General features: G+C 63.1%; 101 protein-coding genes, 2 tRNA genes, 1 rRNA gene and 1 pseudogene (1 of these 105 running past the window's edge). 63 read left to right on the top strand and 42 right to left on the bottom strand.

Features of this window, described 5'->3' with window-relative positions:
- The 3 genes from GBB14_RS00510 to meaB form a co-directional block, all read left to right on the top strand.
- A protein-coding gene (locus tag GBB14_RS00510; RefSeq protein WP_370451570.1) for a methylmalonyl-CoA mutase family protein crosses the window boundary here: on the top strand, positions 1 to 576 show its end. 1260 nt of this gene lie to the left of the window's left edge; only the last 576 of its 1836 coding nucleotides appear in the window; its start codon lies beyond the left edge, outside the window; it ends in the stop codon at positions 574 to 576.
- Between the two features lie 7 nt (positions 577 to 583).
- A complete protein-coding gene (gene scpA, locus GBB14_RS00505) occupies positions 584 to 2827 on the top strand; it encodes a methylmalonyl-CoA mutase (RefSeq protein WP_151528758.1) in 2244 nt (747 codons plus the stop codon).
- Positions 2828 to 3111: 284 nt separating this feature from the next.
- The gene (gene meaB, locus GBB14_RS00500) at positions 3112 to 4248 is read left to right on the top strand and encodes a methylmalonyl Co-A mutase-associated GTPase MeaB (RefSeq protein WP_151528759.1); all 1137 of its coding nucleotides are present in this window, start codon (positions 3112 to 3114) and stop codon (positions 4246 to 4248) included.
- Positions 4249 to 4359: 111 nt separating this feature from the next.
- Here the strand turns inward: meaB and GBB14_RS00495 are convergent, their stop codons facing one another.
- The 3 genes from GBB14_RS00495 to GBB14_RS00485 form a co-directional block, all read right to left on the bottom strand.
- Positions 4360 to 4818 (bottom strand): hypothetical protein, encoded by a 459-nt coding sequence (locus GBB14_RS00495; RefSeq protein WP_151528760.1) that lies wholly within the window; start codon positions 4816 to 4818, stop codon positions 4360 to 4362.
- Positions 4815 to 5588, bottom strand: coding sequence for a MurR/RpiR family transcriptional regulator (locus GBB14_RS00490; RefSeq protein ID WP_151528761.1), 774 nt, complete (start codon positions 5586 to 5588; stop codon positions 4815 to 4817). The genes GBB14_RS00495 and GBB14_RS00490 overlap by 4 nt, the downstream gene beginning before the upstream one ends.
- An 87-nt stretch (positions 5589 to 5675) precedes the next feature.
- The gene (locus GBB14_RS00485) at positions 5676 to 7304 is read right to left on the bottom strand and encodes an alpha-glucoside-specific PTS transporter subunit IIBC (RefSeq protein ID WP_151528762.1); all 1629 of its coding nucleotides are present in this window, start codon (positions 7302 to 7304) and stop codon (positions 5676 to 5678) included.
- Positions 7305 to 7537: 233 nt separating this feature from the next.
- On the opposite strand from GBB14_RS00485, the gene GBB14_RS00480 reads away from it, so the two are divergent.
- Both GBB14_RS00480 and GBB14_RS00475 read left to right on the top strand, forming a co-directional pair.
- The gene (locus GBB14_RS00480; protein ID WP_151528763.1) at positions 7538 to 8401 is read left to right on the top strand and encodes an endonuclease/exonuclease/phosphatase family protein; all 864 of its coding nucleotides are present in this window, start codon (positions 7538 to 7540) and stop codon (positions 8399 to 8401) included.
- A 10-nt stretch (positions 8402 to 8411) separates the two neighbouring features.
- A complete protein-coding gene (locus GBB14_RS00475) occupies positions 8412 to 10172 on the top strand; it encodes an alpha-glucosidase (protein ID WP_151528764.1) in 1761 nt (586 codons plus the stop codon).
- 198 nt (positions 10173 to 10370) lie between these two features.
- Here GBB14_RS00475 and GBB14_RS00470 read toward each other — a convergent pair.
- A tRNA-Leu gene (locus GBB14_RS00470) sits at positions 10371 to 10456 on the bottom strand.
- A 176-nt stretch (positions 10457 to 10632) separates the two neighbouring features.
- Here GBB14_RS00470 and GBB14_RS00465 point away from each other — a divergent pair.
- Both GBB14_RS00465 and GBB14_RS00460 read left to right on the top strand, forming a co-directional pair.
- On the top strand, positions 10633 to 11172 hold the full coding sequence (locus GBB14_RS00465; RefSeq protein ID WP_151528765.1) for a YbhB/YbcL family Raf kinase inhibitor-like protein: 540 nt from the start codon (positions 10633 to 10635) through the stop codon (positions 11170 to 11172).
- A gap of 89 nt (positions 11173 to 11261) precedes the next feature.
- Positions 11262 to 11711 carry a hypothetical protein gene (locus tag GBB14_RS00460; RefSeq protein ID WP_151528766.1) on the top strand — a complete coding sequence of 150 codons (450 nt, stop codon included), beginning with the start codon at positions 11262 to 11264 and terminating at the stop codon, positions 11709 to 11711.
- Positions 11712 to 11811: 100 nt separating this feature from the next.
- On the opposite strand, the gene GBB14_RS00455 is transcribed toward GBB14_RS00460, so the two are convergent.
- The 3 genes from GBB14_RS00455 to GBB14_RS00445 form a co-directional block, all read right to left on the bottom strand.
- Complete coding sequence (locus tag GBB14_RS00455) at positions 11812 to 12915, bottom strand: quinone-dependent dihydroorotate dehydrogenase (protein ID WP_151528767.1); 1104 nt, start codon at positions 12913 to 12915, stop codon at positions 11812 to 11814.
- An 82-nt stretch (positions 12916 to 12997) separates the two neighbouring features.
- Entirely contained in the window at positions 12998 to 14014 is a 1017-nt protein-coding gene (locus GBB14_RS00450) for a YncE family protein (RefSeq protein ID WP_151528768.1), read from the bottom strand.
- A gap of 58 nt (positions 14015 to 14072) precedes the next feature.
- On the bottom strand, positions 14073 to 15005 hold the full coding sequence (locus GBB14_RS00445) for an aldo/keto reductase (protein WP_151528769.1): 933 nt from the start codon (positions 15003 to 15005) through the stop codon (positions 14073 to 14075).
- Between the two features lie 62 nt (positions 15006 to 15067).
- Here GBB14_RS00445 and GBB14_RS00440 point away from each other — a divergent pair, with 62 nt between their 5' ends.
- The 10 genes and pseudogenes from GBB14_RS00440 (at position 15068) to GBB14_RS00395 (ending at position 27543) form a co-directional block, all read left to right on the top strand.
- The gene (locus GBB14_RS00440; protein ID WP_151528874.1) at positions 15068 to 15892 is read left to right on the top strand and encodes an undecaprenyl-diphosphate phosphatase; all 825 of its coding nucleotides are present in this window, start codon (positions 15068 to 15070) and stop codon (positions 15890 to 15892) included.
- Between the two features lie 75 nt (positions 15893 to 15967).
- Positions 15968 to 17221 (top strand): cysteine--1-D-myo-inosityl 2-amino-2-deoxy-alpha-D-glucopyranoside ligase, encoded by a 1254-nt coding sequence (gene mshC / locus GBB14_RS00435; protein WP_151528770.1) that lies wholly within the window; start codon positions 15968 to 15970, stop codon positions 17219 to 17221.
- Positions 17222 to 17314: 93 nt separating this feature from the next.
- Positions 17315 to 17731: a hypothetical protein gene (locus GBB14_RS00430; protein ID WP_151528771.1), complete on the top strand. Its 417-nt coding sequence runs from the start codon at positions 17315 to 17317 to the stop codon at positions 17729 to 17731.
- A 162-nt stretch (positions 17732 to 17893) separates the two neighbouring features.
- Positions 17894 to 21514 carry a methionine synthase gene (gene metH / locus GBB14_RS00425; protein WP_151528772.1) on the top strand — a complete coding sequence of 1207 codons (3621 nt, stop codon included), beginning with the start codon at positions 17894 to 17896 and terminating at the stop codon, positions 21512 to 21514.
- A 38-nt stretch (positions 21515 to 21552) separates the two neighbouring features.
- Positions 21553 to 22008, top strand: coding sequence for a DUF2867 domain-containing protein (locus GBB14_RS00420; protein ID WP_151528773.1), 456 nt, complete (start codon positions 21553 to 21555; stop codon positions 22006 to 22008).
- Positions 22001 to 22680 (top strand): annotated as a pseudogene (locus tag GBB14_RS00415) (HAD family hydrolase). Before GBB14_RS00420 ends, GBB14_RS00415 begins: the two are co-directional and overlap by 8 nt.
- An 81-nt stretch (positions 22681 to 22761) precedes the next feature.
- On the top strand, positions 22762 to 23025 hold the full coding sequence (locus GBB14_RS00410; protein WP_151528774.1) for a phosphoribosyl-ATP diphosphatase: 264 nt from the start codon (positions 22762 to 22764) through the stop codon (positions 23023 to 23025).
- A gap of 124 nt (positions 23026 to 23149) precedes the next feature.
- The gene (gene hisG, locus GBB14_RS00405; protein ID WP_151528775.1) at positions 23150 to 23995 is read left to right on the top strand and encodes an ATP phosphoribosyltransferase; all 846 of its coding nucleotides are present in this window, start codon (positions 23150 to 23152) and stop codon (positions 23993 to 23995) included.
- A 391-nt stretch (positions 23996 to 24386) separates the two neighbouring features.
- On the top strand, positions 24387 to 25826 hold the full coding sequence (gene aspA / locus GBB14_RS00400) for an aspartate ammonia-lyase (RefSeq protein ID WP_151528776.1): 1440 nt from the start codon (positions 24387 to 24389) through the stop codon (positions 25824 to 25826).
- Positions 25827 to 26232: 406 nt separating this feature from the next.
- Complete coding sequence (locus GBB14_RS00395) at positions 26233 to 27543, top strand: anaerobic C4-dicarboxylate transporter (protein ID WP_151528777.1); 1311 nt, start codon at positions 26233 to 26235, stop codon at positions 27541 to 27543.
- On the opposite strand, the gene GBB14_RS00390 is transcribed toward GBB14_RS00395, so the two are convergent.
- Complete coding sequence (locus tag GBB14_RS00390) at positions 27540 to 28667, bottom strand: TDT family transporter (RefSeq protein ID WP_151528778.1); 1128 nt, start codon at positions 28665 to 28667, stop codon at positions 27540 to 27542. The two genes, GBB14_RS00395 and GBB14_RS00390, sit on opposite strands and share 4 nt — an antisense overlap.
- A gap of 91 nt (positions 28668 to 28758) precedes the next feature.
- On the opposite strand from GBB14_RS00390, the gene GBB14_RS00385 reads away from it, so the two are divergent.
- Complete coding sequence (locus GBB14_RS00385) at positions 28759 to 29709, top strand: LysR family transcriptional regulator (RefSeq protein WP_151528779.1); 951 nt, start codon at positions 28759 to 28761, stop codon at positions 29707 to 29709.
- A 15-nt stretch (positions 29710 to 29724) separates the two neighbouring features.
- Here GBB14_RS00385 and GBB14_RS00380 read toward each other — a convergent pair whose 3' ends face one another.
- Positions 29725 to 30591, bottom strand: coding sequence for a RecB family exonuclease (locus GBB14_RS00380; RefSeq protein ID WP_151528780.1), 867 nt, complete (start codon positions 30589 to 30591; stop codon positions 29725 to 29727).
- 66 nt (positions 30592 to 30657) lie between these two features.
- Here GBB14_RS00380 and GBB14_RS00375 point away from each other — a divergent pair, with 66 nt between their 5' ends.
- From GBB14_RS00375 to GBB14_RS00290, 18 genes are all read left to right on the top strand, one after another.
- Positions 30658 to 31902, top strand: a complete 1245-nt coding sequence (locus tag GBB14_RS00375) for a M18 family aminopeptidase (protein ID WP_151528781.1) — start codon at positions 30658 to 30660, stop codon at positions 31900 to 31902.
- Positions 31903 to 31948: 46 nt separating this feature from the next.
- Positions 31949 to 32788: a tRNA (adenine-N1)-methyltransferase gene (locus tag GBB14_RS00370; RefSeq protein WP_151528782.1), complete on the top strand. Its 840-nt coding sequence runs from the start codon at positions 31949 to 31951 to the stop codon at positions 32786 to 32788.
- 44 nt (positions 32789 to 32832) lie between these two features.
- Positions 32833 to 34368, top strand: a complete 1536-nt coding sequence (arc, locus tag GBB14_RS00365; RefSeq protein WP_192796097.1) for a proteasome ATPase — start codon at positions 32833 to 32835, stop codon at positions 34366 to 34368.
- Positions 34365 to 35864: a depupylase/deamidase Dop gene (dop, locus tag GBB14_RS00360; RefSeq protein WP_151528784.1), complete on the top strand. Its 1500-nt coding sequence runs from the start codon at positions 34365 to 34367 to the stop codon at positions 35862 to 35864. Before arc ends, dop begins: the two co-directional genes overlap by 4 nt.
- 12 nt (positions 35865 to 35876) lie before the next feature.
- Positions 35877 to 36065, top strand: a complete 189-nt coding sequence (locus GBB14_RS00355; RefSeq protein ID WP_370451569.1) for a ubiquitin-like protein Pup — start codon at positions 35877 to 35879, stop codon at positions 36063 to 36065.
- A 9-nt stretch (positions 36066 to 36074) separates the two neighbouring features.
- Positions 36075 to 37589 carry a Pup--protein ligase gene (gene pafA, locus GBB14_RS00350; RefSeq protein ID WP_151528786.1) on the top strand — a complete coding sequence of 505 codons (1515 nt, stop codon included), beginning with the start codon at positions 36075 to 36077 and terminating at the stop codon, positions 37587 to 37589.
- Entirely contained in the window at positions 37586 to 38602 is a 1017-nt protein-coding gene (locus GBB14_RS00345; protein ID WP_151528787.1) for a YafY family protein, read from the top strand. The genes pafA and GBB14_RS00345 overlap by 4 nt, the downstream gene beginning before the upstream one ends.
- 4 nt (positions 38603 to 38606) lie before the next feature.
- Positions 38607 to 39608, top strand: a complete 1002-nt coding sequence (locus GBB14_RS00340) for a YafY family protein (RefSeq protein WP_151528788.1) — start codon at positions 38607 to 38609, stop codon at positions 39606 to 39608.
- 2 nt (positions 39609 to 39610) lie between these two features.
- Positions 39611 to 39925, top strand: a complete 315-nt coding sequence (gene tatA / locus GBB14_RS00335; RefSeq protein ID WP_151528789.1) for a Sec-independent protein translocase subunit TatA — start codon at positions 39611 to 39613, stop codon at positions 39923 to 39925.
- 91 nt (positions 39926 to 40016) lie between these two features.
- The gene (gene tatC / locus GBB14_RS00330) at positions 40017 to 41165 is read left to right on the top strand and encodes a twin-arginine translocase subunit TatC (RefSeq protein ID WP_151528790.1); all 1149 of its coding nucleotides are present in this window, start codon (positions 40017 to 40019) and stop codon (positions 41163 to 41165) included.
- A 59-nt stretch (positions 41166 to 41224) separates the two neighbouring features.
- Positions 41225 to 44026, top strand: coding sequence for an RNA helicase (locus GBB14_RS00325; protein ID WP_151528791.1), 2802 nt, complete (start codon positions 41225 to 41227; stop codon positions 44024 to 44026).
- Between the two features lie 90 nt (positions 44027 to 44116).
- The gene (locus GBB14_RS00320; RefSeq protein ID WP_225976567.1) at positions 44117 to 45223 is read left to right on the top strand and encodes a Xaa-Pro peptidase family protein; all 1107 of its coding nucleotides are present in this window, start codon (positions 44117 to 44119) and stop codon (positions 45221 to 45223) included.
- Positions 45223 to 45942 carry an SDR family oxidoreductase gene (locus GBB14_RS00315; protein ID WP_151528793.1) on the top strand — a complete coding sequence of 240 codons (720 nt, stop codon included), beginning with the start codon at positions 45223 to 45225 and terminating at the stop codon, positions 45940 to 45942. Before GBB14_RS00320 ends, GBB14_RS00315 begins: the two co-directional genes overlap by 1 nt.
- A 15-nt stretch (positions 45943 to 45957) precedes the next feature.
- Entirely contained in the window at positions 45958 to 47136 is a 1179-nt protein-coding gene (cbiE, locus tag GBB14_RS00310) for a precorrin-6y C5,15-methyltransferase (decarboxylating) subunit CbiE (RefSeq protein WP_151528794.1), read from the top strand.
- Between the two features lie 13 nt (positions 47137 to 47149).
- Positions 47150 to 47920 (top strand): precorrin-4 C(11)-methyltransferase, encoded by a 771-nt coding sequence (gene cobM / locus GBB14_RS00305; protein ID WP_151528795.1) that lies wholly within the window; start codon positions 47150 to 47152, stop codon positions 47918 to 47920.
- Entirely contained in the window at positions 47908 to 48645 is a 738-nt protein-coding gene (locus tag GBB14_RS00300; RefSeq protein WP_151528796.1) for a cobalt-precorrin-6A reductase, read from the top strand. Before cobM ends, GBB14_RS00300 begins: the two co-directional genes overlap by 13 nt.
- An 806-nt stretch (positions 48646 to 49451) precedes the next feature.
- Positions 49452 to 50120: a DUF3558 family protein gene (locus GBB14_RS00295; RefSeq protein WP_151528797.1), complete on the top strand. Its 669-nt coding sequence runs from the start codon at positions 49452 to 49454 to the stop codon at positions 50118 to 50120.
- Between the two features lie 379 nt (positions 50121 to 50499).
- Positions 50500 to 51831, top strand: coding sequence for a hypothetical protein (locus tag GBB14_RS00290; protein WP_151528798.1), 1332 nt, complete (start codon positions 50500 to 50502; stop codon positions 51829 to 51831).
- Positions 51832 to 51915: 84 nt separating this feature from the next.
- On the opposite strand, the gene cobJ is transcribed toward GBB14_RS00290, so the two are convergent.
- Genes cobJ through GBB14_RS10550 form a run of 4 tightly spaced genes read right to left on the bottom strand, consistent with a single transcriptional unit; the run spans position 51916 to position 55807 of the window.
- Positions 51916 to 53436, bottom strand: coding sequence for a precorrin-3B C(17)-methyltransferase (cobJ, locus tag GBB14_RS00285; RefSeq protein ID WP_151528799.1), 1521 nt, complete (start codon positions 53434 to 53436; stop codon positions 51916 to 51918).
- Between the two features lie 2 nt (positions 53437 to 53438).
- Positions 53439 to 54083, bottom strand: a complete 645-nt coding sequence (locus GBB14_RS00280) for a precorrin-8X methylmutase (protein ID WP_151528800.1) — start codon at positions 54081 to 54083, stop codon at positions 53439 to 53441.
- 22 nt (positions 54084 to 54105) lie between these two features.
- Positions 54106 to 55326 (bottom strand): precorrin-3B synthase, encoded by a 1221-nt coding sequence (locus tag GBB14_RS00275; protein WP_151528801.1) that lies wholly within the window; start codon positions 55324 to 55326, stop codon positions 54106 to 54108.
- 4 nt (positions 55327 to 55330) lie between these two features.
- On the bottom strand, positions 55331 to 55807 hold the full coding sequence (locus GBB14_RS10550) for a hypothetical protein (RefSeq protein WP_192796226.1): 477 nt from the start codon (positions 55805 to 55807) through the stop codon (positions 55331 to 55333).
- Between the two features lie 18 nt (positions 55808 to 55825).
- Here GBB14_RS10550 and GBB14_RS00270 point away from each other — a divergent pair, with 18 nt between their 5' ends.
- From GBB14_RS00270 to GBB14_RS00250, 5 genes are all read left to right on the top strand, one after another.
- On the top strand, positions 55826 to 57130 hold the full coding sequence (locus tag GBB14_RS00270) for a lipase family protein (protein WP_192796227.1): 1305 nt from the start codon (positions 55826 to 55828) through the stop codon (positions 57128 to 57130).
- A 197-nt stretch (positions 57131 to 57327) separates the two neighbouring features.
- Positions 57328 to 60948, top strand: coding sequence for a cobaltochelatase subunit CobN (gene cobN, locus GBB14_RS00265; RefSeq protein WP_151528803.1), 3621 nt, complete (start codon positions 57328 to 57330; stop codon positions 60946 to 60948).
- 160 nt (positions 60949 to 61108) lie between these two features.
- A complete protein-coding gene (locus GBB14_RS00260) occupies positions 61109 to 61660 on the top strand; it encodes an FxsA family protein (protein WP_151528804.1) in 552 nt (183 codons plus the stop codon).
- Positions 61660 to 63123: an apolipoprotein N-acyltransferase gene (lnt, locus tag GBB14_RS00255; protein ID WP_151528805.1), complete on the top strand. Its 1464-nt coding sequence runs from the start codon at positions 61660 to 61662 to the stop codon at positions 63121 to 63123. The genes GBB14_RS00260 and lnt overlap by 1 nt, the downstream gene beginning before the upstream one ends.
- A 74-nt stretch (positions 63124 to 63197) precedes the next feature.
- On the top strand, positions 63198 to 64007 hold the full coding sequence (locus tag GBB14_RS00250) for a polyprenol monophosphomannose synthase (RefSeq protein ID WP_151528806.1): 810 nt from the start codon (positions 63198 to 63200) through the stop codon (positions 64005 to 64007).
- A gap of 144 nt (positions 64008 to 64151) precedes the next feature.
- Here GBB14_RS00250 and GBB14_RS00245 read toward each other — a convergent pair whose 3' ends face one another.
- A complete protein-coding gene (locus GBB14_RS00245) occupies positions 64152 to 64550 on the bottom strand; it encodes an RNA polymerase-binding protein RbpA (RefSeq protein ID WP_151528807.1) in 399 nt (132 codons plus the stop codon).
- 166 nt (positions 64551 to 64716) lie between these two features.
- Here GBB14_RS00245 and GBB14_RS00240 point away from each other — a divergent pair, with 166 nt between their 5' ends.
- The 6 genes from GBB14_RS00240 to GBB14_RS00225 all read left to right on the top strand — a co-directional run bounded on the left by GBB14_RS00240 (position 64717) and on the right by GBB14_RS00225 (position 68609).
- Positions 64717 to 65052, top strand: coding sequence for a hypothetical protein (locus GBB14_RS00240; protein ID WP_192796228.1), 336 nt, complete (start codon positions 64717 to 64719; stop codon positions 65050 to 65052).
- A gap of 21 nt (positions 65053 to 65073) precedes the next feature.
- Positions 65074 to 65787, top strand: a complete 714-nt coding sequence (locus GBB14_RS00235) for a YceI family protein (protein WP_370451599.1) — start codon at positions 65074 to 65076, stop codon at positions 65785 to 65787.
- Positions 65788 to 65796: 9 nt separating this feature from the next.
- Entirely contained in the window at positions 65797 to 65958 is a 162-nt protein-coding gene (locus tag GBB14_RS10545) for a hypothetical protein (RefSeq protein ID WP_192796229.1), read from the top strand.
- Positions 65959 to 67405: 1447 nt separating this feature from the next.
- Positions 67406 to 67735, top strand: a complete 330-nt coding sequence (locus GBB14_RS10540) for a hypothetical protein (RefSeq protein ID WP_192796000.1) — start codon at positions 67406 to 67408, stop codon at positions 67733 to 67735.
- Between the two features lie 63 nt (positions 67736 to 67798).
- Positions 67799 to 67945, top strand: a complete 147-nt coding sequence (locus GBB14_RS10535) for a hypothetical protein (protein ID WP_192796001.1) — start codon at positions 67799 to 67801, stop codon at positions 67943 to 67945.
- A 103-nt stretch (positions 67946 to 68048) separates the two neighbouring features.
- Entirely contained in the window at positions 68049 to 68609 is a 561-nt protein-coding gene (locus tag GBB14_RS00225) for a hypothetical protein (RefSeq protein ID WP_151528810.1), read from the top strand.
- 257 nt (positions 68610 to 68866) lie between these two features.
- On the opposite strand, the gene GBB14_RS00220 is transcribed toward GBB14_RS00225, so the two are convergent.
- A complete protein-coding gene (locus GBB14_RS00220; RefSeq protein WP_151528811.1) occupies positions 68867 to 70183 on the bottom strand; it encodes a cyclopropane-fatty-acyl-phospholipid synthase family protein in 1317 nt (438 codons plus the stop codon).
- A 422-nt stretch (positions 70184 to 70605) separates the two neighbouring features.
- On the opposite strand from GBB14_RS00220, the gene GBB14_RS00215 reads away from it, so the two are divergent.
- The 6 genes from GBB14_RS00215 (at position 70606) to GBB14_RS00190 (ending at position 78208) form a co-directional block, all read left to right on the top strand.
- Positions 70606 to 72033 (top strand): NAD(P)/FAD-dependent oxidoreductase, encoded by a 1428-nt coding sequence (locus GBB14_RS00215; RefSeq protein WP_151528812.1) that lies wholly within the window; start codon positions 70606 to 70608, stop codon positions 72031 to 72033.
- 375 nt (positions 72034 to 72408) lie between these two features.
- Positions 72409 to 74517 (top strand): pyruvate formate lyase family protein, encoded by a 2109-nt coding sequence (locus GBB14_RS00210; RefSeq protein WP_151528813.1) that lies wholly within the window; start codon positions 72409 to 72411, stop codon positions 74515 to 74517.
- 82 nt (positions 74518 to 74599) lie between these two features.
- On the top strand, positions 74600 to 74851 hold the full coding sequence (grcA2, locus tag GBB14_RS00205) for an autonomous glycyl radical cofactor GrcA2 (protein WP_018019663.1): 252 nt from the start codon (positions 74600 to 74602) through the stop codon (positions 74849 to 74851).
- Between the two features lie 44 nt (positions 74852 to 74895).
- Positions 74896 to 75765 carry a pyruvate formate-lyase-activating protein gene (gene pflA, locus GBB14_RS00200; RefSeq protein ID WP_151528814.1) on the top strand — a complete coding sequence of 290 codons (870 nt, stop codon included), beginning with the start codon at positions 74896 to 74898 and terminating at the stop codon, positions 75763 to 75765.
- A gap of 309 nt (positions 75766 to 76074) precedes the next feature.
- Positions 76075 to 77346, top strand: coding sequence for an amino acid permease (locus tag GBB14_RS00195; RefSeq protein ID WP_151528815.1), 1272 nt, complete (start codon positions 76075 to 76077; stop codon positions 77344 to 77346).
- Positions 77347 to 77446: 100 nt separating this feature from the next.
- Entirely contained in the window at positions 77447 to 78208 is a 762-nt protein-coding gene (locus tag GBB14_RS00190) for a cyclase family protein (protein WP_151528816.1), read from the top strand.
- Here the strand turns inward: GBB14_RS00190 and GBB14_RS00185 are convergent.
- On the bottom strand, positions 78205 to 78813 hold the full coding sequence (locus GBB14_RS00185) for a bifunctional 2-polyprenyl-6-hydroxyphenol methylase/3-demethylubiquinol 3-O-methyltransferase UbiG (RefSeq protein ID WP_151528817.1): 609 nt from the start codon (positions 78811 to 78813) through the stop codon (positions 78205 to 78207). The two genes, GBB14_RS00190 and GBB14_RS00185, sit on opposite strands and share 4 nt — an antisense overlap.
- A gap of 38 nt (positions 78814 to 78851) precedes the next feature.
- Positions 78852 to 79292: a PaaI family thioesterase gene (locus tag GBB14_RS00180; protein WP_151528818.1), complete on the bottom strand. Its 441-nt coding sequence runs from the start codon at positions 79290 to 79292 to the stop codon at positions 78852 to 78854.
- A gap of 141 nt (positions 79293 to 79433) precedes the next feature.
- Between GBB14_RS00180 and gndA the strand changes: the two genes are divergently transcribed.
- Genes gndA through GBB14_RS00150 form a run of 6 tightly spaced genes read left to right on the top strand, consistent with a single transcriptional unit; the run spans position 79434 to position 87143 of the window.
- Complete coding sequence (gene gndA, locus GBB14_RS00175) at positions 79434 to 80888, top strand: NADP-dependent phosphogluconate dehydrogenase (protein ID WP_151528819.1); 1455 nt, start codon at positions 79434 to 79436, stop codon at positions 80886 to 80888.
- A 7-nt stretch (positions 80889 to 80895) separates the two neighbouring features.
- Positions 80896 to 82260 carry a DEAD/DEAH box helicase gene (locus GBB14_RS00170; protein WP_192796230.1) on the top strand — a complete coding sequence of 455 codons (1365 nt, stop codon included), beginning with the start codon at positions 80896 to 80898 and terminating at the stop codon, positions 82258 to 82260.
- A gap of 38 nt (positions 82261 to 82298) precedes the next feature.
- Complete coding sequence (locus GBB14_RS00165) at positions 82299 to 83684, top strand: hemolysin family protein (protein WP_151528821.1); 1386 nt, start codon at positions 82299 to 82301, stop codon at positions 83682 to 83684.
- Positions 83681 to 84748: a hemolysin family protein gene (locus GBB14_RS00160; protein ID WP_151528822.1), complete on the top strand. Its 1068-nt coding sequence runs from the start codon at positions 83681 to 83683 to the stop codon at positions 84746 to 84748. The genes GBB14_RS00165 and GBB14_RS00160 overlap by 4 nt, the downstream gene beginning before the upstream one ends.
- Complete coding sequence (locus tag GBB14_RS00155) at positions 84741 to 85622, top strand: 3-methyladenine DNA glycosylase (protein WP_151528823.1); 882 nt, start codon at positions 84741 to 84743, stop codon at positions 85620 to 85622. The genes GBB14_RS00160 and GBB14_RS00155 overlap by 8 nt, the downstream gene beginning before the upstream one ends.
- A gap of 57 nt (positions 85623 to 85679) precedes the next feature.
- Positions 85680 to 87143, top strand: a complete 1464-nt coding sequence (locus GBB14_RS00150; RefSeq protein WP_151528824.1) for a hypothetical protein — start codon at positions 85680 to 85682, stop codon at positions 87141 to 87143.
- Between the two features lie 134 nt (positions 87144 to 87277).
- Here the strand turns inward: GBB14_RS00150 and GBB14_RS00145 are convergent, their stop codons facing one another.
- The 5 genes from GBB14_RS00145 to secA2 all read right to left on the bottom strand — a co-directional run bounded on the left by GBB14_RS00145 (position 87278) and on the right by secA2 (position 92623).
- Positions 87278 to 87820, bottom strand: a complete 543-nt coding sequence (locus GBB14_RS00145; protein ID WP_151528825.1) for a MerR family transcriptional regulator — start codon at positions 87818 to 87820, stop codon at positions 87278 to 87280.
- A gap of 224 nt (positions 87821 to 88044) precedes the next feature.
- Positions 88045 to 88635 (bottom strand): bifunctional nuclease family protein, encoded by a 591-nt coding sequence (locus tag GBB14_RS00140; protein ID WP_151528826.1) that lies wholly within the window; start codon positions 88633 to 88635, stop codon positions 88045 to 88047.
- Between the two features lie 90 nt (positions 88636 to 88725).
- Positions 88726 to 89391 (bottom strand): MerR family transcriptional regulator, encoded by a 666-nt coding sequence (locus tag GBB14_RS00135; RefSeq protein ID WP_151528876.1) that lies wholly within the window; start codon positions 89389 to 89391, stop codon positions 88726 to 88728.
- Between the two features lie 189 nt (positions 89392 to 89580).
- Positions 89581 to 90015, bottom strand: a complete 435-nt coding sequence (gene odhI / locus GBB14_RS00130; protein ID WP_151528827.1) for an oxoglutarate dehydrogenase inhibitor Odhl — start codon at positions 90013 to 90015, stop codon at positions 89581 to 89583.
- A 292-nt stretch (positions 90016 to 90307) separates the two neighbouring features.
- Positions 90308 to 92623 carry an accessory Sec system translocase SecA2 gene (gene secA2 / locus GBB14_RS00125; protein ID WP_192796231.1) on the bottom strand — a complete coding sequence of 772 codons (2316 nt, stop codon included), beginning with the start codon at positions 92621 to 92623 and terminating at the stop codon, positions 90308 to 90310.
- Positions 92624 to 92885: 262 nt separating this feature from the next.
- On the opposite strand from secA2, the gene GBB14_RS00120 reads away from it, so the two are divergent.
- The 4 genes from GBB14_RS00120 to GBB14_RS00105 all read left to right on the top strand — a co-directional run bounded on the left by GBB14_RS00120 (position 92886) and on the right by GBB14_RS00105 (position 95724).
- A complete protein-coding gene (locus tag GBB14_RS00120) occupies positions 92886 to 94088 on the top strand; it encodes an alpha/beta fold hydrolase (protein WP_151528829.1) in 1203 nt (400 codons plus the stop codon).
- Positions 94081 to 94524 carry a YchJ family protein gene (locus tag GBB14_RS00115; RefSeq protein WP_151528830.1) on the top strand — a complete coding sequence of 148 codons (444 nt, stop codon included), beginning with the start codon at positions 94081 to 94083 and terminating at the stop codon, positions 94522 to 94524. The genes GBB14_RS00120 and GBB14_RS00115 overlap by 8 nt, the downstream gene beginning before the upstream one ends.
- 77 nt (positions 94525 to 94601) lie before the next feature.
- Positions 94602 to 94675, top strand: a tRNA-Pro gene (locus GBB14_RS00110).
- 197 nt (positions 94676 to 94872) lie between these two features.
- On the top strand, positions 94873 to 95724 hold the full coding sequence (locus GBB14_RS00105) for a PASTA domain-containing protein (RefSeq protein WP_151547685.1): 852 nt from the start codon (positions 94873 to 94875) through the stop codon (positions 95722 to 95724).
- Positions 95725 to 95815: 91 nt separating this feature from the next.
- On the opposite strand, the gene der is transcribed toward GBB14_RS00105, so the two are convergent.
- The 20 genes from der to rrf form a co-directional block, all read right to left on the bottom strand.
- Positions 95816 to 97495, bottom strand: coding sequence for a ribosome biogenesis GTPase Der (der, locus tag GBB14_RS00100; protein WP_151528832.1), 1680 nt, complete (start codon positions 97493 to 97495; stop codon positions 95816 to 95818).
- On the bottom strand, positions 97492 to 98277 hold the full coding sequence (cmk, locus tag GBB14_RS00095; protein ID WP_151528833.1) for a (d)CMP kinase: 786 nt from the start codon (positions 98275 to 98277) through the stop codon (positions 97492 to 97494). Before cmk ends, der begins: the two co-directional genes overlap by 4 nt.
- Positions 98278 to 98299: 22 nt before the next feature.
- The gene (locus GBB14_RS00090) at positions 98300 to 99247 is read right to left on the bottom strand and encodes a pseudouridine synthase (protein WP_151528834.1); all 948 of its coding nucleotides are present in this window, start codon (positions 99245 to 99247) and stop codon (positions 98300 to 98302) included.
- A gap of 26 nt (positions 99248 to 99273) precedes the next feature.
- Positions 99274 to 99960: a dethiobiotin synthase gene (bioD, locus tag GBB14_RS00085; protein ID WP_151528835.1), complete on the bottom strand. Its 687-nt coding sequence runs from the start codon at positions 99958 to 99960 to the stop codon at positions 99274 to 99276.
- Positions 99961 to 100070: 110 nt separating this feature from the next.
- Positions 100071 to 101360, bottom strand: coding sequence for an adenosylmethionine--8-amino-7-oxononanoate transaminase (locus tag GBB14_RS00080; protein ID WP_255443835.1), 1290 nt, complete (start codon positions 101358 to 101360; stop codon positions 100071 to 100073).
- 206 nt (positions 101361 to 101566) lie between these two features.
- Positions 101567 to 102097, bottom strand: a complete 531-nt coding sequence (scpB, locus tag GBB14_RS00075) for an SMC-Scp complex subunit ScpB (RefSeq protein ID WP_151528877.1) — start codon at positions 102095 to 102097, stop codon at positions 101567 to 101569.
- 41 nt (positions 102098 to 102138) lie between these two features.
- On the bottom strand, positions 102139 to 102963 hold the full coding sequence (locus GBB14_RS00070) for a sulfurtransferase (protein WP_151528837.1): 825 nt from the start codon (positions 102961 to 102963) through the stop codon (positions 102139 to 102141).
- Between the two features lie 82 nt (positions 102964 to 103045).
- Positions 103046 to 103876: a ScpA family protein gene (locus GBB14_RS00065; RefSeq protein ID WP_151528878.1), complete on the bottom strand. Its 831-nt coding sequence runs from the start codon at positions 103874 to 103876 to the stop codon at positions 103046 to 103048.
- Positions 103877 to 103916: 40 nt separating this feature from the next.
- On the bottom strand, positions 103917 to 104789 hold the full coding sequence (locus GBB14_RS00060) for a ParA family protein (RefSeq protein ID WP_151528838.1): 873 nt from the start codon (positions 104787 to 104789) through the stop codon (positions 103917 to 103919).
- 175 nt (positions 104790 to 104964) lie between these two features.
- Positions 104965 to 105876: a site-specific tyrosine recombinase XerD gene (gene xerD, locus GBB14_RS00055; RefSeq protein ID WP_151528839.1), complete on the bottom strand. Its 912-nt coding sequence runs from the start codon at positions 105874 to 105876 to the stop codon at positions 104965 to 104967.
- Positions 105877 to 105882: 6 nt separating this feature from the next.
- Entirely contained in the window at positions 105883 to 106530 is a 648-nt protein-coding gene (locus tag GBB14_RS00050) for an NUDIX hydrolase (RefSeq protein ID WP_151528840.1), read from the bottom strand.
- Positions 106531 to 106626: 96 nt separating this feature from the next.
- Positions 106627 to 107655: a copper transporter gene (locus tag GBB14_RS00045; RefSeq protein ID WP_151528841.1), complete on the bottom strand. Its 1029-nt coding sequence runs from the start codon at positions 107653 to 107655 to the stop codon at positions 106627 to 106629.
- Entirely contained in the window at positions 107656 to 108861 is a 1206-nt protein-coding gene (steA, locus tag GBB14_RS00040; protein WP_151528842.1) for a putative cytokinetic ring protein SteA, read from the bottom strand. It abuts the gene before it with no gap.
- Positions 108862 to 108936: 75 nt separating this feature from the next.
- Positions 108937 to 110670, bottom strand: a complete 1734-nt coding sequence (gene recN / locus GBB14_RS00035; RefSeq protein ID WP_151528843.1) for a DNA repair protein RecN — start codon at positions 110668 to 110670, stop codon at positions 108937 to 108939.
- Positions 110671 to 110752: 82 nt separating this feature from the next.
- Positions 110753 to 111736, bottom strand: coding sequence for an NAD kinase (locus tag GBB14_RS00030; protein WP_151528844.1), 984 nt, complete (start codon positions 111734 to 111736; stop codon positions 110753 to 110755).
- Positions 111733 to 112554, bottom strand: a complete 822-nt coding sequence (locus tag GBB14_RS00025) for a TlyA family RNA methyltransferase (RefSeq protein WP_151528845.1) — start codon at positions 112552 to 112554, stop codon at positions 111733 to 111735. The genes GBB14_RS00030 and GBB14_RS00025 overlap by 4 nt, the downstream gene beginning before the upstream one ends.
- Positions 112554 to 112742: a hypothetical protein gene (locus tag GBB14_RS00020; protein WP_151528846.1), complete on the bottom strand. Its 189-nt coding sequence runs from the start codon at positions 112740 to 112742 to the stop codon at positions 112554 to 112556. Before GBB14_RS00020 ends, GBB14_RS00025 begins: the two co-directional genes overlap by 1 nt.
- A gap of 18 nt (positions 112743 to 112760) precedes the next feature.
- A complete protein-coding gene (locus tag GBB14_RS00015; RefSeq protein ID WP_151528847.1) occupies positions 112761 to 113780 on the bottom strand; it encodes an HAD-IIA family hydrolase in 1020 nt (339 codons plus the stop codon).
- A gap of 116 nt (positions 113781 to 113896) precedes the next feature.
- Entirely contained in the window at positions 113897 to 115066 is a 1170-nt protein-coding gene (locus GBB14_RS00010; RefSeq protein WP_151528848.1) for a M48 family metallopeptidase, read from the bottom strand.
- 162 nt (positions 115067 to 115228) lie between these two features.
- Positions 115229 to 115343 (bottom strand): 5S ribosomal RNA (gene rrf, locus GBB14_RS00005); the annotation flags it as partial.

The raw sequence follows: 115343 nt of genomic DNA, 5'->3' as shown, positions 1-115343 counted from the left end.
GCACTGGATAAGCAGGCCGAGATTACCCGCGTGGACGTGGCTCACCGCCGCAAGAAGGTCACCGGCATCAACGAGTTCCCGAACCTCGCGGAAACCCCCTTGCCCCCAGAGAAGCGCGATGCCACCCCGGGTATTCGCCGCTGGGCTGCCGAGTTCGAGCGACTGCGTGACCGTTCCGACGAGTTCCTCGCCGAGAAGGGTGAGCGCCCGCAGATCGGCCTGATTCCTTTGGGCCCGCTGGCCAAGCACAATGTGCGCACCGGCTTCACCACCAACCTGCTCGCCACCGGCGGTATCCAGGCCCTTAACCCGGGCCAGGTAGAGCCCGGCACCGAGGAATTCACCGCCGCCGCACAGGCATCGCCGATCGTGGTGATCTGCGGCACCGACCAGGAATACGCCGCCTCCGGCGAAGCGGCCGTTAAGGCCCTGCGCGAGGCCGGGGTGAAGGAAATCCTCCTGGCCGGCGCGGAGAAGTCCTTCGCCGATGCCGAGGATATGCCAGACGGCTACGTAAATATGACCATCGACGCGGCCGGCACCTTGTCCGAGCTGCTCGAGAAGCTGGGAGCGTGAGGAGACAATGACCACCATCCCGAATTTCGCTGATGTCGCTCGTACCCCCGAGGCAGCCACTGCGGCTAGCAACGTAGACGGGATCAAGGGCGAGGAGCAGGTCTGGGCTACCCCGGAGCGCATTGATGTCGCCCGCGTGTTCACCCGTGACAACCGCGATGAGGCCGTCAATGACACCCCCTCGCACCCGCTGGATTCCTTCCCCGGTATGCCCCCGTTCATGCGCGGGCCGTACCCGACGATGTACACCAACCAGCCGTGGACGATTCGCCAGTACGCCGGCTTCTCCACCGCGGCCGAGTCCAATGCCTTCTACCGCCGCAACCTTGCCGCCGGTCAGAAGGGCCTGTCTGTGGCCTTCGACCTCGCCACCCACCGCGGCTACGACTCTGATAATGAGCGCGTGCTCGGTGACGTCGGTATGGCCGGTGTGGCCATCGACTCCATCTTGGACATGCGCCAGCTGTTCGAGGGCATTGACCTCTCGAGCGTGTCGGTGTCGATGACCATGAACGGCGCCGTGCTGCCGATTCTGGCTCTCTACATCGTCGCTGCTGAGGAGCAGGGCGTGAAGCCGGAGCAGCTGGCCGGAACTATTCAGAACGACATTCTGAAGGAGTTCATGGTCCGTAACACCTACATCTATCCGCCGCAGCCCTCCATGCGCATCATTTCCAATATCTTCGAGTACACCTCGATGAAGATGCCGCGCTGGAACTCGATTTCCATCTCGGGCTATCACATCCAGGAAGCCGGTGCGACCGCCGATCTGGAGCTGGCCTACACCCTCGCCGATGGTGTGGAGTACATCCGCGCCGGTAAGGCAGTGGGCCTGGACGTGGATAAGTTCGCCCCGCGTCTGTCCTTCTTCTGGGGCATCTCCATGAACACCTTCATGGAGATCGCGAAGCTGCGTGCCGGCCGCCTCCTCTGGAGCGAGCTCGTGGCCACCTTCGATCCGAAGAACCCGAAGTCGCAGTCGCTGCGTACGCACTCGCAGACCTCCGGGTGGTCGCTGACCGCCCAGGACGTGTACAACAACGTGCCGCGTACCTGCATCGAGGCAATGGCCGCGACCCAGGGCCACACCCAGTCGCTGCACACCAACGCCCTCGACGAGGCGCTGGCGCTGCCCACCGACTTCTCCGCTCGTATTGCCCGTAACACCCAGCTGCTGCTGCAGCAGGAGTCCGGCACCGTGCGTCCGGTGGATCCGTGGGCTGGCTCCTACTACATCGAGTGGCTCACCAATGAGCTGGCTAACCGCGCCCGCAAGCACATCCAAGAGGTGGAGGACGCCGGCGGTATGGCTCAGGCCACCGCCGAGGGCATCCCGAAGCTGCGCATCGAGGAATCGGCTGCACGTACCCAGGCCCGCATCGACTCCGGCCGCCAGGCCCTCATCGGTGTGAACAAGTACGTGGTGGCCGAGGATGAGCAGATCGAGGTGCTCAAGGTTGAGAACTCGCGCGTGCGCCAGGAACAGCTGGACAAGTTGGAGCGCCTGCGCGCTGACCGCGATGAAGAGGCAGTAACCAAGGCCCTCGACGCCCTGACCTACGCCGCCGCCCACGAGGACGAGAAGGAAGCCGGGGATCTCTCCCTCAACCTGCTCAAGCTCTCGGTGGATGCGGCTCGCGCCAAGGCCACCGTGGGCGAGATCTCGATGGCTCTGGAGAAGGTCTTTGGCCGTCACGAGGCCGAGATCCGCACGCTGTCGGGCGTGTACAAGGACGAGGTCGGAAAGGAAGGCCAGGTGTCTAACGTGCAACGCGCCATCACGATGGCCGATGCCTTCGAGGCAGAGGAAGGTCGCCGCCCGCGTATCTTCATCGCCAAGATGGGCCAGGACGGCCATGACCGCGGCCAGAAGGTGGTGGCTTCCGCCTACGCCGATCTGGGCATGGACGTGGATGTGGGACCGCTATTCCAGACCCCGGCCGAGGCCGCCCGCGCCGCCGTGGACGCTGACGTGCATGTGGTGGGCGTGTCCTCCCTTGCCGCCGGTCACCTCACCTTGGTGCCCGCGCTAAAGGAGGAGCTGAAGAAGCTAGGCCGCGAGGACATCATGATCGTCGTCGGCGGCGTGATTCCTCCCGGAGATTTCCAGGAGCTCTACGACGACGGCGCCGCCGCGATCTACCCGCCGGGCACCGTGATCGCGGACTCTGCCATTGACATGATGCAGAAGCTCGCCGCCGATCTCGGCTTCGATCTTCCTGATCCGAAGGAGGAGGCCGCAGCGGAGTAGCGCGCCATCGCCGCTACGTTCGCTGCCGGCTCAGCCGCTCACGCACCGCCCCTTGCACAACGCCCGATCATGGCCTGTGCAAGGGGCGGTTGTGTGTGCAGGGGAAGAAGGCATGGAATCAAGACCTGCCACGCTGCGGCCTGCCCTGGGCGAGGTACACACGGGCCTGGGAGCGGTGAGGGTGATTCTTATTAACCCCCATCTGGACTCACGCGCTGGGACGCTCAGGCACAATGGGGAACGAAGGACTATTTTCTGCAGAGAAAGGCTGGGAGCACCTAATCATGGAGGGCACACGCGAATACCTTGAGGAAAACCTCGGATCGCTGACTACCACGGCCGGAACCGATCTTGGCACTGCCACCGCCGTGGCCCCGGAGAAGGTGAAAAGGGCACGCCGCCGCATTAATGTTGAGGAGCTTTTCGACGGCGTCCGCAATGGTGAGCGCACCGCGATTGCCCGCGCGATCACGCTGCTGGAGTCTAGCGCCGCAGCGCATCGCGTTTTAGCGCAGGAACTGCTGGTGAAGCTGCTGCCCTTTAGCGGCAATGCCTTACGCGTGGGCATCACCGGTGTGCCTGGGGTGGGTAAGTCCACCACGATCGAAAGCCTCGGCATGAAGCTGGTCGATGAGGGCCACAAGGTGGCGGTGGTGGCGGTGGATCCCTCATCCACCAAGACCCGCGGTTCGATCTTGGGCGATAAGACCCGCATGGCTAAGCTCTCGGCGCAGGATGATGCATTTATTCGCCCCTCGCCCTCGGCGGGCACCCTCGGAGGCGTGGCGAAGGCCACGCGCGAATCCATGGTGGTCTTCGAGGCCGCGGGCTTCGACATCATCATCGTCGAAACCGTCGGCGTCGGCCAAAGCGAGGTGGCCGTGTCCAATATGGTGGACTGCTTCACCTTCCTCGCCCTGTCTGGGGCTGGCGATCAGCTCCAAGGCATTAAGAAGGGAGTGCTGGAGATGGCTGATCTGGTGGCCATCAATAAGGCCGATGGCTCGAATAAAAAGAACGCCAAGCGCGCCGCCCGAGAACTGGCCGCGGCGATGCGCATGGTGCGTTCCGAGGACGATGATTGGCACCCACCAACAATCACCATGTCCGCCGTGGAGGACACCGGGATTTCCGAATTCTGGGAGATCGTGGAAAAGCACCACCAGTGCCAATTGGAGACCGGTGCCTTCGAGCGGCTGCGCCGCGAACAGCAGGTGGGCTGGATGTGGCAGATGGTGCACGAGACGATTCTGCAGCGGCTCAACACCAATGCCTCGGTGCAAGAGACCAAGCAATTGGTGGAATCGCAGCTCAAGCAGGGGCAGATTACCCCGACGCTCGCCGCCGAGCGCATCCTCGCCGCCTTCGATAATGTTGCGCAGCCGGCACCGACGCCGGGGGAGGGTGATGACGCCAACTAGGGCCGATACCCGCTCAGGGCCGCTCTCAGGCCAGCCTTGATGAGAGCAGAAAGCTGCACCGCCAGCCCCACGTCCACGGGGATGGCGGTGCAGCTATGTCTGCGCTTGTCTCTAGCCGCCCAGCATGCGGTTGAGCTGCGCGACCAGCCACAGCACAAGCACGAGTCCGATGAGCACCATGCCACCAATGAGGAGCAGCTTCTGGGTGGGAGCGAAGCTCTCGCCCTTCGCTGGGGGCTGGTAATAAACGATGAGCGTGGCGAGGATAAACCCAATGATATTGCCGGTGAGCAGCTGGTGGACCACGCTGAACATGGCGTAGATGCGCAGCGTGCGCAGGTTTTCGGCCTCGGCCACACGGAGGAGTGCGGCCATAATAATCACCGAGCAGCTAGCGACGAACGCCAGCGCCACGCCGGGATCGGTGATGACCTCCTCGAAGCTCATCCCCGTCTGGGTACTCACCGCGGTTTGGTAGAGCAGATAGGCCACGGCGCTGAGCAGCCAATACCAAAAGAGAATCGTAGTGGCACGGCGATAGTCCTTGAACATCGCGAAGAATGTGCTCACGAGCGCCTGCTTTCTAGTTGCTGTTCGTTGTAGACAATAAGGCTGCGGGCCACGTAGTCCAGCAGCACGTTCAATCCCACGAAGGAATGGTGCAGCCCGGTGTTGATGCTGGTTATTGTCGGCGTTGAGGTGTAGGTGAGGGTGCGATCGGCATGCTGGGCGATATATCCATCGCTGCGTGCCGCGATCAGCAGTACCCTGATCCCGCGCAGCTCCATCTCGTGCAAAATCTCCTCGAGGCCATCGGTCGCTCCCGATAGAGAGACGATGACCACCATGTCTTCTGGCCCCATGACCGCGGTGGAGGCACTGAACTCGTTGATGGTCGGCAACACCACGGTAAAGCGACGGCTCGAAATCAATGACTTGGCGAATTCCTCGGTGGCAAGCCGCTGCGCATAGCCGGTGGCGAAGCAGTACAGCGTGCGCGCGTCGGCGATCCAGCGCAGAATCTCGGAGAGATCGGTGCCCTCCATGGTCGTGAGAGTGGCCTCCACATCCGAGCGCAGCACCCCAACCAGATCCTCTGAGGGAGTCGGGCTGTGGGCGAGGGAGTTTTTGATAAAGAACTTGAGTTCGCCGAACCCTGTGAAGCCGAGCTTCTGAGTCAAGCGGATCACGCTCGAGGTTGAGGTGAACGCCCGGTGTGCCACAGCGCTCAGCGTGGCATCGGCCACGAATTCCTGCTCGGCCAAAATGAAGGCCAAGACATCACGTTCAGTGGCACTGAGCCGGAGCTCAATCTTTTTTACATGATCCGCCAGATTCATGGCTCACAGTCTATCCCTAGAGTTAGCGCATCTGCTGCACCTCGTGGGACCTGCCCGCAGACACGGCACGAGGTGCCGCGCGAAGCACTACGCAGGAGAGTCGCTTGTGACCATCGCTTCGAAGGCGTCGCGGACTTGGGGAACATCCATGCCGACGATCACCTGGAAGGCGCGGCCCTTACGGACGATGCCCATCGCACCCGCGTCCTTGAAATCGGCGTCATTATCGGAGACCAGCGCGGCATCATCCACCGAAACCCGCAGCCGAGTGGCGCAGTTATTCACATCCGTGATGTTTGCTGGCCCGCCGAGCAGGGCGAGGAAATCCCGGGCGCGTTGGCTATAGGGATCATCGGCCACCGCCTCAGCGTCGGCATCCGTGCTGCCTTTCTTCTCCGCCTTCTTCGCCGCCTGCATCTCGCGATACTCCTTCTTGGAGTAAAGCTTCACATCGGCCCCATCGGCCTCACGGCCGGGAGTCTTCAGGTCGAGCTTGAGGATGAGGAAGCGGAAGAGCAGGAAGTAGATGGCGGTGAAGCTGAGGCCGATAAGGATCTGAGCAATATAGGTGGCGTGGTGGTTGGCCCACAGCGGCACCCAGTTCTGGAACACGAAATCGATCAGGCCACCGCCCATGTTGCCCACGACGCCGAAAGAGTACATGACCGCGGCCATCGTCGCAGCCAGGAGGGCGTGGACGACGAAGAGAATCGGGGCGGCGAAGAGGAAGGTAAACTCCAGTGGCTCGGTGATGCCAATGAGAATGGCGGTCAAGCACACCGGCACCAGCAGCGTGAGGGTTTCCTTGCGCCGCTCGGGGCGAGCTGTCGTATAAAACGCGGCCGCGATGCCAATCGGGGCGAATACCTTGGAGTTGCCGTGCAGCGAGAAACCGCCCGAGGGGAAGAGATCCTTCAAGGATTCGGTGGAGGAGGCATACTCATTCAGGTGCGCCACCCAGTACTTGGTAATGCCATCGGGCACCACTGCGGGGCCAAAGACGAAGGGGGTGTAGATGAAGTGGTGGAGTCCCGTGGGGATGAGGATGCGCTCCATGAACGTGTACAGCCACACGCCAAAGACACCGGAGGAGATAAAGAATCCCTGCATGCTGGCGATGCCGCTCTGGATACTCGGCCAGATAAACGCAGTGAGTAGTGCCACCGGAATCATGAGGAAAAATCCGAGGGCATAGACGTATTGGGTGCCCTGGAAGATACCGAGGAAGTCCGGCAGTTTCGTGTTGAAGTAGCGGTTGTGCAACCACACCACGATCGCGGAGATAATGATCGCGCCGAAAATACCGGTGTCGAGGGTTTTGATGCCGGCGATCTCTTTCAAGCCGGAGGTGCCGCCGACCTCAGCGCTGAAGTCCACGCCGAGCTTATCGCCGAAGTGCTCCAAGATAGAGCTGAGGAAGTACTGGAAGGTCAGATACACCATTGCGGCTTCCAGCACGGCGCGAGCATTGGCTGTTTTGGCGAGGGCGATAGGCAGGCCCAGCACGAAAAGCAGCTCCATCTGATTGAAGACTGTCCAGGCGCCGGATTGCCACACGGTCCAGAAGGACCACCACCAACTTCCTTCGGCGGCAATTCCGCCCACGAGGTCCTCGTTGAGCGCGATGATTGACAGGCCCACCGCGAGGCCAGCGAAAGCGAAGATGAGGACCGGGGCCAGCATGGCCGAGCCGAACCTCTGGACTTTCTCCATCATGGTTTCTCGTCCCTTTCCACTTCAGGGGCGCAGCTAGGGTGCAGGTGTCATGAGCTGCGTGTGTATTGGCTTAGTCTCTATTCATAGTTCTTCGCTTCAGTGCTGAGAAGCACTTTTGCGCCGGCTGGAGAACACTCCAGATTTTGGAGCATCGCGGCCTTCTGTGGCGCCGCCGCGGCTTCATACACTGGGGGAGACCGCTATTGTTGCGCCCCCGTGAGCTAGGAAGGCCTATGAAGGTTCTCACCCTCAACACCCACAGCTGGATGGAAGAGATGCAAATTCCCAAGCTGTATTCTCTCGCGCGCATGCTTGTCGACGAGAGCATCGACATTATCGCGCTGCAGGAAGTCAATCAGTCCCGTTATATGCCTCCGGCCGCGGATCTCGAAGGGTGGATACCTGCTCGGGATGCCTTGGATTCCATTGCCGTGCACGGGGACAACTACGCACTACTGCTCGTGCAGGCTCTGCGGCAGCTCGACTCCCACACCGCGTGGAGCTGGACGTGGATTCCGGTGCACCGCGGCTTCGGCGTCTTCGATGAGGGTACTGCGATCGTGTCCCGCCACGGCATCGCGGAGGCGCGCCAGCTCAGCCATGGTGGTGGATTCGAGTATGACGACGTGCGCCGCCGCGCCTCGCTCGCGGTACATAGCGCTGGTCTGTGGTGGGTATCCTCCCACTTCTCGTGGTGGCGTGGCGATAACGATACCTTCTTCGCCCGCGAATGGCGCCATATGAGTCCGCAACTCGACCAGCTGCGCCGCCTAGCCCCAGTGGTGCTCTGCGGCGACTTTAACGTTCCTGCCGGAGACACCGACGGCGGCTACGACTACGTGATGCGCTCGGGCCAGTGGTCCGATAGCTTCCACCAGGCGGCTGAGGTGCAGGGCGAGGCGACTGTGCACACAACAATTCACGGCTGGGACGACAACACCCAGGATTTGCGCATTGATTATGTGTTCACCAGCAGCGGGGTGCGCGCCCGCAGCCACACCGTGGTTTTTGCCGACAACAGCTCCGAAGCGGTGTCCGACCACTCCGGCATTGTGGTCTCGCTGGACACCACACCCGATCACGACCCACAACTCTAAGGAGTACCGAATGACCAGCCCACGCCGCAGCGTGCTCGACAACGCGGTGGTCTATCAGATTTATCCGCGCAGCTTTAAAGATTCCGATGGCGATGGCATCGGCGATATCCGCGGCATATGCGAAAAACTGGATTATCTGCAGCAGCTCGGCGTCGACGTGCTGTGGCTTTCTCCTATTTTCGCCTCGCCCAATGACGATAACGGCTATGACATCTCCGATTATCGCGCGGTGATGAAGGAATTCGGCACCATGGCCGATGTGGAGGAACTTATTGCGCAGGCACGCCAGCGCGGAATGAGGATTCTGCTGGATCTGGTGGTCAATCACACCTCGGATGAACACGAGTGGTTTCGCCGCTCCCGTTCCTCGAGGGACAATCCCTATCGCGACTACTACATCTGGCGCGATCCAGCCGAGTATAGCGAAGACGGCACGCCGCTGCCGCCGAATAATTGGATCTCCGCATTTAGTCCCTCGGCATGGGAGTTCGATGAGACCACCGGGCAGTTCTATCTGCACATGTTCTCCCCCAAACAGCCCGACCTGAATTGGGAGAACCCTGAGGTTCGCCGCGAAGTCTACGATCTGATGCGTTTCTGGCTTGATAAGGGCGTCGGCGGTTTCCGTATGGATGTGATCAACCTGATTTCCAAGCCGCAGGAGCTTATCGACGCACCCCTGGCGGCCAATGATCCCGCCGTCGCACGCGGCAGCCGCGAATCCTCGCTCGCTATGAGCGCCAATGGGCCACGCGTTCACGAGTTTCTCCAGGAGATGCGCCGAGAGGTGCTCGACGACTATGACACGCTCACCGTAGGGGAGACCCCGATCACCACGGTGGAGGACGGCATTCTCTATGCCGGATTCGAGCGCGGGGAACTCGACATGATCTTCACGTTCGAGCATGTATCCCTCGACTTTTCCGAGCAGGGATGGGGTAAATGGTCGGATCGTCGAACCAGTCTGAGCGCACTCACTGCCACGCTGGAGCACTGGCAAAAGGGACTAGAAGATCGCGCCTGGAACTCGCTGTATTGGAATAACCACGACCAACCTCGGGCCGTATCCCGCTTCGGCAATGACAGCCCCGAGTACCGCGTGGTGTCCGCCTGCATGCTGGGCACTGTGCTGCACATGATGTGCGGCACCCCTTATATCTACCAGGGCGAAGAGATAGGGATGACCAATGTCAGCTTCCCTGAGATCGAAGACTACGACGATCTCGAAACCCACGACGCCTATGACACGTATGTGCGCAGCGGAATCATCTCGCATGAGCATATGATGCGCTATATCGCGGCTAAGAGCCGCGATAACGCCCGCACTCCTATGCAGTGGGATGAGAGTGAGCACGCTGGCTTCACCACGGGTACTCCGTGGCTGCCGCTGAACCCGAATTATCCCGCTATCAACGCCCGTGCCGCCGTGGCAGATCCGCACAGCGTCTATCATCACTACCGGCGCCTTATTGCCCTGCGTCGCGAGCATCCAGTGATTCGCTGGGGGAGCTTCCACTTGCTCGAGCCAGGCAGTGAGACCATCTTCAGCTACGCCCGCGCCACCGCGGAGGAACGGCTGGTGGTGGTGGCCAACTTCAGCGCCACCACGGTGGAGTGTGACTACGCAGCTGCATCTACCGCGGCGTTGCAGCGCCGTGGCGTCGAGGGCGCTGGGTGGCAGCTGATCTCGTCTAACTACGCAGACGATGCGGGTAGCGTTCTGCGCCCCTATGAGGCGAAGGTATATCTGGGCCACGCCCCGCAGTCCTAGCCCGCGCGCTGCAGGCGAGGGGAGACGTCCCGGTACGTATAGCGTGAACAGGGCTCTCCGCTCGCTTCTGTCTGGGCGCGGCAGTGGGGTAGAGGCCGGTATCGGGGGCTACCCGCCGCCGTGGTTGCTGTGCGCCCCGCGCACCGAGACATGAAAAAATCCCGCGCTCATCCGAAGATGAACACAGGATTCATAGAGTGCCCGAGGGGGGACTTGAACCCCCACGTCCGTTAATAGGACACTAGCACCTCAAGCTAGCGCGTCTGCCATTCCGCCACCCGGGCTTGGGTTTTGTTTGCAGCCTCTCGGCTGGGCACTCGCATACTGTAGCCCGAACGCGGCAATATAATCAAATCCCCTGCACAACGATACATTTCGGCACCTATGAACGGAGTGAATCTCAGCGGTGAAAGTTCCGCTTCGCGGCACGGCTGGGAGTTTTTCGGTAAAAACGGGGAGTATGAGCAACTACAACGATGCACGATTTCCCGGACCCGATCCCTATGCCCCGTTGAAGGACTTGCCGAGCTTCCCGCTCTCCTCGAGCGACTTCGAGGACGGCGGCACCTTCAAGGAGGAGCAGCTCGGCGGCCAGGATGTCTCCCCGCAGCTGGCCTGGTCTGATCTTCCCGAGGGCACGAAGTCTCTCGCAATCACCTGCTTCGATCCAGATGCTCCTACGGCCTCTGGTTTCTGGCACTGGGCTGTGTTTAATATTCCCGCCGATGTCAGCGAACTCGCCACCGGTGCGGCCAATGATGGCACCCTGGAGTCTCTGGGCGATGTTGTCTCGCTGCGCGCCGATTCGGGCTCCCGCGGCTACTTCGGGCCGCAGCCGCCGGAGGGCCACGGCCCGCACCGCTATCTCTTCGCGGTGCACGCCGTCGATACCGAGAAGCTCGACATTGATCCGGACGCCACCCCCACGGTGCTCGGCTTCAACCTCTACTTCCACTCGATCGGCCGTGCGATCACGTGGGGCTGGCACGAAAACTCCTAAACTCGCCGGCTTCTCCCATCCCCATCGCCCCCGCATTCGGTGCGGGGGCGTGCATATAACCCCAGCGTGGGGTAGTGTTTTGAATCACTATGGGAAAAAAGAAGCGTTCTCGGCCCCGCACCACTCCTGCATCCTCTGCGCAGCGCGCCCGCACCCCGCGGGCGCAGGACAAGACGGCCGTGGTGGTCGTTCCTCCGGTGCTGCGAGTGGGCGGCGCATTTTTGGCCCTAGCCATAGTCTTGGCGCTGTTTACGCTGATCAGCCTGATCACCGGCGGTTTGACCGGTTTATTTCCCGTGACGTGGGGGTTTTTGCTGATCATCGTCTCGGCCATGTTGCTGGGTGCCTTCGGCACGACACACCGCAATGAGGAACGCACCACCCGCCATATCGTGGTGCTGGTGGTTGCTGTGGGGCTGGTCGTGTTTAGCCGCTTCATCACCACCGAGCCGATTTATATCTTGGAATCGTGGTGGCTGCCGGTCTACGCCACCATGGCTCTCATCTGCGCGCTGGTGATCCGTCGCTCCGTGGCATAGCCACACTGGGGAGTCGGTGGAGCTCCAGCGGCAGACACGCAAGGCAGAAAAGAAGGGCGCGCCCCATGCGGGCGGCCCTTTTTCGGATGTGCGGCTGGCTCTAGTCCACCCACTCCTTGCCACAGCCGACGGCCTGGCTGAGCGAGGAGAAGCCGTGGGCGCGAACCTGGCGGGCGATGCCCTTATGAATATCGCGGATCCAGTCGGGGCCGCCGTAGATCAGGCCGGTGTAGCCCTGCAATAGGCTGGCGCCGGCAGCGATGCGCTCCCAGGCTTGTTCGGGGGTTTCGATACCGCCGACGCTCACCAGCACCAGCTGATCGCCCACGTGCTCCCGCAGGAGCCGGAGCACCTCGAGGGAACGGGCGGCCACCGGCGGGCCGGAGATACCGCCGGCGCCCATGGCCTCGACCTCGGCTGGGTCGGTGCGCAGCCCCGCACGGGAGATGGTGGTGTTGGTGGCCACGATGCCGGCGAGTTTGAGCTCGAGGGCGAGATCGGCCACGGCCAGCACATCCTCGTCCGAGAGATCGGGGGCGATTTTCACCAGCACTGGGGTGGTGGTGGATTCGAGGACCGCCTCCAGAATGGGGCGCAGTGATTCCACTGCCTGCAGATCGCGCAGGCCAGGGGTATTCGGCGAGGAGACGTTCACCGTGACGTAATCGGCCAGATTGCCCAAGAGGGTCGCGGAGCGGCGATAGTCGCTGGCGGCGTGGGCGGCATCGACCACCTTCGTCTTGCCGATGTTGATGCCGATGACATCGTCGGAGCTGCGGCGCTTGAGGTTCTTGGCCACCACGGCGGCGCCATCGTTGTTAAAACCCATGCGGTTGAGAATCGCGCGGTCCTCCGGCAGGCGGAACAGCCGCGGGGTGGGATTGCCCGGCTGCGGGGAGGCCGTGACGGTGCCGAGCTCGGCATAGCCGAAACCAATCGGGGTCCAAGCATCGGGGGAGCTGCCGTTTTTATCGAAGCCGGCAGCCAGCCCCAGCGGGCGGGGGAAACGCACGCCGAAGATGTCTTGGGCCAGGATCTCATCGTGCACCGGCAGGATCTTCTCTAGGCCGCGGTTGAGGGGCCCAGTGGTCTGCAGTACGGAAAGGCCGTTGTTGATGATCCCGTGGATGCGTTCGGGGCGCAGGGTGAACATCGCCTTCAAGGCCTTGTTATAGAGAGTGGAACGGAACGAAGATGAGGCCATACAGGGGTGTCCTTAAACGATGAGTATCAACGGTGTGTCAGAGGGGGAAGTCCGCCAAGCGCCGACGGCGGTAGCCACAGTGCTAGGAGTCGAGGAACTGAATGCCGTCACCGCTAGCGGAGGCAAGAACCTTGGTGCCATTATCCATCACAGCCAAACTCGTGGCATCGGCCACGGTGGAGTAGCGCTGCTGCTCGAGCGGCTCGCCAGTAGATAGGTCATATCCCACGAGGCTATTGGTGCCGGTGGATGCCACCCAGGCCAGCTGCTGGGAGGAGTCCCAGGCCACCGCCCACGGGCTGCGGTCAACGGGCATTGATTGATGCAGGCGCACCACATCGAAGCGGGTATAAACCAAGAGCTGGTCACCCTCGGTGTCGGCGGCGAGGAAGACACCCTGCTCGCCAGGGGCGACCGTGCCGACACCGGCGCCGGCACGCAAACGCCCGCCCTCACGCCGTTGCTCCCTGTCGAGGCCTTGAATAGTGGTGAACTTGCGGTTGATCACTACGACCGGGTCGAGGTGATCGGCATAGGTGGTAGACACCAGCTGATCCACCGTGTCGGTCATCGAGATCTCGGTGGTGGCCGTGGGATCGTCATGCGGAAAGGTAATGATGCGTGAGGAATCTGCGGCGGCAGCCACCACATCGCCGGTGCTGGTTTGGGTGGCGGTGGTGAATTTCTCCTCAGCGGTGCGCGTGTTCTCCAGCGTCGGCGCGGCAGGGTCAATGAGATACACCACGCCGCCTTCTTCCGTGCCGTCGACAGCCTGCGGGCAGGCGAGCACAAAGTCGGTGGCGCCGGCGCTGAGCTCTCCACAGTCCTCGGCGATATCGATAACGCTGAAGTCCTCGTCCTCGAATTGGTTCCGCGTGCCGATACCCAGCTTGTCGCCGGAGCGCACGGCAATATGATCGCCGAGAACGGCCAGCCCATCGATCGTGGTGAACTCGCCGCCGAGCATGAGCACGTCACCGTCCACGTTCTCCGCGGCGGGGGAGCGTTGCGCCTCTGCCGATCCCACTGGACGAGCCTGTTTTCCGGGATCGTCTCCACTGGATCCGCAGGCGCCCAACACCAAAGCGGAGGAGGTCACAAGTGCTGCTAGAACTAGATTCCGACGCTTCTTCACAACGCTTAAGGCTACCAGAGCGCTATGAGAGCGAGACGTCGTCTAAGGCCTCAATGATCGCCTTGGGAAGCTGCACCTCGGCCGCAGCGAAGGCCTCCTCGCACTGCTCCGGTGTGCGCGCCCCCACTAGGGTGGCATCGACCCCGGGTTGGGCCAAGACCCAGGCGATAGCGGCCGTGGTGGCAGAGATATTCAATCCCAGGGCCGCCGTAGTGAGCGCTTCGACGATGGCGCGATCGCGCGCCTCGGAATAGGCGTGGGCCTCCGCGCTGCGTCCCTGTGCAGAAGCATTCTGTTCGCGATACTTGCCGGTCAAGACCCCATGGGCCAGCGGCGCACCGGCGATAAACCCCACCTGCTGGTGGTGCGCAGAAGGCAAAAGCTCCTGCTCGGGGAGGCGATTGAGCAAGTTGTACTCGCCGCTGGCGCCCACCACGCCCCGGGCGGTGACGGGGGCGGCGGCGCGCAGCACGGCGAGTTGCCAGCCGCTGAGCCCACGCGCGCCGACATAGCGCACCCTGCCCGTGCGCACCGCATAGTCCAGGGCATCGGCGACCTCCTCCACGGGGGTGAGCTCGTCCCAGTAGTCGATGGAAAAGAGATCGAGATGGTCCGTGCCGAGCAGCCGCAGATAGCTATCGAGCTGATTGAGCAATCCGCGGCGGGAGCAATCGACGCGGCGACCCACCGGCTGATCCGGCAGCGTGCCCGCTGCGGCCGAAATGACGAGATCTTCCCGAGAGATCTCGGAACCCAGAAATGTACCGAGGTACTTTAATGCGGCCGTGCCGGTGGTGTGCTGCGGGGTGACGTCGATAAGCGACGCGCCGGCGCTGGTGAATAAGCGCAGAATCTCGCTCGCCGCCTCCCGATCGGTGCCCGCACCCCATGTCAGGGTGCCTAGTCCTAAGCGCGGGATGCGCAGTCCGCTCCGTCCTACATTGGTTTGTTCCACGCCTCAAGAGTAGTAGCCTCTAACGGGTGAACGACGTAATCGCTGCACAGGCCCCCGAAACGATGTCATGGACGCAAACCATTGTGCTCTCTATCGTACAAGGCCTCACCGAGTTTCTTCCCGTGTCCTCCTCAGGGCATTTGCGCATCGTCTCCAGCTTGTTCTGGGGCGCCGATGCCGGTGCCTCCTTTACCGCCGTGGTCCAGCTCGGCACCGAGCTCGCGGTGCTGGTGTACTTCGCCAAAGACATCTGGCGCATCCTCACCGGCTGGTTCGCCGGCGTAGTCGATAAAAACAAGCGTGGCTTCGACTACCGCATGGGCTGGATGGTCATCGTCGGCTCCATCCCAGTGGGCGTGCTGGGGCTGCTGCTCAAGGACCTCATCCGCGACAACTTCCGCAATATGTGGATCACCGCCACCGTGCTGATTCTGTTCTCCTTCGTCTTCATTTGGGCGGAGCGCGTGGGCAAAAAACAGCGCAGCTATGACGAGCTGACCATGAAGGATGCGCTGACCATGGGCTTTGCGCAATGCCTGGCCCTTATTCCCGGCGTCTCCCGCTCGGGCGGCACCATCTCCGCCGGCCTGCTCGTGGGCCTGGATAGGGAAGTGGCCACCCGCTTCAGCTTCCTGCTCGCTATTCCCGCCGTGCTCGCATCGGGGCTGTTTTCGCTTCCCGACGCTTTCGCGCCGGACGCCGGCCAAGCCGCCAGCGGCCTGCAGCTGCTGGTCGGTACCTCCATCGCCTTCGTGCTGGGCTATGTCTCCATTGCCTGGTTGCTCCGCTTCGTGGCCAATAATTCCTTCGCGTGGTTCGCGGCCTACCGCATCCCCTTCGGCCTTCTCGTGATGGCGCTGCTCGGATTCGGAGTGCTGCAGGCCTAGAGAGTTATCTGCGCCTGTGCCCGTGGCTATCGCCCCGCTCTTTGCTCCACTATGTGATGGATTAGAGTGGGGCGCATGCATTCTTGGCCTCAACCTGATGTTCCTGCCCTGAGCGGGGACTGCGTAGAACTTCAGCTATACGACACCGCAGATCAGTGCGTGCGCCCCGTCCACCCCGCAGCAACCGCCGGGATGTACGTGTGCGGAATCACCCCTTATGACTCGACGCATCTAGGCCACGCGGCAACCTATGTCGCCTTCGATCTCATCTACCGCCAGCTCCTGGATAACGGCCACAAGGTGGTTTACGTCCAAAACGTCACCGACGTCGACGACCCCTTATTTGAGCGCGCAGCCCGCGATAATGTGGACTGGCGCGAGCTTGGCGACGACCAAACCACGCTCTTCCGCTCGGATATGACTGCGCTGAAGGTGATCCCGCCGCGCGATTTCGTCTCGGTGTCCGAGGCCGTCGGCGAAGTGATAACGGTGGTGCAGCAGCTGCTGGACAAGGGCGCCGCCTATGCGGTGGACGATCCGGAACATCCCGATATCTACGCGCCAATCGACGCCACCGAGCACTTTGGGTACATCTCCGGCTATACCCCCGAGCAGATGCGCGATGTCTTCGCCGACCGCGGCGGCGATCCCGACCGCCCCGGCAAGCGCCACCCCTTGGATGCGCTCATTTGGCGCGCCGCCCGTGAGGGCGAGCCGAGCTGGGACGCCCCCTTCGGCGCCGGCCGGCCCGGCTGGCATATCGAGTGTTCCGCGATCGCCAACAACCGCTTGCAGGACATCTTCGATATCCAGGGCGGCGGCTCCGATCTGGCGTTTCCGCACCACGAATTCTCGGCCGCCCACTATGAATCGCTCACCGATTCCCAGCGCATGGCCGGGCACTATGTGCACGCCGGAATGATCTCCCTCGATGGGGTCAAGATGAGCAAGTCGCTGGGCAATCTCGTCTTCGTGCATAAGCTCACCGCTGCTGGTCATGAGCCGGCCGCCATTCGCCTCGGTATCTACTCCTCACACTATCGCGGGGACCGTGACTGGTCCGATGCCGTTTTGGCACGCGCGGAAGAGCGCCTCGCCGCCTACCGCGCCGCGATGGCCGCCACCACCGATGAGGCTGCCGCGCAGCACCTGGTGCAGCAGCTGCGCGAACACTTGGCTGCGGATCTCGACACCCCTGGGGCGCTGGAGGCCGCAGATGCCTGGGCCGCAGCGCAGGATACGGAGACATCGTCCCCGCAGGAACAGCTCTCGGCTGCAGGCGAGTATGTGCGCACCGCCTTCGACGCCTTGCTCGGCGTGGAGCTCTAACCACCTCTCTCCGCACCGCGATCCAGCCTGGGGTGGGGCTGGCCGCGGTCTCCGAAGCTGCGCGGCGGCGTGGGCTCAGGCAGAATACACACCATGAGCCAGACCACGCCCGCGCCACGCAGCCACTTCGATTCCCAGATCAGCACGCTGTGTGCAGATCTCAGCGACTTCGCCACCGGTGCCTATCTCTCCGACGGTGACACCGACTACTGGGAGGAGCCCTATCCACCAGCCATTGTGCCGCTGGTGGAGTCCGTGCTGCGGGGCTTCCTCGATCGCGCCTATCACTGCGCCGCGGACACCGGCACCGCCAGCGAGGCTGCGCTGCATCGCGAGGTGGATGCCGCCATCGCCGAACTTGAACGCATTGATCGCAGCGTCGATTATGCCCTCTTGGACACCGAGGAATCCGCTGAGTTCAGCGATTTTTTCCGCGCTGTATGCCGCAGCCTCGGCGCCCCGCTGGAGCAGGAGTGGGAGCTCGGCGAGCCCTCGGACGGGGAGAACTAACCACCTCTGCGCTGCGCACTCTGGATGTATCCGCGCCGGCGTCCGAGCGCCGGTGGTGTGTAGGGAGAGCGCAGCTCAGGCAGTGATTAGACCGCTCGGTTTCTTGCGGGCAGGGCCATTGGCTTGGATCACTCGCTAGTTGCGTACTAAGCTGTCTATTTCATGAGCCAGATTGACGCTATTTCGCAGATCACCACCCCGCCTCTCGCCGAGGTTCTCGGCACCCGCGTACTCGTCGGCGATGGGGCCATGGGCACCCAGCTGCAGAACTTTGATCTGGACTTAGACAGCGACTTTCTGAATCTTGAGGGCTGCAACGAAATCCTTAACGTCACCCGCCCCGATGTACTCCGTGAGATCCATCGCGGCTTCCTCGATGCCGGGGCCGAGCTGGTGGAGACCAACACCTTCGGCTGCAACCTGCCGAACCTGGCCGATTATGACATCGCGGATCGCTGCGAGGAACTTGCCTACGCGGGCGCGCAGATCGCTCGCGAGTTGTGCGATGAGTACTCCGCCGGTGAGGAGGCCACGCCGCGCTATGTGCTCGGCAGCCTCGGGCCGGGCACGAAGCTGCCCTCCTTGGGGCACGCCCAGTTCGGCGATCTCAAGCAGTACTACTATCTGGCCGCCAAGGGTCTGCTCCGCGGCGGGGTCGACGCCTTCCTAGTGGAGACCGCCCAGGATTTGCTCCAGGTCAAGGCCGCTATCCACGGCATCCATCAGGCCGAGGCAGAGCTGCAGGTCAGTCGACCCGTTCTCTGCCACGTCACCGTGGAAACCACCGGCACAATGCTGCTCGGCTCCGAGATCGGCGCCGCCCTGACCGCACTGGAGCGGCTGGGTATTTCCATGATCGGCCTCAACTGCGCCACCGGCCCGCACGAGATGAGCGAGCACCTGCGCTATCTGGCCACCCACGCCTCGGTGCCGGTGTCCGTGATGCCCAATGCCGGCTTGCCGGTACTCGGCCCCAATGGCGCCGAATATCCCCTCACGCCCGCAGAACTCGGCGATGCGCTGGCCCGCTTCGTCGATGACTATGGTTTGGCCATGGTGGGCGGCTGCTGTGGTACCACCCCCGAGCACATCCGGGTTGTCGTCGACAAGCTCGAGGGCAAAAGGGATAACCCGACCGCACGGCCCCAAGAAGAGCCGGAGGATACTCTTTCCTCGCTTTACACGGCGGTACCTCTCACCCAAGACACCGGTATCACCATGATCGGCGAGCGCACCAACGCCAATGGTTCCAAGGCCTTTCGTGAGGCGATGCTCGCTGGGGACATGGAGACCTGCCTGGATATCGCCAAGACCCAAACCCGCGATGGCGCGCACATGCTCGATGTGTGTATTGACTATGTGGGCCGCGATGGCCGCGAGGACATGGCACGCTTTGCGGAGCTGCTGGCCACCTCCTCCACGCTGCCCATCATGATCGACTCCACCGAGCCCGCCGTGATCGAGGCGGGGCTGGAAAAACTCGGTGGGCGCTGCGCGGTGAACTCGGTGAACTTCGAAGATGGAGACGGCCCCGATTCCCGCTATCGGCGCATCATGGAGCTGGTGCAGGCGCATGGCACCGCGGTGGTGGCCCTGACCATCGACGAGGAGGGCCAGGCCCGCACCGCAGAGAAGAAGGTGGAGATCGCCACCCGCCTCATCGAGGACATCACGGGCACCTATGGGCTGCGGCATGAAGACATCATCGTCGACTGCCTCACCTTCCCGATCTCGACGGGGCAGGAGGAGACCCGCCGCGATGGCATCGAAACGATCGAGGCCATCAAGGCGCTCAAGGCGAAGTATCCGCGGGTGCACACCACACTGGGGCTGTCTAATATCTCCTTCGGATTGAATCCGGCAGCCCGCCAGGTGCTCAACTCGGTATTTCTCTCCGAATGCATCAACGCGGGCCTCGACACCGCGATCGCGCACTCCTCCAAGATCATCCCCTTCAACCGCATCGATGAACGCCAGCGCGAGGTGGCGCTGGATATGGTGTACAACCGCCGCAGCGAGGACTATGACCCGCTGCAGGTGTTCATGGAGCTTTTCGACGGCGTCTCCGCGGCCTCCGCCCAGCATGCCCGCCAAGAAGCCCTCGCCGCTTTGCCGCTGCTCGACCGGCTGGCCCAGCGCATCATCGATGGTGAGAAAAACGGCATGCAGGAGGATCTCGACGCCGCGATGGCGGAAAAGAGCCCGATTGCCATCATCAATGAGGACCTGCTGCGAGGCATGAAGACGGTGGGTGATCTCTTCGGTTCCGGAGAGATGCAGCTGCCCTTCGTGCTGCAGTCTGCCGAAACCATGAAATCGGCGGTGGGCTATCTCGAAAGCTTCATGGAGGCCTCCGATAACACCGGGTCAAAGGGCACCATCGTGCTCGCCACGGTGAAGGGTGATGTGCACGATATCGGCAAGAATCTAGTGGATATCATCCTTTCTAATAATGGCTACACCGTGGTGAACCTCGGCATTAAGCAGCCGATCGCCACCATTGCGTCCGCGGCGAAAGAACACGGCGCCGATGTGATCGGTATGTCGGGGCTGCTCGTGAAATCCACCGTTGTGATGAAGGACAACTTGCTCGAGCTCAACGAGCTCGCGGAGCGCGAAGAAGCGGATCGTTATCCCGTGCTCCTCGGCGGGGCGGCGCTGACGCGCACCTATGTGGAAGACGATCTCGATGCGCTCTATCACGGCGATGTGTTCTACGCCCGCGATGCCTTCGAGGGGCTGCGGCTGATGAACGAGGTGATGCAGGATGCGCGCGGCGAAAAGGGCCAACTCAGCGAGGCCGAGGCAGCCGAGAAGGCGAAGCGCGAGGAGAAGAAGAAGGCGCGTCGCGAGCGCCGCGAGCGCTCCAAGCGCATCGCCGCCGAGCGCAAGGCCGCCCAAGAACCAGTGGAGGTGCCTAGCCGCTCCGCAGTGAGCATTCCCGAAGAAGTCGCCACCCCGCCGTTCTGGGGCACCCGCGTGGTCAAGGGTATTGCCTTGAAGGAGTATATGACCTGCTTGGATGAGCGAGCCCTCTTCCTCGGGCAGTGGGGTTTGCGCGGCAGCCGTGGCGACGGCGGACCAAGTTATGAGGAACTCGTGGAGAGCGAAGGCCGGCCGCGCCTGCGCGCTTGGATTGATCGGCTCAAGCCCGAGAGAATCCTCGATCATGCCGCCGTGGTCTACGGCTATTTCCCGGCCGTATCGGAGGGCGATGATGTGGTGATCCTCTCCGAGCCGCGCCCGGATGCCCCCGAGCGGATGCGTTTTAGCTTCCCCCGGCAGCAGCGCGGCAAGTTCCTGTGCATCGCCGATTTCATCCTGCCCTGGGAAGAGGCGCGTGCCCGCGGCACTGTGGATGTGTGGCCGATGCAGCTAGTGACCATGGGCCAGCCCATCGCTGACTTCGCCAATGAGCTTTTTGCCAAGGACAACTACCGCGACTACCTCGAGATCCACGGCATTAGCGTTCAGCTCACCGAGGCTCTCGCCGAGTATTGGCACGGGCGTGTCCGCGCCGAGCTGGCCTTCGCGGATGGCTCCGATGCGGCCAAGGCCGATCCCACCGATGTCAGCGGCTTCTTTGATCTCGAGTACCTCGGGGCGCGCTTTTCCTTCGGCTATGGTTCCTGCCCGAACCTCGAAGATCGCGCCGCGCTCGTGGAATTGCTCGAGCCCGAGCGTATCGGCGTGGGCCTCTCGGAGGAGCTGCAGCTCCACCCCGAGCAATCCACCGACGCCTTCGTGCTCTATCACCCCGAGGCGAAGTACTTCAACGTCTAGCGCCAGCCGGGTACTAGGCGTGCGGTATTCTCGAACGCATGCTCACTGCCCCGAAACGGACCTTTGAAGACGAACGCAGCGCCGTGTTCTGCCACTCTCCCCACGCTGTGTTCGCCGCCCTGGAACGTATCGGCGGCGAGAATGGCTGGTTCTCACTCGCGCTGCCGTGGGCCATTCGCGGCCGCGTGGACGAGCTACTCGGCGGGCCGGGGATACGCCGGCCCAGGCGCCACCCGCGCACCCTGCGCGAAGGCGATGCGGTGGGCTTCTTCGTGGTCTCCGAGATCGAGCGCCCTGAGCGGCTGGTACTAAAGGTAGCCGCGCGGCTTCCTGGCAAAGCCACGCTCGCCTGGGAGATTCATGGCCACACCCTGACCCAACAGGCGCGCTTTCATAGCACGTCCGTGGCCGGCAACCTCTACTGGTACGCGCTTTTGCCCATCCACCTCTTCATTCTTTCTTCCATGCTCAAAGGGATTATTCGTAGTGCTTAAAGCTATTTTCTGGGATATGGACGGCACCCTTGTGGATTCCGAACCGCTATGGGGGGTGGCCACCTATGAACTCTCCGAGCAGGTCGGGCGCCGGCTCACCCCAGAGCTGCGGGAAAAACGGTGGGCGGCAACTTCGATAACACCTTGGCTATCTGCGCCGCCCACGCCGGGGTAGAGGTGGCCGATCTCGACTATGAGGGCTTGCGTCAGCAGATGTATGCCCGTGTGACCGAACTCTTTGATAATCAGCTGCAGCCGGTGCCGGGAATGCGGGCCCTTTTGGGCGAATTCTCTCGCCGGAGCATCCACATGGCGATCACCACCAACACCCCGCGCGCCCTGGCCCATCACGCGGTCTCCGCGGTGGGGGAGCACTTCTTTGATACCGCCTTCTTTGGCGATGAAGTACCGCGCCCAAAACCGGCGCCGGACATGTATCTCCTCGCCGCTCAGCGATACGGCCTCGACCCCCACGACTGCCTGGTATTCGAGGACTCGGCCACGGGCATGCAGGCCGCTGCCGCAGCTGGTTGTCGGGTGATTGGTGTGGTGGCTGATGCCACGACACCCACGCCCGAGCGGGTGCGCACCCTCGCCGAACTCCATGGCTCCATCGACTTCTCGACGATCACCGCCGATATGGTCGAGCAGTGGTTCGAGCAGCTGCCCTAGCCCTGCGCGGCTGCCCTCGCTGTAGGGGAAAACACCGCCTCAGCACACGCCTGCGGCGGCTCTGTGAAAGAATGATCGATTGTGAAAGATTTTGAATCGCTGTATGAAGAGCTCCTCGACCGCAAGAAGAATCGGCCCGCCGATTCGGGCACTGTAGCCGCCCTTGATGCTGGGGTCCATTCCTTGGGCAAAAAGGTTATTGAGGAAGCTGGCGAGGTGTGGCTCGCTGCGGAATATCAGTCGGATGAGGAACTCGCCGAGGAACTCTCACAGCTCATCTACTGGTCTCAGGTGGTTATGGTGGCTCGTGGCATCCGCCCCGAGGACGTGTACAAGTACCTCTAAGCACGATCGACGGCGCCCCGCAACGGGCGCTCCTTTACTCAGTGCAGCGCAGCATGCACCCCACAGCGCTCCCGCGGCACTAAGCAGCACCCAGTGCGACCCAGCGTAGAAAGCGAGCTAGATCATGTTGAAAGTGGCTGTCCCCAACAAGGGTTCCTTATCCGAGAAGGCCATGTCCATCCTCACTGAGGCCGGATATCCCTCCCGCGGCGATTCCAAAGCGCTGACCGTGATGGACAAGCGCAATGACGTCGAGTTCTTCTTCCTTCGCCCCAAAGACATCGCCATCTATGTGGCCAGTGGCCAATTAGATCTCGGCATCACCGGCCGCGATTTGGCCGCAGATTGCCGCGAGGAGACCGAGGAGGTGCTTGCCCTCGGCTTCGGCGATTCCACCTTCCGCTTCGCCGCGCCCAAGGACGAGCAGTGGAGCATCCCTGATCTGGAAGGCGCCCGCATCGCCACCTCTTATCCCAATCTCGTGCGCTCCTTCTTGCAGGATCACGACATCGATGCCAGTGTTATCCGCCTCGAAGGAGCGGTGGAGATCTCCATCAAATTGGGCGTAGCCAATGTGATCGCCGATGTGGTCTCTACCGGCCGCACCCTGCGCAAGCAGGGCCTCGCTCCCTTCGGTGATCCGATCATCACCTCCGAAGCGGTGGTTGTGGGCCGCAAGGACCACGAGGTCACCTCGGAGCAGCGCGTGCTGCTGCGCCGTATCGAGGGCATTTTGCACGCCCACAACTTCCTGATGCTCGACTACAACGTCGAGGCCGACAAGCTCGAGGAATGCGTGGCCATTACTCCCGGCCTATCCGGTCCCACCGTCTCGCCGCTGGCGCTGGAGAATTGGCGGGCCGTGCGCGCCATGGTGCCGCGGGAGGACGCCAATACCGTGATGGATCAACTGGCCGCCGTCGGTGCCAAGGCCATCCTCGCCTCCGAGATCGCCATCGCCCGCATCTAGCCGCACCCGCGCTCGACGGCCACTGCGGCCGAGGAGTTCTGTGCTCCGCCACTACCCGCATACATACGGGTTGGTGGAGCCATAGCCCGCCCACTCCCACCCCCGAAATAGGTGGAGGTGGGCGTTCTGCGTCTTTGGGGGAGTGGCCGCCGGAGCCGCAAGACTAGTTCCTAGAACCGCAGCGTGTTCTCAGCTCGGGAGCGCAGACGATGGTGGATACACAGCATGGACATTGATCCAGTACAACCGTTATGTAAAAACTCTTCATTTCTTCTTATGTTGGCCACGATCCCTTTTCTTCCGCCACTTGTGCGGCCCGATTCGCCGCGCCAGAAGCGGCGTTACCATTGGGGTGGATATACAGAGAATCGAGTGAATTGAAAGGGTTCGCATGGCTTCGACCTACGCTTTTCGTACTGAAGAAGACCTGCTTGGAGAAATGCAGGTTCCCCAAGACGCTTATTATGGCGTGCATACCCTTCGGGCGATGCAGAACTTCCAGATTTCCGGCACCACCATTAATGAGATCCCTGAATTTATTAGGGGAATGGTAATGGTCAAAAAGGCGACAGCTATGGCCAATCATCGGCTCGGGGTGCTGGCAAAGGATAAGGCGGATGCCATTGTGTGGGCCTGCGATCAGATTCTGGACCATGGGGTAGCCATGGACCAGTTCCCGATCGACGTCTTCCAGGGCGGGGCAGGCACCTCAGTGAATATGAACACCAATGAGGTGGTGGCCAATCTCGCGCTCGAGCACATCGGGAAGAACAAGGGTGAATACGTCTTTATCAATCCTAATGACGATGTGAATATGAGCCAGTCCACCAATGACGCGTACCCGTCCGGCTTCCGGCTCGGAGTCTATGCGGCCGTGCAGGACGTGGTGGCCAAGATTGATGCGCTCTGCGAGGCATTCGCGGCCAAGGGCGAGGAATTTTCTGGCGTGATCAAGATGGGCCGCACCCAGCTCCAGGACGCCGTTCCGATGACCCTGGGCGATGAGTTCACCGGCTTCTCGGTGAATCTTGGCGAGGAGCACGAGGTGATCCAGCAAGCCGCCCACCGGCTGCTCTCCCTGAATTTGGGTGCTACCGCCATTGGCACGGGGCTCAATACCCCCGAGCGCTATCAAGACACCATCATCGAAGCGATGCGCGAGGTCACGGGGCTCGATATCTCCGCCTCCGAGAACCTCATCGAGGCCACCAGCGATTGCGGCGCCTATGTTCTGCTGCACGGCGCCTTGAAGCGCGCCGCCATGAAGCTGTCTAAGATCTCTAATGACCTGCGCCTGCTTTCCTCGGGTCCGCGCGCCGGCCTCAATGAGATCAACCTGCCGGAGATGCAGGCGGGGTCCTCGATCATGCCGGCCAAGGTCAATCCGGTGATCCCCGAGGTCGTCAACCAAGTGTGCTTCAAGATCTTCGGCAATGACAGCGTGGTCACCTGGGCCTCCGAGGCCGGCCAGCTGCAGCTGAACGTGATGGAGCCGGCTATTGGCCAGGCGATCTTCGAGAGCATCTCGCTACTGGGCAATGCCTGCGACACCTTGAGGGAGAAGTGTGTGACCGGTATCACCGCCAATGAGCAGGTATGCCGCGGCTACGTGGATAACTCCATTGGAGTGATCACCTATCTCAACCCCTTCATCGGCCACCACAATGGCGATCTCATCGGCAAGGAGGCGGCCCGTACCGGCCGCAGCGTGCGGGAGCTCGTCCTGGAGCGTGGGTTGCTCGATGAGGAGACACTGGACGAGGTGCTAAGTGTGGACAATCTCATGCACCCGAAGTTCAAGGCTGCGCACCAGCAGCACCAGCAGCAGTAGTTCTACCTGCTGGGCGTTAGGGGAGCAGTACCCTCTTCTCGCACCCCCTCAGTTGAGGTAGGATGTCTCGAGCATGGGGATGAGCCACGCTATCGATGGCTCATCAACTGCCCCTTTACGGCATGCCTCAAAGCTATGTTCCGTGCGCGCTGTGGCGTGAGCTCGCCCGCTGCGTATCTCCCTCGCACCGGTCCTAGGCATGCGGTGTCCGCCTGTGCTCTCCTGCCTTCTCCACGAGATGTGAAGGCCCCTGTCGCAGCACAGACGGCACGTGTACGTACCTGTTGTAGTACTGAGGGCTTTGCTAGCTCTCAGCTGAATGTGGGAGGCGCCGAGCGGTGTCAGCAACCCTAGGCGCGGTTGCGCTCATCGCTGCGCACCATCCCAAAGATGTGAGGAGCCACTCGTGCTTGTTGCCCTACAGATCCTTATTGTTCTCGCGGCGATCGTCCTCGGTGCCCGGCTCGGCTCGATCGCCATTGGCTTTGCCGGCGGCTTGGGCGTGCTGCTGCTGGGGGCCACGGGCGTGCCCGTGAGCCGAGAGGACATCCCCTTCGATGTCATCGGCATCATCATGGCCGTCATCGCCGCTATTGCCGCGATGCAGCGCGCCGGAGGTATGGACTATCTGGTGCACTGGGCAGAAAAGGTCCTGCGTTCCAATCCGAAGCGGGTGACCTACTACGCACCGGTGGTCACCTATCTCATGACGCTGCTCGCCGGCACCGGCCACACTGCTTTTTCCACCCTGCCGGTGATCGCCGAGGTGGCCAAGGAAGGCAAAGTACGCCCCTCGCGTCCTCTCTCGGTGGCGGTCGTGGCCTCGCAGATGGCCATCACCGCCTCACCGATTTCCGCAGCGGTGGTGTTTATGGCCTCGATCATGGAGCCACTCGGGGTGGGGTATCTGCAGCTGCTCGCGGTAGTGATCCCCGCGACATTCCTCGCTATCTTCCCCACAGCCTTCCTCGCCAACCGCTCGGGGAAGGAGCTAGAGGACGATCCCGTCTACCAGTCCCGCCTGAAACAAGGTCTGGTCTCCCCGCCACAGGGCGCACGGGACTACACCGCTCCCGCAGGGGCGCGTGCCTCGGTGCTGATCTTTCTCGCCGCTATCGCGCTGGTGATGGTCTATGCCACCCTCATCTCCGAGCAAGTGGGGCTGATCAGCGATCCGAGCCTGCCGCGTAATGAGGCGATTATGACGATCATGCTCAGCACCGCCGCCATCATCGTGATGGTGTGCAAGATCCCGGCGGCAGAGATTGTGGGCACCCAGGTGTTCAAGGCCGGGATGAGCGCCTGCGTCTGCGTCATGGGCGTGGCCTGGCTGGGCACCACCATTATCAATAACTACCTGGAGCAGATCACGGCCTTCTCGGCGGACTTCCTCAACGATTATCCCTGGAGCCTGGCGGTGATTCTCTTCTTCGCTGCAGCCCTGCTGTACTCCCAGGCGGCCACCACCAAGGCGCTCATGCCGGCCGCCCTGGCCGTAGGCGTTGCCCCGCTCACGGCCGTGGCCTCCTTCGCCGCGGTGTCCTCGCTCTTTATCCTGCCCACCTATCCCACGCTGCTGGCCGCAGTGGAAATGGACGATACCGGCTCCACCCGCATCGGCAAGGCAGTGTTTAACCATCCCTTCCTCGTACCGGGCACCGTGTGCATTGCCCTCGCCGTGGGATTGGGCTTTCTCATCGGCAGCGTCGTCCTCTAGCTGGGGGCGCCTTTACGATGCTGGTGCGCAGCGACGATGCTGCGCACCGAACCATAGGCGGCGACGAGCCAGTGGAAGACGAGGAGCAGTAAGAAGGCGTGGCTGAGGGCGCTGAAGATCGGCATGTGGATACCCAAAAAGTGGGTGCCGAGCGCGAGTGTTCCCACCGGGAAGGTCAGCGCCCACCAGCCGGGATGCACCGGCATCGCGCTCAAGAAACCGCTATAGCTGATATAGAAGGCGGCCAGCAGCATCGGAATGCCGAGCAGCATCATCACCAGCCCATAGACGTCGGCGATATGCAGGATATGGCTAGCCGGCTCCGGTTGCGCAAAAGATGCTGCCTGGAGTGCGATCACCTGCGCCGCCGCGCTCGACTGGCCGATAATGCCCAGCGGAATCCATGCCGAAATGAGCGCCGCCGGCGGCAGGGGAGAGCGTCGCCACGCGTGCACATAGGACAGCATAAAGACGATCGAGGCCAAAACGAGGGCGATGAAGAAGCAGGCCGTGGATGCCATGAGCATCCACACCTTGGCGCCTGTCGACGCCAGCTGCGGCACCTGCGAGGCGCCCGTGGTCGCCGCCACCATCGGTGCCACGATCGGCAGCCCCCATACAGGGCGAGGCTCGGCGAGGCGGTTCCTGATGATCACATAGCCCATGCCGAAGGCGCCGATGATGCCGATCGCGGTTCCGGTCAGCCACATCAGCATGTCCACGCTCCAGGCGGCATCCATCACCCCTGCTGGGGCCTCCCAAGCTCCCAACACCATCGGAGTGGCCGCGCCCACCGAGAGATAGCCCATGGCCACCATGCCCCAGCCCGTGCATTGGCCGGTATCGGTGATCGAAGAAAAGAGCACGGCGCGATCCCGGCGGGAACGGTGGAAAAACCCGAAGGTGATGCCCACCAGCATCAGCCAGCCCAGCACGAGCATGACAGCGCCGAGTAGGCGCATGCCGCCGACGGTGATGAAGAGATTGGCAAGGATGCCGGTACCCATCACCGCACCGAACCAGGCGGGGCCGGGTCCTGGCACGAGGAGGGGACGCTGCCTGCCCAGAACACGGACATGCGGCAGGGAAGGTCGAGCCTGAGAGGTGGTTGTTTCTTGAGTCACCTCTACCACTGTGCCAAAACGGTGCTGCGGAGAGTAGACCGCTCCGTCCGATGTGGCCACAAGCGCAGCCTGTGGGAGCTACCATCGAGGCATGTCGCTCAGTGATTTGCCCGATCTTCGCGCTCTCCAAATATTGGTGGATAGTGCCCGCTTGGGCTCCTTTGGGGCTGCGGCCCGCACTCATGGCTTAAGCCAACAGGCCGTCTCGGAACGGATGCGCAGGCTCGAAGGCGAGCTCGGTGTCACTCTATTTCAGCGCGGCCCCACGGGCACTCGGCTCACCGCCGCCGGGGAGAAAGTGCAGGCGACCGCCCAGGAGATCCTGGGGGCTTCGGCCGCGTTGGTCGATACCCTCGCGCTCGAACGCCGTCCCGATGCGCCGAAAGTGAGCGTCTACGTCTCGCGGACGGTCAGCGAGTACTACCTGCCACGCTGGTTCGCCACGCTGCGCCGCAACCATCCGCGCGCACAGCTGGAAATGGTCGCCGTCAATTCCGATCAGGTGGCCACCGCCGTGGCGCAGGGACACACGAGTCTCGGGTTTATTGAGTCAGTGAATGTTCCCGTCCCCGATTCCCTCGGCGGCCACCGAGTCTTCAGCACCTCCGTGATCTGCGAGGATCGGCTCAGCCTCGTCGTGCGCCCCGATCACCCGTGGGCGACAGCGGTCTCGGTGCGCCGCGCCGAGCTGACACGCACCCCGCTGATCCTGCGCGAGCCTGGCTCCGGCACGCGGGAGGTCCTCGACCTTGCCGTCGGGGTGCCGTGGGCTCCTCCCGTCGCGGAGGCGAGCAGCCCCATGGCGGAGATCAATCTCGCGCTCGGCACGGGGGCTCCGGCCGTGGTGCCGGCAATCAGCGTCGCCGAGCATTGTGCCAGCGGAAAGCTGGTGGAAGTGGATATCGCTGATGCCACGCTGCGCCGCCCTATACGCGCGCTGTGGCGCACCGGATCGCGCCCGCGCGGAGCCGCAGCATTGATGCTGCGGGCAGCGCGCGAGGTGAGCGCGCAGGAAGCGCCGCCGCGGATTCGGCGCGACTAGCTCATCGTGTGCGATCTACTCCGCGTCCTGCACGGCGTTCTGGCCTGCGTCCTGCGCGGCGCTGACCTCGTGCAGGGGCAGCGTGTCCTGCGGCCCAGGCCAGCCGGGATACTCCGGCGGGGTGCCACCGAAGGCGGGACAGAGGGACTGATGCGCGCACCAGCCGCAGAGCTTCGAGGTGCGGGGCTGGAATGTGCCGCTTCGGCCATCGGCGAGGATCTTCTCCCAGAGCTCACCGAGATCCCGCTCGAAATACTCCAGCTCTTCCTTGGAGGGGGTGAGAAAGAGCGAGTCGATCACTTTCAGATACATCAGCCGCAGCTGGTGTGGGATCACCCCATAGAGGCGCCAGTACACGAGGGCATAAAAGCGCATCTGGAACGTGGCGTCGTGGGAATAGCGGGGCAGTGGCTTCTTGCCGGTTTTATAGTCCACCACGCGCACTTCCCCTGTGGGGGCGACGTCTACTCGGTCGATGAAGCCGCGCACCGGCACCCCATTGGGCAGGGTGGTGTTCACATACATCTCGCACTGCTTGGCGTCGAAGCCCTGCGGGTTTTCCATCTCGAAATAGCCCCGCAGCAGGGCGCGGCATTCCACGAGGAAATCATAGAGATCCTCCTCGGGCACCAGCTCCAGCAGCTCTGGGTCTTTCTCCACCATCTGTGCCCATAGCGGCTTGAGCTTTTTCACGGCCCAGGGAAAGTCGCGGCTGGAGCGCTGCTCTTTATGCATCTCTTCGAGCACTGCATGCACCAGGGTGCCCTTGATTTGGGGCAGGGTGGTGGGCTCGGGGATCTTATCGATGGCGCGGAGGCGGTAGAGCAGGGGGCAGCGCTGGTAGTCCGAGGCGCGGGAGGGAGAAAGTGCTAGCTGTGCCATAGTGACTATGTAGTCTAAGCCTCCCGGCGCAAGCGTGGGGAGTAGGCGGCACTATCCTTAAGTGCCATGACCTCATTCCGCGACTTTCTGCTCTCCTCGCCAAGTTCCTTTCACGCCGCCCGCAGCGGCGCCGAGCTGCTCGCCGAAGCGGGTTTCCGCCCCTATGACCGCAGCCAGGCTTTCGACGCCACACCCAGCGGCCACTATCTCGTGCGCGGCGGGGCGCTGCTCGCGTGGTGGGTGCCGGCGAAGGCCAGCGCCACCTCGCCGCTGCGCATTATCGGCAGCCATACCGATTCGCCAGGCTTCAAGCTCAAGCCCCATGCCGATAGCTACCAGCATGGATGGAACCAAGTAGAAGTAGAGGTCTATGGCGGACCCATCTTCGCCTCCTGGCTGGACCGGGATCTCGCCCTCGCCGGCGAGCTGGTGCTTCACGACGCCACCTCGCGGCTCGTCCTCACCCCGGCGATCGCCCGTATCCCGCACCTCGCCATCCACTTAAGCCGCGACAACGATATCTCCCTGAATAAGCAAACCCAGCTGCATCCCATCGCCGGATTCGGCCGCCCCGACCGCGCCGTGATTCTCGAAGAACTCGCCCGCTGCGCCGAGGTGAAGGTAGAGGATATTGCCAGCTTCGATGTCATCACCGTCGATGCCCAGCCCCCGGCGCTGCTGGGCGCCGAGCAGTCCATGCTGGCCGCTGGCCGGCTCGATAATCTCTCCAGCCTTTATCCCTCGCTGCTCGCCCTGCGCCAGGCTGCCGCAGCAGAGCCGGACTCGATCATGGTGCTCGCCTCCTTTGACCACGAGGAAGTGGGCTCCCAATCGCCCACCGGTGCCGGCGGGCCGCTGCTGGAAGAGGTCCTGAGCCGGCTCTGCGCCGCCCTCGGTGGCGGCCGGGAGGAGTATCACCAGATGCTGGCGCAGGCCAGTTGCCTATCTGCCGATGCCGCACATGCGGTGCACCCCAACTACGCAGACAAGCACGCCCCCGAGCATCTGCCGCAGCTCGGCCAGGGGCCGGTGACGAAGATCAACGCTAATCAGCGCTACGCCACCACCGCCCACACCTGGGCGCTGTGGGAGCGTGCCTGCCATGACGCTGGGGTTCAGCGCCAGCAGTTCGTGGGGCGCAACGATGTTCCCTGCGGCTCGACGATCGGCCCGATCAGCGCCACTCGTTTAGGCATCGACACAGTGGATGTGGGCATCCCGATGCTGTCTATGCACTCCGCCCGCGAGCTGGCCGCACCGGTGGATGTGGATAACTTCGCCACCGCAATGCAGGCCTATCTGCTGTCCTAGACGTTCTTTTCGCCCGTAATACCCCTTTATAAGGAGCACAATCGCCATGGCCTATTCCGGCCCCTTTCAGCCCGGTGACCGGGTGCAATTGACGGATCCCAAGCGCCGTCACCACACCATCAAGCTCACCCCGGGTGAGAGCATGTTCACCCACAAGGGCCAGATCAAACACGATGACATCATCGGCCTCGACGAAGGCTCGGTGGTGACCACCCCGCAGGGCGGGCAGTATCTCTGCTTCCGCCACCTGCTGGTGGATCACGTGCTCTCCATGCCACGCGGTGCGGCGGTGATCTACCCCAAAGACTCCGCGCAGATTCTCATCGAAGGCGATATTTTCCCCGGTGCTCGCGTGCTGGAGGCCGGTGCCGGCTCGGGAGCGCTGACCATGCAGCTGCTCCGCTTTGTCGGAGATGAAGGCGAGGTGATCTCGTATGAGATCCGAGAAGATCACCTAGAGGTCGCCCAGAACAATGTGAGTGAATACTTCGGCGGCACCGCCCCGAAGAACTGGTCGCTGCGGCTGGGGGATATGACCACGGTGGGCCCCGAGGACACCGATGGGCCCGTCGATCGCATCATCCTGGACATGCTCGAGCCCTGGGAGTGCATCGACAATGTCGCTGAGCTGCTCATGCCGGGCGGGGTGTTCATGACCTATGTGGCCACGGTGCCGCAGTTAATGAAGATCATGGAGGCCATTCGGGACAAGAAGTGCTTCACCGAGCCACGCGCCTGGGAGTCATTGGTGCGCGAATGGAAGGTGGAAGGCTTGGCCACGCGGCCCGAGCACCGCATGAATGCCCACACCGCGTTTTTGGTGTGGACCCGCAAATTGGCGGATGGAGTGACCCCTCCTCGACCGCAGCGCCGCGCCCGCAAGTAAGCTATGCCTTAAAAGTACGACACACTGTTAGAGGAGATGCGTCTATTTTGACCACCGACGCTCAGGAGACGACCTTTGAGGTCCGCCACCTCCAGCGCATCAACCGCGAGCTGGCCGGCAGAAACACTAAGCTCGTGGAGTTGTTAAAGTCCTCGCGCGATAAACTCGCCCTGCTCAACGAGCAGATGGAATCCATGGCCCAGCCTCCCAGTACCTATGGGGTCGTGCTTGACGCCGACTATCAGGATTCCAGCGCGGACGTCTTCACCGGCGGACGCCGGATGCGGTTGATGGTCAGCCCCGAGGTCGCTGCATCCGAGCTGGTGCCCGGCGCCTTGGTGCGGCTGGGGGAGAGCTCCGCGGTGGTTGAGGTGTGCGGCACTCAAACCACCGGCCAATTAGCCGCTGTGTCGGAAATATTGGATGGTTCCCGCATCCTGATTAGCACCACCACCAGCGACAACGCTGTGCTCACCGTGGCTCAAGCGCTGCGCGAGCCCGGCGCGGTTAAACTGGGTGACACGGTGCTCTATGATTCCCGTGCCCTCATGGCGCTGGAGGTCGTGGCGCACACGGAGATCAACCGGCTGGCGCTGGAGGAGATCCCAGATGTCACCTATACCGATATCGGTGGCTTGGATGAGCAGATCGAGATGATCCACGATGCCGTGGAACTTCCCTTTACCCATCCCGAGCTCTATAAGCACTTTGATCTGCACCCGCCCAAGGGCGTGCTGCTCTATGGCCCGCCTGGCTGTGGCAAGACCCTTATTGCCAAGGCCGTGGCGAACTCGCTCTCGGCGCGCATTGGGGAGGTCGGCTCCTCCTATTTCATCAACGTCAAGGGCCCGGAGCTGCTGAATAAGTTCGTCGGCGAGACCGAGCGCATGATTCGGTTGATCTTCGAGCGCGCCCGAGAATTGGCCAGCGAGGGTCGCCCCGTGATCGTGTTCTTCGACGAGATGGAATCCATCTTCCGCACCCGCGGATCGGGGCGCAGCTCGGATATGGAAACCACCGTGGTGCCGCAGTTGCTGGCGGAACTCGACGGTGTGGAGTCGGTGGCCAATGTGATCGTGATTGGCGCCACCAACCGCGAGGAGCTTATTGACCCCGCGATCCTGCGCCCTGGCCGTCTGGATGTGAAGATCAAGGTGTCCCGGCCGAATAAGGAGCAGGCCCGCGAGATCTTTAGCCGCTATATCACCGACACCATTCCTTTGGCGTGCGAGCGCGAGGAGCTCATTAGCCTCGCCACTGAGGAGCTCTTTACTCCGCGCCCCTATGTGGTGCTGACGCTCTCGAATGGCTGCAAGGAGACTCTCTACACCAATGATTTCGTCTCCGGCGCCATGATCGCCAATATCGTGGACCGCGCCAAGAAGCTGGCCATCAAGCAGCATTTGGCGCATCCCCAGGACACAGTGTGCGGCATTTCTGCCGAGCACCTCCGCGAGGCCGTGCGGGTGGAGATGAAGGAAAACGAGGACCTGCCCAATACCTCCAACCCCGATGAGTGGGCGCGGATTACCGGCCGGCACGGTGCGCGCGTGGTGGAGGCCCAGGTGGTGCTCTCGTGATCTTCATCGGCACCGAAACCGAGTACGGTATTTCCACCCCCAGCGCACCGCTGCTGAGCCCGATTATCTCCTCCACGCACGCGGTGGTGGGATATGCCACCTCGCGGGGTGCGCGGCGCGGCACCCAATGGGACTTCGGACCAGAAACCCCGCTGCGCGATGCCCGCGGCTTTGATCTGCGCCGCTATCACACCGCGCCGAGGATCGACCCTCACGCGCTCGGAGTGGCCAATCTCGTGCTCGGCAATGGCGGCCGGTTCTATGTGGATCACGCCCACCCCGAGGTGTCCTCGCCAGAGACCGCGGACCCCTTAGACGCTATGGTCTTCGACCAAGCGGGGGATAGGGTGGCGCTCGACGCCATCGCCGCAGTGGCGGAGCTGAGCGAGGCTGGGGTGAGCGCGCTGGAGAAGCACGAGCCCTGCCCGCCGCTGAAGCTCTATAAAAACAATGTGGACGGCAAGGGCGCCTCCTATGGCGCCCACGAGAACTATCGCTATTCCCGCACCGTGCCTTTCGATGAGCTCGCGGCCGCGCTCATTCCCTTCTTCGTCACCCGTCAGGTGATCACCGGCGCCGGCCGAGTGGGGCTGGGGACCCATGGTGAGCAGCCGGGCTTCCAGATCAGCCAGCGCGCCGACTATATCGAACAAGAGATCTCCTTGGAGACGACGCTCAACCGCGGCATCATCAACACCCGCGATGAGTCCCATACCGACGATGAGCACTATGGCCGGCTGCACGTGATCATCGGCGATGCGTCTATGTCGCAGATCTCGAGCTTCCTCAAGCTCGGCATGACCTCCCTGGTCATCGCCGCCATTCAGCGCGGCGAATGCTTCAGCGATCTGGCTCTCGCACATCCTGTGGCCGAGGTCTCGGCCGTATCCCGTGATCTCACGCTCAGCCACCGCCTCGAGCTCGCCGACGGCCGGAGCCTCACGGCGCTGGAGATCCTCGGCGAGTACCGCCGCCGTGCGGCTGCTGCGGTGGGAGATGGCGTCAATAAGCGGTTGCTCGCGGAGTGGGATGAGGCCGCGGACTTACTTGCCACCAACCCGCTGGCGGCAGCGGACCGACTGGACTGGGTAGCCAAGTACGCGCTCATGCAGGGCTTCGTGGCACGCGGGGCCAGCTGGGATGATCCCAAGATTGCGCTGGTAGATCTGCAATATAGCGATATCGACCCGCGTACCTCGCTCTATCACGCATTGGTGCGCAAACAACGCATGCGCACCCTAGTGGATGAAGAGACCATCCGCCGCGCCGCCTATGAGCCGCCCACGGACTCGCGCGCCTATACCCGCGGGATGTTTATGACGCGCTATCCCGATGAAGTCGTCGGCGCCAACTGGGACCGCGTGGTGGTAGCCGAAGGCGAGGCGATGCTCACGGTGCCGATGGTGGCCGTCGATGGATATACCCACGCCGATACCGCCGCCGCCTTCGAGCAGCCCACAGCCGCCGCCGCGGCACGAATGATCAACCCCGATTAACTCAAGGAGACAGTGACGATGGCACAAGAACAGATCACCACCCCCGGTGGCGGGCCAGAAGAAAACAACCAGGACAGCGGCTTCGGCCAGCTGAGCATCACCACCGAGGGCACGGACGAGCTGCTCGACGAGATCGACGACCTGCTCGAGGACAACGCCGAAGAATTCGTGCGCGCCTATGTGCAAAAGGGCGGACAGTAGGCCAGCACAATGACACACGGGGATAGCACGCCAGAGACGCAGCACGCAGCAGCGGAATCCGTCGAGTCCGCGATTCTGCGGCGCATCATGGGAATTGAAACCGAATACGGTGTGAGTTTCCGCTGCGCCCCAGGCCAGCGCTGCCGCGAGATCACCCCGGACGAGGTGGCCCGCCACCTCTACCGGCCAATCCGTGAGCGTTTTTCTTCCACGAATATCTTCACCCGCAATGCCGGCCGGCTCTATCTGGATGTGGGCGATCACCCCGAATACGCCTCCGCGGAATGCGACTCCATCGAGCAGCTGATCAACTATCACATCGCCGGTGATCGGCTGGTCAATCAGCTGGCCGAGCAGGCCCAAACGAGCCTCGAGACCATGGGCTATCCCGGCTCGATCTATCTCTTCAAAAACAACGTGGATTCGCGGGGGAACTCCTATGGCGCCCACGAGAACTACCTTGTTTCTCGGGAAACCTCGCTGAAGGTGCTTTCGCGTACCTTGCTGCCCTTTTTGATTACCCGCCAGCTCATCTGCGGCGCCGGAATGATTCATCACCCACGGCTGCCGCAGGCGGATGATTTCTCGCTCGGCTATTGCTTGTCCCAGCGCGCCGACCACGTGTGGGAGGGGGTGTCCTCGGCCACCACCCGCACCCGGCCGATTATCAACACCCGCGATGAGCCGCATGCCGATTCCAAGCGCTACCGGCGGCTGCACGTGATCGTCGGCGACGCTAACATGGCCGAGCCCACCATCGCCCTCAAGCTCGGCTCCACGCTGCTGGTGCTCGAACTCATTGAGGCAGGCATGCCGCTACCCGATGTGGAGCTGGAATCCTCGGTGGGCGCGATTCGCGAGATCTCCCGCGATCTCAGCGGGGCCGCCGCCGTGCCGCTGCGCAATGGTTCCACGCTGCCGGCGCTCGAAATTCAGCGCATCTATCTCCACGCCGCCCAGCAGTGGCTGCAGCAGCGCCCCGAGCCGAACGCCGAACTCGAGCGGGTCGTCGAGCTGTGGGAGAAGGTGATTACCTGCTTCGACACCGGAGATTTCACCCCCGTCTCGCGGGATATCGACTGGGTGATCAAGCGCTCCCTGCTGCAGCGCTATCAAACGCGTCTCGGCTGTGGACTGGATCATCCCCGCTTGGCGCAGGTGGATCTGACCTATCACGACATCGCCCCCGATCGCGGGCTGGCGCTGCTGCTGCAGCGCAAAGGCCTGATCAATCGCTGGACGAGCGACGAAGCCATTGACGCCGCGATGTTCCACGCGCCGACGACCACCCGCGCCCATCTGCGGGGCCGTTTCCTCGACGCCGCCTATACCCGGGCCGCGCCGGTGGCGGTGGATTGGATGCGGATGAAAGTCTCGCGACCGGAGCCGCAGCTGGTGGAGCTCGGCGATCCTTTCGCCACGACCGATCCGGACGTGGATGCGCTCATCGCCTATATGGAGAAGCATTTTCCTTTGTGTGAAGGCGCACACTGCTGCCGCCAACGCGATAACCTGAGGCTATGAGTTCCTCCAGTACGCGTACGGCTAGCGAAGAGGCTCTGGAACGAGCCATCAACCTCACTTTCGCTCTGCTCAATGCCCCGGCCCAGGGCCGCGGGCTGAGCAAGGAATGGATCCGCGCCCATGTGTCCGGATACCAGAACAAAAGCGATGCCGCCTTTGACAAGATGTTCCAGCGCGACCGCGCGGTCTTGCGCGCTGTGGGCGTGCCCATCGTCTCTGAGGAAGATATCTTCAACACCAAGCGCTTCCGCCTCGTGGAGTCGCGCTACTCGCTGCCGGAGATGACCTTCACCCCCGAGGAAGCGAGTGTGCTGGCGCTCGCGGGGGAGCAGGGCATGAGCGGCGAGCTCGCCACCTTTGCCCGCTCCGGCTGGACCAAGATCGCCGCCGGCGGGGCGCAGCGCGGAGAGCTCAGCCCAGCAGGGGAGTACACCAGTGTGAGTGATCTATCCACGCTCAGTACCACCACCTTCGAGCGTTTAGTGCGGGTGTGCCATCGCCGGTTGTCCATCACCTTCGATTACTACCGTCATGTCGGCGCCGACCCGCAGCCACGCGCCATGGATCCTTGGGCACTCGCCCCAGTCGGCGGCCGCATCTACCTGCTCGGTTTCGATCTCGACCGCGCGGCCCCACGCGCGTTTCGTATCAGCCGTATCGATAACATCGCCGCTAACGGCCCGCGCACCCACGAGCCACCCGCCGAGACCACGCCCGCGGAGATCATCACCGAACTGTTGTCTTTTCGCCAGCCGCTTGTCGACGCCCACCTGGTGCTACAGCAATCTCCCAGTTTTAGCTCCGAACTCTTGCGTGCCGCGGAGGAAACAGAGCCTGGGCACTATAGCCTCAGCGGTGTGGACTTCAACTGGCTGGTCACCACCGCGGTAGGTGAGGCGCCGGAGGTGCTGGTCACCTCGCCGCCGGAGGCCGTCGAGGCCATCACGCACCGCTTGCGTGGATTCATAGCCACCCAGGAGTCCCTCGACCCAGACACCGCGAAAGGACACTGATCTCATGGCCCGTGCACACACCGGCGAGCGGGTCAATGATCTCGTTCGCCTGCTCAATCTCATTCCCTATTTCCAGGCGCATCCCGACACCACCATCGCTGAGGCCGCCGCCGATCTGGGCCGCTCACCCGGTGAGATCGCCGCCGATCTACGCCGGTTGTGGTGCTGTGGAACCCCGGGTTTGATGCCCGATAACCTGGTGGATTTCGAAACGGATTTTAAGTCCGTGACCATCACCAATAGCCAGGGCATGGACAAAGCGCTCAACCTCACCACCAGTGAGGCGGGCACGTTGCTGCTCGCCCTCGAAGCCCTGGAATCGCGTGGCTCGGTGGCCGATGTGGACTCCATCACCTCAGCTGCCGAGAAACTACGCATCGCGCTCGGCGCCGCTGGGGCGCCAGTGATGGATGTGGAGCAGAGCCTTTCCGCCGCGGAACGAGATTTTCTCGCCACGGTGCGCCACGCCGTGGCCGTGGATAAGCAGCTGCGCTTCAGCTACTCCGGGGCGCTCGACGCCGAGCCCCAGCTGCGCACCATCAGCCCCGTCGCCATCTTCGATCACGATGGCCACTCCTATGTGCGTGGCTGGGACCACGACCGCGCTGCTGAGCGCACCTTTCGCGCCGACCGTGCCCACAGCGCGAGCGTGCTCGACCTGGCGCGGGAGGTCCCCAGCATCGTCACCCTGGACGCCGATGATCCCTTCGATCTCACGAGTTCGGGGGAAGACGTACGCATCCAGTTAAAAGAAGAAGCGCTATGGGTGGCAGAATACTATCCTGTACAGCTTCAGCTGGAGCCTATCGACGGATGGTATCCAGCCACAGTGCGCATGCTGCATCCGCACTGGCTCTATTGCTTCGTGGCATCGCTGGGGGAGAATGTGAGAATCTCCTCGCCGGCGGTGGTACAAGAAGCGAGCCTCGTGCGCGCCCGTGCTGCACTCGACGCGTATGATCAGTTCATAAACGACCACACGTCACCGACAGCTACTGAGAGGTAACTATGCCAACTCTAGGCTTCTGGGAAATTGCCCTTATCGTCTTCGTCATCCTTGTCCTCTTTGGCGCGAAGCGTTTGCCGGATGCGGCCCGATCCTTGGGTCGATCCATGCGCATCTTCAAGTCCGAGGTCAAGGAGATGAGCAACGACGATAACCCCCAGCCCGCCCAGCCCCAGCAACAGCAGCTTCCGCAGCAGGGCCAGCAGCCGGTTAATGGTGCCTATATGCAGCAGCCGCAGGGCGTCCAACAGCCCCAGCCGGTGCAGCAACCGCAGCCCGATCCTGCCGCTCAGCAGTACCCGAACCAGCAGGGCTAGTTAACCGCCGCCGCGCGCGACCGCCACCAGTAGCTGTGGTGGTGGTGCGCGCGGTTGTTCATTATCTGGGTTGAAGAGGAATTCTATCCATATGAGCAGCTCCACTCCCGGCTCTCCGCGGCGCGCGGTGAGTACTGCCGGCCGCACCAAGACGAAGCGCCGGAAACCACTGAAATCCCCCGACGGCACGATGTCGCTGTCGGATCACATCCGCGAGCTCCGCACGCGCGTGATCATCTCGCTGATCGCGTTCAGCATCGGCACGGTGGTGGGCTTCGCCTGGTTCCAAGTGAGTGTGGGGCCGATCCAGTCTCTCGGCGAGATTCTGCGCGGCCCCTACTGCAGTGTGGATCCAGATTTGCGAGCGGACTTTACCATGAGAGATGAATGTCGCTTATTGGTGACCTCGCCCTTCGAGATGTTCCTGCTGCGCATGAAGGTCGGTGCGTTGGCTGGGGCCGTGTTGGCCTCCCCAGTCTGGCTCTACCAGCTATGGGCTTTTGTTACCCCTGGGCTGAAGAAGAACGAGCGCAAGTGGACGGTCACCTTTGTGGTGCTGGCCGTGACCCTGTTCATCGTGGGTGCCTGCTTGGCGTATTTCATCGTGGACATCGGGCTTGAATTCCTCATCACCATGGCCTCCGATGTGGCTGTGGCGGGCCTGAACGCCCACTCGTATTTCCGCTTCCTGCTGGCTCTGGTGCTGATCTTCGGAATCAGCTTCGAGGTGCCTCTCATCCTGGGCCTGCTCAACATCATGGGCGTGGTCTCCTATGATCAGCTCAAAGATAAGCGCCGCATCATCATCGTGCTGCTCTTCATTTTTGCGGCTGTGATGACCCCCGGCCAGGATCCCTTCTCCATGGTGGTTCTCGCCCTGAGCCTCATCCTGCTCGTCGAGGGAGCGCTGCAGTTCACCCGCTTCAATGACAAGCGTCGGAAAAAGCAGCGCCCCGACTGGATGGATGTGGACGATGAACACGCCTCGACGCTGTCCACCCAGCCTGGTGGGGTTGATGCCCCGCAGCCGATCGCGGATCCCTCCGCCACCGCGCAGGTGCGCCCCACAGCGCCGACAGCGCCGGTGCACAATGCCGGGGCTATCTCGCAGCCAGGTGGCGTCGCCCAGCCGAATCCGATTGCCCAACCGGGACAGGTCACTCCCAGCCAGCCGGGAGACCAAGAACCCTCCTCCAGTTATGGCAGTGCGCCCTCCTCGCACTTCGATGACGTCCTCTAGTTCCGCTAGGCACTGGGTGCCCGCGGCTGGTGTCGCGGACATGCCTTAAAGTGGGGTGCATGGCGCTAAAGATTGATCCTTTATCTCATCTGGGAGTGTTCACCGCGGAACTCGGATTCGAGCTCGATGATTTCCAGATCGAGGGCTGCCAAGCAGTCGAGGCCGGGCGTGGCGTGCTGGTCTGTGCGCCCACCGGCGCGGGCAAAACGATCGTGGGGGAGTTCGCGGTCTCTCTCGCCTTGGCTCGCGGCACCAAATGCTTTTACACCACTCCCATCAAGGCCCTGAGTAATCAAAAGTTCCACGATCTCGTCGCCATTCATGGCGAAGAAGAGGTGGGGCTACTCACCGGCGATGTCTCTATTAACGGCTCCGCAGACATCCTCGTGATGACGACCGAGGTGCTGCGCAATATGCTCTACGCCGACTCCCCAGCATTGGAGCGGCTGGGCTATGTGGTGATGGATGAGATCCACTTCCTCGCCGATCGTTCCCGCGGCGCGGTGTGGGAGGAAGTGATCCTCAACCTGGCCGAGTGGGTGAGCGTGATCGGGCTATCTGCCACCGTGTCCAACTCGGAAGAGTTTGGCGAATGGATGCGCACCGTGCGCGGCGATACCGATGTGATCGTCACCGATTCCCGCCCCGTGCCGCTGGATCAGTGGATGCTCGTGGGCCGGCGGCTGTTTCCGCTCTTCGAAAAAGGCGATGGCGCGGAGGATCCCGAGGTCAATCGCGGCCTGGTGGAAAAAATCACCAAGCTCGAATCCCGCGCCGATACCCCAGCTGCTCCGCGCTCCGGCTCCTTCCGGAATCGGGCGAGCTCCCGCGGTGCGCCCGCCCGTTCGGCCCGCCGCTCGGGCCAGACGCGCTCCCAGGACGCCTATCGCCCCCTCGCTCGCCCCGAGGTGCTGCGGGTGCTGCAGGATCACGACATGCTGCCCGCGATCACCTTTATCTTCTCTCGTGCCGGCTGCGATGGCGCCCTCTACCAGTGCCTGCGCTCCAAGCTGGTGCTCACCGATGAGGAGGAGGCACAGGCCATCGCCACAGCCGTGGATGCCGGCGTGGCGGATATTCCCGCCGACGATCTCGAAGTCCTGCAGTTTCGCCGCTGGAAGCAGGCGCTAATGCGGGGCTTTGCCGCGCACCATGCCGGCATGCTGCCCGCGTTCCGGCACATCGTGGAGGATCTTTTCTCGCGGGGGCTGCTCAAAGCCATCTTCGCCACAGAGACCCTAGCGCTTGGTATCAATATGCCGGCACGAACTGTCGTGCTGGAAAAGCTGGTGAAATTTGACGGCGAAGGACATGTGGATCTCACCCCTGGCCAATACACTCAGCTCACCGGCCGCGCCGGTCGCCGCGGTATCGACACGGTGGGTAATGCGGTGGTGCTGTGGCAGCCCGCGATGGATCCGCACCGCGTGGCAGGGCTGGCCTCCACCCGCACTTATCCGCTCAACTCCACATTCGAACCCGGCTACAACATGAGCGTGAACCTCTTGGCCACCCAAGGCTATGAGGCAGCGCTCACCCTCATCGAGCAGTCCTTTGCCCAGTTCCAGGCCGATGGGACCGTGGTGGAGGAGGTTCGCTCGCTACAGCGAGCAGAAAAGCGCCTCGAGGAGGCGCGCACCACCCTCGAACGCAGCCTCGAGGATGTCGAGCTCGATATTCCCGCGGCCGAGGCCGCCCAGCAGCTCAGTGACTATGCCGCACTGCGGCAGCGGCTGAGTGAAGAGGAAAAACAGGCCAAACGTGCCTCGCTGCTCGATCGTTTTCAGGAGGCAGACGCCACTCTGCGGCGGCTCGAGGTGGGCGAAGTCATCGCCGTGCCAGGCCAAAAGAAGCCCCTGCTCGCGGTCGTGATTGAAAAGGCTCGCTTCGCTAATAACCCAGCCCCGCTAGTGCTGCTCGAAAGCGGCTGGATGGGTCGCATCGACTCGGAGGCGGTGGGCATGGCGCCGGAGCGGCTGGGCACTATGCGGCTGCCGCGGGCGATCGTGCACGGCAAAGCCTCGAAGAAGCAGCGCAGCCAGCTGACCGGACAGCTGCGCCACGGAGGTTTTGCCCGGCCCAAGCGGATGCGGGTGCGCACCCGCCCGAATAAGAAGGTTAATGCTCTCCGCGCGGCGCTGACTGAGCATCCCGCGCATCGCTATCCGGAGCGCGAACATCTGGTGGCGATCGCCATGGAGTCGGCGAAGGCGCAGCGTCGCGTCGATAAGCTGCGCACGCGCATCGATACCGCCACCGACAGCCTCGGCAAAAAGTTCGACCGGATTCTCGGGCTGCTCACTGAGCTGGACTATGTCGAACTCAATCCCGAGACTCGGGAGCCCGTGGTGGCCGAGGAAGGCGAGAAGCTCGCGCATATCCACAGCGAATCCGATTTGCTCGTGGCCCAGTGTTTGCGGCGCGGAATCTGGGATGGCCTCGACCCCGCTGAGCTGGCGGGGGCAGCGAGCTGCGCCAGCTTCGAGAACCGCAAGCCGGGCCAGGGCAACCCGCAAGCACCGACCGATGCGCTCGCGGCCGCTATCGACGGCACGATGCGGGTGTGGGATGAGCTGGTTGTGGATGAAAAGCGCCACCAGCTCGACCAGACGGCGGTACCGGATGCGGCCTTTGCCTTAGCGATCCATCAGTGGAGCGCCGGCGCGCCCCTGGATTATTGCCTCGCCGCGGCCAATGAGTGCGGCGCCGAGCTGACCCCCGGCGATTTCGTGCGCCAGGTGCGCCAGGTCGCGGATCTGCTCGAGCAGGTGCGCAAGACCGGCTATAACGAGGAGACCAAGCGGGCTGCACGGCAGGCCATCGACGCCATGCGGCGCGGCGTGGTGGCGGTGGGCACCTAGCACGCTTGTCGCCGCCGCCCGCCTAAGGTAGTGGGCAGGCAGCACCGCACATTATCCCCGTGCCCATGAAGAAGTAAGGTGAAGGCTGTAGTGAGTATCGATTATTCAGCACGTATTGCACGCGCCCAGGCGCTCATCGCGGAGAAGGGCTATGCCGCGCTGGTGGCCAGCCCGGGGCGAGAGTTTCGTTTCTTCACCGGCCTCGGGTTCGATACCCACGAGCGACTCACCGCGCTGGTGATTCCCGCCCACGGCGAGCCCGTGGTGGTGATCCCCGAAGTGGACGCTCACGAGGCACCCGCCTCCGTCACCGTCCGCGGGTGGCGCGATGGGCAGGATCCCTATGGCATGGTTCACGAGGTATTCGGCGATGCCGCCAGCGACGCCCCACTGGCGTTGAGTGAGCAGATGCCCCTCGCGCATGCAGCGCACTTTATGGACCGGCCGATCCGTGGGGTCGATAGTGCCTTTCCGGAGCTGAGCGTGGTCAAAGAAGACATCGAGATCGAGTGGCTCGCCGAGGCCGCAGCCGCCATCGATGAGGTGCACGCGCAGGTGCCCGCGCTGCTGAAGGAGGGCGTGAGTGAGCGCGCTATCGCCGAGCAGCTGCACACGCTCATCCTCCGCGCAGGGCATAGCACCGTGGACTTCGTCATCGTCGGCTCTGGGCCCAATGGCGCGAATCCGCACCACAGCTTCTGCGATCGCCGCCTGCAGGCCGGCGACATCGTGGTCGTGGATATCGGCGGCACTATGCCTAGCGGCTATCACTCCGACTGCACCCGCACCTACGCGGTAGGCGAGATCGACGCCGACGTCGCGGAGATGTACTCCGTGCTGGATCGGGCGCAGCGCACGGCCATCGCCGCCATTGCGCCCGGGGTGCGCGCAGCAGACATCGACGCCGCCGCGCGGGAGATCATCGAGGCCGCGGGCTATGGCGAGGCCTTTTTCCACCGCACCGGCCACGGCATCGGGCTTGAGGTACACGAGCAGCCCTTCATCATCGCGGGCAATGATCTCGTACTCCAGCCGGGTATGTGCTTCTCTGTGGAACCGGGCATCTACCTGCGCGGGCGTTTCGGCGCCCGCATCGAAGACATCGTGGCGGTAGACGATGACGGGGTGCGCGTGCTCAACACCCGGCCCCGGAATCTCTATCCCGATAGCTCCGGCGCGCACCCCGAGGATCACTGATGTCAGAGACCCTTCTGCTGCTTGGCGGCACCTCTGATATCGGCGGCGAGATGGCGGCCCGACTCTGCCGCGGACGGCCCGTTGTGCTGGCCGGGCGATCCCCGGAAAGAATCGAGCCGGTAGCCGAGCGGCTCCGCCGGCTGGGAGCCGCCAGCGTGCGGATCATCGAGTGGGATGCCACGGAGCTGGACTCGCACCGCCGCCTCGTTGAACAGGCAGGGGGAGCGGCGATTACCGATGCCATCGTCGCTTTCGGCATTCTCGGTGAACAAGAGCGCGCGGAGCACGAGGAGCAGCACGCCGCCGAGATCGCCCACATCGACTACGTGGCGCAGGTATCTATGCTCACCGTGCTGGCCGATGTGATGCGCTCGGGCACCATCTACGCTTTTTCCTCTATTGCCGGCTGGCGGGCCCGACGCGCCAACTACGTCTACGGTTCCACCAAGGCCGGCCTGGACGCCTTCTGCCAAGGACTCACTGATCGGCTGCATGGCACGAAGGTGCATCTGCTCACTGCCCGCCCTGGGTTTGTGATCGGTTCCATGACCACCGGCATGTCGCCGGCGCCGCTATCATCCACCCCCGATCAGGTTGCCGAGGCGGTGCTGGCTGCCCGCGGCCGCAGCGCCACGGTGTGGGTGCCGCGTCGGCTGCGCCTGCTGGCATGGATCATGTCTCTGGTCCCGCGCCCAGTGTGGCGGCGGATGCCGCGTTAAGAAAGGTCAGCTTCTGTGATCATTGATGTCATCGGAATCGGCGCCGAGGGGCTGTCCTCGCTCAGCCCCGCCGCGCGTGCCGCCCTCGACTCCGCCGAGATTGTGCTGGGATCAACTCGCCAGCTCGCGCTGGTCGATGCACCCGCCACCCGCGCCTGGCCCTCACCGCTCGTGCCCGCCCTACCGGGGATGATCGCGGAGCTGCAGCAGCAGCGCGTCGCTGTGCTCGCCAGCGGTGATCCACTCTTCCACGGCATTGCCAGCACGCTGCAGCGGGAGGTGCCGGAGGTGCAGCTGCGCATCTATCCGGCGGTGTCCTCCTTCGCTATGGCCTGTGCGCGTCTCGGTTGGGCGCAGCAGAACACCCCGCACACTTCGCTGGTGACCGGCGATGTCGCGAGCATTGGAGTGCTGGTGGATCAGGCCCGGCCCTTCCTCGTGCTTGGGCGCGATCGCTCCTCCGCGGCCACGATATGCGACTATCTCCGCGACCGCGGTCTCGAGGACACGGCCGTGACGGTGCTCGCTGATCTCGGAGCGGCACACGAGTGCATCACCACCGGCACTGCCGCCGCACCACCGGCCCAAGACAGCGGCCTTGCCGTCATCGCGGTCGAACCGCCGGCACGGGCGGCGCGCACGCTCGCCCCCGGGCTGCCCGATGACAACTACGACCATGACGGGCAGCTGACCAAACAAGATCTTCGTGCCTTCACCGTGTGCGCGCTCGCGCCCCGAGCGGGGGAGCTGCTGTGGGACATTGGCGGCGGTTCCGGATCAATCAGCATCGAATGGCTGCGACTCGATCCCCGTAACCGCGCCCGCATCTTCGAAAGCCATCCGCAGCGCGCCGAGCGCATCGCGGCCAACGCCCGCGCCCTCGGCGTGCCCCAGCTAGACATCAGCGGCGCCGCCCCCGATGCGCTACTGCGTAGTGACTCTCCCGACTGCATCTTCATCGGCGGCGGACTGACCGCCGAGGGAGTCTGGGAAGCGGCGTGGGCGGCCCTGCGCCCAGGCGGGCGACTGGTGGCCAATGCGGTGACGGCAGAAAGCGTCGACAAGCTCTGGCAGCTGAAACGAGACTACGGCGGCACACTGCGGCGCATCGCGATTGAAAACGAAACCTCGATCGGTTCCTTCACCGCCTATAAGCCGGCCTATCCTGTATGGCAGTGGCGTGTAAGCAAATAGAAAGACAACCCCTATGACTGTGTACTTCATTGGCGCTGGCCCCGGTGCCGCCGATCTTTTAACGCTGCGGGCCGATGCCCTCATTCGGCGTTGCCCCGTGTGCCTCTACGCCGGCAGTATCGTGCCGGAGGAGGTACTGGAGCACACCCCAGACGGCGCGGAGGTGATTAATACCGCCCGCATGCCGCTCGACGCGATCATGGAGGTGATCGAGCGCGCCCACAAGGAGGGCAAGGACGTGGCTCGGCTGCAGTCGGGGGATCCCAGCGTGTATTCGGCGCTAGCGGAACAGGCGCGGCGTGTGAGCGCGCTCGGGATCGACTACGAGATCGTGCCCGGGGTGCCCTCCTTCGCCGCCGCGGCCGCCAGCCTCGGCCATGAGCTGACGGTGCCCACCGTGGGGCAGTCCGTGGTGCTCACCCGCATCAATGGTCGCGCCAGCCAGATGCCCGAAGGGGAGGAGCTGGAGAACTTCGCCCGCACCGGCACCACCCTGTGCATTCACCTCGCCGCCCACGCAATCGACGAGGTCGTGGCCACCCTCGAGCCCTATTATGGCGACTGCCCAGTGGCCGTGGTGGCCTATGCCTCCCGCCCCGACGAGCAGATCGTGCGCGGGCGCTTATCGACGATCGCTGCCGCCATCCGCGAAGCAGGAATTACCCGCACTGCCATGATTATCGTCGGCAAAGTTCTCGCCGCCGAGCAGTTCCCGGATTCCTTCCTCTACTCGGATGACCGGCCCCGCGATGAACACGGAAGGACGATTCCATGCGTGCACTAATTTTGGGCGGCACCTCCGAGGGCCGCGATCTCGCTAAGCGCATGCTCGCCGAGAACTGGGAGGTCACAACCTCGCTGGCGGGCCGCGTAGCGAATCCACGCCTGCCTGTGGGCATGGTGCGTATCGGCGGCTTCGGCGGACCGGCGGGGCTGGCACAGTGGATCGTGAGCAACGATATCGACGTGCTCATCGATGCCACCCACCCCTTCGCCGAGGTCATCAGCGAATCCGCTGCCGAGGCAAGCCGCGCCACTGGCCGCCCGCTCATCGCTCTTCACCGCCCCAGCTGGAGTCCGCAGCCGCGGGATCGCTGGCACTCCGTGCACAGCGTGGACGAGGCAGCGCGCGTGGTTGCCCGCGACTACTCGCATATTTTCCTCACCATTGGGCGGCAAAAACTCGCGCCCTTCGCCGCCGATACCCATAACCTCTACGTAATCCGCTGCGTCGACCCGCCAGAAGTAGCGCTACCGCCGCGCAACCGCGTTCTCCTCGATCGCGGACCCTTCGACGTCGCTGGGGAGAAGAAACTCATGATCGGCAACCAGATCGACGTTGTCGTCACCAAAAACTCCGGCGGCAACTACACCCGTGCCAAGCTCGACGCTGCCCGGGAGCTCGGCATCGACGTGGTCATGGTCGAACGACCCCCGCTACCGGGCGGCTCCAACGTGATCGTGGTGGACAACGCCTCCGACGCCATGCGCGAAGCTCGGCTGGTCTAGCCGACCGGCTCGTATCTCTACCTCGGCCGATGCCCGAGGCTCCTTTAACGGATACCTCTCCGACTCCTCTCCATCCCTCCTGCATCACAGCAGCAGGGGAGAGGGGTCTTTATTCTGCCCTCTATCGGCTATTACCCCCTAAAGGGGCCAAGGGAACCTCGCCGCCCCGTGGATACGTCTACTCCCTGTGAGCGCATGAGTGCGCGCGGTGTCCCACCCATGGCACTAGGCCGTCAACCATGCGCTCGCAACCACACTGTATTGCAGCGCTGTGGCCGAGTGAACGTACCAATATCTGAGACTAAGGGGGAAGCAGCATACATGGTTTGTGGTGCTACTACGCAGCAGAGTGACGCGGCGGCGCTCCGCCGTTCGCTTCGCTTTGGTGCGGCTCTGATGTGGGAACGAAACTCGAAAGATACTGCCTCTCACCGCAGCGTGCGCCCATGGAGAAAGCCTCACGCCGGCGATCCCAGCGAGGGCCAGCTCTCCGAGACGGCGCGTGCTCGCCACCGCACACCCAGCGGCGGAACCCGCTTCCAGCGGCGACCGTATCGTGGCGACGCACACCCCGGCAGCGCCGGCTGCGTGCTCAAACATAGGGGTTGTTTGAGCAGCGCGCCCCATCGCCGCCACATCTCTAGCGAATGGCGGCGACATCGGCGGAGTGGTGCAGAGATGACCTCGGGGGATGTCGTCTCTGCACCCACTTCGCCACCCCTTAAAAGGGCATCAGCGGTGCGTTGTACTGCACAACTGTCCATCCTCATTCACTCTTAGTTTCACACACCTAATGAAAGGACCCCATGAGGAACCTCCGACACTCCGCAGTACAACGCCGCCGCGCCCTCGGCACCGCCCTAGCCCTAGCGCTAATCACAACCAGCGGCTGCGCAGCAGCGACCGGGCAAGAAGAAACTGAGGAGGCAACAAGCAACACCACCAAGGAAGATTCGACAACCACTGAGGAAGCAGGCACTGAATTATCCGACTGGTTCGAAGCCACCTCAGAGAACTTCGACTACCAGGCGCCAGGATTTGAGCTCTTCAATCCATGTGCAGAAATACCCGAAAACGTTATAGCAACTGCTGGACTCAATCCACCAGTAGAGGAAATAGACCTTGGAATGATACAGCAGAAAGGATGCTTTTATACACGAGTTGGCGAATCAGGGTTCAGCTATCTAGTGGCGGCAGACACAATTCCCTTGGCAACTCTCGAGAAAACTACGGAACTGCACGAACCAATGGACTATTCCCACGATCCAAAGGTTCACACCTTTAGCTATCTCGATAGCTCGGGCGCTTCATGTGGAGTATCTTCTTACACACAAAGAGGAAGACTATCCGTAATACTCCAAACACACGAGGAACTAGAAAAAATCCCAGAGGTGTGCAGTAAAGCCCATGATTCATTCTATAAAATTTTTCAAAATTTAAGGTTGGAGAACCTCGATGGAAACATGCACCGGTAATCTTGCAAAGAATGGCGACGCGTTAGGATCGTGCCTAAATGAAACAGCAGTAATTATTAATGCTGCTCAGTTCTGCGATATCTCTGGTCTTTATTCTCAGGTTTCTGGACTCGACCAACTTGGGGCCGCCCATGCTGGAGCACTTAAGAGTGCCCCTGGTGCAGCAACGGAAGTGACCGATGCATTCGAACTTCATATTAGGTGGTTAAGCGATGCCACACATGCGACGAATGGCGGGTTTCAGTTTCAGGATGAGGTTATCCGTGAAAGCCTCTACGGGACGTCCTCTCGTGAAGTGTTAGGAAGCTTTCCTCCGAAACCGAGCATTATCTACAGTGACTTCCTCTTCGCATTACCAGTAGTTAGTCCAGCCACCTCATTGCAAGCGCTTCAGGCGGCCTTCGCCACCACCCGCAATAATGAAGTTTTTTCCGCAGTTGAGGGATGGCACATCATTTCTTCGCAGCTGCAGATTTTATCGGACAATCTGCACCACATAGCTGCGGATATCGCCGGCACCAATGAGGGCGAAGCGGTCGAAGCCTCTGCAGCCACCATCCGGGAAGCTGCGCAACAAGCCCAGAATTTCTCCGTCAATGCCGAGGCAATGGGCCTGACGGTGCAGAACCTGCACACCATCCATAGCTACGGGCACTCCCTCGTTAACGAGGCGGCGGCGCGCACCGCCCACATCACCGATCCGGCCCTCAAGGCTCAGGCCGAGGACGCCTTCGTTAAAACTTTCACCACCACACTCTTTCCGCCCACACTGCACATGGGTGTACCGGTTCTCCGCAATCTCATGGCGACTCCACCACAAGGCGGCTACGCCCATCTCATTCCCACGGGAATGGATCACGCCGTTGACGCGGCGGGAGCCAACGTTCCTAAAACACTCCGGACCCTCGACGCCATCACCCACAACAGCACCAGCAACCAGCCGGGTTCTATGGCGCGTGCCCACGCCGCTCTCAACGAACTCTCCAGTATCGCCGCGCCCTCTACGGAGACCGCCGGCACCACTACGACACCCGGCACCTCAGCGGCCGCACCACAGCTGTCCCAGAACCTGCTCCATCCTTCTTCACCGCAGACATCCCCGATCGCCGGCACGGTAGGCGGCGCGAGAAGTCCACAGACGTTCACCAATGCGCTCACCACGCCCACCACGTTGGGCTCGCCATCCCCAGCATCTGCCGGCCGCCACACCGCAACCAGCCCAGTGCAGCCACTCGGAGCGGTGCCACACGCCACCGGCTCAGCCCGCAGGGTGACATCCACTACGCCCCGGCACGCTGGGCTTTCCGCACCAAGTGCGCCCCTGCGTAGTAGCAGTGGGGCAGGAGCGGCCCCCTTGGCACGCTCTGCTCAGCCGCTGATCCCTCCCGCGGCTACTTCTACTCCGAATCACTCCCCGAACGCGACGGCGTCGCCACGCGGTGCCGCCACGCCACCGCCGGCGGTGCTGGGGCAGAATACAAGCAACAGCAAGCCCAGCCCTGGTCGCGGCCCCATGGCGGCATTCGGCCCCACTGCGGGCCGCAGCCCTAAGACACAGGGGAAGGGGCCTGTCATCTCCGTACTTGCGCCGGAGGAAAAGGACGCGAATAAACGCGCTTTGCTGGGCAAACAAACTCCGCGTGTGGCCGGCCCCATCGGCACGTGGGCCCGCCAGAGCCCGGACAAGCGCCAGGAATCGAAGAAAAACTAGGCTCTTATTGCCTCGCCACACAGCACAGCCGGCTGCAGCACCCTGAGAGGTGCGCAGCCGGCTTCATCATTGCTGATTCAGGCCCTAAAACAGGTTCAACGGGTCCTGGGTGGCGTAGCGGCGAGAGGTAAACACCCTCGTGGCCTTCTCCGGCCCGCCGCGATACACGGTGGTGGTGGAGGCGCCGATAATTACCATGGTGCGCATGTCCACGATCTCCGGGTCGAAGTCGCGGAGCGTAGTCACCTGCACCCGTTCTTGCTCGGAGCCCACGGCGCGGGCGACGATCACCGGCAGCTCGGGCGACTGGTACTCACCGACAATCTCGGCGAGTTTCGCCACCTGCTCGCGGCGGGTCTTCGAGGCCGGGTTGTACACCGCGAAGGCCATGTCGGCGGAGGCAAGTGCACGGATCCGCTTCTCGATAACCTCCCACGGCTTCAGCCGGTCGGACAAGGAGATCATTCCGAAGTCATGCCCCAAGGGGGCACCGACGCGCGATGCCACAGCCTGCGCTGCGGTCATTCCCGGCACGACCCGCACCGATACATCGGCCCATTGCGGGTCTTGGGCCACATCGAGCACCGCTGAGGCCATGGCGAATACTCCCGGATCACCGGAGCTGACCACGGCCACGCGCTTGCCTTCCTTCGCCAAGTCGAGGGCCATGGCGGCGCGCTCGGCTTCCACCTTGTTGTCCGAGAGATGCTGGCGCTGTCCGGCCCGCTGCGGCACCCGTCGCACATAGGTGGAATAGCCCACCACATCGGTGGCTCTGGCGAGCTCCCATGAGGTTTCGGGGGTGGTCCATGCAGAGTCGCCTGGGCCGAGTCCCAGCACCACCACCTCACCGTGGGAGGGCTGTTGATCCTCAAGTACAAAGCCTTGACGCTGGCTGGGCACCACGACGCAGGAGAAGTAGGGAATATTCTCCGGATCGGCCTCGCGCACGGGCACGATGCGCTGGCCGTTCATGCTGGCGCGGGAGACGATATAGGAGTCCTCCAGTCGGCCGGTGGCCTCCAAGGCGTCCCGAACGGCGGTGAAGGTGCGGCCCAGCTTCATAATCACGGCTGTATCGGCGGTGCTCAGTGCGCGCTTGAGGTTTTCCACGCCCACGGTGGCGGGCAGCACAGCGAGTATGTCCTCGGCCTCGGCGAGAGGAAGCCCCAAGGCATCAGCGGAGGCGGTAATAGACGGGATACCGGGAATGATTTTCGCCTCGAAGTCGCTTGCCAACAGCCGGTGCAGGTGCTGATACGAGGAGTAGAGCATGGGATCGCCCAGGCTGAGTACCACCACGGTCTTGCCGGCGGCAAGGTGCGCGCTGAGTCTTTCGGCGGCCTCGCTATAGAACTCGGCCATGGCCCCGGCGTAGCCGCCGGGGTGGTTGGTAATCCCAGTGGTCACTGGATAGGCGAGCAGTTCCTCTTCGCAGTCCTCGGGCAGGTAGTCGGCGGCGATGGATCGCGCGGTCGAGCTGCGCTTCGGGCCGGCGTGATAGACCACCACATCGGCCTGCTTCAACGTGGCGACGGCCTTGAGGGTGAGTAGTTCGGGATCACCGGGTCCGACCCCGATGCCGATGAGTGTTCCGGAAGCCACGGTTAGATGATCTCCTTCTCGGTGGCTAGGGCGTTCAGGGCGGCGCAGGTGATGGCAGAGCCGCCGCGGCGGCCATGAACGGTGAGGAACTGGATTCCGAGATCGGCAGCGGACTCCGCCAGGGCCACCTTGGATTCGGCGGCGCCGACAAAACCGACGGGAATGCCGAGCACGGCTGCCGGGCGAGGTCGCTGCGGATCCTCGGCGAGCCAGTTGAGCAGGTGGAATAGCGCGGTGGGGGCGTTACCAATGGCCACCACGGCGCCCTCGAGAATCGGCTCCCAGCGTTCCACGGCCGCGGCAGAGCGCGTAGTTCCTCTGCTGCGGGCAAGCTCGACGGTCTCCTCATCGCGCAACATGCAGACAACATCGTTGTCCGCGGGCAGCCGGGTGCGCGTCACACCTGAGCGCACCATATTCACATCGCTAATGATGGGAGCTCCGCTGCGTAGTGCCTCTCGCGCGGCGGGGACAAGTCCCGCAGAGAACTCGATATCGGCTGCGAGATCGGTGGCGCCGGCGGCGTGGATCATGCGCACAGCCACCTGGGACTGCTCTTTATCGAAGGGGGAGAGATCGGATTCCTCGCGGATCATGGCGAAGGACTGCCGGTAAATCTCGTTGCCGTCTGTTTCGTAGGTGTACACCTGACAGGCTTTCCTCTCGGGGTTAGAAGGTGCGCGCGGTAGCGGGAGTGCCGCTGGCGACGGTGACGTCATAGTCGCCATCGCTTTCGGCCACATAGTCCCAGTAATTGTGCAAGGGGTGCCCACAACGGCGTTCACAGCCGGAGAAGTGCACCGCGTCGGCGGTGGAGGGATCGGGCAGGGCCTGGGTGCGGATCGCGCTCAGGGCATCGCCGCGCACATCGCTGCGGGATTTGCTGCACCCGGGAAGCCCGGTGCAGGCGCTGACTCGCAGCCACGGGGAGTGGCGGTCAAATACCAGCCCTTGGGGCGCAAGCACCTTGGCCACGGCCTCGGCTTCGCCTTCGTCGAGATCACACACCACCACGCCGGCCCACGGCGTAATACGAACGGGTTTGTCGCTGGCGGCCAGCATCTGCGCCACTCGGGCACTGAGGACGCCAAAAGGCAAGGAGGCGCCGAGATCCACCCAGCCATCGCTGCGCTCCAGCCAGCCGATGGGGGCGTCCTCGGCTTTGGCCCGCTTCGTCAGCTGCACGGTCTCTCGCGTGGGGCTGCACTCGGGCAGCTCCGCCAGATAGTCGAGCAGCTTGCCACGCAACTCTGGGCTTTCCTGCACGCGCCAGCATTCACCGCGGATTCGTTGCCACTGTTCAGCAGCGTGGATGAGGACCTGCGGGGCGGCGTCGATAAGCACCGAGAGAGCGGTGGGGAGGCCACCGAGGATCACGATGGCCTCGCGTGCCGAGATCAATTGGATGCCGAAGTCGGGGTGCTGGGCGGTGATGCCGCCGTCGCCGCCGTCAAGGCCGAAGAGGGTGCGCCCGGAGAGGCCGGTGACTTCCTCGCTGGCCAGGAGCCCGCGATCGAGGTCGGCGACGAGCGCGTCGAGGTCGCGGGAGAGGGGAGAGGCGATGATATTGCGGATCTTGTCGTGGGCGATGCTCGGTAAGAGGCCGAGCTCGCACACCGCCGAGGAAAACGCCTCGCGCTGGCGGATGCCGCGGATTTGGACGTTGCCGCGAGTGGTGACGTGAATATCGCCATCGCCATGCTCCTCGGCAAGGTGGGCGAGCGCTGCAAGATGCTCCGAGCTGGCGCGACCACCGGCGATGCGGATGCGGCCGATGAACCCATCGGCGGCCTCATGCATCTTCAACGCGCCAGGGCAGCCATCACCGCGCTGGCGATTGCCAAGACCGAGCGTGTCGGCGACAGAGGGGACGTGATCGAACTTCTCCATAGCTTTAAAGATAGTCCCGTGCCGAGCCCAGAGCCCATGCCAGCCCCGGCGCGGCGTCGAGCGGCTCCTCGGGAGCGGTGCCGAATACGGCCATTTTCACCCAGGACCCAGGAAAGAGCAGCTGCTCATGGTCGGCGCGGGCGAGGCAGTAGGTGAAGGTGATCTCGCCGGGGATCTTCGGCGGCGCCCACACGAGCGCCCACTCCCACTGCCCGGTGGCCACGAGGGCCTGGCCGAGCAGCATGGTCACATACTCCGCCTCCTCGGGAACGGGCAGCCCCAACGCGCCGAGAACCTTATCTGCGTAGTCGCTCTCGAGACCATAAGCGCGCAGCAGAATCTGGTCGAGCTCCGTGAGCGCGGCATCGCTGAAGTCTTGGTCCCAGGATTCCAACAGGGACTCCGCGCTGCGTTCATAGCTATCGAGGGTGTCGCCGAAAAGCTCCCTCCCGAGAGCAATGTTCTGGTCAAATTCAGACATGGGTTTATCCTATCTGGCATGGATGATCCTCAGTCTCCTCCTAGCGAGCAGCAGCGGCGAAGCATGCCTGCGGGGCGGGGAGTGGCCGCCCAGCTGCGGGTGGTGGCCGGTCTGGTTGGTCATGCGCTCCGGCGGCCGCCTGCCGCCCCTGCGGTCGAGGTGCGCACCCAGCCTCACCCAGATGTGCGAGGAGTCCTCATTGATGCCCAGCCCACCTCCACTGTCGGGGTCGGTGGGCGTGCTATCCCGGCGCGCAGCTGGCGTTTTAGCTATACCACCGACGATTCGACCGGCCGTGTCATTCCCGCCACGGGTTTGTATATCCGCCCGTTGCGCCCGTGGACGGGGCCTGGGCCGCGCCCAGTGGTGGCGTTTGCTCCCTCCACCCAGGGCATGGGGGCCTCCTCTGACCCCTCGCGGTCGGCGCCGGTCGGCTGGGCGGTGCGGCGCCGCGGCCGCCGTATCGAGGATGTGATCTTTGCCTATGAGCTGCCGGTGATTAATCATTTTGTCTCCCGCGGCATGGGGGTAGTGGTCATCGATTATCCCCGCGATCCACGCACCGGCATTCAGCTCTACGCTAACAACATCGCCTGCGGTTATGCGCTTATCGACGCCGTCCGCGCCTGCAGCAGCCATTTCTTTCCCGCAGCCGCCCCGGTGGGATGGTGGGGATTTTCTCAGGGCGGGGGAGCCGTGGGCAAGGCCTGCGAACTGGCCGCTACGGCTGAGCCGCGGCCCCGGGCGGCGGTGGTGGGGGCACCGCCCTCGGATCTGGTGAAGGTATTGCGCTTTGTGGATCACCACACCCTCACCGGCATTGTTTCCTTTGCCGTGCTCGGTTTCTATACCTCCCATCCGGAGACGGTGCGCGCGGCGTTGGCGAATGTCAGTGACTACGGGCTGGAACAGATCCGGGCGACAGCGCTGCTCTCGGCTTTCGGCGCGGCGCTGCGCGGCGGCTGGCGTGGCAGTAGGCACTGGACTACGAATGACCAGCGCCTCAGCGCCAGTCTTGATGAGTCTGCGGCGCTCACCGCCGAGTTAGAGCGGCATCGTTTAGGCACCCAGCCGCTGCATCACCCCACGCTATTGTGGGGCAACCGCTATGACGATGTGATTCCTTTTCCGCAGGTAGAGGAAGTCGCACGCGGCTGGGTCAGGCTCAGCCCGGAGTATCTGGACTATCGGGTGTACGCCTTTTTGCCCACCGTCTTTCACTTCACTGTGGGCCACTTTGGCACTTATGCCTTAACGATGCGTCGTCACGCGCAGTGGCTGTGCAGTCATCTCTATGACGCAGAGAGAAAAAACTTGCGGTAGATCGACCGACTAGTGCCCTTGAGACACATCACATATGTGTAGGGTTAGGTCACAGTCAGTGTCTTGGGAAACCGGTGCAACTCCGGTCGCGGTCGCGCCACTGTGATAGCCAGACCTCAAGGCCGCTGCCGCTGTTGTACCCCATTGTTCGCGTGGGCGCGCACACCCACACACGATGAAAGCGAGTCATCTGCTCCATGATTCTGTTGCTCTCCACGTCTGATACGGATTTGCTCTCCGCAAAGGCGGCCAATTCCGAGGATAATGTTCATTTCCGCTACGCCAATCCCACTGGGTTGAGCTCTGAACGCATCGATGAGCTGGTGGGCGACGCCGAGATCATCGTCGCCCGGCTGCTGGGTGGCTATCGCTGGTGGGAAGACCTCATCACCACCGTGCTCGCGCATAACAAGCCCACCGTGTTTGTCTCGGGCGAGTTGGCCGTCGACGCCGAGCTCACCCGCACCTCCACCACACCGGCGGGTGTGACCACCGAGGCCCACGCCTATCTCGCCGAGGGCGGGGCGAAGAACCTGGCGCAGCTGCACCACTTCCTCTCCGATACCGTGCTGCTCACCGGCTTTGGCTTCCAGCCGCCGGCGCGTATGCCCATGTGGGGCCACCTCGACGAGGCAGAGCAGGACGCTAAGGCGCCAGACTCGGCACCACGGGTGGGCATCATCTACTACCGTGCCCAGCACCTTGCCGGCAATACCGACTACATTGCGGAACTCGCGCGCGCCATACAGGCCGCGGGTGCCGTGCCCGTGCCGCTCTTTGCCGCGTCTTTGCGCCAGGCCTCCGAGGAATTGCTCGATGAGCTCTCCACCATGGATGCCATCATCACCACCGTGCTGGCCGCCGGTGGAAAAGCTCCCGCGAGCGCGCAGGCCGGCGGCGACGATGACTCCTGGGATGTGAAGGCACTCGCCGCTTTGGATGTGCCGATTATTCAGGGCATCGCCACCACCTCGCCGCGCAGCCAGTGGGTGGACAATGACGATGGCCTCACTCCGCTCGATGTCACCAACTCGGTGGCCGTGCCAGAGTTCGATGGCCGCATCATCACCGTGCCCTTCTCCTTCAAGGAATATGACGATGATGGCCTGATCTCCTATGTGGCCGATAAGGAGCGCTGCGCCCGGCTGGCGTCGATCAGCGTCAACCATGCCAAGCTGCGCTCGATTCCCAATGAGCAGAAGAAGATCGTGCTCATGCTCTCCGCCTATCCCACCAAGCACGCCCGCATCGGCAATGCGGTGGGCCTGGATACCCCTGCCTCCACGCTGCGGGTGCTGCACGCCCTGGACGAGGCCGGCTACGATCTCGGCGATACCACCCAGATCCCCGGTTTCACCGATGGCAACTCCGATGCGCTCATGCACGCCGTGATCGACGCCGGTGGCCACGACCCCGAGTGGCTCACCGAGGAGGTGCTGCGCACCAACCCGCTCAAGCTCTCTAAGGAGGACTACTGCTCGTTCTTCTCCACGCTGCCGCAGGCAATGCAGGAAGAAATGATCGAGCACTGGGGCCAGGCACCCGGCGAGCACTACGTGCATCCCGACACCGGCGAGCTCTATATCGCCGGCCTGAAGTTCGGCAATGTCATGCTGATGGTGCAGCCGCCGCGCGGCTTCGGGGAAAACCCCGTGGGCATCTACCATGACCCCGATCTGCCCGCGAACCACCACTACTTGGGCGTGTACTACTGGCTGCGAGAGATCTTCGGTGCCCACGCCATAGTGCACATGGGCAAGCACGGCAACATGGAATGGCTCCCCGGTAAAACCGTGGGCCTATCCAATGAATGCTATCCGGATCAAGCCATCGCCGATGTGCCCTTGATCTACCCCTTCTTGGTCAATGACCCCGGCGAGGGCACCCAGGCCAAGCGCCGCGCCCACGCCCTCTTGGTCGATCACATGATCCCGCCCATGGCCCGCGCTGAATCCTATGGCGATATCACCCGCCTCGAGCAGCTTCTCGACGAGCACCAGAACATCTCCGCCATGGACCCGGCCAAACTTCCGGCCATTCGCCAAGAGATCTGGACGCTTTTGCAAGCCGCCAAGATGGACCAAGACCTCGGCTGGGAGTCTCGCCCCGACGAGGAGGTCTTCGATGACATGCTCATGCACGTCGATGGCTGGCTCTGCGAGATCAAAGACGTCGCTATCCGCGGCGGCCTGCACGTGCTCGGCCAGCGCAGCAAGGACGAGGAGCTCGTGGAGCTGGTGGCCGCGATGCTGCGTTCCCGCCAGCTGTGGGGCGGCTCCAGCGCGGTGGAGGGCTTGCGCGAAAGCCTCGGGCTCTCCGAATCGGGCGATGAAAGCCGCACTCGCGTCGATAACATCGAGGAGCTGGCCGTCTCGCTGATCCGCTCCCTCTCCGATCACAACTGGGCCCCGGAGGCGGTAGATGAGGTGCTGCGCAGCGTGGAGCTGCCGGAGACCGCCAAGCCGGAGCAGCTCGCGCACCTGCTGCGCTTCGCCGCCGAAGAAGTGGTGCCGCGACTGGCGGCCACGCCGCGCGAGATCACCCAGATCCTGCGCGCCCTCGACGGCCGCTTCATCGAGGCCGGGCCCTCCGGCTCGCCGATGCGCGGTCTGATCAATGTGCTGCCCACCGGCCGCAACTTCTACGCCGTAGACCCCAAAGCCATCCCCTCGCGCCTCGCGTGGGAGACCGGCCAGCTGCTGGCCGATTCGCTCATCGAGCGCTACCAGTCCGATCACGACGACGCCTATCCCGAGTCGGTGGGACTTTCGGTATGGGGTACCTCCGCCATGCGTACCTCCGGCGATGACATCGCCGAGGTATTCGCCCTGCTGGGTGTCCGCCCCGTGTGGGACGAGGCCTCTCGACGCGTCGTGGATCTGCACGTGATCCCGCTGGAGGAACTCGACCGCCCGCGCATCGATGTCACCGTGCGCATCTCCGGCTTCTTCCGCGATGCATTCCCGCACGTCATTACGCTTATCGACGATGCCGTCCAGCTCGTCGCCGGCTTGGACGAGCCCCACGAGCAGAACTATGTGGCCGCCCACGCCCAGGCCGATGTGGACTCCGGGCTCACCCCGCGCCGTATCTTCGGCTCCAAGCCCGGCACCTATGGCGCCGGCATGCTCGAACTCATCGAATCCGGCAACTGGCGCGATGATCAAGACCTCGCGGCCGTCTACACCTCCTGGGGCGGCTATGCCTATGGCCGTGATCTGCCCGGTGTGAAGGCCGATGAGGAGATGAAGGCCGCCTACCGCCGCATCAAGGTCGCAGCGAAGAACATCGACTCCGCCGAGCACGATATCGCCGACTCGGATGACTACTTCCAGTATCACGGCGGCATGGTGGCCACGATTCGCGCTCTGACAGGGGAGAACCCCGACGCCGTCATCGGCGATTCCACCCGCCAGGAAACGGTGAAGACCCGCAGCCTGCACGAGGAATCGCGGCGCGTCTTCCGTGCCCGCGTCGTCAATCCGCGCTGGATCGAGGCGATGCGCCGCCACGGCTACAAGGGCGCGTTCGAAATGACCGCCACCGTGGACTATCTCTTCGGCTATGACGCCACCACCGGCCTCATGGACGATTGGATGTATGAGACTCTCACAGACACCTATGTGAAAGACGAGACCAACCGCGAGTTCTTCCAAGAGTCCAATCCGTGGGCGCTGAAGGATATCGCAGAACGTCTACTCGAGGCCGCCGACCGCAACCTCTGGGAGGAGCCGGACCAAGAGCGTCTGGACCTGCTCCGCGATACCTTCCTAGAGATGGAAGGCGATATCGAGGCCCGCGGCGACTCTCAGAGCTAGCCGCACCAGCCACCCTCCCGACCAGCTGCCCACGCAGTGCTGCGGGAGGGTGTTCTCGTCTCTGCCGCCGGCAGGCGCCACGAGGGTAGCGGCACGAGGCTAGCGGCGTGCGCGCTTGGCTTCACCCGTGTGTCCTTAGGCTCAGGTAGACTCGACCACCGTGCGTTTAGGACTACTTTTTCCCCTGTACATCGTCGGCGAGATCCTCGCCTTCTACCTCGTCGGTAGGTGGATTGGCTTCGGCTGGGCGATCCTGCTCCTTGGCCTGCTATTCATCCTCGGCTTTGTGTTCGCCAACTATGAGATGCGCGCGATAGTGCGCCGCGCCGCCAGCAACCCCACGGCGGCCCGACCCGGTCAGGTAGTAGGGGATTATGGCCTGCTCTTTGCCGGTTTGGTGGGCGTCGCTCTGCCTGGATACATCACCTCCATCACCGGTTTGCTCTGCATTCTGCCGCCCACCCGCGCGGTGATCCGGCGGGTCATGGCGCGCACCACCATGGCGCGTCTGGATAAGCTGAGCGTTAAGACCTTCACGATGACCCAAAAGCGCGGCACCTATGGTTCTTTCGCACCGGTGATCGATGAAGAAGAAATTAAGAAGTGGACAGAAAGCGTCAATCCGGACGATTTCGACACCCCGAATAACGGCCAGAACAAGGGCCGCAGCAACGGCCCGAGCAACGATAGCGATAGCCCCGAATCTCAGTAATGCCGCTGCTTCTCCACCTCGCCTGCGCAGCCCTCTCCGGGCTGCTCTTGTATTTTTCCTTCGAACCCCACGGCTATTGGTTCGCCGGGGTGCTGAGCTTCGCGCTGCTGTATATCGCGCTGCACCCCTGGCGCCGCTGGATGGCCCGCCCGATCACCTGGCGCAGCGGCCTCCTCATCGGCGCCACCCACGCCTTATGCGCCTACCTGCCGCTCTTGCCCTGGGTGGGCGAGTTCGTCGGCACCCCGCCCTATATTGCCCTCGCTATCGTCAATACCCTCTATATCCTGCTGTTTTCCACTATCGCACCGCGCCTCGGGCCGCTGGCCTTCACGCTGTTCTATGTGGCCGTGGAGTGGCTGCACTCCACATGGCCCTTTGGCGGCTTCGCCTGGGTGCGGGTGGCCTGGGGACAGATCACTGGGCCCCTCAGTGCTCTGGCCCCGGTGGGCGGGCCGGCGCTCGTGAGTGCCGCCACCGTCGGCATCGGCGCCGGACTCGCCGGCCTACTCCTGCGTGCGCGGCTATCGTCGCTGCTCACGCTCGCATCCATCGCCGTGATACTGCTCGGCGGCACACTGTATAGCTCCTCGCTGGAGCAGCGTCCCTCTGCAGGGGAGGTGACGGTCGCCGCCGTGCAGGGCAATGTGCCGCGCATGGGCTTGGACTTCAACGCCCAGCGCGAGGCGGTGCTGAACAACCATAGTGCCGAAACAGAGCGCATTGACCGCCCCGTCGATCTGGTGGTCTGGCCGGAAAACGCTGCCGATGTCAATCCTTTTGTCCACGCTTCTGCCCGGGCCCGCATCGCGGAGGCGGTGGAGCACGTGAACGCGCCACTCTTGGTAGGCACGGTCACCCGCGATGAGGTGGGCGCGCGCAATACGATGGTGGTGTTCAATGCCGAAGGCACAGTGGGCGAGCACCATTACAAGAAGTATCTGCAGCCCTTCGGCGAGTACATGCCCTACCGAGATTTTTTTCGGCACTTCTCCGACTACGTTGATCTCGCTGGGGATTTCAAGCCCGGCGAGGGCTCGGGCGTGGTGCATATGAACGACATCGCGGTGGGTGTATCCACCTGCTACGAGGTGGCCTTCGACCGCGCCGGCCGCGATGCCGTGCTGGCCGGCGCGCAGATCCTGACCACGCCCACCAACAATGCCACCTTCGGTTTCACAGACATGACCTATCAACAGTTGGCGATGAGCAGATTCCGCGCCAAGGAGCTGGATAGGGCAGTTGTGGTGGCCGCCACCTCTGGGGTCTCCGCACTGGTGAGCCCGAGTGGAAAGGTGCTGGAACAGACCGATATTTTCACTGCGGATCACCTGGTGGACACGCTGCCGCTGCGGTCCACGCACACGATCGCAGCCATCCATGGTGGTCAGATCGAGGCCGGACTCACTATTATTGGAGTGTTAGCCGCTGCGGCCGGTATAGTGCGTGGCCGCAAAGCCTGAAGTCAGCCCCTAGTGGCGCTTTCTCACCGTGGTGGTGCGGATGCGTCCCGTAGCAATGGAAAGTAGCGACATCTGTGACGAAGCCGAGTGAGAAGACACTGGTCATTATCCCGACCTACAATGAGCGCGAAAACACCCCGCTGATCACTGCTCGTATCCGCCAGGCCGCGCCGCGTGTGGACATCCTCATTGTGGACGACAACAGCCCCGATGGCACCGGCGACGTCGCCGATGAGCTTGCCGCCCAGGACGATCAGATCCATGTGTGCCACCGCCAGGTCAAGGAAGGCCTGCTCGGAGCCTATATCGAGGGCTTTAACTGGGGCTTGGAGCGCGACTACAGCGTGCTCTGCGAAATGGATGCGGATGGCTCCCATGCCCCGGAGCAGCTTCATCAGCTGCTGAACGCGGTGGATGAGGGCGCCGATCTGGTCATCGGCTCGCGCTACATTCCGGGCGCCCGCGTAGTCAATTGGCCCAAGAAGCGCTATGTGCTGTCCAAGGGCGGCAATATCTACATCTCGCTCGCCCTCGGCGCAGGCCTGAGTGATATGACCGCAGGCTATCGCGCTTATCGACGCGAGGTCCTCGAAGCGATCGACTTCTCGGAACTGTCCAACGCCGGCTATATTTTCCAGGTGGATCTCGCCTTCCGCGCCGTCCAAGCGGGCTTCGATGTCCAGGAAGTCCCGATCACCTTCACCGAACGCGAAATCGGCGAATCCAAGCTGGACGGCAGCTTCGTCACCAGCTCGCTGTCCCAGGTCACGCTCTGGGGTCTCAAGCACCGCGCCCAACAGCTCCGCGATCTCTACAACGAGACCAGCAAGCAGGTGCAGTATGAAATCAAGCGCCACAAGACCCGCCCCAAGTTCAACCACTAAGTGCCTTATAGCTTCCCGCCACGAGCACGGCAGCTCGCGGTGGGGCAGGAACTAGGGGAGTAGCTTATAAGGGCAAAGACCACGACCCGGGAACCGCTGCGTGTTGGTTCTCGGGTCGTGGTCTATCTGTGCACGGCGCTGGGCTTATTTGCCAGCCTCCTGCTTAGCGCGCTCTTCTTCTTCCTTCTGCTGCTTGAGCAGCTTGGCGGCGTTGCGGCGGCGCTTGCGCAGATACTCGATGCGCTCGTCGAGCAGCTCATCGAGTTCTTCCATGCTGCGGCGCTCGCAGAGCATGTCCCAGTGGGTGCGCGGCGGCTTCACCGGCTTACCCTCAACACCCTCGCCTTCCATGAGGGTGCCCATCTGGCCGTTCTTGCACAGCCACTCCTCGGGGAGTTCGGCATCGTCGGCGAAGGGAACCTCGAAGATCTCTCCCGAGTCCGTCTTGTACTTGACCATGCGCCGAGGTGCGAGATCATGATCTCGATCGGTTTCGTAACTCACAGCACCCATGCGGCTGCCGCGCAGTACGCGATCTGCCATGTTTCAATCCGTCCTTTTCTTTGCGGCTGTATTGCTTTAGGTACAACGCACATGCCGTGCATTTAGTTCCACCACGGAGCACTGCGGTTGTAGCTCATCAAACATATTTTAGCCACGCGGATCCTCCCGTACTCACACAGGGCGGGGTGCGCTAATATATACAGCCGTGACTAGACGCGATTCTGTGACCCACACCTGCCAGTGGTGCGGAAAGGAATTCGCCACTAGCGGCAGGGGGCGACCAAAGAAGTACTGCAGCGCCTCGTGTCGGCAACGTGCTTATGAGCACCGACAACTGGCGGAGAGTCGACAGCTTCCTAGCGACGCAGTGGTGATCACCCCCGAACAACGGGCCCATTTCACGGACTCGCTCTATGAGCTGCGTTGCGCCGCCGAGGATATCGCCACCGCGGTGGCCGAGGATGCCGAGCCCGAGGACATCGACGAGTTGTGCGAGGAGCTGCAGCGCATAGCTCGGGCCATTGAACATTTCCGTTTCTAAAATTGGGTTAGGATGCAAGACATGAATACTGGGGCTTCCAAAGGGGCTAATAAAGCCGTCGTCGTCGGTGCCGTTGTAGTCATCGTCGTTCTCACGCTGCTTGCCGTGGCGCCCGTGGTGTACAAGGCCGTGATGAACTCCGGAGTGCAGACCGGGGGTATCTCTACCGAGCAGGCCAACGCAGCCAGCACGGACGTCAATGGCGAGTGGACTGTCGTTCCCAGCGCCGAGGGAAACACCACCTCGGTGGGCTATACCTTCGAGGAGATCCTACCCGGGGAGCGCCGCAGCACCTCTGGCTCCACGCGAGCTGTCACCGGCTCGGCGACGGTCAGTGATAATTCCGTCCAGGCCGGCGCCGAGATGGTGGCCGACCTCACACAGGTCGAGACCGATCAGAAGCGCCGCGATGTGAACGTGCGCCGCAAGCTCTTGGAGACGGAGCTCTATCCCGAGGCCCGTTTCGTGCTCACCGAGCCTGCGGATCTCTCGCAGGTGCCCGATGATGGCACTCCGGCCACCGTGCAGCTCGATGGCGAGTTCACCATCAAGGGCGTGACCAACCAGGTGAGTGCCGAGTTCGAGGTGCTGCGCAGCGGCGAATCCATCATTCTGGCGGGCACCATTCCTTTTAATCGCGAGGACTTTGGAGTCAAGACCCCAGACTTCATTGCCGCGAAGATCTCCGAGGACGGCGAGCTTAACATCCGCATCAGCATGCAGAAGGACAGCTAGGAGCGCGCCATGGTGAATAAGCTGATTCCCGCTATGTGGGTGCGCCTCGTCGTACTCATTATCTTCGGCATCTTCATGTACACCGAAGGCCTCCCGTGGCTGGCCGGTTTCTCAGTGCTACTGATTGCACTGACCATCTGGCAGTTGGTCACAGCCTATAAACAGCGATAGCCGCTTCATCGCATAGCCTAGGAATGCCACTTAATTTCGTCACTGTGACGTAATAAGTGGCATATCTGCATAGGGCAGAGGTGCGCACCGAGGGCCGCCTGAGCGGGGGCTACTACGCAGTGGCGTTTTCTCTCGCATTCATAGCAGGAGCGATGGCGGGATGAGCGCCTCGCACTCGGTGGCGCGTGAACGTGTGGGCGGCACGGCCGCACAGCGCAGATGAGTACATGGGCAACCGAGCCGCAGAGAACGGCTGAGCACGAATCGCGCGCCACGGACGCTGCGGGCAATGCGACTGAACCCCACACAGTGAGTGAAGAACCGAAGGGCGACGCTGCGGCAAGCGCGCACAGAGCCGCAGACAGCGGCGCGGGAGGACGATAGCCTCAACCACGGCCTGACGACGGAAGCCATAACAGCAGCGTGCGCCCACCAGCATCGTTATTTGTCCGATAATATACATTATGTCACTTTAGCGATGCTCCCCATTTCCCGCCCAGCGTTGGCGGCGCATCGTACTCCACACTCCAGCGAGGCCTCGCAGTCTCGGCCCCCCTCCGCACTCCACCCCTGGATTCCCCCTTCCGCCATCGCTGGCGCCACACCCTCGTCTCGCGCTCTGTTCTCAGTGGCCATAGCACGCCTCACGCCACACTCAGGCCCAGACACAGCGCCCCATGCGAGTCACAGCACGCGCTCAGTGGACTGTGTACAAGCACTCAGAATGGCGCCATCTCACCCCCGACCGACATCGGACCTTACCCCCAGATTAGCCTACCCTGAATCGGTCGCTATGACCCCTTGTTAAGCGGTAGACATCGACATTTACGCATCCCCACATGCGCCGGCGAGCGACGCTGTGCAGTGCATCCTTTGCTGAGGTGGCCACAAGTCTATACACATCCCATCACCCCCGCACCCCTCACATCCGCAGCGGTCGCGTCATGTTGCCATAGGGCGAATCAATAAGTCTGCCCATGGGCAAGATAGACCCTACTCCCCCAACCTACGGAAAAGTAACGATTGTTACTGCTCAGCACCCAACACCCTTGCTGTACCCACTACCGCGCCGATGTCCGTCATCAGACCACATACGCCCGTTATTCCATAGGTTTTAATAGAAAAGCTCTTCCAGTAGCACATCATTTTGTTGCACTATTCAACAAGTCTTAAGGATTCCGAATAATGATGTAAATTGAGCCGCTCAATCATTCTCAGAATCGCTATATTCAGCTTTTTCTTAACTTCTTACCAGGAGCGTAAGTTAGAGCATTTTTCGAGGTGCTAGCGGTTTTCTGCTGCGTCCGTTAGTGTTCATCGTAACGAGCTGGTGAGACGTTACAGAGAGTTACTTCACGCCTAGCGAGTTACGTGTACAAGGCGCGTTATGTGCCACATTCTGAATAATCTCGTGAAATCGAGATCCAACTCATAAGGAGTTTGTTTCATGGACAATGCAGTAGTTGAGAACGACGTGATTGACGAGACCACCACCGTGACCGAAACCCCCGTGGCTGACGCTCCTGAGACTGAGGCTCCCGTCGTGGACGCCCCCGAGACCGAGGTTCCCGAGGTAGACACCCCTGCCGTTGACGCCCCCGCTGGCGATCTTCCGGTAGACGAGGTTCCGGGCGCCGGCGAGACCACCGGTGTTGCCGACACCTCCAGCCTGGATGCCTTCTCCTCCGAGATCAGCGTGGACAACGTTGACAGCTTCTTCTCCAACGCTGTCGACCTGACCGTCGCCATCCTGGGCCTCGTGGGCAAGCTGGCCTAAGACTCCGCAGTGCTGGGTTATGCCCAGCACCTCCGAAGCACTTTCAGCCGAAAGGATTACATCATGGGTGCAGATCACGACCCCAATGCAGGCATTCCGCTCGACCCGCCCAGCGACCCCATGCCGGTGGTCCACTGGTTCCAAGAGGTTGGACCTGCACTAGTTGATGCCACCAAGGCGATGCTCGGCTTCGCCGCTGGCGTCGTGTAGTACACAGGCACCGTTCTCAGTGCTTAGCGGCGGGCCGAACCTCCCCGGCTCGCCGCTTTTTCTCCCCACTTATAACCTCTACCGAGAGAATATTATGCGTTCATTGACTAAAGGTATTAGCGCGTGCGTCATCGCCGTGAGCACTCTCTGTGCCGGCGTTGGTACGGCCAACGCTGTTCAGGATCGCCCGTGGTGGGATCCCACGCAGGTGATCGAGTCCCCCGTCAACCCGAACCGTGCTGAAGGTGCGGTGGAGGGCGTCTCCTTTACCGCTTCTGATTCCGCTGCGAAGGAAGTCAGCCCGAGCGACTGGGCTCGCGTAACCTTCACCGGCACCGGTTTCACCCCCGGCTTGTACTACACGGTGCGCGTCACCCTCCGTGAGCCGGGCACCGGCCGCGACTGGGGCGTCTACACCTGGCTGACCTATCGCGCCACCGCAGAGGGCAAGATCCATTCCAACCTGCGCGTGTTCATTCCGAGCCGTGCGGTACCTGGGGAAAAGGTCATCGCCGTTCCCACCGTGTACAACGCCGAGGATGTTCGCCGCGATGGTCGCCCGGAAAAGGCCGATCCGAGCTGCGTTCTGCAATGTGAGCGCGTGGCCCCGCTGGCCGCGTACACCAACCTCACTGATCCCGGCGCCACCATCACCATCCGCTAGTACCCCTTCCCATCACGTTTTTTCACACAGTAAGGACATAGCTATGCCTACCGGACCCGCACCCCACCCTGGCTACTTTGACCAGGATGCACTCGACTTCTCTGTCGCCATCGTCGAGACGATCCTCGGCGGCGCCGGACAGATCTTCGGCGCTATCTAAATAGCGAGCATCAACTCACACACACGCCCCGGCCAGATACTGGTCAGGGGCGTGTGCTTCGTAGTACTCTGGTGCGTTCTCGGGGCGCTAGACAGTACTAGCTGCGCCGGCTGGCCCGACTACGCGAGGTCAGCCGCAGCTGCAGCGCATCGAGATGGTTCTCCTCCAGCAGCGCTTGTTGCAGCGCAAGGTGGAAACGCCACAACCGCCGGAAGGTGATATCGAAGCCGGCGGCGGCAGCGTCACGCGAGTTGGCGTCGAAAAGCTCGCCCTGGATCGCCGCAACCTGTGCGTAGTGGGAGGCGAAGTGGGTCTCGCCGATGATGCGCAAGGAGGTATCGCGGTCGACCGTCTTGTGCAGCTCCTCGATGCTCGGATAGTCCATGGCCGGCCAGATATAGGCCCGCTCCACGGCGAGCGCTTGGCGCGTGACTGCAGAAAAGTTGCTGCCTTCGCTGAGGGTCTGGATCGCGGCGACACCGCCTACCGACAACATGCGGTCGATAGCGCGGAAGAACTCCCGCTGCCCATCGGCGCCCATGGGCACGAGCTTGTCCAGGCTGACGATGGATTCATAGCGCGAACGCCAATCCTCGCGGGTAGCGATGGGATGCTCGATGGTGTGAATGAACACCGAATCGGCCACACCGGCGAGCTGCACGCTCTCATCCACGGCCGCCACAAACTCCGCATCGGGGCTGAGCGCATCCACACTGGCCCCGCGCTGGGCGGCACGAATCGCCAGAGCGCCACGGGAGAGCGGATATTCCAGCACATCGCGGCCGCCACCGACCTGCGCGGCATCGAGAAGAGAGTCGATAGCGCGGTTCTGCGCATCGGCGAGATCCGCCCGGCCCACCTCGGCTGGCGGGGAGATGCGCGTGTCATCCACAAAGTGGTGCGAGGATTCGGCTTTCGGCCGCGAACTGTGAGTATAGCTTTTGCGGGTAATCCTTTCGGTGGTGGCCACCCCGGAAGCAAACATACCGCCGCCGTCATGAATGCTGTCGGTGGAGGTGAACTCGCTGAGCGCCGGCGGCAGTTCACCGCCCTCATAGCGGCCGCGCTGCGGCAAGCGGCGGGCAGTACCGAAGGTGGTGCCCAGCAGTGCCTTCACCACAGCACCGAGATCGCGGGCGTGCCACTCCCCTGCCATGTAGCTTTCGGCCAAGCCGAGCCAGCCGCCATCGGAGAGGCGGTAGAACAGCTCCTCATGCTCCACCACCAGGTCGGAATCCTCGAGAGAAATGCCCACGCTGAGCCCAGCGTCGGCGAGAGCGCGAGCGAAGTGAGCCTCCACGCGCCGCAGCCGCCACGAAGCAATCCGATCGCCCCAGGCGACCGGCACCGTGGCCACTCCCGGCCACCGCTGCGCATCCACATGCGCCAGGTGGCTGGCCTTATAACGGGGCATAGATTCTTCCGGCTCCCTTTCCACATCCGAGATAACGCGCGATCTGAACGTGACGCGCGTGGTGCGCTCCCCTCCTCAGCGCCTGAGCACGGCCGACGCCGCGGCAGCGAGGAGTGGGAGGATGGCCGCAACGACGCCTCGTTGCTCCATCACCATTGATGAATTCATGGTAGAACTCTCGCTACCTTCGCTCGGGGAGGCGGGGCCGCAGACGGCACCCACCGCGGCAAATACCATAAGGGATAATGGCGCACCTCAACATGGCTGTGTTTTCTATCACCACGGCGGAGGTATAAACTGAGCATCTATGCGCGCCCTGCCTTGCACTCGCGCCGCTTTCCGCGGCCGCCGAGCACAGGGCCCTTATATATGTCATGCTGGGCGCGCGAGAATCTGTTCTTTGTTTCAAGGAGTTTATCTTTATGTCTGACCAGCCCTTCCGCCCAGAGAGCGGCCGCCACCACGTGGTGATTATTGGCTCCGGCTTCGGCGGCATCTTCGCTGCTCAGCGCCTTAAGGAGGCCGATGTTGATATCACCATCATCGACCGCACCAACCACCACCTTTTCCAGCCGCTGCTGTACCAGGTGGCTACCGGCCTGCTCTCCTCGGGGGAGATCGCTCCAGCCAACCGCCAGGTGCTGAAGAACCAAGACAATATCAATATTGTCAAGGGCGAGGTCACCGACATTAACGCCGAGGAGCAGACGGTCACCGCCGAGCTCGGCGAGATCAAGCGCGTATATAGCTATGACTCGCTCATCGCCGCCGCCGGCGCCGGCCAGTCCTATTTCGGTAATGAGCACTTCGCCGAGTTTGCGCCGGGTATGAAGTCCATTGACGACGCCCTCGAGATTCGCGCCCGCATCATCGGCGCCTTCGAGCGCGCCGAGCTGGCCACCGACCCGGCCGAGCGCGAGCGTTATCTCACCTTCGTCGTCGTCGGCGCCGGCCCCACCGGTGTGGAGCTGGCCGGGCAGCTGGCCGAGATGGCCCACCGCACCCTTGCCGGCCGCTACACCAATATCAATCCGGCCAATGCCCGTATTTTGCTTCTCGACGGCGCCCCGCAGGTGCTGCCGCCCTTCGGCAAGCGTTTGGGCCGCAAGGCACAGCGTCAGCTGGAGAAGCTCGGTGTCTCGGTTCGCCTCAACTCGATGGTGACCAATGTGGACGCCGAGTCTGTCACCTACAAGAACATGCAGGATGACACCGAGACCACCATCCCCTCCTACTGCAAGATCTGGTCCGCCGGTGTGCAGGCTTCTCCGCTGGGCAAGCTCATCGCCGCGCAGACCGGCGCCGAGGTCGATCGCGCCGGCCGTCTGCTGGTGAACGAGGATCTCACCGCGGGCGACAGCAACAACATCTTCGTTGTCGGCGACATGATGAACTGCAATAACCTCCCGGGCGTGGCCCAGGTAGCGATCCAGGCCGGCGAGTACGCCGCCGATATCATTGCCGCCGAGCAGGGCACCGTCGCCGCCCGCGAGCCCTTCGAATACTTCGATAAGGGCTCCATGGCCACCGTCTCCCGCTTCTCCGCTGTGGTGAAGATGGGGCGCATCGAGGTCACCGGCTTTATTGGCTGGGTGCTGTGGCTGGCCGTGCACGTGATGTTCCTGGTCGGCTTCCGCAACCGTTTTGTGGCTGCCATGTCCTGGGGCCTCAACGTGCTCTCGCGGGCCCGCTGGCAAATCACCACCACCCGCCAGCAGCTGCATGGCCGCAATGGCCTGAACAAGCTCGCCCAGCTCAGCGCCGAGCAGGGCCAGCCGGTAGAGGCCGCAGAAACCCGCCAATACGCGCTGGATGAGCAGACCCAGAAGCAGCTGAACAAGGACAACTAAGCACCTCGTTTTTAGCGACGGACAGCACCCGCGGCCACACCCCTAATCGGGGGATCGTGGCCGCGTTGCTTGTATCACACTCAGCAACCCCCAACTCCCCACTACCCCCGTTTCCCACACAAGTAAATTGTCTGGTATCAGAGAAAAACACCTGTGCCAGCACCTTTGTTGAGGTAGCCCCATTCGTGTCCACTTGACATCCCACCACTGAGCGGAACCGTTACTGCCGTGCATCTATATGTTCTCACTGGCTATCTACACCGGCGTAGTATTCGACATGGACATATACCCACTAACGAAGGTCGGGATCCCACTAAGGTGTGCAGTGGCCTCCCGGCACGTTGAACACAACATAGTGAAGGGCTAGGTGAACGCGTGTCTCAGGACACCCTGAACCCCGACAACATTGGCTGGGACGGTTTCGCCGCCGGTGCGTGGCAGACCGAGATCAACCTGCGTGACTTCATCCAAAACAACTACACCCCCTATGACGGGGACGATAGCTTCCTCGCAGGTCCCACCGATAAAACCATGCGCGTGTGGAATCACTTGGAGAAGAACTATCTCTCCGAGGAGCGCAAGCGTCGCGTCTACGATGTAGACACCGAAACCCCGGCAGATGTGGATGCCTTCCCTGCCGGCTATATCAGCGAGGACGACGATGTGATCGTCGGCCTGCAAACGGATGTGCCGCTCAAGCGCGCCATGATGCCCAATGGTGGCTGGCGCATGGTGGAAACCGCCATTAAGGAAGCCGGCAAAGAGGTTAATGAGGACGTGAAGAAGATCTTCACCTCCTACCGCAAGACCCACAACGATGCCGTCTTCGATATCTACACTCCCCGCATCCGCGCGGCCCGTAGCTCCCATATCGTCACCGGCCTGCCCGATGCCTATGGCCGCGGCCGCATTATCGGCGACTATCGCCGCGTGGCCCTCTACGGCGTCGATGCCCTCATCGCCGAGAAGCAGCGGGCGAAGGACGCTCACGCCAATGAGCCCTTCTCCGAGCACTGGGCCCGCTACCGCGAGGAGCATTCCGAGCAGATCAAGGCGCTGAAGAAGCTGAAGAATATGGCTGCCGCCTATGGCTTCGATATCTCTCAGCCGGCCACCACCGCCCAAGAGGCCGTGCAGTGGACCTACTTCGCCTACTTGGGCTCGGTGAAGTCCCAGGACGGCGCCGCGATGTCCATCGGTCGCCTCTCTGCCTTCCTCGATATCTACTTCGAGCGCGATCTCGCCGCCGGCCGCATCACCGAAGAGGATGCCCAGGAAATTATGGATGCGCTCGTGATCAAGCTGCGCATCGTGCGTTTCTTGCGCACCATCGACTATGACCAGATCTTCTCCGGCGATCCCTACTGGGCCACTTGGTCCGATGCCGGCTTCGCCACCGATGGCCGCTCGCTGGTGACCAAGACCTCCTTCCGTCTGCTGCAGACCCTGCGCAACCTTGGTCCTGCACCGGAGCCGAATATCACCATCTTCTGGGATCCGGCACTGCCGAAGGGCTATAAGGACTTCTGCGCCGCTATCTCCATCGAGACCTCCTCCATTCAGTACGAGTCCGATGAGCAGATCCGCGATCAATGGGGCGACGACGCCGCCATCGCCTGCTGCGTCTCCCCCATGGCTGTGGGCAAGCAGATGCAGTTCTTCGGCGCCCGCGTCAATGCCGCCAAGTCCTTGCTCTACGCCATGAACGGTGGCCGCGACGAGGTCAGCGGCAAGCAGGTCACCGAAGAGGGCCTGTTCACTCCGATCGAGGGCGATGGCCCGCTGGACTTCGATGAGGTCTGGCAGAAGTACGAGGAGATGCTCGACTGGGTGGTGGGCACCTACGTGGAGGCCCTCAACATCATCCACTACTGCCACGATCGTTATGCCTATGAGGCTGTTGAGATGGCGCTGCACGACTCCGACATCATCCGCACCATGGGCTGCGGTATCGCCGGACTCTCGATCGTCGCCGATTCGCTCTCTGCGATTAAGTACGCCACCGTCACCCCGGTCCGCGATGAGACCGGACTGATCGTGGACTACGTCACCGAGGGCGAGTTCCCGCGCTATGGCAATGACGATGACCGCGCCGACGATATCGCCGCCACGATCGTCCACACCGTCATGGACAAGATCAAGTCCATCCCGATGTACCGCGACGCCATCCCCACGCAGTCGGTACTCACCATCACCTCGAACGTGGTCTACGGCAAGGCCACCGGCTCCTTCCCCTCTGGGCACCAGGCCGGTACGCCGTTTAGCCCCGGCGCCAACCCGGAAAACGGCGCCGACACCCACGGCATGGTCGCCTCCATGCTCTCGGTGGGCAAGCTGGACTACCAGGACGCACTCGATGGCATCTCGTTGACGAACACCATCACCCCCTCCGGTTTGGGCCGCGATAAGTCCGAACAGGTGGGTAACTTGGTGGGCATTCTCGACGCCGGCTTCATCATCGACGACGCCACCTGCCCCGCCTAATACCACCCCGCCTCGCCTCGGATCTCTGGGGCGAGGCCCCAAGACTTCACCTTTCACCACCCACTATCCAAGGAGTAACACCATGTCCACCAAGACTTTCGACGAGCGCATGGCTGCCATGAAGGCTGCCCGTTCCCAGCACAATGCCGGCTCTGGGCTCTACCACGCCAACATCAACGTGCTCGATCACAAGACCCTGCAAGACGCCATGGACAACCCGGAGAACTACCCCAACCTCACCGTGCGCGTGTCCGGCTACGCCGTGAACTTCGTTAAGCTCACCCGTGAGCAGCAGCTCGACGTGATGGCTCGTACCTTCCACCACAACGCCTAAGCGCGCCTGACACCACGATCCAGCACCCAAGGAGCTTCCACCCCATGGCCGACGGCCTCAACTCGGCAGTAACTCTCTCCCCTCAGCAGGGCCCCCGCCATCGCGGAAGCGCCCACGGCTTGGGCATGCCCGAGCTCGATAGCGAGGAGCGCAGCGAGTTGCTCGAGGCGCGCCGCACCGGCAATGCCGGGCTGGTGCACTCCTGGGAGCTGGTCACCGCCGTGGACGGCCCCGGCACTCGGATGACGATGTTTCTTTCCGGGTGCCCGCTGCGCTGCGTGTACTGCCACAACCCCGACACCATGGGGATGAAGGAAGGCACCATGCACACGGTGGAGCAGATCGTCTCTAAGGTGCGCCGCTACAAGGCTGTGTTTCGTGCCTCCGGCGGCGGACTGACGATCTCCGGCGGGGAGCCGCTCTTCCAGATCGAGTTCACCCGCAAGGTGCTGCGTGCCGTGCACGACTCCGGCATCCACACCGCCATCGACACCTCCGGGTATCTGGGGGCTCGGCTCAGCGATGAGGACCTCGACAACATCGACCTAGTGCTGCTCGATGTGAAATCCGGTGACCCCGATGCCTATCGGGCTGTGACTGGTGGTCGCGAGCTCCAACCCACCATCGACTTCGGTGATCGTCTCACCGCGAAGGGCGTGTCCATCTGGGTCCGCTTCGTGCTCGTACCCGGCTGGAGCGACGATCCAGACAATGTCGCGAAAGTAGCCGATATCGTCTCCCGCTGGTCCTCCAGCGTCGAGCGCGTCGAGGTGCTGCCCTTTCACAACATGGGCCAAGACAAGTGGGAGAAACTGGGCCTGCCCTACGAGCTCTCTGGGGTCAAGCCGCCCTCTGCGGCGGCCGTGGAGGAGGTTCGTGAGGTCTTTCGTTCCCGCGGCCTGACGGTGTATTAGCACCGCCGCTCCCAGCTGGTGTAGACATAACAAACACCGCCACCGCAACCGACATCGTCTCGGTTGCGGTGGCGGTGTTTGTTATGGGGCTATGAGCTGCGTCGATGCGCCTCATCCCCGATGCTATTGCTCACCGTCAATCAAGTCTTAACGCCAAGACACAATGACCCCATTTTCATGGTCTACGCAACAGTAGGGTTGCTAGCGTGAAGGTTATAACAATTGGGCTGAACCCAGCTGTGTGAGTGTTCGGCCCACGATCCTATCGCCAAGGCCTTTAGAGGCCTTTTCCAGAAGGGATATGTGAGTATGACCGCTCCCACTACTGTGTCGGCGCCGCAGAGCGCCACCGAGGCCCGCAGCATCAACAACAGCTGGGCGCTGAGCCTCTTTGGTACCGCTGTCGGCGCCGGCATCCTGTTTCTTCCCATCAACGCCGGCGCGGCCGGAATCTGGCCGCTGCTCATCGTCACCGTGCTCATCGGCCCGATGACCTATTTCTCCCACCGGGCGCTCGCCCGCTTCGTCTGCAAATCCCCCCGCCAGGGCGAGGACATCACCGTCGTCGCCACCGATTATTTCGGCACGGCGTGGGGCTGGGCGATCACCATCCTCTATTTCTTCGCCATCTACCCCATCGTGCTCATCTACGGGGTATCGATCACCAACTCCGTCGATAGCCTCATCCAGAATCAGCTCGGCGGCCCAGCCATCGATCGCTGGATCCTCGCCGGGGTGCTGGTGGCCGCGATGATGGTGCCCATGGTCGTCGGCCAAAAGCTCATGCTGGCTGTCACGCAATTCTTGGTCTACCCGCTGATCATTGCCTTGCTGGGTATTTCGCTCTATCTGATTCCCACCTGGAAGCTGGATGGACTCACCGCGATGCCCGGTGCGGGGGACTTCCTCGTTTCCGTGTGGCTGATCATTCCGGTGCTGGTCTTTGCCTTCAACCACTCCCCTGCGATCTCGCAGTTCTCGCTGGCCATGCAGCGCACCCACGGCCCGCGCAGCGCCGAGAACGCCTCCATCGTCTTGCGTCGCACCGCCATGCTGCTCACGGTGTTCACCATGCTCTTTGTGTGGTCCTGCGTGCTGTCTTTGGGCACGGACGGTCTCGCCGCCGCCCGCGAGGAAAACCTGCCGGTGCTGTCCTATCTCGGCAATGTGCACGACGCCCCGATCATCACCTACCTGGCTCCGGCGATCGCCATCGTGGCTATCGTCTCCTCCTTCTTCGGCCACACCCTCGGTGCCGCCGAGGGGGCCGCCGGCATTGTGCGCCATGCCCGCCCCGAGATGGTCGATCGCCTCGGCGAGCGCACACTGATGATCGCCGTGAACGTCTTTATCGCCGTGACCGCGTGGATCGCCGGGGTGCTCAACCCTTCCATTTTGGAGGTCATTGAGACGCTGTCCGGCCCGGTCATCGCCTCGATCCTGTACCTCATGCCGATGGTGGCCATCTATAAGGTCGAAGCCCTCGCGCCCTTTAGAAAGTACGCCTCGAACTGGTTCGTGATTGTCACCGGCATCGTCGCGATCTCGGCCGTGATCTACAAAATTATCGGCCTGTTTTAGCTACTACGCACAAGGCTTATCGACGCCCACTGCGCGCCACACCGCGTGAGTGGGCATCGCCTATCTGCGCACCCAGCGAAAAATAGACTATGCTGTCTACATGTCTACTTTTCCTGAACTATGGACCCTAGCCCGCTCACTGCGCCAGGACTATCGCTGGGTGGATCTCACCCACAGTTTCCATGCCGGCCAGCCCCACTTCGGGGCGCTACCCGATGAGACTCGCGAGCGCCTCTACACAGTGGAGGAGCATGGCTTCGAAATCGACCGCTATAGCGTTGTGGGCCAATGGGGCACGCACGTGGATCCGCCGGTGCACTTTGTTACTGGGGCCCGCCCCTTGGATGAGATCCCCGTCGAGCAGATGGTGCTGCCACTGGTGGTGATCGACGTCCATGAGCAGGCCGCCGCGGATGCCGATTACAGCCCCACGGTCGAGGACATCCTGGAGTGGGAGAAGCGCCACCAGCCCATCCCCGAGGGCAGCTTTGTGGCACTACGCACCGACTGGTCGCAGCGCTGGCCCGATGCGGCGGCAATGAATAACGCCGATGAGGAGGGCATCAACCACTATCCGGCGTGGAACCCGGCCGTCGTGGAGTGGCTCATCACCGCGCGGAATATCACCGCGCTCGGGCATGAAACCACCGATACCGATCTCGGGGCGCGGGTGAGCCGCGGCGAGCTGCCCAGCGAATTGCTGCTGCTGCAGCATGACCGGTGGCAAATCGAGATGCTGTGCAACCTGGATCAGGTCCCTGAGGTGGGCGCGCTCATCGTGGCCTCGTGGCCGAAGCCGCTGCACGGTACGGGCTTTCCTGCCCGCGCCTTCGCTATTGTTCCGGAGCCTGTAGCCCGCTAGCCGCCGAATCCCGGCAGCAGCATGCGCGGGCTGAGCACCGCCACGACAAAGGACGAGGTGGAGCGCAAGGGCTTGAGGTCCCAGCTTTCGAGCCGGAGCGAGTCGACGAACCCTGCGGCGTGGGCATCGGCGAAAAAGTCGTCGAACTCATAGCCGCGGCCCGCGCCAAAACCAATCACGGCGCGGCCGTGTGGGCCCAGAACACCATGCAGGGCTTCGAGTGCTGGGAGGCGACCCTCGGGCGGCAGGAACCCCATCACATTGCCGGCACAGACGATGAGATCGAAGGGACCAGCGGGCACCTCGCCGGCGGTGAGGTCGCCGACATGCCACTCGGCGTCGGGGTAGTCCTTGCGGGCGTAATCGATCAGCACTGGATCGAGGTCCACGCCCACGACGGTGTGGCCGCGCTCCGCGAGATAGCCGCCGATGCGGCCGGTGCCGCAGCCGGCGTCGAGAATGCGCGAACCACGCTCGGCCATCGCGTCGATGGTGCGTGCCTCGCCCACGATATCGCGGCCCTCTGCAGCGAAGGCGCGCCAGCGGGCGGCGTAGTTCTCGGAATGGTCAGGGTTGGAGGCGAGCATCTCGTGCCAGGTGGGCATAGCGTCCTTTACTCAATGGGCGGCGGCCACGAGGGGTGTTATCCCTCGAGGCGGATCGTGCGCAGGGTGGTACGGGCAACAAGCCGATCGCGCTGGAAGCATTCCACGCTGATCAGCTGGGTGGTCGCGCCGTTATGCAGCGGGGCGGCAATGACCGTCACTACTCCAGCCTTGACGGAGGAGATCATATCGGTGGTGTTATTCACCCCGGCTACGGGCTGGCCATCGGCAAGAATCATAGCGAGAAGAGAGCCGGTGGACTCGGCGAGGGAGCAGAACACGCCCCCGTTGACCAGACCGAAAGGCTGTAGATGCCCCTCGGCGACAGAAATCTGGGCGCGCACCTGCTTACGGGAGACCACGGTGTAGTTCACCCCGAGGGTGGTATCAAGACCCGTGTTGATCTCGTTAAGTTCGCTGAGTTCGGCATCGGTGAGCGGACGGGTGATAGCGGTATTCAACAACTCTGCGACAGACATACGCCCAGTCTATACGCCACACGTCCTATCAATGGTGCCGCTGGCCAGTTCGCGCACAGATGCCCGTACCTCGTCCTCGCCGCGCTCGCGTCGATGCGCTCGATATGACTCTCCCGTCACGTGACGTCTACGATTAAGCACATGTCGAATGCAGAAAAACTCGCTCCCATTGGTGTCGTTGGCCTCGCAGTAATGGGGTCCAACCTCGCCCGCAACTTCGCTCACAAGGGTCACACCGTTGCGGTGTATAACCGCAGCTACAACAAGACCGAGGCCCTCATCGCCGACCACGGCGATGAAGGAGACTTTCTGCCCGCCGCCACCATCGAGGAATTCGTGGCCTCGCTGGAGCGTCCCCGTCGCGCCATCATCATGGTCCAGGCCGGTAAGGCCACCGATGCCGTGATCGAGCAACTGGCCGACGCCATGGATGAAGGCGACATCATCATCGATGGTGGCAATGCGCTCTACACCGATACCATCCGTCGTGAAGCAGAGCTCAGCTCCCGCAACCTGCACTTCGTTGGCGCCGGCATCTCCGGTGGCGAGGAAGGCGCTCTCAATGGGCCGGCCATCATGCCCGGCGGCTCCGCCGAGTCCTATGAATCGCTCGGGCCGCTGCTGGAGTCCATTTCGGCTCAGGTGGACGGGGTGCCCTGCTGCACCCATATTGGCCCCAATGGTGCCGGCCACTTCGTGAAGATGGTGCACAATGGTATCGAGTACGCGGATATGCAGGTCATCGGCGAGGCCTATCACCTGCTGCGCTACGCGGCGGGGATGACTCCCCAGGAGATCTCGGAGGTGTTCTCTGAGTGGAACAACGGCGATCTGGACTCCTACCTCGTAGAGATCACCGCCGAGGTGCTCAAGCAGGTGGATGCCGAGACCGGCACCCCCTTGGTCGACATCGTGGTGGATGCCGCCGGGCAGAAGGGCACGGGCCGCTGGACCGTCAAGGCCGCCCTCGATCTCGGTATCCCCGTGACTGGTATTGGCGAGGCCGTGTTCGCCCGCGCCCTCTCCGGCGATCGCGCGATGCGCGCCGCAACCTCCGGTGAGCTCGCCTCCGGTTCCCTGCGCACCCTCGAGGATCTCGGCGTGACGCGCGAGGACTTCATCAACGATGTCCGCTCCGCGCTCTACGCCTCCAAGCTGGTGGCCTACTCGCAGGGATTCGACGAGATTAAGGCCGGCTCCGCCGAGCACGGCTGGGACGTCGACCCCCGCGATCTCGCCACCATTTGGCGCGATGGCTGCATCATTCGCGCAAAGTTCCTGGATCGTATCCGCGAGGCCTATGACTCCACCCCGGAGCTGACCTCGCTGCTGCTCGATCCCTACTTCCGCGCAGAGATGGAGCAGAGCATGGATGCCTGGCGTCGCGTGGTGGTTATCGCCACCCAGCTGGGTCTGCCCATTCCGGTCTTCGGCTCCTCGCTGTCCTACTACGATTCTTTGCGCTCTTCGCGCCTGCCCGCCGCGCTCATTCAGGCGCAGCGTGACTACTTTGGCGCCCACACCTATGAGCGCATCGACCGTCCGGGCAGCTTCCACACCCTCTGGAGCGGTGACCGCACCGAGGTCGAAGCCTAGGAGCACTGTGCGCACCTTCAGGGATCTCGCTTTACCCGATCAGCTCGTTCACGAGCTCACCCGCCGTGAGCTCACCCACCCGACGGCGATCCAGGAGGCGACGATCCCTGATGCGCTGGCGGGGGCATCGGTCATCGGCCGCAGCCATACCGGTTCGGGGAAAACCTATGCCTTTGCCCTGCCGCTGATCACGCGGCTCGCCACCGATGAGCGGCTCTCTCGCACCTCCGTGCCCGGCCAGCCGCGCTCACTCATTCTCGCCCCCACCCGCGAATTAGCGCAGCAGATCACCGATCGTATCGAGGACCTTGCTGCCGCGGTGGGGTTGCGCACCCTCGTGCTCAGCGGCGGGGTACCCGTCGCCACCCACCGCACCCAGCTGGCCGCCCCGGTGGATATCGCCGTGGCCACCCCCGCGCGGCTGCTCGATCTGCGCCGACGGAAGTTACTGAGCTTGGACGCGGTGGAGATCTTCGTCGTCGATGAGGCCGATCACCTCACCGAGGTGGGCTTTGCCCCGCAGCTCGATGCCATCGCGGCCCAGATACCCGAGAGCGCCCAGAGGCTGGTGTTTTCCGCCACGGTGGATCAAAGCACCCGGCGGCTGGCCCCGCATGCCCGCATCCACGAGCTCTCTGATGGCGCCGCCACCGCCGCGGTCGAAGGTTTGAGCCAGTGGCTGGTAATGGTGCGCACGAAAGAGCAACGCGACGCGCTCATTCATCGCCTCGCCCGCCGGCGCGCGAGCACGATCATCTTCTGCTCCACGAAGGAAGACGTCGATCGCTACGCCCGCGATACCGGCGGCTGCTCGGTGCATTCCGATCGGACCCAGGCCCAGCGCACCGCGGCCGTGGAGCGCTTCTCCTCCGGCGAGGAGCCCGTGCTGATCTGCACCGATATAGCCGCCCGCGGCATCGACATCGCCAATATTGACTTGGTGGTGCATCTCGGTCTGGCCTTCGACCCGAAGTCCTTTGTGCATCGCTCCGGCCGTACCGCTCGCTCCGGTGCGACAGGCAATAGCCTGAGCATTATCGACGCCAACCGCCAGCACCGCGCCGAGGAACAATTCCGCAGCGCCGGGGTGACTCCCCGCCAGCTGGAACTCGATTCCGCCGAGCTCGACTCGCTGATCGGCCCGCTTCGCCAGACCCGCCCCTCCCAGGGCGAATCTGCACGTACCCAATCCGGCGGGCGCACGGGCAAGAAGTCGAGCTCTGGCTCCCGCCGCTCTGCTGCGGGCTCGCGCGGCGGCACCGCACAGCAACCCGCACAGGGTGGGCGCCGCGGGTTTCGGCCGAAGAAGAAGAAAAAGGGCGGCGCCTGGGGCAAAGGCTCTGTGACGACACGCCGACATATTCCCACGTAGGATAGATAGTTCGGTATTGTTTTAGCCGATCAACAATTATGGATATACTTTTCAGCATTCTGGCTCTCCTCGGCTTTGTGGCGTTGACCGCCGGCACGGGACTATTCGTGGCAATCGAGTTCGCTCTCACCGGGCTCGAGCGCTCCACCATCGATAACCACGTCGCACGCAAAAAAGACGCTGTCTCGCAGCGCGTTCGCGACGCCCACGAGAATCTCTCTTTCGAACTCTCCGGTGCCCAATTGGGCATCACCATCACCACCCTGGCAACGGGCTATTTGGCGGAGCCGGTCCTAGCCCGCTTCTTCACCCCGCTGCTGGAATTAGTGGGCCTATCGGAGCGGGCCGCCTCGCCCATCGCTTTGATCCTCGCCCTGATCGTGGCCACCTTCTTGTCCATGATCTATGGCGAGCTCCTGCCCAAGAACATGGCGATCACGGATCCGTGGGCCACCGCCCGCGTGGTGGTCACCCCTGTGCAGTGGTTTAACAAGGCACTCAAGTGGTTTATCACCGCATTGAACTCCTCGGCCAACTTCATTGTGCGCAAGCTCGGTATCGAGCCCGCCGATGAGCTGGCCAGCGCCCGCTCCGCCCAAGAGCTGGGCGCTTTGGTACGTAACTCCGCCCAAGTGGGCACCTTCGATGTGTCCAAGGCGCGCATGATTGATCGAGCGCTGAAGTTCGGCGAAGCCACCGCCGAGGAGTTTATGACTCCCCGCTCTACTATTTTGTTCCTGCACAGCACGGACTCGGTGGAAGACTTGGTCCAGCTGGCGCTGGAGTCGGGTCATTCCCGCTTCCCCGTGGTGGACGACGATCTCGACGACACCATCGGCGTCGTGCACATCAAAAACGCATTCTCCATCCCCACGCACCAGCGCCCCGAGGTGCCGGTGGCGCAGCTGGCCCGCGAAGTCAATACCGTGCCCGATTCCCTCGATGGGGATGCCGTGCTTAATGCGGTACGCTCCGCCGGCTCCCAAATGGTGCTGGTCGCCGATGAGTATGGCGGCACCGCCGGCATCGTCACGATCGAGGACGTGGTCGAGGAACTGCTCGGCGAGGTCTATGACGAACACGACGATGCCGAAGCGGAAAAGGACTTCCGCCGCGTCGGCGATTCCTGGGAGGTTGCCGGGCTGGTTCGCGTCGACGAGCTCGCTGAAGCCATTGGTTATGCCGCCCCCGATGATCACCGCTATGAAACTGTCGGCGGGCTCATCATGACGTGTTTGGGGCGTATCCCCCAGCCGGGCGACGTCGTCCTGCTCCCGCTCACGGAGCACGATATGCGCGATGAATTCGAAACCGGCATGACCGGACGCTGGATCGCCTCGGTCGCAGCCATGGACGATCGCCGCGTCGAACGCGCATTCTTTACCTCTATCAGCAACGAAGAAGCAGCGGAGTACGCCTCATGAGTGGAATCCAAGCAATCATCTTCGCCATTTTCCTTTTGGCTCTCAACGGCTTCTTTGTCGCCGCCGAATTCTCACTCATCTCCTCCCGCAAGGACCGCATCGACGCGCTCATTGCCCAAGGAAAAACGCGGGCAAAGAAGGTGGAATACGCCACGGAGCATCTCTCCATCATGCTTGCCGGCGCGCAGCTGGGCATCACCATCGCCTCGCTGCTGCTCGGTAAAGTTGGCGAGCCAGCAATCGCGCACCTTTTGGAACGCCCCTTCGGCGCCCTCGGGGTGCCCGAATCCTTATTGCACGCAATCTCCTTCGCGATCGCCCTAGCGGTCATCACCTTCTTGCACATTCTCGTTGGCGAGATGGTGCCGAAGAATATCGCCCTCGCCGGCCCCGAAACCTTGGCCATGATCTTGGTTCCGGCCCACATTCTCTTTGTGAAGATGATGCTGCCCATCCTGAACTTCATGAACTGGGTGGCACGGCATACCCTGCGGCTCTTCGGCATCGAGCAAAAAGACGAGCTGGATTCCGCAGTGGACACCGAGCAGCTGGCCATTATGGTCTCTGAGTCCCGCTCCGAGGGGCTTCTCGACGCCGAGGAGCATGCCCGCCTCGCCAAGGCCCTGCGCACCGATAAGCGCTCGGTGCGCGAGGTGCTCATCCGCAAGGAAGATGTCCACGCCATTCCCTTCGGCGAGCGCGGCCCCACTGTGCAGCAGCTGGAAGAAGCCGTCAATGAGACCGGCTATTCCCGCTTCCCCATCACCGGGGCCACAGGCAACTATCTCGGCTATGTCCACATCAAGGACGTGCTTGATCGCCTCGCCTCCTCGCGTTCCTCGCAGCAGGACGTGATCCCGCGCTCCCAGATCCGACAGCTGATCAATATCGACGCCTCCGGCGTGCTGGATCAGACCCTGCGCCGGATGCGTAGTAGCTCCGCCCACATGGCCCAGGTGCGCGATCGCGGCCAGCTCATCGGCGTGATCACCCTCGAGGATCTCATCGAGGAGTACGTGGGCAACGTGCGTGACTGGACCCACGAGGACACCGCAGATGCCTGATCTGCTCGCCCCTGCCGAGTGGCAGCGGCGACGCGGGGAGCATGAGCGTCGCGTCGACGCGCTCACCGAGCAGCACCTGCGCCGTCGCTCACGGCAAGAAAAGCACCCAGTGTGGGACTTCATGTTCGACTACTATCCCTTCTCCCCCGGCAAGATGCGCCGGTGGCATCCAGGGATGGACTGCGCGCTGATAGGCGATGCCCCGCACGCCCAGTGGTCCTTCTATCGCTCCACCGGCGCCGGAGATGAGGCTCGCACCGGCGTGGATCTGTCGGCCCTTGCCCCTAAGCGGATCCGGCTCTGGCGCTTCCTCGCCGAGCTACTGCAGCGCGAGGAGACGAACCCCGCCCGTTTCGATTGCTTTGGCATGCACGAATGGGCGATGGTCTATCGCACCGAGGAGGCCCGCCACGCGCTGCCGCTCCGCTTGGGCGCTGCCGGCACAGATGCGGTGGTCGAGGCCCATGGCCCGCTGAAGTGCACCCACTACGATGCCTTCCGCTTCTACACCCCGCCCGCACGCCCGCTGAATATCCGGCCCTTAAAGCGCGAGGATCAACTCAGCTGCGAACAGCGCGGCTGTCTGCACGCCACCATGGACCTGTATAAGTGGTCCTTCAAGATGCTGCCGGTAGTCCCCAGCGAGCTTGTAATCGACGCCTTCGAGCTGGCCTGCGAGGCCCGCACCCTCGACATGGAGGCCTCCCCCTATGATTGCCGCGGCCTCGGCTTCGGCAGCGTGGCCGTGGAAACCGCCGCGGGCAAAGCCGAGTATGTGGCCCGCCAGCGCGCGCTGTCTCGCACCGCCGAGCCGATCCGACACCGTCTGCGTTACTACGTCGAGCGTGCTCTAGCCACTACACTGGATGAGTGAGTCTTGAACCACAGCTAAAGGTTCACACTAATCACAATGTGAGGAAGAGGTGCACCCGTGGCCCGTCACGCATCCGGAGAATCTAATTACCGGCTATCGAAGGAGCTCATCACCGCAGGCGTGGTGGTGATTGCACTGGTCATAGCCGTCGTCGTGTGGCTTGCGGTGCGCTCATCCGCCGATAGCGCTGATAGTAGCTTCGCCAAAGAATGCATCGAGGGCGATCTGCCGGTGCCCGTAGCGGTCAGCTCCTCCACCCCCGATGCGGTGGTCTCTTCGCTTGTCGACGACTACGCGCAGAGCATCCCCGTGGTCAAAGATCATTGCGTGAACCTCACCACCGTCGATGATCCCGCCGGCGCAGCCGTGCTGATCTCCACCGGAACCCGCGGCGAGGTACAACGCCAGCTCGATGCTGCACAGCTTTCTCCCGCCAGCGATACCTGGGCCATCGCGGCAAGCACCCCGGTTGGTTTGGCCTTTAAGCCCGATTCCCCGGCCCCAGATCAGGGCTGGGATGCCCAGCCCGCCGAGCGCGTGTTCTACCCCGAGCCGACCCAGAATCCGGCCGCCGCGCTAGTTGCCGCCGCTGTGTCCAAAGACAACCCCGATACCGGCGCACAGCTGCTCAAGGCCAATACCCTGCCCTCTTTCGAACCCGCAGCCGAGAGCCAGCTTCTCGCCGTGACCGAGTCCGAGACTCCCGAGGGCATGGACTTCTTCGCCCCCGATGACACCCAGGTGCCTACCTTCGTGGTGCCGCTGGTGACCCATGACGTCATCTCGGAGGAACAGTCCCGCGCCGGGGCGCATTTCGCCAAGTTCGTCACCGCCCACAATGAGGGCGCCGAGGACAAGTCCGTCACCTGGGCCACCACCGCCGATATTCTCAACGAGCGTTATGCCCAGGTTCCGGAAGAATCCACTGGTTCCACCACGCAGCCGATCAACCACACCCTGCTGCTGCTCGATACCTCCGAGGCGATGAATGCCTCGCCCTCTGGGCACTCCCTCTATGCCGAAACTGCCCGCATCGCCGATCCCCTGGTGGTCTCCGCGATCCGCGCCGGCGGCACGGTGGCGTTGTGGAACTACTCCTCGCCGCTCAACCCGGGTGTGACCAAGGGCTGGCGCGATAACATCGCCTTTAGCTCCGATAGCGCCGCCATCGTCGACGCCATGAAGCGCTTCGGCACCGGTGGGCAGCCCCAGACCCGCGAGGCCCTGGCCGCCGCCCTGCCCGTCGCCGCCGACTATGCCACGAGCACCGATGAGGCCGTTCAGATCGTGCTCGTGACCTCCGGCACCGTCGATCCGATGAACGATGAGCAGCTGCGCACGATCCTGCAGCGCTACGCGGACGCCAATGTGCAGCTCGACGTGCTCACCGTCGGCGGCGGCGCAGCGGACACAGTGGTCACCGACTTCGCCCGCAGCACCGGCGGTCATGTCGGCACAGCCACCGACACCCCCGAAATCGCCGAGGGGCTGCAGCAGTCCTTCGGCATCGAGCGCCCCTAAGCCACAGCCGCATCAGGGCTACTACGCAGCAGAGTTTCTCTGCTGCGTAGTAGCCCTTGGGATAAGCGGACATGCCACAGCCCAGGGATAGAATCCACCAACTATCCCTGGGCTGTGTGCCGTGAAACGAGTGTTTAGGAGCTGCGACGGCGGCGTCGAATAGCGAGCTCGTCTTCTACCTCGAGCTCGGCATCGCCATCGATGCGCTCGGAGGGGAATGCGGAGATGGTGCCGGTGAGTTCCTTCATGATGCCCGGCACGGCGATACCGAAGACGCCCTGGCCATCGGCGAGAAGGTCGATGACCTCCTCCGAGGAGCGGCACTCGTAGACGGTGGTGCCATCGGAGACGAGAGTAATGGTGGCGAGATCGTCCACGCCAAGATCGCGGAGTTTATCCACCGCGAGGCGGATGTTCTGCAGGGAGATACCCGTATCCAGCAGCCCCTTGACGATCTTCAGCACGAGAATGTCTTTGAAGGAGTACAGACGCTGCGAACCGGAGCCACGGGCGCTGCGGATCGACGGGGTCACGAGCTTAGTGCGCGCCCAGTAATCCAGCTGCCGGTAGGTGATATTCGCTACCTGGCACGCGATAGGAACGCGGTAGCCAACCTCTTCATCGGGCCCCATGGTGAAGAGGGATTCTTGCACGCCGTGGGTGGTGGATTCAGACATGTGTAATTTCTCCCTTGTTATTTTTCTCTCAGGATACGTGTCCCATAGTGCTCAGGTACAGCCCGCGTTCATTATGAGACACACGTTTCGCTCTTATGCCTCCGGATCGGGAGTGCTTACTCAGAATACTGAGAGCACCGTGAGCCACAGCGGAGACACGCCGAAACTCTAAACCTTTAGTTTAAGCTTAGGGTGCCTGAATCACTTTGTCACCTTTTGTCACACTAGCGGTCAGTTTTATCGTCCTCGCTGCTATCGCCGCGCAGGTCGGATTCTTCCACGCCCATCGAGCGCAACAGGGACTCAAAGTCCGCATCTGCCTGGGCATCACCGGAGGCCGAGGAGAATTCATCCGCAGTATCACTGACATCGTCGCAGTCGATGCCGAAGCCGCGAGAGAGATCATCGGCGGAGACAAACACCCCGGTGCGGCGCAGCACATCCTCGGCCACGGAGATCGGGAGCTCTTCCTCTCGCGCCACTAAGATCGCATCCGAGGGACGCATATCCAGCACGGTGCCATCGCCACAGACCAAGCTGGCGGTGAAGCGGCCGCGGACATAGCCGTCGATACGCACCTCCATCGCGGAGCCGGCGTGCGAGTCAGCGAGCTGTACGAGCACATCATGGGCGCGGGGGCGCACCGGTGCCCTCCCCTGCTCGCGCGCTGCGATGGAGGCCGCGGCATCCTCGCCGATCCAGATGGGAAGAATGCGGGTGGTGCCGACGACGCGGAGGAATATGACGTTATAGTCCTCGGGCGGAATCACGAACACACCGTGATAAACGAGATCAATAAAATTGCGATCATTCATGGGAGTAGCGTCCTTATACTCACTGCTAAAAAAGAGCCACGATGTAGCGGCGCTACTCCGTGACTCTCATGGTGGCGTTCCTCGGTGCGGCTAGGAGCGAAGATCGTTTTTCACCAGGCTCGCATGCAGCGACACCACCAAGGCGGTGAGCTGCTCGGAAATCTCTTGGGCCTTGTGCTTGGCCACGTCCGAGCCCGACTGCGCCACCGGGGTGGTCACCTGGGAAATCAGATCCGCTTGGCGGCGCGCCGAATGACGCACCGACTTCAAATGGCGAACATCGAAACCGAATTCCGTGAGCGCCCGCGCGGTGGAGGCCACACGCACATCATCGGCGGTGAAGAAACCAGCGGGATCGGCACTAATCAAGCCCGCGCCGGCGAGCTCGCGGACAAATTCCTTGTCCACGTCGGCCTGCGCCGCGACGTCATCGTCGGTCAGCCGCGTAATGGCCGGGGCCCGAAACTCCTCCGGGCTGATGATCGGCTCCACCTTCGTGGCGCTGAGCAGCGCAGTCACCTCGCCGGAGTCCATGGCCTCGAGCTGCTGGCGGATGACCTTCAGCGGCGTGTAGTTATCGCGCTGCGTCACCAGGATATAGCGGAGACGCTCCACATCCTTGTCTGTGAAGCGGCGATAGCCGGAGGGAGTGCGGGAGGGTGTGATGAGGCCCTCGGATTCGAGGAAGCGAATCTTAGACACCGTCACATCAGGGAACTCACCCCGCAAACGCTCCAGCACCACGCCGATAGACATGGTCTGCTGGCGCGCATGACGCAGTGGCTTCACGCTGCCGTCTTTAGAATCCCGTAGTGCGCTCACGTTGTTTTTACCCTTAGGTTTCTTCTTTTGATCTTTCGGTTCTCGCGGTGCCGCTTGGCGTATCTGCGCCCGCGGCACGACCCGTATGCATCCTTTGTAGCCTAGCCGAGGGCTGGGGCGCTACTACTTCTTCGGACCTGCCAGAAAAACGAGGCGGAACTTGCCGATCTGCACCTCATCGCCCGTGTGCAGTGCCTCAGCGTTCTTCGGCTCGCGGTTGACGTAGGTGCCGTTCAGGCTTCCCACATCCACTACCTCGAACTGGCCCTCGCCATCGCGACGGAACTCGGCGTGGCGACGAGACACGGTGACGTCATCAAGGAAAATATCGCTCTCTGGGTGACGCCCCGCGGTGGTGGTCTCCTGGTCGAGCAGGAAACGCGAACCCGCGTTCGGGCCCCGCTTAACCACCAGCAATGCCGCCCCCTCGGGCAGGTTGCCCGCGCCAGCATTCGCCGGTGCAGCCTGAGCACCAGACTCCATTTCCTTAAGCAGATCAGCGCGGAAAACAGATGTTGTCTCCACCTGAGTCTGGGAAACGTCAGTGTTGTCACTCATTGAGAAAAACCTCCGGTTGCTCGAGCACAGTGTGTCTTCGCCCCTCACCGCGGGTGCGGTGGCCGCCGTAGCGCTGGGTGAACAAAATCGTCTGCCCTACGGAATCTATCAAGCACAGCTCGTCGCTGCAGGGTCGTAATGTCTACATCATACGTGGCGTAGTAGCTCTTGGGTGTTTAAGCCCAGTGCCTGAGCCCGTTACGATTGCGTAACAAAACCTTAGCGCGCTGGGCAGCCTCCCCCACGGCCGGTATAGCCTATGAGCTTCATCACACGCCGGTGATGAGGGGAGTTATCGGAACATTCCTGATATCCCGCCCATCACCGAGTTACTGCTGCCAGACAAGGGGTTGTCATTGACCATGTAGGTCCATGTGGCCGAGGGGCGCACGAGCCCCTCATCGCCGAGGTGCGCGCCCTCGTTATCGATCAGCACATCCTCGAAGCTCTGCACGGCATCATCCACGGCCTGCTGCACGAGCTGTTTGAACTCGGAGACAGCAATGCGGTGGAACTCGTCGATGGGCGTTTCTTTCGCAATCGCCCGCAGGTGAATGGACTCGCGGACGTCGTCGAGAAGCGCGAGATGCTCACTCCAGCCATAGTCCAAGTGATAGAGCATGATCTCGCGGGCAGCCTGCACCAGCGTCTCGTGCTCGACTGTCTCCTCCAGCTCAGCGGTGCGCTGGGGGCTGCGCTGGCGGAACTCCTCGAGTGCCTGCTCGGAATGCAGCAGGCGCTGGCGCCGCTCATCGATGATCACGCGCTGATCTGCCAGCAGCTTGTTGTATTTCCAGGTCTGGGCGTGGATCTCCAGCAGCTGGCCTTCGGTGACGCGCTGGCAGTGCTCGATAAAGTCGCGCACCTTCTTCGAATCGATAGCCCCGGCAGCATCTGGGCGGGCGTGGATCTGCGTGCCCCCGCCGCCGGCATGCACCACATCATCGTCGAGGGCGACAAAAAACACCGAGCTACCGGGATCGCCCTGGCGTCCGGCGCGCCCGCGCAGCTGATTATCGAGCCGAGCGGTGCGATGCCGCGCGGTACCGATCACGGCCAGTCCACCGCGCTCCACCACGGCGTCGTGATCGGCCTCATCGGCGCCGCCGAGCCGGATATCGGTGCCGCGGCCGGCCATCTGGGTGGAGACCGTCACCCGCCCGAGATCGCCGGCCTCAGCGACGATGGTGGCCTCCTCGGCATCGTTTTTCGCATTGAGCACGCTGACCGGGATATCGCGCTCTGCGAGGGCTGCGGCCAGCTCCTCGGATTCGGCCACGTCGTGGGTGCCCACCAGCACCGGCTGGTTCCGGCGATGCAGCTTGTCGATCTCCTCCACAATTGCCTTGTTCTTCTCGGCGATGGTGGCATAGATGCGGTCTTGTTCATCGAAGCGCTGCAGCGGCGTATCCCGCTCGATCACCGATACCCGCAGGTCATAGAATTGGCGCAGCTGATTGGTGGCCTCTACCGCGGTGCCGGTCATGCCGCAGACCAGCGGATAGCGCTTCATCAGCGCCTGCAGCGTAATGGTGTCGAGGATGCGCCCGCCATCAGAGACAACCAGGCCTTCCTTTGCCTCCACTGCGGCTTGCAGCCCGTCGGGCCATCGTTGCAGATCGGCGACGCGCCCGCGGGAGGCGTCGATAAGCGACACCTTGCCCTCGCGTACGATATAGTGCACATCCCGAATCAGCAGTGCTTGGGCGTGCAGCGCGAGATTGACGTGCACCAAGGTAGTGCCGATGTGCTCCTCGTCGTAGAGGGTGTCAATGCCCAGGACCTCCTCCACATAGTGCGCGCCAGCGTCATTGAGAAATACATTGCGCCGCTCATCATCGACATCGAAGTGTTCGCCCTCTTTGAGCCGACGCACGATTTCGGTGATCCGCCCGGTCGGCGCCGTGGACTGATCCGTGCCCGCCAGCACCAGCGGCACCAGAGCTTGATCCACCAGCACCGAATCGGCCTCGTCGACGATCGCCACATCCGCACCCGATTGCACCGCATCCTCGGCGCGGGTGATGAGCTGATCCCGCAAGACATCGAATCCGATCTCATTGACCGAGCTGTACACCACGTCCGCGGCATAGGCGTGACGACGCTGCGCCGCCGTCATTTTCTCCGAAATGAAGGACACGCTCACCCCAAAGGGGCGGAACACGCTCTCCATCCGGGTGGCATCGCGCTGCGCAAGATAGTCATTGACCGTGATCACGTGCACCCGCTGGCCCTGCAGGGCAAAGCCCACCGCCGCCATGGCCCCCGCCAGCGTCTTTCCCTCACCGGTGGCCATCTGGATCACATCGCCGGCCAGCAGCCGCTGCGCGGCCTGGTACTGCGAGATAAACGGCTCCTCGTCATGGGCAGCAGCACTGCAGGCACCGATGGCGGCGAGAAGCCGTGGCATATCGCTGATCGTGGTGCCCGCGGCACGGGGGCTGCCGGATAAACACTCAGCCGCCACTGCTGCGGCATGGTCGCCGCCAAGAGCGGAGCCCTCGCTGCGCAGAATTTGCTGCGCCTGCTCGGCTATACCCAAGCTCTTCTTCTCGTGCTTGGTCTCCTTCGCTCCGAGCGCCTTCCAAAACCACTTCATGCCAGCCACAGTTTTTGGCCATCCTCCTCGAACAGCTCCCAGATCGGGCGTGGGCCCACCCCAGAAGTCATCGCGTGCTATCGGTGTTCCAGCTTAGCGCTCGCCCCAGACACTCTCGGCAGCCTCCCACACGCACTCATCCCACCTCTCCGAGGGATCCGGCACCACCCAGCCGCCCATTGTTTGCCTAAACGCCCAGCTCGGAAGGCCTTTATAGAGAGGCGCTGAGGCGCCGGTGAAGCCGCGGCGAACACTGATTAAACTGGGCAGCATGCACTCAGTCTCAGTGAAACTACCGTCCTCCACCGGCTCGCTCATGGCAGGAACCCTCGACCTTCCCGATGGAACTCCCAGAGCCTTCGCGATGTTTGTCCACTGCTTCACTGGCTCCCGCTTCACCCCGGCGGCCTCTCGCGTGTCCAAGACGCTCGCCGATGAGGGCATCGCCTGCCTGCGCTTCGATTTCCCCGGCTTGGGACAATCGGAGGGCGAGTTTTCCCGCACCTCGTTTAGCTCGAATGTCGCCGATATCCGCGCCGCCTATGAGTGGCTCGAGAGCAACTACGAGGCGCCGCAATTACTGGTGGGGCACTCCCTCGGCGGGGCGGCCGCACTGCGGGCTGTATCCGCCAGCACGATCGAGCGCATGCGCGGAATCCGCGCGGTAGCCACTATTGGCGCCCCCTTCGACCCCGCGCACGCCGTGCTGCACTTCGCCGACCGCATCGGCGATGTGGATGAGCATGGCGCAGTGACGCTGAAGCTCGGCGGACGCGATATCACCATTTCCCGCGAATTCCTCGAGGATCTCGCCGAAGTCAATCCGGAAAGCTACCTGCACCGGCTCAAGGTGCCCCTGCTGTTGCTGCACTCCCCCGTGGACCAGACGGTGGGCATTGATAATGCCCAGAAGATCTTCCTCTGCGCCCGCTACCCGAAGTCACTGGTGGCGTTGGATAAGGTCGATCACTTGGCCACCCGCCCTGGGGCCGCGCAGCGCGCCGCGCACCTCATCGCCACGTGGGTAAGCCCCTATCTGCAATCGACGGCCGACTCCGAAGCCGAGGATGTCTTGCCCGAGGGCGTGGCCCAAGCGCAGTCCATTCCCGCCGGCGCATTCACAGACTTGGTCCACACCGGCTCACGCAGCTTCACCACCGACCGCGAAAAGGAACTCGGCGGCAAAAACCTCGGTATCGCGCCCAGCTCCTTGCTCATTGCTGCGCTCGCCGCGGCCACCTCCGAGGAAATCCGCGCTGCCGCCCGCGAGTCGCGCATTCGCGAGCTGGAGGACGTCCGGGTCTCCGTGACCACGGTGGTCGGCGCCGACTCCGACCAGCCGGTGCTGCGCCGCAATATCTCCCTGATCGGCAATCTCAGCGATGAGCAGCGCGCGGAGCTGCTCGCCGCGCGCGACAACTCCCCTGTCGCCGCCATGCTTTCCCATGTCCGGATCGAGGATATCGATGACTAACACGCCGGGTCGCATCCTCGATGTGGATGACCGCTGCCCCTGCTGCTCTGGGCAGAGCTACGGCGAGTGCTGCGGTATCTACCACGGAATTAACTGCTCCTGGGATGTCACCTGTGCGCCGCCGGCCCCCACGGCCGAGGCCACCATGCGCGCCCGCTACACCGCCTTCGCTGTGGGCCACGGCGACTATCTACTCGCCACCTGGGCACCAGAGGATACACCGGCGCGTTTATCGCTTAATGGTGAATCGGTGAAGCTCTACCGGCTCGACATTCTCGAAACCACCCAGGGCGGCCCCATGGACGACGTAGGAACGGTCAGTTTTGCCGCCTATCATCGCGGCCCGAACGGCCCCTTTATTCAACGGGAACGGTCTCTGTTCCGCCGCCGCGCTGGGCTCTGGTTCTACACCAAGAGAATGCCTCTGACCTGCTGATTGGACTCTCCGGCCAACACTGCTGTAATCTACTCGCTGTTGGAACACGCCGCCCCCGTGGCGCGGGTGTACAACATCGGACTGTGGCGCAGCTTGGTAGCGCACTACACTGGGGGTGTAGGGGTCGCAGGTTCAAATCCTGTCAGTCCGACTCTTCAGAGGCCGCAGGCCGGACATCGTCCGGTCTGCGGTTTTTTCCTTGCCACCACCCCGCCAACTGTGCCCGCAGGGCATGCAGCGCTCTTCGCGGCGGGCAGGTGCTTGGTAGATATTGGCGTATCCCACTACCCTTGAGACGATGGCCTCGAGCCTAATGACAGCGATGTGCCGCCGATAGAGCCGCGGCGCGTGCGGAAAGGACTGATGATGACCGACGATCGCCACCGGGACTCGTGGAAGGACTACGACGACGAGCCTACTCGCTTCATTCCGCGCGACACCTCGCCCCAGGGGCGCGGGGATTCCTATGGCCACTACGACGATGCCGAGGACTTCGCCACGAGCGAGTATCGTGGCGCGCCGGATGAGCCGCCGCGCACCGAGCAGACACAATATCTCGGCCCGCAGGACGGCCAGCAGCAGCCTGCTGGGGAGCGCCCGCGCCAGTACTACGCACCGCTGGAGGAGGAGCCTGGCTATTCCCAGGGCCAGCCGCAGGGACAACCCCCAGCCCAGCCGCAGGCAGCCGCCTATCCTCCGCCGAATTATGTGCCGCCGCAGGAGGAGAAAAAGTCCTCCTCCTTGCCGTGGGTGATCGCGGTGCTCGCCCTAGTCGTGCTGGCCGTGGTGTTGGGCATGTTTGCCTTCGGCGGCGATAAGGACTCCGCAACCGAGTCCACTACCCCGCCGCCGCCAGAGACCGTCACCGAGACCGTCGAACCGGAGGCCCCCGCCCCCACCGAGGATCCCGAGGTGCAGCAGCGCCTAGAGGAAGAAACTAACCGCCTACGCGAATCCGTCGAATCGCTCACCTCTGAGGTGCAGGCCCCCGCCGCCGAAATTCCGGATGTTCTCGACGATAACGGCGTGGTGGCTGTGGCTCAGCTCAAGGCGCGCGGCTTCTCCGATGTCCGCACCGTCGATGCCAACGGCGCCGAGATCAGCGGCACGGATCTGCTCACCGGCACGGTCACTCGGGTGGATCCGCCCGTCGCCACCGAGACGGATAAGGCCACACCGATTACCTTGGTCATCGAGTAGCTCCTGCTCGTTCGCAGCAGCAGACAACAATGCCCCTCAACCATCAGAGGTTGAGGGGCATTGTTGCGTCGATAAGCGTGCTAGGAGCGTATTAGCGCTTCCGCTTTTCGCGCACGCGCACGGCGATGCGCACCGGCGAGCCCTCGAAACCGAAGGACTCGCGGAACTTGCGCTCTAGGTAGCGGCGATAGCCGGCATCGAGGAAGCCGGTGGTAAATAGCACGATCACGGGCGGCCGGGTGGAGGCCTGGGTGGCGAAGAGCACGCGCGGCAACCGGCCAGCCTTCATCGGCGGCGGGTTCTGGGCAATGGTTTCTCGCACCCAGTTATTGAGCTTGCCTGTAGAAATACGCGTGTCCCAGCTCTCCAGCGCCTCGATGAGCATGGGCTCGATCTTCTGCAGGGCACGCCCCGTTTTCGCGGAGATGTTCACGCGCCGCGCCCACGGCACATGCGCGAGTTTCTCCTCGATATCCCGCTCCAGCAGATCGCGCTGGTCCTCGTCCATTAGATCCCACTTGTTATAGGCGATCACCAGGGCTTTACCGGATTCGATCACCATGCCGAGCACGCGCTGATCCTGCTCCGTGATCGGCTGCGAGGAATCGACCAAGAGCACGCACACCTCGGCGGAGTCGATGGCGTTTTTGGTGCGCAAGGAGGCGTAGAACTCGTGGCCGCGGGCATGCTTGACCTTCTTGCGCAAACCCGCGGTATCCACGAACTTCCACAACTGGTTATCCAGCTGCACCAAGGAATCCACCGGGTCCACAGTGGTGCCCGCAACATTGTCCACCACCGCGCGGTCCTCGCCGGTGAGCTTGTTCAGCAGCGAGGATTTCCCCACATTCGGCTTGCCCACCAGCGCCACGCGACGCGGGCCGGAGGTGATAGAGGCCGCCTTGGGCGTGTCGGGGAATAGCCGCACGACCTCGTCGAGCACATCGGCGCCGCCGCGACCATGCAGAGCGGATACCGGGTAGGGATCCCCGAGGCCGAGCGCATAGAACTCCGCCATTTCGGCGTATTGGCCATCCGATTCAAACTTATTGGCCACCACCAGCACCGGCACGTCGGCGCGGTGCAGCTTGCGGGCCATCACCGCGTCCGCATCGGTGATACCCACCGTGGTATCGACCACGAACAGGATGATGTCGGCCTCGGCCATGGCGTTTTCTGCCTGGCGGGCGATGGCGGCATGCATGCCCTTGGCGTCGGGGTCCCAGCCGCCGGTATCTTGCACCCAGTAGCGGCGACCATTCCATTCCGCGAGATAGCTCACGCGATCGCGGGTCACACCAGGAAAGTCCTCCACCACGGCGGCGCGGCGACCCAAAAAACGGTTCGTCAGCGTGGACTTGCCCACATTGGGCCGGCCCACGATCGCCACGGTACAGAGCTGTTCTTCCACGATCTCTGGGGAGGTGATCCCCAACGCGGCCTCGAGCTCCGCCCACTCTTCCTCGGTGCGGGGGCCATCAGGGCCAAAGCGGGGGTCGTTTTCATCCACGGGCCCCTCGACCTCGAGGTCCTCAAGATCCTCGGTGCCATAGCCTGATGCGTAGTAGACCTCGCCAAAGTCGGCTTCGTCGAAATCGTCCTCATCAAAGTCGGAGGCGCCATAGCCCTCGCCTGGGGCGAGCACATCCTCTTCGGTGAAGGCCTCATCGGCGGGCAGTTCGCCGCCATCAGCTACGGCGTAGACGAACTCGGTGTCGCGATCGAGATCCTCGCGGTTCTCGCTGTCTCCAGCGCTGTGAGTGGTGCTCATGATCGCCTCCTCTCGGTGGTGGTATCTGTGGTGCTTGTCGACGCCGTCTCCGTGCCCGCAGACGCAGAGTCGGTGTCAGTGGCGATGGCGGAGTCTTCGACCAAGGCCATCAGGGTGTCGAGGACCTCCTCGAAGCTCATATCCGAGGTGTCGATGATGTGCGCGTCCTCGGCCGGCTTCAGCGGCGAGGCGGCGCGAGAAGAATCGGCCTGGTCGCGGCGTTTCACATCGGCCAGCACGTCCTCGAAATAGCCACCGCGGCCCTCCTTGCGGTTTTGCTTATGGCGCCTTTCGGCACGCACCTCGGGGCTGGCGGTCAAATAGGCCTTCACGGGGGCGTCGGGAAGCACCACGGTACCGATATCGCGGCCTTCTACTACGCAGCGCCCTGCGGAGGCGGCCAAGGTGCGCTGCAGGCGCACGAGGTTCTCGCGTACCTGCGGGATCGCGGACACCGCGGAGACAGCCTTGGTCACCTCGGGCCCACGGATCTCTTGCGACACGTCCTTGCCATTGAGCAGCACCTCGGTGGACTCAGGATCGTCATTGACTGCCAGCGGCAGATGCACAGTCGCCTCAACGACGGCGGCGGTGTCCTCGGGTTTGATGGAGCGCCGCAATACGTGCAAGGTGGCGACGCGATACATCGCGCCGGTATCGAGATACTTGGCGCACAGCCGGGTGGCCAGGGCGCGGGAGGCGCTGGATTTGCCGGTGCCAGAGGGGCCATCGATGGCCACGATCAAGCCGCCTGCGGGCTTATTAGCAATGCTGCATTTCATAGTTGATCACACGCCCCTTGATCTAGAGCTCCACAGCCTTGTAGAGGCTGCGCAGCTCGGAGTCGTTCAACGCCCGCAGCGAGCCCGGAGTCTGCTCGCCCAGCTGTACGGTGTGCAGCTTGGTGCGCACCAGTCGCTGGACGGGATAGCCGGCCTCTTTGAGCATGCGGCGCACAATGTGCTTGCGGCCCTCGTGCAGGTCCAGGCGCACCAGGGAGCGACCTTGGTTGGCATCAATGATGCTCACCTTGTCTGCCTTCGCGATGCCATCCTCGAGCTCGATGCCCTCGCGCAGCTGCCGGATGAGCTTCCGGTCCGCCTCGCCGAGCACATTGGCCACATAGGTCTTCGATACCTCATAGCGCGGGTGCATGAGCCGGTTCGCCAGCTCGCCGTCGTTGGTCAGCAGCAGCAGACCCTCGGTATCGGCGTCGAGGCGACCGACATGGAAGAGCCGCTGTCCGGCGGAGAGTTTCTCCCCCACGATATCGCCCACGCAGGGCCGACCCATGTCATCGCTCATGGTGGACTGCATGCCGCGGGGCTTATTGAGTACGAAGTACTGCAGGTTCTCATCGATGCGCACGCGCACCCCATCGACGCGCACCACCGAGTTATTCGGATCGATGCGTACGCCCTGGGTGGTGATGATACGGCCATTGACCTCGACGCGCCCCTCATCAATGAGACGCTCGGACATGCGCCGCGAGGCCACGCCGGCCTGGGCAAGCACCTTTTGCAAACGCACGCCCTCGCCCTTGTCGTGGGAGGGGTTAGCGGTAATGTCCTCGGGACTGACGTGCTGGTGTCGCGCCGGCTTCGCCTGCGAGACGTAGATGGAGCTGCCGCGCTGGGCGCGCTGTTCGGGCTGCTCGGTGGAATTCGGTTGAGCCGACTCGGCACTACGAGACGAACGCGAGCGGAAGCCCTTGTTGTCCGGTGTGCCATCTCGGCGAGCGGAAGATGTCATGTATGCTCCTAAAACTTGCGGTGCAATTATCGACCGCCCAGTGTATCACCGCAGCCGGTCAGAGTAGCTATCAGAGCGCGCGCGGCAGTCTCATCGGCCAGCCGTGCCTGCCCCTGCGGCACACTCGCCACATAGGGCGTGGACGTGACCACACTAAATTCCTCAAGATTGAGCCGGGTCGCGAGATCTGGCTCCGGCGGCACATTGCCGCCGATCAATCCCGCCACCGTGATTCCGCGGGCCCGGGCCGCTTCCACACTGAGCTCTGCGAGGTTGAGCGAGCCCAACCCCACCGAGGTGACCACCACGAGCGGCGCCTCCAGGCGGGCGGCCACATCGGCAATGGTCCACTCGTCGGCAATCCGCACCAGCAGCCCGCCGGCGCCTTCGACGAGCACCAACCGGCCCGGGCCATCGAGTTCCGCGATCTGCTGCACGGTGGGTTCCAGCTCCAGCTGTTCCATACCGGCGCGCCGGGCTGAGATATTGGGGGCAAGCGGCTCGGGATAGCGGGCATATCCCACCACCCGCTCCACCGCTGGGCAGAGTGCCTGCACGGTGGCGAGATCCCCCTGCCCCTCCGGTTCCCCAGTCTGGGCGGGTTTCACCACGGTGACTTCTAGGCCCATATCGCTGGCGACGGCCGCGAGCGCAGCGGTGGCATAGGTTTTTCCCACATCAGTATTGGTTCCGGTGATCACAACAATGGCCATGGTGGGCGACTCCTTCGCGGACGTGCGGCACGGCGTGCCGCAAGAGTGAATACAATGCTCCGAGGTGCTGGCGCGCGGCTGAGTTGGCGGCTGAGGCGACGCGGGCAGAGTTAGTTCTGCAGTGCCGCTGCGGCCGCGCTACGCAGCGCCCGAGTGATGCTGGCGATGTGCTCGCTGCTGGAAATAAACGGCGGCATGGCATAGATGAGCCGGCCGAAGGGCCGCAGCCACACGCCCTCTGCTAGAGCGGCGGTGGTGGTGGCCTCCATGTCTACTGCCTTCTCCATTTCCACCACGGCAATAGCGCCGAGCACCCGCACATCCGCCACGCCGGGTTGATCGGCGAGCCCCTCGAGACCCGCCGTGAGTTCAGCTTCGATCCGCGGCACGCTCTCTCGCCAATAGCCCGAGGCGATCAGCTCAACGCTGGCCCCGGCCACGGCGCAGGCCAGCGGGTTGCCCATGAAGGTGGGGCCGTGCATGAGGGCGCCGCCGCCAGCAGGACTGGAAATAGCCTCCGCCACCTCCGCGGTGGTCAGAGCGGCAGCGAGCGTCATAAACCCGCCGCTCAGGGCCTTGCCCACGCACATAATATCGGGCGTGATACCGGCGCCACTGGTGGCGAATAGCTCGCCGGTACGGCCAAAGCCGGTGGCGATCTCATCGGCGATGAGCACCAGATCATGGCGATCACACAGCCGGCGGGTTCCAGCCACCAGGGCGGGATCATGAAAGCGCATGCCGCCGGCGCCTTGTACCACGGGCTCGATGATGATCGCCGCCGTGGTTGCGTCGATATGCTCCTCCATCTGGCGCAGATAGCGTTCGCTCTCGGCCGGATCGCAACCGCGCACCGGCGGCGGGGGCGCGAAGCGCTGGGTAGCAAGCACGCCCTGCCACAGCGAATGCATCCCGCCCTCGGGATCGCACACGCTCATCGCGCCGAAGGTGTCGCCGTGATAGCCGGAGCGCCAAGTGAGCAAACCGGTGCGCTCGGGGTGGCCCTGACCGCGCTGATACTGCAGCGCCATTTTGATCGCGACCTCCACCGATACTGAGCCGGAATCCGCGAAAAACACCTTGTCGAGACCCGCCGGAGTGAGATCCACGAGCTGCTCGGCGAGCTCGATTGCCGGGGCGTGCGTGAGACCGCCGAACATCACATGCGGCATAGTGTCGATCTGCCGTTGGGCGGCGGCCACTAAGGCTGGGTGGCGGTGCCCATGGCAGGCCGCCCACCAGGAACTCATGCCGTCAATCACTCGACTGCCACCATCGAACTCGAGGTAAACGCCCTCTGCGGCGCTGACGAGTCGGCTCTGCATGGCCGCGGGCATGGGGCCATAGGGATGCCACACGTGGCGGCGATCGAAGTCGAGAAGATCCGTGCTACTACGCAGTCGACTCTGTGCCGCGGCGGGCTGATGCGTAGTATCCGGGGCTGCGGATGGGACGCTGGTGTTATGCAACTGGTGAACCACGCCCTTTAGGCTACACCCCTTCACCATGGAGTTTGGCCATTACCGGCGGGCTTTCCCAGCAGCACTTGGACGTTGTTTAATTCCGCCCATTACACCGCATTTGAACGGCGTTTAGGTTTCTCTTCTCAGAACTGTTCCTCGATCGATTCCACGTCCGGAAGCAGCGGCGCCAAGGAGGGCAAGGCCCCGAGGTCCTCGATTCCGAGAGTCTCGAGGAAGAGCTGCGTGGTCTCATAGCGGTGCGCGCCCGTGCTCGGCTCGGGCGGATCGACCTCGCGGATTAAGCCCCGCTGCGCCAAGGTGCGCATCACTCCGTCCACGTTCACCCCGCGCACCCCAGCCACCTGGGCGCGGGTCACCGGCTGGCGATAGGCCACCACAGCCAACGTCTCCAAGGCGGCGCGGGTGAGCTTCGTTTTCTCCCCATCGAGCACGAAGCGCTCCACGCTATCGGCGTACTCGGATCGGGTATAGAGCCGCCAGCCGTCCTCAGTTTCGCGCAGATCGAAGCCGCTGCCGCGGGCATCGAATTCGGCGGCCATGGCGCGCAGCTCCTGCTCCACCAGCGCTGGGGTGGTCTCCAGCACGCGGGCGAGCTGCGCCGTGGACACGGGCGCATCGATCACCAACACGATGGCCTCGAGACGCGCCCGCATCCCGCTAACGGGTGCCGGGTGGGTGGTGTCCTGCTCTGTCACTAGGGCGCTACCGGCTTGTTATTGGCGGGATTCCCCCACTCCGACCAGGAACCGTCATAGACCTTGACATTCTCCGCGCCCGCCTCGGTGGCGGCCAGCGCCAGCACACAGGCAGTCACACCCGAGCCGCAGCTCATGATGAGCTCCTCATCGGCGGCAGGCTCACCGAAGCGCTCCTTGAGCACCGCGGCGTCGCGCAGCTGCTGGTTGTCGTCGAGAAGCGAGCTAAAGGGAATATTGATAGATCCTGGCATGTGGCCAGAGGCCAGCCCCTCCCGTGGTTCGGGCTCGGTGCCGTCGAAGCGACCGGCGCTGCGGGCATCGAACACAGGCCGGCCGGCGGCGAGAGCGGCCTCCACCTCGTCCATGTCCACGAGCAGGTTCCGCTCGGTGGTGTCGAGCTCAGCCGCCTCGGCACTGGTCCACTCCAGCGCCTGCTCGCGCGAGATCTCCTCGGTGCTGAATCCAGCGGCAGTCCATGCCGGCAGACCGCCATCGAGAACCTTCACATTGTCGATGCCTGCCTGGCGGGCCAGCCACCAGATACGCGGGGCCACCATGATGCCGTGCCGGTCATAGACCACCACCGTGGTATCGGCGCGCACCCCAGCTTGGGCGAAGACGCGCACCAGATCGGCGGGGGCGGTATGCGGCCGCGGATCACTGGTATCAGAAAACTCGGTCTCAATATCGGCCAGCTTAGAGCCAGGAATCACGGTATAGCTATCGCGCGGGCGTCCCATCGCTGCGAGAAGCACCACGATGCTCTCTAGATTCTCATTCAGGCGCTCGGCCAACCACGTCGGAGATACTACTGCGTTCATGTCACCCAACTATAGGCATCACAGCGGACACCGGTGCCGGCGAGTGCCCCCGCGGCATAACCGCAGGCGCGCTGGGGCGGGATTAGGACCAGTTGGCGGAGGCCACCACGGCAGGGTCCACATCCTTGCCGGTCCACGCCACCCGCAACTCTCCCAGCGCTTCTTCTTGCTCCACCTGCACCGCATGGGCCTTATAGAGCTCCAGGAGGGCAAGGAAACGGCCGACGATCTCCATACTCACTCCGCAGTCTTTGGTGAGCGCGGCAAAGCTGGCCCATTGGGATGCGCCCATGAATTTCAGCAGGCCCAGCAGTTTACCGGCCTGCTCCGGCACGGATACCGGCTGGAAGTGCAGATGCGAGGTCGAAACCTCCTCGGGCGGGCGGGGGCGAAAAACGCCCGCGGCGAGCTGCGCGAAACCCTGGGCGTCCATGCCCAGGTGCACCGGCGGCAGCAGCTCGGCGAAGCGCTCCTCTAAGGCCACGGCCCGGGGATAGCGACGCTGGGCGCTGCGCTGCCACTCGGCAAAAAGATCGGCCACCTTCTTATAGGCGCGGTATTGCAGCAGGCGAGCAAAGAGCAGATCGCGCATCTCGAGAACCTCGGCGTCCTCGATGTCCTCGTCTCCTGATTGGGGCAGCAAGCGCGCGGCCTTCAAGCTCAGCAAGGTGGAGGCGATGAGCACAAACTCGGTGGTTTCATCGAGCCGGTCGTGCATCTCTCCGAGCTGCTTGGTGTAGGAGATGAATTCGTCCGTGACCTCACTGAGGGCGATCTCGGTGATCTCGAGAGTCCGGCGATTGATCAGATGCAGCAGCAGATCGAAAGGCCCGGTGAAATTGTGCAGGCTGAGCTGAAAGCCGGGAATCTCCGGCTGCGAGGACGCCGCGATCGCCTCCTGGGATTGCCGCAGGGTCGCCCCGCCTGCGGCACGGGAAGTGGAGCCGGCGGCGCTAGATTTCGCTGCGCTCAATGACTTCCTTCGCCAGCTCACGATATTGCTGCGAGCCTTGGGAGCTGGGTGCCCACATAATGATGGGCTCGCCCGCCACCGAGGTTTCGGGGAAACGCACCGTGCGGGTGATCACGGTGTCAAAGACTTGATCCTCGAATACCTCGATCACCCGGGACATCACCTCGCGAGCATGCGAGGTACGACGGTCGAACATGGTCACCAAAATGCCGGTGATCTCCAAATCGAAGTTCAAGCGGTCGCGCACCTTCTCCACGGTGTCCGTGAGCAGCGCCAGCCCGCGCAGCGAGAAGTACTCGCATTCCATGGGAATGATCACCCCATGCGAGGCCGCCAAAGCGTTCACCGTGAGCAAGCCCAAGGACGGCTGGCAGTCCAGAATGATGAAGTCATAATCCTTGCGCACCGGGCGCAGCGCGCGACCCAAGGTGTGCTCGCGCCCCACCTCATTCACCAGCTGAATTTCGGCCGCCGAGAGATCGATATTGGCGGGCACCAGATCCAGCCCGGGCATGGCGGTGCTATGGATCGCGTTCAGGATCGACGAGCGGGAGTCCAGCATGACGTCATAAATAGTCAGATCCAGCTCATCATGAGCGATACCCAGCCCTGCGGTCAGCGCGCCCTGCGGATCGAGATCCACCAGCAGCACCTTGCGCCCCAGCTCCGCGAGGCAGGCGCCGAGGTTAATCGTGGAGGTGGTCTTGCCCACTCCGCCCTTCTGGTTCACCATCGAAATGATGTGCGCCGGACCATGACGATCCACCGGCGCCGGTTCGGGCAGCGTGCGCAGGGGCCGGCCCGTCAAGCCGTACTCGTCCTCTGGCTTGTCGAACAATCCCTGCTCTCCCACGATCAACCCTTCTTCCTTGACTATCTCGCCCGCCGGTTCGCGGCGCGCCCCACACGCGCGAGATCACTCGAATCACATCAGTGTTCTTTACCCATAGATTACACGGGCGGCAGCGCTTCACCCTACGCTTATCGACGGCGCGTTGCACAGCACCCTTAAGTCAAGGTTTTATGCTTTACTTTTCCCTCGCGCGGGGATGTGCCGCCGCCCAGGACTCGCGCAGAGCATCCGCCGAAATATGAGTATAAATCTGCGTGGTCGTCGCAGACGAGTGCCCCAGCAGCTCTTGCACCACGCGCACATCAGCACCGCCCTCGATCAAGTGGGTGGCATAGCTATGCCGCAGGGTGTGGGGTGAGATCGACTCCGTGATACCGGCCCGCGCCGCAGCCCGCTTCACCAGAGCCCACGCGGACTGCCGCGATAAGGGCCCGCCCCGCAGGTTGAGAAAGAGGTGATGATCGCCCTTGGTGTTCAACGCCGGCCGCGCCCGCACCATATAGGCATCCACTGCCCTATGGGCCGCACCGCCGACGGGAACGACGCGGTGTTTATCCCCTTTGCCTTTGAGCAGGAGTGCACCTTCGTCGATCCCCGAGACGTCGTCGACACGCAAAGACACCACCTCAGAAATACGCGCGCCGGTGCCATAGAGCAGCTCGAGCACCGCCAGATCGCGCAGATCCACCGCCGAGGCGTGCTCCCCCTGCGGCACCGCATCGAGCATGGCCGTTACCTGCGCCACGCTGAGCGTATCCGGCAGGTGCTGCGGTGGGCTCGGCGGCGTGACCTCCTTAGCCACATTCGCCGCCACCGCGTTTTCCTCGAAGGCGAAGGCGTGCATCCCACGCACCACCGAGAGCGCCCGCGCCGCCGAGCGCACCGACAATCCGCCGCGGCGAATATCGCTTAAGAATGTTTCCACCATGCCGGCATCCACGGCGGCGAGATCCCGCACCCCCTGCACGTCCAGCCAGGAAAGATAACGCTGGACATCGCGGTGATAGTTCGAGAGCGTATTGGCGCTGAGACCCCGCTCCACACGCAGGTGCACGAGCCAACGCTCGGCCAGAGAATCGGGAGTCACAACCAGCTACACCCGCTTCAGGTCTCCATCGCCCCACTGCGCAGCGCGCCGGGCCGCCAAGCGGGTCGGGCGCAGCTCAAAGGGGGTATCCACGCTACGCAGCACGCCCTCATGCTCTGCTGCGTAGTAGGCAGCCATAATTCCGGAAATGGCGATGGAATTAACGATCTCCCCGCGCAGCACCGCAGCGGCGGCCTTCTCCACTGGCACCCACTCGAGGGTCATATCTGCTTCCTCATCCACCGCATCCGGCCGCGGCACCTCTGTGAGATCGCGCGCCAAGAAGATGCGAATAGCCTCTTCGCAAAAGCCCGGCGAGGAGACAACGTCGCACAGCAGATGCCAGCGCGCGGCGCTCAAGCCCGCCTCCTCCTGGAGTTCCCGCTGGGCGCAGCGCAGGGCCGGCTCCTCGGCCATATCGAGCAGCCCGGCCGGCAGCTCCCACAGCCGCTGCTGCACCGAATGACGGTACTGGCGCACCATCGCGATCTCGCCGGAGTCGCGCTGCGCCACCACCGCCACAGCACCGAAGTGCTCGATGATCTCCCGCTTCGCCGAGCTGCCTCCAGGCATCGTGACCGTGTCGCGACGCAGCGCCAGAATGGGCGACTCGTTGAGAATCTCGGAATCTTCGACGGTGAATTCGTGGCTCATGGTGAGGGTTCTTTCTGGGTGGGGGCCAAATACGTGTGGCGGGCTGAATGCTACTACGCATCAGCCCGCCAGTTCTCAATTCTGCCGCGAACGGGCCTATTCGGCGCTGTCCTCGGCGGCGTCGCCGGTGGCGTCGACAACCTCGTCATCGACGGGTGTATTGCTGCTCGGCGGATGTGCAGCCTCGGCGTTCGGGGCGGCACCATAGGCGCCGCTGCCGCCGTCAAGTTGCTGCTTCACCGCCAGCACCACGCTCATGCGGGCATAGGCGCGGTTGATGGAATCCACGGTGCTCACGCCCTCCGCGGCCTCGGGATTGGCACGCACGATGCCCAAGGGGCCATTCTCGGCCGCCGCGGAGTAGCGCCCGGCCAACACGGTGGGGCTATCGCGGCCATCCATGGCCTCCGCAAAATCAGCGAGATTCTTCGCGGTCTTGGCCACGTCACCCGCGTTGTCACTATCGCCGGTGTTCTCATAATCGCCGCTGAGGATCACCACGGCCGCGGCCGGGGAGAGACTTCCCTCTTCATAGTCGAGGTAGCCGGCCTCCTTCAGCGCGCCGAGCAGGGCATCGCGATCCGCGTCCGAGGCCCGACCTTCCTCACTATCGGGCTTGCGGAGCAGCGCCTGGGCGAGGGCCTCGCCGGCGTGATAGCCGGAGTCGAGGCGCTCCTCGGAGAGCTGGGCCCCTGCCGGCAAGGTGGCGGTGACGATCGACTTCAGCTTGTCCGCGCCAGCGGGGCTGAAGAAGGTCTCGTCGAGCGTGATGGAGCCGGCGCTGCTGGCACCGGCCTTGGTCAAGAGATCGTTGATTACATCGAAGTCTTCACCCACCGTGTCGTGGGTACGCAGCACCAGCACGGGGGTGTCGTTGAGGGTGCCCTGGACCACGGCCTCGGCGACATTGCGGGCCACGGAGTCCGCCGCATCCGCCTGGGCGGCGGCGATCTCGGACTGAGATTCGAGCGCCTCGAGCTTCTTAGAGCTCTCGCTCTTTAGCATGCCGACGCTGTCTCCCGGCAAGTTCGGAGCCAGGGCATAAGTGCCAAAAAGAACGCCAGCTGCCACGCCAAAGGCGGCGCCAGCAATGGCAATGGAGGCTGATCCGGATGTTGTACCCATCTAGTTAAACCATCCCTTCACAAGGTCCTGCACAGCGAGAGCGAAGCTATTCCAGGTGTCCACGAGGTTCTGGGTGAAACTAGCATCGCCGCTAGTGCCGGCAATAACCACGATGACGGCGAGAGCAACAAGGATGCCGAGCAATGCCCACATCCATCCGAGCGAGGCACTGGAACGCACGGTGTAGAGATCGGCCACAGCGTGGCCATCGACGAGCTTATTGCCCACCTTGGCGCGGGTGAGCAGGCCCGAGGGGGTGGCTGTCTCGGCGTTGGCGAACATGTGCTGTAAGTCGAAGACGGCGCCGACGTTCACGATCAGCGAGGCGCCGTGATAATCGGCGAGCAGCAGCGCGAGATCCGTCGCGGACTCGGTAGCTGCTGGGAAGGTCATCGCGCCCACCCCGAGGTCCTGGATGCGCTCCAACCCGGCGGCATAGCCATCGGGGTCGGCCGGCAGAATCACCAGCGCCCCAGAGCGGAGCGCGTCCGCGCCGATCGTGGTGGGGTTACCGACGATGATATCGGGGGTATAGCCATCCTCGACGAGAGTATCCGCGGCAGCATTAACGCCGATGAGCACGGGGCTGTATTCCCGAATGAAGTTGCGCAGGCGCTTCAGCTCTTCGCGATGGCCTCGCCCTGGGCTGAGCACCACAACCTTGCGGTCTTTGAGATCGGAATCGATATCGGGGATGCCGATACCATCGATGAGCAGCGGCGACTCGGAGCGAATGAACTCGGTGGTATTGCCAAAATAGGCTTCCATATTATCCACCAAGGTCTGCTGCGCTTCACCGAAGCGGCTCAATGCTTCTTCTGCGGTGAGCACGTCGCCGGAGCCGATAAGGCTGCTGCCGTGGAAGAACTCGCCCTCCTCGGTGAGACGAGCTTTTTTGCCGTTCTTCAGCGTCGACCACGCCTCGGCGCCGAGTGCTTCGACCAGCATAATGCCCTCGTCCGCCATTAGCTGCGGCCCAAAGTTAGGCATAGCGCCGGTGGAGAACTGGGCGATATTTACCACGGCCGCCGGGCGGGCGTCGATAAGCCGTTGCGCCTGCGCACGGGTGATATCCGGGGCGTCGACGACGGCAATATCGCCTTCCGATAGTTTCTTCCATCCGCGACCCCGTGCCGTGCAGTCGCGGGCAGTGGCGTGCACACCTGGGAGGTCATCGCTCTTCGAGAACAGACTCATGCCCGCCATTGTGCAAGTTCTCGGCGCTGAAGTGGGTGAGGCGCGCGGACGCGCTGCACAAATCCCCTCCGCTGCGATATTTTCTTAGCCGCGAAGAAAGCCCTCTTTGTCCCGCGCCGCGGTGGCGAGTAGTTCCGTGGCGTGGGCCTTACCGGTTTCGGTGTCATCCAATCCGGCCAACATGCGCGCCAGCTCCTCGACGCGGCGCTCCCCCGCGAGATCCTCCACGGCCGAGGTCACAGAAGAATCGGAGACGTCCTTCGATACGTGCAGGTGTTGATCCGCATAGGCGGCCACCTGCGGCAAGTGCGTCACCACAATCACCTGATTGCGCTGGGCGAGTCGCGCCAGCCGGCGCCCGATCTCCACGGCGGCGCGCCCGCCTACCCCGGCATCCACCTCGTCGAATACTAAGGTGGTGGAACTTTGAGATTGGGCCACCACCACTTCGAGGGCGAGCATCACACGGGAGAGCTCACCGCCGGATGCCGCGTTCGCGATGGGTTGAGGGCTGGCCCCGGGGTGGGCGGCAAGACGAAATTCCACGGTCTCTGCGCCGTGGGGTGTCGGTGCGCACGCCTCGAGGGAGACCACAAACTCCGCCTTGGGCATGGCGAGTCCGCGGATCTCCGCGGTCACGTCCTGTTCCAAGGCGGTGGCGGCGCGGGCACGGGCGGCACTGAGCTTCTTCGCGGCGGCGGTGAGTTTCTTCTCCGCGCGCGCGACTTTCTTTTTCAGCTCTTCCAGCGCCTCCGGCGAGGTATCGATGCTGGCCAACTTGGCTTCAGCTTTGGTTTTCCACGCCAGCACCCCGGCGATATCGGGGGCATATTTGCGGGTGAGGGATTTCAGATCCTGCTGCCGCTGCAGGGACTCCTCCAGCGCCTGCGGGTCCGAGGGCAGGGTGGAAAGAAACATGCCGAGCTCGCCGCTGATCTCGCCCAGCTGACTGGTGAGCTCCTCAAGACGCTCGGCCAGCTGGGAAAGATCCGGGTCCTCGGATCCGGCGAGCGCGCCGCTGGCTTCCCCGAGCAGATCGGAGGCCGAGGCCTGCTCGTCGAAGCCGCCATCGCCTAGTGCCTCCATACCGTCGAGGGCAACCAGGGCGTTCTGCGCCTGCTCCCGCAGGGTGTCGACGTCCTGCAGCCGGCGGATCATGGCCTGCAGCTCGGTATCTTCCCCGGGCTGGGGATCCACTGTGTTGATCTCGTTAATCGCGAACTGCAGGCGATCCACTTCCTGGGCCATCTCACGGCGTGAGGCGGTGCGCTGGGCAAGATCGCGCGCCAGGGTGCGCCAGGTGGTGTAGCACTCGGTGTAGGTAGCGAGCAGGGGCGCGATGGCCTCATCGCTGCGATCCAAGGCGGCCCGCTGGTGCTCGGGGCTGACCAGGCGCAGCTGATCGTTTTGGCCGTGAATGGCCAGCATCTCCCCCGCGAAGTGTTTCAGGGTCGCGGCCGGCACCGAGCGTCCGCCCAAATGCGCCCGCGAGCGACCGGTGGACTTGATCACGCGGGTGGCGATGAACTCCTCATTTTCATCGCGCGCTCCCCCTGCCTCGCTCACGATCTCTTCCACCGTGGCGCACTGGGTGCTGGCCATACCGGCGGTGGAAAAACGCCCCTCCACGGCGGCTTCACTGGCACCACTGCGCACCCTGGAGGCGTCGGCGCGATCGCCGGCAAGCATGCGCAGACCAAAGACCACCATCGTCTTACCCGCGCCGGTTTCGCCGGTGAGCACGCTTAATCCCCCCGAGAATTCGACACTCTCGGAGGGGATCACGCCTACGTTGTTGATCGCCAGTTCAGCAAGCATGCCTTAAAGCGTAGCGGAAGCGGGGTGCAGCTGTGCGTTGAGGATGCGCCCGCGAGCACCAGCTGGCAGGCAGACGGCGTCGTCACGCTGTAGCGTGCGGATTATTCGCGGCCGAGGGGCCGCGCCAGCCCTCCACGGGAAGCCGGAATTTGGTCACGAGCCGATCGGCGAAGGGCTTGCGGTCGAGCCGCACCCAGCGCACCGGAGTGGCGGCCTTGTTGATCTCGATGCGCGACCCCGGCGGCATGGCCACTTGGCGGAAACCATCCATCACTGCCTGGGCGGGGAAGGTCGTGGACACCGATTCCACTGCCACCTGCGAATCTGGGCTGACCACTAGCGGTTTCGCGAAGAGCGCGTGGGCGTTATTGGGCACCACCAGGATTGCATCGAGTTCCGGCCACAGCACTGGGCCTCCCGCAGAAAAGGCATAGGCGGTAGAGCCGGTGGGGGTGGACACGAGCACGCCATCGCAGCCGAAGGAGCTCACGGGGCGGCCATCCACTTCGAGGATCGCATCCAGCACTCCCCGACTGTTAAGGCTTTCCACGCTCACTTCATTCAGCGCCCAGCTCCGACCGGCCACCTCATTATTCGGCCCCCGCACCACCGCTTCGATGGTCATGCGGTCTTCCACCTCATAATCACGGGCCACCACCCGCTCGATAGCTAGGTCGAGCGAATCGGAGTCCCATTCGGCGAGGAAGCCCACATGGCCGAGGTTGATGCCGAGCACCGGCAGGTCCGCGGAATAGGCGAGGTCGGCGCCGCGGAGAAAGGTGCCATCGCCGCCGAGCACGAGCACCATCTCCACGCCCTCGGTGGCCGAGACATCGTGGCCGAATTGCTTGAGCCGAGAAAAAATGGGGTGGCTATCCAGGGGCGCTGCCTGCGGATCGACAGATACCCGTACCTCGATGCCGGCGTCGAGAAGCAATTCTGCGGCGCGCGCGGCGGCCTCCACATTCGAGCTGCGTCCGGTGTGTGGCACCAGCAAAACGCTACGCGTGGTGTCGTCCTGGGCCGCGACGGGGTGCGCGGGGGTCTCAGGTGCCGTGTTGCTCATTGGGGTCCCTCCTCGATGGCGCGATGAACCATCGCGTCAATGCGTGCGGCGGCAGGCTGGCTCGCGCCGCCATCCTTGATCAACCACAGGAAATACTCTACGTTGCCGGCGGGGCCGGGCAGGCCACTGGCCAAAACTCCGCGCACACTGAGCCCCAACTTGGCGGCGGCGTCGATGATATCGCGCACCACCTCCTCGCGCAGCTGCGCTGAGCGCACCACGCCACCGGCGCCGATACGATCTTTGCCCACCTCGAATTGGGGCTTGACCATAGGCAGCAGTTCCGCCCCATCGCGCAGGCAGGAGACGATAGCCGGCAGCACCAGCTTTAAGGAGATGAAGGAAAGATCGCCCACCATCATGTCGGCCTGCCCGCCGAGCATCTCTGGGGTGAGATGCCGAATATTGGTGCGGTCAAGCACATGCACCCGCGCATCGTTTTGCAGCCGCCACACCAGCTGGCCATAGCCGACATCCACGGCGTGGACCTGCGCCGCCCCCTGCTGGAGGCACACATCGGTGAACCCTCCGGTCGAGGCGCCGGCATCAATGATCTGCTTGTCGGTGAGGCTGAGGCCCTCCTCGCGGAAGGCCTCGAGCGCGCTGAGCAGCTTGTGTGCCCCGCGGGAGGCCCACTGATCGGAGTCGGCCTGCTGCACCTTGATGGAGATATCCCCGGTCACTTGGGTAGCGGGCTTGGTGGCCAGCATGCCCGCCACCATCACTCTGTTCTCGCGGATCATCTGCTGGGCTTGTTCCCGCGACCGGGCGATCTTGCGCTTCACCAGCTCCTGATCGAGCCGTCTGCGTCCACTCACTAGGATCCTTCTACTTTTCTTTCCAAAGCCTGATGCACCAATTCATGGGCCTGCGCCAGCACGCGCGCCTCCTCCGCCGCATCGGCGGTCGGCTGCTCTAAGAGCGCAGTCACCTCTTCTTTGAGCTTATCGACGTCGCCCTCTCCTCTGCCGCTCTGGGCAGCATAGAGATCACCGGGGGTGGGCATGGACTGTGGCGCCACGGTCTACCACCACTGGGCGACGGCGCGCTCGGCCGCATCGGAGGTGGTGCGCACCGCTGCGGCGGTGAGTTCATGAGCGTCCGCGCTGTCGCTCCACACGGCACTGAGTGCGGCGCGGAGAGCCTCGAAGGCGGCATCGTCGTCATCGATGGCCGTGCCGCCGATACTCAGCTCGCCGCGGGTGGCATCAAAGGTGGCGGTGAAATTGCCGTGGCTATCGCTGTGGAAGGGGTCCACGGCGTCGGCGGCAAGATCCAGCGCCCTTAAGTCTGCGGCCACATAGGTGGCGCGTTCTGCGACGGGGGCGTTGAGCACATCCCAGCAGCCGCTGACGCCGGTGAGCACATGCAGGCTCGGAATTCCTGCGGCCACGCTTCCGGCGATATCGGTGTTCAGGCGATCGCCGATAGACAGCGGGCGGCGGGCGCCGGCGCGGTGCGCTGCCGCGAGGAACATGGTGGGCCCTGGTTTGCCCGCGGACTGCGGGGTAACGCCGGTGGCCGTGGCCACGGCCGCCACCATGGAGCCATTGCCCACGTGCAGGCCGCGTTCCATGGGCAGGGTGGTATCGAGATTCGAGGCGAAATAGCGTGCCCCGCGCCCAATGGCGAGGGCGGCCTCCGAGAGCTCCGCCCACCCGGTGGCGGGGCTGTGGCCGTGCAACACTGCGGCCGGGCGATCATCGGCGGAGTCGACAACCTCGAAGCCAGCATCGCGGGTGAGTTCTTTGAAGGAGTCCGCGCCGAGCACATACACCCGTGCCCCGGCCTCGATTTCCTGGGCGAGCATCGCCACGGCGGCTTGGGCGGAGGTGAGGACATCGCCAGGGCTCACCGTTAAGCCGAGGGAGCTGAGCTGCTGGGCGACAACTTCGGGGGTGCGAGAGGCATTATTGGTCACGTATTGGCAGTTCATATCTGCCGCTGTGATGGATTCCACGGCGTGCTCGATAGGGTCGCCGCCGGCGTAGACCGTTCCATCGAGGTCGAAGATCAGCAGGTCAAAATTCTTGCTCAGGCACATGGCACATCATTCTACCCACCGCGCAGCGTGGCACCGAGAGCCCCTGCATAGCGCAGCCACCACCAGCGATGCGGCGGGTGGTGGCTGGTGCGGGGATCTCGGGTATGCGGCCTCGTTTAGCCAAGCTCGGCGAGGCGGGCACGGGCGTCGAGAAGCTCCTCGTGGTCTTCGGAGATGGCCTTTTCAAACCACTTCTTTGCCTCGCTGCTGCGGCCGGCATCGATGAGGGCATCGGCATAGGCGTAGTGCAGGCGGGCGGCGCTCAAGTCCGGCTCGATATCCTCCAGTCCGAAGCGTTCCAGCTCGAGCACGGCGGCGTCGAATTGCTGCAAATCGCGGCGGGCGCCGGCGATCACGATCGCGAGTTCGGCTTTGTCGGCCTTGCTCATACCGGAGGTGGATTCTTCACGGGCGATCTCGATTGCCTTTTCTGGGCGGCCGAGGCCGCGCTCGCAGTCCGCCATCACTGCGAGAAGCCCCGGTCCACCGCTCATGCGGCGCGCGGCGCGCAACTCGGAGAGGGCTTCCTTCCACTCGCCGGCGTGATAGGCGGCGATACCTGCGGTTTCGCGCACCACAGCGACGCGGCCGCCGCGGTCCTTGGCGGCACGGGCGTGAGCGAGGGCCTTCGCGGGGTCCTCGGCCATGAAGGCGGCGGCAGCAACCATGTGGGCGCCGACGCGTTCAGCGTTGTCCTTCGACAGGCTCCGCAGATCCTGACGGACGGAGGGATCGAGGTCCTTCCAGTTAATATCTTCAGGAATGGACGGCTCGTTCTGGCGGGCGCGCTCTTTTTCATTGCGGAAGTTAGCCCGGGTTCCGCCGCTGCGATAGCCCGGAGTGCGGTTACGGCCGCCGCGCTGTGCGTGGCCGCGAGAACCACCCCGCGGGCCGTCGTTGCGGCGATCGCGACGATCAGAGTCGCGGCCCTGGCCGCCGCGGCGTTCACCACCGCGGTAGCCGCGATCATCGCGATCGCGGCGCTGTCCGTTATGGCGGCGATCTTCGTTATCGCCCCGCTCATAGCGCTCTCGCCTGTCGCCGCCGCGGTAGCCGCGGTCATCGCGATCGCGGTGGTCACGACGATCACGGCGGTCGTCGCGCTGGCGGCGATCTCCTCGTTCCTCCCAGCGGCGACCGTCCCGATCTTTGTAGCCGCGGTGCTCGCGGTCACCCCGCGAGCGTCCCTGGGATCCGCGGTTGCCGCCGCCGCTGTGCTTATGGCCGTGTTCGCGGCGTGGGGAGTGGGAGGAGTTATCGCGGTGGCGTCCGTCGTTGTCTGCCATGGGAGGTTGTGACACCCTTTCTTGGGCTCTGTGGTCGTGCTCTTTGGGCTCTAGATTAGAGCAGTTCTGGTTCGGGCATGCAAAAAAGGATGTGATAGGTAAGCAGAGAATACTCTGTTCTTACCTATCACATCCTTATATATGTTGCACTGTGAAGTTTTAGGTCGGCGGTGACTTACTCTCCCACACCCTCCCGGGTGCAGTACCATCAGCGCTGTCGGGCTTAGCTTCCGGGTTCGGAATGGGACCGGGCGTGTCCCCGATGCTATAACCACCG

Origin of the sequence: Corynebacterium sp. 51B (assembly GCF_008930785.1) — a bacterium.
Taxonomy (GTDB): domain Bacteria; phylum Actinomycetota; class Actinomycetes; order Mycobacteriales; family Mycobacteriaceae; genus Corynebacterium; species Corynebacterium megadyptis.
Note: the sequence above shows the minus strand (reverse complement) of the source record. Positions and strands in the feature narration are given on the sequence as shown.

Excerpts from the sequence above, each read along its gene's own strand:
- scpA (WP_151528758.1), top strand. The coding sequence starts at position 584 with ATGACCACCATCCCGAATTTCGCTGATGTCGCTCGTACCCCCGAGGCA.
- meaB (WP_151528759.1), top strand. The coding sequence starts at position 3,112 with ATGGAGGGCACACGCGAATACCTTGAGGAAAACCTCGGATCGCTGACT.
- GBB14_RS00490 (WP_151528761.1), bottom strand. The coding sequence starts at position 5,588 with ATGAATCTGGCGGATCATGTAAAAAAGATTGAGCTCCGGCTCAGTGCC.
- GBB14_RS00485 (WP_151528762.1), bottom strand. The coding sequence starts at position 7,304 with ATGATGGAGAAAGTCCAGAGGTTCGGCTCGGCCATGCTGGCCCCGGTC.
- GBB14_RS00480 (WP_151528763.1), top strand. The coding sequence starts at position 7,538 with ATGAAGGTTCTCACCCTCAACACCCACAGCTGGATGGAAGAGATGCAA.
- GBB14_RS00475 (WP_151528764.1), top strand. The coding sequence starts at position 8,412 with ATGACCAGCCCACGCCGCAGCGTGCTCGACAACGCGGTGGTCTATCAG.
- GBB14_RS00465 (WP_151528765.1), top strand. The coding sequence starts at position 10,633 with ATGAGCAACTACAACGATGCACGATTTCCCGGACCCGATCCCTATGCC.
- GBB14_RS00460 (WP_151528766.1), top strand. The coding sequence starts at position 11,262 with ATGGGAAAAAAGAAGCGTTCTCGGCCCCGCACCACTCCTGCATCCTCT.
- GBB14_RS00455 (WP_151528767.1), bottom strand. The coding sequence starts at position 12,915 with ATGGCCTCATCTTCGTTCCGTTCCACTCTCTATAACAAGGCCTTGAAG.
- GBB14_RS00440 (WP_151528874.1), top strand. The coding sequence starts at position 15,068 with ATGTCATGGACGCAAACCATTGTGCTCTCTATCGTACAAGGCCTCACC.
- mshC (WP_151528770.1), top strand. The coding sequence starts at position 15,968 with ATGCATTCTTGGCCTCAACCTGATGTTCCTGCCCTGAGCGGGGACTGC.
- GBB14_RS00430 (WP_151528771.1), top strand. The coding sequence starts at position 17,315 with ATGAGCCAGACCACGCCCGCGCCACGCAGCCACTTCGATTCCCAGATC.
- metH (WP_151528772.1), top strand. The coding sequence starts at position 17,894 with ATGAGCCAGATTGACGCTATTTCGCAGATCACCACCCCGCCTCTCGCC.
- GBB14_RS00420 (WP_151528773.1), top strand. The coding sequence starts at position 21,553 with ATGCTCACTGCCCCGAAACGGACCTTTGAAGACGAACGCAGCGCCGTG.
- hisG (WP_151528775.1), top strand. The coding sequence starts at position 23,150 with ATGTTGAAAGTGGCTGTCCCCAACAAGGGTTCCTTATCCGAGAAGGCC.
- aspA (WP_151528776.1), top strand. The coding sequence starts at position 24,387 with ATGGCTTCGACCTACGCTTTTCGTACTGAAGAAGACCTGCTTGGAGAA.
- GBB14_RS00385 (WP_151528779.1), top strand. The coding sequence starts at position 28,759 with ATGTCGCTCAGTGATTTGCCCGATCTTCGCGCTCTCCAAATATTGGTG.
- GBB14_RS00380 (WP_151528780.1), bottom strand. The coding sequence starts at position 30,591 with ATGGCACAGCTAGCACTTTCTCCCTCCCGCGCCTCGGACTACCAGCGC.
- GBB14_RS00375 (WP_151528781.1), top strand. The coding sequence starts at position 30,658 with ATGACCTCATTCCGCGACTTTCTGCTCTCCTCGCCAAGTTCCTTTCAC.
- GBB14_RS00370 (WP_151528782.1), top strand. The coding sequence starts at position 31,949 with ATGGCCTATTCCGGCCCCTTTCAGCCCGGTGACCGGGTGCAATTGACG.
- pafA (WP_151528786.1), top strand. The coding sequence starts at position 36,075 with ATGACACACGGGGATAGCACGCCAGAGACGCAGCACGCAGCAGCGGAA.
- GBB14_RS00345 (WP_151528787.1), top strand. The coding sequence starts at position 37,586 with ATGAGTTCCTCCAGTACGCGTACGGCTAGCGAAGAGGCTCTGGAACGA.
- GBB14_RS00340 (WP_151528788.1), top strand. The coding sequence starts at position 38,607 with ATGGCCCGTGCACACACCGGCGAGCGGGTCAATGATCTCGTTCGCCTG.
- tatA (WP_151528789.1), top strand. The coding sequence starts at position 39,611 with ATGCCAACTCTAGGCTTCTGGGAAATTGCCCTTATCGTCTTCGTCATC.
- tatC (WP_151528790.1), top strand. The coding sequence starts at position 40,017 with ATGAGCAGCTCCACTCCCGGCTCTCCGCGGCGCGCGGTGAGTACTGCC.
- GBB14_RS00325 (WP_151528791.1), top strand. The coding sequence starts at position 41,225 with ATGGCGCTAAAGATTGATCCTTTATCTCATCTGGGAGTGTTCACCGCG.
- GBB14_RS00315 (WP_151528793.1), top strand. The coding sequence starts at position 45,223 with ATGTCAGAGACCCTTCTGCTGCTTGGCGGCACCTCTGATATCGGCGGC.
- cobM (WP_151528795.1), top strand. The coding sequence starts at position 47,150 with ATGACTGTGTACTTCATTGGCGCTGGCCCCGGTGCCGCCGATCTTTTA.
- GBB14_RS00300 (WP_151528796.1), top strand. The coding sequence starts at position 47,908 with ATGCGTGCACTAATTTTGGGCGGCACCTCCGAGGGCCGCGATCTCGCT.
- GBB14_RS00295 (WP_151528797.1), top strand. The coding sequence starts at position 49,452 with ATGAGGAACCTCCGACACTCCGCAGTACAACGCCGCCGCGCCCTCGGC.
- GBB14_RS00275 (WP_151528801.1), bottom strand. The coding sequence starts at position 55,326 with ATGGAGAAGTTCGATCACGTCCCCTCTGTCGCCGACACGCTCGGTCTT.
- GBB14_RS10550 (WP_192796226.1), bottom strand. The coding sequence starts at position 55,807 with ATGTCTGAATTTGACCAGAACATTGCTCTCGGGAGGGAGCTTTTCGGC.
- GBB14_RS00270 (WP_192796227.1), top strand. The coding sequence starts at position 55,826 with ATGGATGATCCTCAGTCTCCTCCTAGCGAGCAGCAGCGGCGAAGCATG.
- cobN (WP_151528803.1), top strand. The coding sequence starts at position 57,328 with ATGATTCTGTTGCTCTCCACGTCTGATACGGATTTGCTCTCCGCAAAG.
- lnt (WP_151528805.1), top strand. The coding sequence starts at position 61,660 with ATGCCGCTGCTTCTCCACCTCGCCTGCGCAGCCCTCTCCGGGCTGCTC.
- GBB14_RS00245 (WP_151528807.1), bottom strand. The coding sequence starts at position 64,550 with ATGGCAGATCGCGTACTGCGCGGCAGCCGCATGGGTGCTGTGAGTTAC.
- GBB14_RS00235 (WP_370451599.1), top strand. The coding sequence starts at position 65,074 with ATGAATACTGGGGCTTCCAAAGGGGCTAATAAAGCCGTCGTCGTCGGT.
- GBB14_RS10545 (WP_192796229.1), top strand. The coding sequence starts at position 65,797 with ATGGTGAATAAGCTGATTCCCGCTATGTGGGTGCGCCTCGTCGTACTC.
- GBB14_RS10540 (WP_192796000.1), top strand. The coding sequence starts at position 67,406 with ATGGACAATGCAGTAGTTGAGAACGACGTGATTGACGAGACCACCACC.
- GBB14_RS10535 (WP_192796001.1), top strand. The coding sequence starts at position 67,799 with ATGGGTGCAGATCACGACCCCAATGCAGGCATTCCGCTCGACCCGCCC.
- GBB14_RS00220 (WP_151528811.1), bottom strand. The coding sequence starts at position 70,183 with ATGCCCCGTTATAAGGCCAGCCACCTGGCGCATGTGGATGCGCAGCGG.
- GBB14_RS00215 (WP_151528812.1), top strand. The coding sequence starts at position 70,606 with ATGTCTGACCAGCCCTTCCGCCCAGAGAGCGGCCGCCACCACGTGGTG.
- grcA2 (WP_018019663.1), top strand. The coding sequence starts at position 74,600 with ATGTCCACCAAGACTTTCGACGAGCGCATGGCTGCCATGAAGGCTGCC.
- pflA (WP_151528814.1), top strand. The coding sequence starts at position 74,896 with ATGGCCGACGGCCTCAACTCGGCAGTAACTCTCTCCCCTCAGCAGGGC.
- GBB14_RS00195 (WP_151528815.1), top strand. The coding sequence starts at position 76,075 with ATGACCGCTCCCACTACTGTGTCGGCGCCGCAGAGCGCCACCGAGGCC.
- GBB14_RS00190 (WP_151528816.1), top strand. The coding sequence starts at position 77,447 with ATGTCTACTTTTCCTGAACTATGGACCCTAGCCCGCTCACTGCGCCAG.
- GBB14_RS00185 (WP_151528817.1), bottom strand. The coding sequence starts at position 78,813 with ATGCCCACCTGGCACGAGATGCTCGCCTCCAACCCTGACCATTCCGAG.
- GBB14_RS00180 (WP_151528818.1), bottom strand. The coding sequence starts at position 79,292 with ATGTCTGTCGCAGAGTTGTTGAATACCGCTATCACCCGTCCGCTCACC.
- gndA (WP_151528819.1), top strand. The coding sequence starts at position 79,434 with ATGTCGAATGCAGAAAAACTCGCTCCCATTGGTGTCGTTGGCCTCGCA.
- GBB14_RS00165 (WP_151528821.1), top strand. The coding sequence starts at position 82,299 with ATGGATATACTTTTCAGCATTCTGGCTCTCCTCGGCTTTGTGGCGTTG.
- GBB14_RS00160 (WP_151528822.1), top strand. The coding sequence starts at position 83,681 with ATGAGTGGAATCCAAGCAATCATCTTCGCCATTTTCCTTTTGGCTCTC.
- GBB14_RS00155 (WP_151528823.1), top strand. The coding sequence starts at position 84,741 with ATGCCTGATCTGCTCGCCCCTGCCGAGTGGCAGCGGCGACGCGGGGAG.
- GBB14_RS00145 (WP_151528825.1), bottom strand. The coding sequence starts at position 87,820 with ATGTCTGAATCCACCACCCACGGCGTGCAAGAATCCCTCTTCACCATG.
- GBB14_RS00140 (WP_151528826.1), bottom strand. The coding sequence starts at position 88,635 with ATGAATGATCGCAATTTTATTGATCTCGTTTATCACGGTGTGTTCGTG.
- GBB14_RS00135 (WP_151528876.1), bottom strand. The coding sequence starts at position 89,391 with ATGTCTATCGGCGTGGTGCTGGAGCGTTTGCGGGGTGAGTTCCCTGAT.
- odhI (WP_151528827.1), bottom strand. The coding sequence starts at position 90,015 with ATGAGTGACAACACTGACGTTTCCCAGACTCAGGTGGAGACAACATCT.
- GBB14_RS00120 (WP_151528829.1), top strand. The coding sequence starts at position 92,886 with ATGCACTCAGTCTCAGTGAAACTACCGTCCTCCACCGGCTCGCTCATG.
- GBB14_RS00115 (WP_151528830.1), top strand. The coding sequence starts at position 94,081 with ATGACTAACACGCCGGGTCGCATCCTCGATGTGGATGACCGCTGCCCC.
- der (WP_151528832.1), bottom strand. The coding sequence starts at position 97,495 with ATGAGCACCACTCACAGCGCTGGAGACAGCGAGAACCGCGAGGATCTC.
- cmk (WP_151528833.1), bottom strand. The coding sequence starts at position 98,277 with ATGAAATGCAGCATTGCTAATAAGCCCGCAGGCGGCTTGATCGTGGCC.
- GBB14_RS00090 (WP_151528834.1), bottom strand. The coding sequence starts at position 99,247 with ATGACATCTTCCGCTCGCCGAGATGGCACACCGGACAACAAGGGCTTC.
- bioD (WP_151528835.1), bottom strand. The coding sequence starts at position 99,960 with ATGGCCATTGTTGTGATCACCGGAACCAATACTGATGTGGGAAAAACC.
- scpB (WP_151528877.1), bottom strand. The coding sequence starts at position 102,097 with ATGCGGGCGCGTCTCGAGGCCATCGTGTTGGTGATCGATGCGCCCGTG.
- GBB14_RS00070 (WP_151528837.1), bottom strand. The coding sequence starts at position 102,963 with ATGAACGCAGTAGTATCTCCGACGTGGTTGGCCGAGCGCCTGAATGAG.
- GBB14_RS00050 (WP_151528840.1), bottom strand. The coding sequence starts at position 106,530 with ATGAGCCACGAATTCACCGTCGAAGATTCCGAGATTCTCAACGAGTCG.
- GBB14_RS00045 (WP_151528841.1), bottom strand. The coding sequence starts at position 107,655 with ATGGGTACAACATCCGGATCAGCCTCCATTGCCATTGCTGGCGCCGCC.
- steA (WP_151528842.1), bottom strand. The coding sequence starts at position 108,861 with ATGGCGGGCATGAGTCTGTTCTCGAAGAGCGATGACCTCCCAGGTGTG.
- recN (WP_151528843.1), bottom strand. The coding sequence starts at position 110,670 with ATGCTTGCTGAACTGGCGATCAACAACGTAGGCGTGATCCCCTCCGAG.
- GBB14_RS00030 (WP_151528844.1), bottom strand. The coding sequence starts at position 111,736 with ATGAGCAACACGGCACCTGAGACCCCCGCGCACCCCGTCGCGGCCCAG.
- GBB14_RS00020 (WP_151528846.1), bottom strand. The coding sequence starts at position 112,742 with ATGCCCACCCCCGGTGATCTCTATGCTGCCCAGAGCGGCAGAGGAGAG.
- GBB14_RS00015 (WP_151528847.1), bottom strand. The coding sequence starts at position 113,780 with ATGTGCCTGAGCAAGAATTTTGACCTGCTGATCTTCGACCTCGATGGA.
- GBB14_RS00010 (WP_151528848.1), bottom strand. The coding sequence starts at position 115,066 with ATGGCAGACAACGACGGACGCCACCGCGATAACTCCTCCCACTCCCCA.